Source organism: Pseudomonas sp. UC 17F4 (assembly GCF_900101695.1).
GTDB lineage: Bacteria > Pseudomonadota > Gammaproteobacteria > Pseudomonadales > Pseudomonadaceae > Aquipseudomonas.
Genome location: NZ_FNKV01000001.1, coordinates 2,588,138 through 2,700,311, shown reverse-complemented (window position 1 = coordinate 2,700,311; position 112,174 = coordinate 2,588,138). Strand labels below are relative to the sequence as shown.

General features: G+C 62.9%; 107 protein-coding genes and 5 pseudogenes (2 of these 112 cut by a window edge). 48 read left to right on the top strand and 64 right to left on the bottom strand.

What is annotated here, in order from left to right; translation table 11 throughout:
- The 4 genes from cysB to BLR26_RS12530 all read right to left on the bottom strand — a co-directional run.
- Positions 1–530 carry the 5' portion of an HTH-type transcriptional regulator CysB gene (gene cysB, locus BLR26_RS12545; protein ID WP_010222540.1) on the bottom strand. Its footprint begins 445 nt before the window's first position, so the window shows 530 of its 975 coding nt (coding positions 1–530); its start codon is at positions 528–530; its stop codon lies beyond the left edge, outside the window.
- Between the two features lie 124 nt (positions 531–654).
- Complete coding sequence (locus tag BLR26_RS12540) at positions 655–1,152, bottom strand: universal stress protein (protein WP_045194744.1); 498 nt, start codon at positions 1,150–1,152, stop codon at positions 655–657.
- A gap of 92 nt (positions 1,153–1,244) precedes the next feature.
- Positions 1,245–2,153: a 5'-nucleotidase gene (locus BLR26_RS12535; RefSeq protein WP_093380979.1), complete on the bottom strand. Its 909-nt coding sequence runs from the start codon at positions 2,151–2,153 to the stop codon at positions 1,245–1,247.
- Between the two features lie 42 nt (positions 2,154–2,195).
- A complete protein-coding gene (locus BLR26_RS12530) occupies positions 2,196–3,164 on the bottom strand; it encodes a putative 2-dehydropantoate 2-reductase (RefSeq protein ID WP_093380975.1) in 969 nt (322 codons plus the stop codon).
- A gap of 116 nt (positions 3,165–3,280) precedes the next feature.
- Here BLR26_RS12530 and BLR26_RS12525 point away from each other — a divergent pair, with 116 nt between their 5' ends.
- Both BLR26_RS12525 and BLR26_RS12520 read left to right on the top strand, forming a co-directional pair.
- Positions 3,281–3,733, top strand: a complete 453-nt coding sequence (locus BLR26_RS12525; protein ID WP_045194748.1) for a PilZ domain-containing protein — start codon at positions 3,281–3,283, stop codon at positions 3,731–3,733.
- 164 nt (positions 3,734–3,897) lie between these two features.
- Complete coding sequence (locus BLR26_RS12520) at positions 3,898–4,974, top strand: 3-deoxy-7-phosphoheptulonate synthase (RefSeq protein ID WP_045194753.1); 1,077 nt, start codon at positions 3,898–3,900, stop codon at positions 4,972–4,974.
- A gap of 86 nt (positions 4,975–5,060) precedes the next feature.
- Here the strand turns inward: BLR26_RS12520 and BLR26_RS12515 are convergent, their stop codons facing one another.
- Positions 5,061–5,345 carry a GNAT family N-acetyltransferase gene (locus tag BLR26_RS12515; protein ID WP_010222546.1) on the bottom strand — a complete coding sequence of 95 codons (285 nt, stop codon included), beginning with the start codon at positions 5,343–5,345 and terminating at the stop codon, positions 5,061–5,063.
- Between the two features lie 507 nt (positions 5,346–5,852).
- On the opposite strand from BLR26_RS12515, the gene oprI reads away from it, so the two are divergent.
- A complete protein-coding gene (oprI, locus tag BLR26_RS12510) occupies positions 5,853–6,104 on the top strand; it encodes an outer membrane lipoprotei OprI (RefSeq protein ID WP_003259780.1) in 252 nt (83 codons plus the stop codon).
- Between the two features lie 129 nt (positions 6,105–6,233).
- Here the strand turns inward: oprI and BLR26_RS12505 are convergent, their stop codons facing one another.
- From BLR26_RS12505 to BLR26_RS12495, 3 genes are all read right to left on the bottom strand, one after another.
- Positions 6,234–7,211, bottom strand: coding sequence for a L,D-transpeptidase family protein (locus tag BLR26_RS12505; RefSeq protein ID WP_093380972.1), 978 nt, complete (start codon positions 7,209–7,211; stop codon positions 6,234–6,236).
- A gap of 120 nt (positions 7,212–7,331) precedes the next feature.
- On the bottom strand, positions 7,332–7,613 hold the full coding sequence (locus BLR26_RS12500; protein ID WP_010222548.1) for a hypothetical protein: 282 nt from the start codon (positions 7,611–7,613) through the stop codon (positions 7,332–7,334).
- Positions 7,614–7,669: 56 nt separating this feature from the next.
- Positions 7,670–8,275 (bottom strand): arylesterase, encoded by a 606-nt coding sequence (locus BLR26_RS12495; RefSeq protein WP_176794241.1) that lies wholly within the window; start codon positions 8,273–8,275, stop codon positions 7,670–7,672.
- Between the two features lie 10 nt (positions 8,276–8,285).
- On the opposite strand from BLR26_RS12495, the gene BLR26_RS12490 reads away from it, so the two are divergent.
- Together BLR26_RS12490 and BLR26_RS12485 are read left to right on the top strand one after the other, a co-directional pair.
- On the top strand, positions 8,286–8,969 hold the full coding sequence (locus BLR26_RS12490; RefSeq protein WP_045194762.1) for an ABC transporter ATP-binding protein: 684 nt from the start codon (positions 8,286–8,288) through the stop codon (positions 8,967–8,969).
- Positions 8,969–11,467 carry an ABC transporter permease gene (locus BLR26_RS12485; RefSeq protein WP_045194764.1) on the top strand — a complete coding sequence of 833 codons (2,499 nt, stop codon included), beginning with the start codon at positions 8,969–8,971 and terminating at the stop codon, positions 11,465–11,467. Before BLR26_RS12490 ends, BLR26_RS12485 begins: the two co-directional genes overlap by 1 nt.
- On the opposite strand, the gene greB is transcribed toward BLR26_RS12485, so the two are convergent.
- Positions 11,468–11,944 (bottom strand): transcription elongation factor GreB, encoded by a 477-nt coding sequence (gene greB / locus BLR26_RS12480; RefSeq protein WP_045194766.1) that lies wholly within the window; start codon positions 11,942–11,944, stop codon positions 11,468–11,470. It lies immediately after the preceding gene.
- A 353-nt stretch (positions 11,945–12,297) separates the two neighbouring features.
- On the opposite strand from greB, the gene BLR26_RS27470 reads away from it, so the two are divergent.
- The 7 genes and pseudogenes from BLR26_RS27470 (at position 12,298) to BLR26_RS12450 (ending at position 30,641) form a co-directional block, all read left to right on the top strand.
- Positions 12,298–15,690, top strand: a complete 3,393-nt coding sequence (locus BLR26_RS27470) for a DUF4347 domain-containing protein (protein ID WP_256326712.1) — start codon at positions 12,298–12,300, stop codon at positions 15,688–15,690.
- Positions 15,615–23,624, top strand: a complete 8,010-nt coding sequence (locus tag BLR26_RS12475) for a VCBS domain-containing protein (RefSeq protein WP_256326711.1) — start codon at positions 15,615–15,617, stop codon at positions 23,622–23,624. The genes BLR26_RS27470 and BLR26_RS12475 overlap by 76 nt, the downstream gene beginning before the upstream one ends.
- Positions 23,625–23,626: 2 nt before the next feature.
- Positions 23,627–25,159, top strand: coding sequence for a TolC family protein (locus BLR26_RS12470; protein ID WP_045194770.1), 1,533 nt, complete (start codon positions 23,627–23,629; stop codon positions 25,157–25,159).
- A complete protein-coding gene (locus BLR26_RS12465) occupies positions 25,143–25,898 on the top strand; it encodes an efflux RND transporter periplasmic adaptor subunit (protein ID WP_045194772.1) in 756 nt (251 codons plus the stop codon). Before BLR26_RS12470 ends, BLR26_RS12465 begins: the two co-directional genes overlap by 17 nt.
- Positions 25,891–27,228, top strand: coding sequence for an efflux RND transporter periplasmic adaptor subunit (locus BLR26_RS12460; protein ID WP_045194774.1), 1,338 nt, complete (start codon positions 25,891–25,893; stop codon positions 27,226–27,228). The genes BLR26_RS12465 and BLR26_RS12460 overlap by 8 nt, the downstream gene beginning before the upstream one ends.
- Positions 27,228–29,323, top strand: a pseudogene (locus tag BLR26_RS12455) (HlyD family efflux transporter periplasmic adaptor subunit). The gene BLR26_RS12460 and the pseudogene BLR26_RS12455 overlap by 1 nt, the downstream one beginning before the upstream one ends.
- A gap of 100 nt (positions 29,324–29,423) precedes the next feature.
- On the top strand, positions 29,424–30,641 hold the full coding sequence (locus BLR26_RS12450; RefSeq protein WP_093380968.1) for a DUF3422 domain-containing protein: 1,218 nt from the start codon (positions 29,424–29,426) through the stop codon (positions 30,639–30,641).
- Between the two features lie 18 nt (positions 30,642–30,659).
- Here the strand turns inward: BLR26_RS12450 and BLR26_RS12445 are convergent, their stop codons facing one another.
- Together BLR26_RS12445 and BLR26_RS12440 are read right to left on the bottom strand one after the other, a co-directional pair.
- Complete coding sequence (locus BLR26_RS12445) at positions 30,660–30,968, bottom strand: hypothetical protein (RefSeq protein ID WP_045194777.1); 309 nt, start codon at positions 30,966–30,968, stop codon at positions 30,660–30,662.
- A 556-nt stretch (positions 30,969–31,524) separates the two neighbouring features.
- A complete protein-coding gene (locus BLR26_RS12440; protein ID WP_093380966.1) occupies positions 31,525–32,949 on the bottom strand; it encodes an MltF family protein in 1,425 nt (474 codons plus the stop codon).
- Between the two features lie 158 nt (positions 32,950–33,107).
- Between BLR26_RS12440 and BLR26_RS12435 the strand changes: the two genes are divergently transcribed.
- The 3 genes from BLR26_RS12435 to BLR26_RS12425 all read left to right on the top strand — a co-directional run bounded on the left by BLR26_RS12435 (position 33,108) and on the right by BLR26_RS12425 (position 35,918).
- Positions 33,108–33,914, top strand: coding sequence for a TatD family hydrolase (locus BLR26_RS12435; protein ID WP_045194781.1), 807 nt, complete (start codon positions 33,108–33,110; stop codon positions 33,912–33,914).
- 86 nt (positions 33,915–34,000) lie between these two features.
- On the top strand, positions 34,001–35,479 hold the full coding sequence (locus BLR26_RS12430) for a methyl-accepting chemotaxis protein (RefSeq protein ID WP_093380964.1): 1,479 nt from the start codon (positions 34,001–34,003) through the stop codon (positions 35,477–35,479).
- Positions 35,480–35,555: 76 nt separating this feature from the next.
- A complete protein-coding gene (locus BLR26_RS12425) occupies positions 35,556–35,918 on the top strand; it encodes an Mpo1-like protein (RefSeq protein WP_045194785.1) in 363 nt (120 codons plus the stop codon).
- 6 nt (positions 35,919–35,924) lie between these two features.
- Here the strand turns inward: BLR26_RS12425 and BLR26_RS12420 are convergent, their stop codons facing one another.
- The 3 genes from BLR26_RS12420 to BLR26_RS12410 form a co-directional block, all read right to left on the bottom strand.
- A complete protein-coding gene (locus BLR26_RS12420) occupies positions 35,925–36,725 on the bottom strand; it encodes an acyl-CoA thioesterase (protein WP_045194787.1) in 801 nt (266 codons plus the stop codon).
- An 82-nt stretch (positions 36,726–36,807) separates the two neighbouring features.
- Positions 36,808–37,578: a CHAD domain-containing protein gene (locus BLR26_RS12415; RefSeq protein WP_093380962.1), complete on the bottom strand. Its 771-nt coding sequence runs from the start codon at positions 37,576–37,578 to the stop codon at positions 36,808–36,810.
- Between the two features lie 14 nt (positions 37,579–37,592).
- Positions 37,593–37,871 carry a hypothetical protein gene (locus BLR26_RS12410; protein ID WP_028941416.1) on the bottom strand — a complete coding sequence of 93 codons (279 nt, stop codon included), beginning with the start codon at positions 37,869–37,871 and terminating at the stop codon, positions 37,593–37,595.
- Between the two features lie 158 nt (positions 37,872–38,029).
- On the opposite strand from BLR26_RS12410, the gene BLR26_RS12405 reads away from it, so the two are divergent.
- The gene (locus BLR26_RS12405) at positions 38,030–39,070 is read left to right on the top strand and encodes a patatin-like phospholipase family protein (RefSeq protein ID WP_045194791.1); all 1,041 of its coding nucleotides are present in this window, start codon (positions 38,030–38,032) and stop codon (positions 39,068–39,070) included.
- Positions 39,071–39,130: 60 nt separating this feature from the next.
- Here the strand turns inward: BLR26_RS12405 and BLR26_RS12400 are convergent, their stop codons facing one another.
- From BLR26_RS12400 to BLR26_RS27725, 9 genes and pseudogenes are all read right to left on the bottom strand, one after another.
- Positions 39,131–39,823 (bottom strand): response regulator, encoded by a 693-nt coding sequence (locus BLR26_RS12400; RefSeq protein ID WP_093380960.1) that lies wholly within the window; start codon positions 39,821–39,823, stop codon positions 39,131–39,133.
- Positions 39,820–42,474, bottom strand: a complete 2,655-nt coding sequence (locus tag BLR26_RS12395; protein WP_093380958.1) for a sensor histidine kinase — start codon at positions 42,472–42,474, stop codon at positions 39,820–39,822. Before BLR26_RS12395 ends, BLR26_RS12400 begins: the two co-directional genes overlap by 4 nt.
- 15 nt (positions 42,475–42,489) lie before the next feature.
- A complete protein-coding gene (kdpC, locus tag BLR26_RS12390; RefSeq protein WP_093380956.1) occupies positions 42,490–43,050 on the bottom strand; it encodes a potassium-transporting ATPase subunit KdpC in 561 nt (186 codons plus the stop codon).
- A 15-nt stretch (positions 43,051–43,065) separates the two neighbouring features.
- Entirely contained in the window at positions 43,066–45,120 is a 2,055-nt protein-coding gene (kdpB, locus tag BLR26_RS12385) for a potassium-transporting ATPase subunit KdpB (protein ID WP_093380954.1), read from the bottom strand.
- A 10-nt stretch (positions 45,121–45,130) separates the two neighbouring features.
- The gene (gene kdpA / locus BLR26_RS12380; RefSeq protein ID WP_093380952.1) at positions 45,131–46,825 is read right to left on the bottom strand and encodes a potassium-transporting ATPase subunit KdpA; all 1,695 of its coding nucleotides are present in this window, start codon (positions 46,823–46,825) and stop codon (positions 45,131–45,133) included.
- Between the two features lie 8 nt (positions 46,826–46,833).
- Positions 46,834–46,923, bottom strand: a complete 90-nt coding sequence (gene kdpF, locus BLR26_RS12375; RefSeq protein ID WP_036996387.1) for a K(+)-transporting ATPase subunit F — start codon at positions 46,921–46,923, stop codon at positions 46,834–46,836.
- Positions 46,924–47,111: 188 nt separating this feature from the next.
- Positions 47,112–48,800 (bottom strand): putative bifunctional diguanylate cyclase/phosphodiesterase, encoded by a 1,689-nt coding sequence (locus tag BLR26_RS12370; protein WP_045194801.1) that lies wholly within the window; start codon positions 48,798–48,800, stop codon positions 47,112–47,114.
- 22 nt (positions 48,801–48,822) lie between these two features.
- Entirely contained in the window at positions 48,823–49,932 is a 1,110-nt protein-coding gene (locus BLR26_RS12365) for a methyl-accepting chemotaxis protein (RefSeq protein ID WP_371128675.1), read from the bottom strand.
- A 174-nt stretch (positions 49,933–50,106) separates the two neighbouring features.
- Positions 50,107–50,271: pseudogene (locus BLR26_RS27725) on the bottom strand (PAS domain-containing protein); the annotation flags it as partial.
- A 383-nt stretch (positions 50,272–50,654) separates the two neighbouring features.
- On the opposite strand from BLR26_RS27725, the gene BLR26_RS12360 reads away from it, so the two are divergent.
- The 6 genes from BLR26_RS12360 to BLR26_RS12335 all read left to right on the top strand — a co-directional run bounded on the left by BLR26_RS12360 (position 50,655) and on the right by BLR26_RS12335 (position 55,626).
- The gene (locus tag BLR26_RS12360; protein WP_045194806.1) at positions 50,655–50,969 is read left to right on the top strand and encodes a helix-turn-helix domain-containing protein; all 315 of its coding nucleotides are present in this window, start codon (positions 50,655–50,657) and stop codon (positions 50,967–50,969) included.
- Between the two features lie 246 nt (positions 50,970–51,215).
- On the top strand, positions 51,216–52,526 hold the full coding sequence (locus BLR26_RS12355) for a C4-dicarboxylate transporter DctA (protein ID WP_093380948.1): 1,311 nt from the start codon (positions 51,216–51,218) through the stop codon (positions 52,524–52,526).
- A gap of 69 nt (positions 52,527–52,595) precedes the next feature.
- The gene (locus tag BLR26_RS12350; RefSeq protein ID WP_045194809.1) at positions 52,596–53,300 is read left to right on the top strand and encodes a FadR/GntR family transcriptional regulator; all 705 of its coding nucleotides are present in this window, start codon (positions 52,596–52,598) and stop codon (positions 53,298–53,300) included.
- Positions 53,301–53,316: 16 nt separating this feature from the next.
- Complete coding sequence (locus BLR26_RS12345) at positions 53,317–54,003, top strand: GntR family transcriptional regulator (RefSeq protein ID WP_045194811.1); 687 nt, start codon at positions 53,317–53,319, stop codon at positions 54,001–54,003.
- Between the two features lie 92 nt (positions 54,004–54,095).
- Positions 54,096–54,515, top strand: coding sequence for a DUF7079 family protein (locus BLR26_RS12340; RefSeq protein ID WP_176794240.1), 420 nt, complete (start codon positions 54,096–54,098; stop codon positions 54,513–54,515).
- A 64-nt stretch (positions 54,516–54,579) separates the two neighbouring features.
- Entirely contained in the window at positions 54,580–55,626 is a 1,047-nt protein-coding gene (locus tag BLR26_RS12335) for a hypothetical protein (RefSeq protein WP_093387436.1), read from the top strand.
- A 9-nt stretch (positions 55,627–55,635) separates the two neighbouring features.
- On the opposite strand, the gene BLR26_RS12330 is transcribed toward BLR26_RS12335, so the two are convergent.
- Positions 55,636–56,082 (bottom strand): PACE efflux transporter, encoded by a 447-nt coding sequence (locus BLR26_RS12330; protein ID WP_045194813.1) that lies wholly within the window; start codon positions 56,080–56,082, stop codon positions 55,636–55,638.
- Positions 56,083–56,204: 122 nt separating this feature from the next.
- Here BLR26_RS12330 and BLR26_RS12325 point away from each other — a divergent pair, with 122 nt between their 5' ends.
- The 3 genes and pseudogenes from BLR26_RS12325 (at position 56,205) to BLR26_RS27715 (ending at position 59,151) form a co-directional block, all read left to right on the top strand.
- Entirely contained in the window at positions 56,205–57,089 is an 885-nt protein-coding gene (locus tag BLR26_RS12325; protein ID WP_093380945.1) for a LysR family transcriptional regulator, read from the top strand.
- A gap of 175 nt (positions 57,090–57,264) precedes the next feature.
- Positions 57,265–58,248, top strand: a pseudogene (locus BLR26_RS27720) (cache domain-containing protein); the annotation flags it as partial.
- Between the two features lie 117 nt (positions 58,249–58,365).
- Positions 58,366–59,151 (top strand): methyl-accepting chemotaxis protein, encoded by a 786-nt coding sequence (locus BLR26_RS27715; protein ID WP_371128674.1) that lies wholly within the window; start codon positions 58,366–58,368, stop codon positions 59,149–59,151.
- A 54-nt stretch (positions 59,152–59,205) separates the two neighbouring features.
- On the opposite strand, the gene BLR26_RS12315 is transcribed toward BLR26_RS27715, so the two are convergent.
- The 3 genes from BLR26_RS12315 to BLR26_RS12305 all read right to left on the bottom strand — a co-directional run bounded on the left by BLR26_RS12315 (position 59,206) and on the right by BLR26_RS12305 (position 61,869).
- Positions 59,206–60,270 (bottom strand): YkvI family membrane protein, encoded by a 1,065-nt coding sequence (locus BLR26_RS12315; RefSeq protein ID WP_093380939.1) that lies wholly within the window; start codon positions 60,268–60,270, stop codon positions 59,206–59,208.
- 71 nt (positions 60,271–60,341) lie between these two features.
- Positions 60,342–60,719, bottom strand: coding sequence for a RidA family protein (locus BLR26_RS12310; RefSeq protein WP_093380936.1), 378 nt, complete (start codon positions 60,717–60,719; stop codon positions 60,342–60,344).
- A 19-nt stretch (positions 60,720–60,738) separates the two neighbouring features.
- Positions 60,739–61,869 carry an NAD(P)/FAD-dependent oxidoreductase gene (locus BLR26_RS12305; protein WP_093380933.1) on the bottom strand — a complete coding sequence of 377 codons (1,131 nt, stop codon included), beginning with the start codon at positions 61,867–61,869 and terminating at the stop codon, positions 60,739–60,741.
- Between the two features lie 121 nt (positions 61,870–61,990).
- On the opposite strand from BLR26_RS12305, the gene BLR26_RS12300 reads away from it, so the two are divergent.
- The gene (locus BLR26_RS12300; protein WP_093380930.1) at positions 61,991–62,614 is read left to right on the top strand and encodes a helix-turn-helix domain-containing protein; all 624 of its coding nucleotides are present in this window, start codon (positions 61,991–61,993) and stop codon (positions 62,612–62,614) included.
- A gap of 501 nt (positions 62,615–63,115) precedes the next feature.
- The gene (locus BLR26_RS12295; protein WP_045194827.1) at positions 63,116–63,901 is read left to right on the top strand and encodes a sulfite exporter TauE/SafE family protein; all 786 of its coding nucleotides are present in this window, start codon (positions 63,116–63,118) and stop codon (positions 63,899–63,901) included.
- A gap of 73 nt (positions 63,902–63,974) precedes the next feature.
- Here BLR26_RS12295 and BLR26_RS12290 read toward each other — a convergent pair whose 3' ends face one another.
- Positions 63,975–65,015, bottom strand: a complete 1,041-nt coding sequence (locus BLR26_RS12290) for a DUF1176 domain-containing protein (RefSeq protein WP_176794239.1) — start codon at positions 65,013–65,015, stop codon at positions 63,975–63,977.
- A 170-nt stretch (positions 65,016–65,185) separates the two neighbouring features.
- Between BLR26_RS12290 and BLR26_RS12285 the strand changes: the two genes are divergently transcribed.
- Genes BLR26_RS12285 through arsH form a run of 3 tightly spaced genes read left to right on the top strand, consistent with a single transcriptional unit; the run spans position 65,186 to position 66,718 of the window.
- Entirely contained in the window at positions 65,186–65,530 is a 345-nt protein-coding gene (locus BLR26_RS12285; protein WP_045194829.1) for a metalloregulator ArsR/SmtB family transcription factor, read from the top strand.
- Positions 65,531–65,542: 12 nt separating this feature from the next.
- The gene (locus tag BLR26_RS12280) at positions 65,543–66,013 is read left to right on the top strand and encodes an arsenate reductase ArsC (protein WP_093380924.1); all 471 of its coding nucleotides are present in this window, start codon (positions 65,543–65,545) and stop codon (positions 66,011–66,013) included.
- Positions 66,014–66,025: 12 nt separating this feature from the next.
- Complete coding sequence (gene arsH / locus BLR26_RS12275; protein WP_093380921.1) at positions 66,026–66,718, top strand: arsenical resistance protein ArsH; 693 nt, start codon at positions 66,026–66,028, stop codon at positions 66,716–66,718.
- On the opposite strand, the gene BLR26_RS12270 is transcribed toward arsH, so the two are convergent.
- The 6 genes and pseudogenes from BLR26_RS12270 to BLR26_RS12250 form a co-directional block, all read right to left on the bottom strand.
- A complete protein-coding gene (locus BLR26_RS12270; protein ID WP_093380918.1) occupies positions 66,689–67,324 on the bottom strand; it encodes a hypothetical protein in 636 nt (211 codons plus the stop codon). The genes arsH and BLR26_RS12270 overlap by 30 nt on opposite strands.
- 77 nt (positions 67,325–67,401) lie before the next feature.
- Positions 67,402–69,159, bottom strand: coding sequence for a putative bifunctional diguanylate cyclase/phosphodiesterase (locus tag BLR26_RS12265; RefSeq protein WP_093380915.1), 1,758 nt, complete (start codon positions 69,157–69,159; stop codon positions 67,402–67,404).
- Positions 69,160–69,168: 9 nt separating this feature from the next.
- Positions 69,169–70,116: pseudogene (locus BLR26_RS27710) on the bottom strand (methyl-accepting chemotaxis protein); the annotation flags it as partial.
- Between the two features lie 357 nt (positions 70,117–70,473).
- A pseudogene (locus tag BLR26_RS27705) lies at positions 70,474–70,734 on the bottom strand (PAS domain S-box protein); the annotation flags it as partial.
- 118 nt (positions 70,735–70,852) lie between these two features.
- Complete coding sequence (locus BLR26_RS12255; protein ID WP_093380910.1) at positions 70,853–71,809, bottom strand: LysR family transcriptional regulator; 957 nt, start codon at positions 71,807–71,809, stop codon at positions 70,853–70,855.
- Between the two features lie 431 nt (positions 71,810–72,240).
- Complete coding sequence (locus BLR26_RS12250; protein WP_045194840.1) at positions 72,241–72,903, bottom strand: hypothetical protein; 663 nt, start codon at positions 72,901–72,903, stop codon at positions 72,241–72,243.
- A gap of 269 nt (positions 72,904–73,172) precedes the next feature.
- Between BLR26_RS12250 and BLR26_RS12245 the strand changes: the two genes are divergently transcribed.
- Positions 73,173–73,619 (top strand): acetyltransferase, encoded by a 447-nt coding sequence (locus BLR26_RS12245; RefSeq protein ID WP_093380906.1) that lies wholly within the window; start codon positions 73,173–73,175, stop codon positions 73,617–73,619.
- A gap of 31 nt (positions 73,620–73,650) precedes the next feature.
- Here the strand turns inward: BLR26_RS12245 and BLR26_RS12240 are convergent, their stop codons facing one another.
- Entirely contained in the window at positions 73,651–74,112 is a 462-nt protein-coding gene (locus BLR26_RS12240) for a hypothetical protein (protein WP_093380903.1), read from the bottom strand.
- A 400-nt stretch (positions 74,113–74,512) separates the two neighbouring features.
- The gene (locus tag BLR26_RS12235) at positions 74,513–74,716 is read right to left on the bottom strand and encodes a hypothetical protein (RefSeq protein WP_093387434.1); all 204 of its coding nucleotides are present in this window, start codon (positions 74,714–74,716) and stop codon (positions 74,513–74,515) included.
- 568 nt (positions 74,717–75,284) lie between these two features.
- On the opposite strand from BLR26_RS12235, the gene BLR26_RS12230 reads away from it, so the two are divergent.
- The 3 genes from BLR26_RS12230 to BLR26_RS12220 all read left to right on the top strand — a co-directional run bounded on the left by BLR26_RS12230 (position 75,285) and on the right by BLR26_RS12220 (position 77,658).
- The gene (locus BLR26_RS12230) at positions 75,285–75,665 is read left to right on the top strand and encodes a hypothetical protein (RefSeq protein ID WP_093380900.1); all 381 of its coding nucleotides are present in this window, start codon (positions 75,285–75,287) and stop codon (positions 75,663–75,665) included.
- A gap of 441 nt (positions 75,666–76,106) precedes the next feature.
- A complete protein-coding gene (locus BLR26_RS12225; RefSeq protein WP_176794238.1) occupies positions 76,107–76,967 on the top strand; it encodes a DUF4238 domain-containing protein in 861 nt (286 codons plus the stop codon).
- A 31-nt stretch (positions 76,968–76,998) separates the two neighbouring features.
- Entirely contained in the window at positions 76,999–77,658 is a 660-nt protein-coding gene (locus tag BLR26_RS12220; protein ID WP_093380894.1) for a hypothetical protein, read from the top strand.
- A 7-nt stretch (positions 77,659–77,665) separates the two neighbouring features.
- Here BLR26_RS12220 and BLR26_RS12215 read toward each other — a convergent pair whose 3' ends face one another.
- The 24 genes from BLR26_RS12215 to BLR26_RS12105 all read right to left on the bottom strand — a co-directional run bounded on the left by BLR26_RS12215 (position 77,666) and on the right by BLR26_RS12105 (position 96,328).
- On the bottom strand, positions 77,666–78,637 hold the full coding sequence (locus BLR26_RS12215; RefSeq protein WP_093380891.1) for a hypothetical protein: 972 nt from the start codon (positions 78,635–78,637) through the stop codon (positions 77,666–77,668).
- A complete protein-coding gene (locus BLR26_RS12210; RefSeq protein WP_093380888.1) occupies positions 78,610–79,314 on the bottom strand; it encodes a hypothetical protein in 705 nt (234 codons plus the stop codon). The genes BLR26_RS12215 and BLR26_RS12210 overlap by 28 nt, the downstream gene beginning before the upstream one ends.
- Positions 79,311–79,862, bottom strand: coding sequence for a baseplate complex protein (locus BLR26_RS12205; RefSeq protein ID WP_093380885.1), 552 nt, complete (start codon positions 79,860–79,862; stop codon positions 79,311–79,313). The genes BLR26_RS12210 and BLR26_RS12205 overlap by 4 nt, the downstream gene beginning before the upstream one ends.
- Positions 79,859–80,782 carry a hypothetical protein gene (locus tag BLR26_RS12200; RefSeq protein ID WP_093387431.1) on the bottom strand — a complete coding sequence of 308 codons (924 nt, stop codon included), beginning with the start codon at positions 80,780–80,782 and terminating at the stop codon, positions 79,859–79,861. Before BLR26_RS12200 ends, BLR26_RS12205 begins: the two co-directional genes overlap by 4 nt.
- On the bottom strand, positions 80,779–81,486 hold the full coding sequence (locus BLR26_RS12195; RefSeq protein ID WP_093380883.1) for a DUF4376 domain-containing protein: 708 nt from the start codon (positions 81,484–81,486) through the stop codon (positions 80,779–80,781). The genes BLR26_RS12200 and BLR26_RS12195 overlap by 4 nt, the downstream gene beginning before the upstream one ends.
- 7 nt (positions 81,487–81,493) lie before the next feature.
- On the bottom strand, positions 81,494–83,908 hold the full coding sequence (locus BLR26_RS12190; RefSeq protein ID WP_093380880.1) for a phage tail-collar fiber domain-containing protein: 2,415 nt from the start codon (positions 83,906–83,908) through the stop codon (positions 81,494–81,496).
- Positions 83,909–83,917: 9 nt separating this feature from the next.
- Complete coding sequence (locus BLR26_RS12185) at positions 83,918–84,442, bottom strand: phage tail protein (protein ID WP_093380878.1); 525 nt, start codon at positions 84,440–84,442, stop codon at positions 83,918–83,920.
- Positions 84,439–85,611 (bottom strand): baseplate J/gp47 family protein, encoded by a 1,173-nt coding sequence (locus tag BLR26_RS12180; protein WP_093380875.1) that lies wholly within the window; start codon positions 85,609–85,611, stop codon positions 84,439–84,441. Before BLR26_RS12180 ends, BLR26_RS12185 begins: the two co-directional genes overlap by 4 nt.
- Positions 85,608–85,925: a DUF2590 family protein gene (locus BLR26_RS12175; RefSeq protein ID WP_093380872.1), complete on the bottom strand. Its 318-nt coding sequence runs from the start codon at positions 85,923–85,925 to the stop codon at positions 85,608–85,610. The genes BLR26_RS12180 and BLR26_RS12175 overlap by 4 nt, the downstream gene beginning before the upstream one ends.
- Entirely contained in the window at positions 85,925–88,282 is a 2,358-nt protein-coding gene (locus tag BLR26_RS12170) for a phage tail tape measure protein (RefSeq protein ID WP_093380869.1), read from the bottom strand. Before BLR26_RS12170 ends, BLR26_RS12175 begins: the two co-directional genes overlap by 1 nt.
- 6 nt (positions 88,283–88,288) lie before the next feature.
- Positions 88,289–88,435, bottom strand: coding sequence for a DUF6890 family protein (locus tag BLR26_RS27700; protein WP_371128673.1), 147 nt, complete (start codon positions 88,433–88,435; stop codon positions 88,289–88,291).
- A 20-nt stretch (positions 88,436–88,455) separates the two neighbouring features.
- A complete protein-coding gene (locus BLR26_RS12165; protein WP_093380866.1) occupies positions 88,456–88,749 on the bottom strand; it encodes a putative phage tail assembly chaperone in 294 nt (97 codons plus the stop codon).
- Positions 88,739–89,236: a lysis system i-spanin subunit Rz gene (locus BLR26_RS12160; RefSeq protein WP_093380863.1), complete on the bottom strand. Its 498-nt coding sequence runs from the start codon at positions 89,234–89,236 to the stop codon at positions 88,739–88,741. The genes BLR26_RS12165 and BLR26_RS12160 overlap by 11 nt, the downstream gene beginning before the upstream one ends.
- Positions 89,233–89,757, bottom strand: coding sequence for a lysozyme (locus BLR26_RS12155; protein WP_093380860.1), 525 nt, complete (start codon positions 89,755–89,757; stop codon positions 89,233–89,235). Before BLR26_RS12155 ends, BLR26_RS12160 begins: the two co-directional genes overlap by 4 nt.
- Positions 89,754–89,960, bottom strand: a complete 207-nt coding sequence (locus BLR26_RS12150) for a hypothetical protein (protein ID WP_093380857.1) — start codon at positions 89,958–89,960, stop codon at positions 89,754–89,756. The genes BLR26_RS12155 and BLR26_RS12150 overlap by 4 nt, the downstream gene beginning before the upstream one ends.
- Positions 89,957–90,169: a TraR/DksA family transcriptional regulator gene (locus BLR26_RS12145; protein ID WP_093380854.1), complete on the bottom strand. Its 213-nt coding sequence runs from the start codon at positions 90,167–90,169 to the stop codon at positions 89,957–89,959. The genes BLR26_RS12150 and BLR26_RS12145 overlap by 4 nt, the downstream gene beginning before the upstream one ends.
- Positions 90,169–90,618 carry a phage protein gene (locus tag BLR26_RS12140; RefSeq protein WP_093380851.1) on the bottom strand — a complete coding sequence of 150 codons (450 nt, stop codon included), beginning with the start codon at positions 90,616–90,618 and terminating at the stop codon, positions 90,169–90,171. Before BLR26_RS12140 ends, BLR26_RS12145 begins: the two co-directional genes overlap by 1 nt.
- 3 nt (positions 90,619–90,621) lie before the next feature.
- Positions 90,622–91,737 carry a DUF2586 domain-containing protein gene (locus BLR26_RS12135; RefSeq protein ID WP_093380848.1) on the bottom strand — a complete coding sequence of 372 codons (1,116 nt, stop codon included), beginning with the start codon at positions 91,735–91,737 and terminating at the stop codon, positions 90,622–90,624.
- Positions 91,738–91,748: 11 nt separating this feature from the next.
- Positions 91,749–92,429 carry a phage virion morphogenesis family protein gene (locus tag BLR26_RS12130; RefSeq protein WP_093380845.1) on the bottom strand — a complete coding sequence of 227 codons (681 nt, stop codon included), beginning with the start codon at positions 92,427–92,429 and terminating at the stop codon, positions 91,749–91,751.
- Positions 92,419–92,874, bottom strand: coding sequence for a phage tail protein (locus BLR26_RS12125; protein ID WP_093380842.1), 456 nt, complete (start codon positions 92,872–92,874; stop codon positions 92,419–92,421). The genes BLR26_RS12130 and BLR26_RS12125 overlap by 11 nt, the downstream gene beginning before the upstream one ends.
- Positions 92,871–93,332: a head completion/stabilization protein gene (locus tag BLR26_RS12120; RefSeq protein WP_093380839.1), complete on the bottom strand. Its 462-nt coding sequence runs from the start codon at positions 93,330–93,332 to the stop codon at positions 92,871–92,873. Before BLR26_RS12120 ends, BLR26_RS12125 begins: the two co-directional genes overlap by 4 nt.
- 332 nt (positions 93,333–93,664) lie before the next feature.
- Complete coding sequence (gpM, locus tag BLR26_RS12115) at positions 93,665–94,390, bottom strand: phage terminase small subunit (protein ID WP_093380836.1); 726 nt, start codon at positions 94,388–94,390, stop codon at positions 93,665–93,667.
- Positions 94,387–95,406 (bottom strand): phage major capsid protein, P2 family, encoded by a 1,020-nt coding sequence (locus tag BLR26_RS12110; RefSeq protein WP_093380833.1) that lies wholly within the window; start codon positions 95,404–95,406, stop codon positions 94,387–94,389. Before BLR26_RS12110 ends, gpM begins: the two co-directional genes overlap by 4 nt.
- Before the next feature lies 1 nt (position 95,407).
- A complete protein-coding gene (locus tag BLR26_RS12105; RefSeq protein WP_093380831.1) occupies positions 95,408–96,328 on the bottom strand; it encodes a GPO family capsid scaffolding protein in 921 nt (306 codons plus the stop codon).
- Between the two features lie 159 nt (positions 96,329–96,487).
- Here BLR26_RS12105 and BLR26_RS12100 point away from each other — a divergent pair, with 159 nt between their 5' ends.
- Genes BLR26_RS12100 through BLR26_RS12090 form a run of 3 tightly spaced genes read left to right on the top strand, consistent with a single transcriptional unit; the run spans position 96,488 to position 99,642 of the window.
- On the top strand, positions 96,488–98,542 hold the full coding sequence (locus BLR26_RS12100; RefSeq protein WP_176794237.1) for a terminase large subunit domain-containing protein: 2,055 nt from the start codon (positions 96,488–96,490) through the stop codon (positions 98,540–98,542).
- A complete protein-coding gene (locus BLR26_RS12095; RefSeq protein ID WP_176794236.1) occupies positions 98,454–99,329 on the top strand; it encodes a phage portal protein in 876 nt (291 codons plus the stop codon). The genes BLR26_RS12100 and BLR26_RS12095 overlap by 89 nt, the downstream gene beginning before the upstream one ends.
- 55 nt (positions 99,330–99,384) lie before the next feature.
- Positions 99,385–99,642 carry an Ogr/Delta-like zinc finger protein gene (locus BLR26_RS12090; protein ID WP_093387428.1) on the top strand — a complete coding sequence of 86 codons (258 nt, stop codon included), beginning with the start codon at positions 99,385–99,387 and terminating at the stop codon, positions 99,640–99,642.
- An 11-nt stretch (positions 99,643–99,653) separates the two neighbouring features.
- Here the strand turns inward: BLR26_RS12090 and BLR26_RS12085 are convergent, their stop codons facing one another.
- The gene (locus tag BLR26_RS12085) at positions 99,654–100,067 is read right to left on the bottom strand and encodes a helix-turn-helix transcriptional regulator (RefSeq protein ID WP_093380822.1); all 414 of its coding nucleotides are present in this window, start codon (positions 100,065–100,067) and stop codon (positions 99,654–99,656) included.
- 169 nt (positions 100,068–100,236) lie between these two features.
- Here BLR26_RS12085 and BLR26_RS12080 point away from each other — a divergent pair, with 169 nt between their 5' ends.
- The 8 genes from BLR26_RS12080 to BLR26_RS12045 all read left to right on the top strand — a co-directional run bounded on the left by BLR26_RS12080 (position 100,237) and on the right by BLR26_RS12045 (position 105,296).
- The gene (locus BLR26_RS12080; RefSeq protein WP_093380819.1) at positions 100,237–100,494 is read left to right on the top strand and encodes a hypothetical protein; all 258 of its coding nucleotides are present in this window, start codon (positions 100,237–100,239) and stop codon (positions 100,492–100,494) included.
- Between the two features lie 30 nt (positions 100,495–100,524).
- Positions 100,525–100,992, top strand: coding sequence for a YmfL family putative regulatory protein (locus BLR26_RS12075; protein WP_093380816.1), 468 nt, complete (start codon positions 100,525–100,527; stop codon positions 100,990–100,992).
- Positions 100,992–101,357 carry a hypothetical protein gene (locus BLR26_RS12070; RefSeq protein WP_093380813.1) on the top strand — a complete coding sequence of 122 codons (366 nt, stop codon included), beginning with the start codon at positions 100,992–100,994 and terminating at the stop codon, positions 101,355–101,357. Before BLR26_RS12075 ends, BLR26_RS12070 begins: the two co-directional genes overlap by 1 nt.
- Before the next feature lie 69 nt (positions 101,358–101,426).
- On the top strand, positions 101,427–101,660 hold the full coding sequence (locus BLR26_RS12065; RefSeq protein WP_093380810.1) for a hypothetical protein: 234 nt from the start codon (positions 101,427–101,429) through the stop codon (positions 101,658–101,660).
- 2 nt (positions 101,661–101,662) lie between these two features.
- Positions 101,663–104,356, top strand: coding sequence for a toprim domain-containing protein (locus tag BLR26_RS12060; protein WP_093380807.1), 2,694 nt, complete (start codon positions 101,663–101,665; stop codon positions 104,354–104,356).
- Between the two features lie 25 nt (positions 104,357–104,381).
- Complete coding sequence (locus BLR26_RS12055; RefSeq protein ID WP_093380804.1) at positions 104,382–104,672, top strand: hypothetical protein; 291 nt, start codon at positions 104,382–104,384, stop codon at positions 104,670–104,672.
- 67 nt (positions 104,673–104,739) lie between these two features.
- On the top strand, positions 104,740–105,024 hold the full coding sequence (locus BLR26_RS12050) for a hypothetical protein (protein ID WP_093380802.1): 285 nt from the start codon (positions 104,740–104,742) through the stop codon (positions 105,022–105,024).
- Positions 105,021–105,296 carry a pyocin activator PrtN family protein gene (locus BLR26_RS12045; RefSeq protein ID WP_093380800.1) on the top strand — a complete coding sequence of 92 codons (276 nt, stop codon included), beginning with the start codon at positions 105,021–105,023 and terminating at the stop codon, positions 105,294–105,296. The genes BLR26_RS12050 and BLR26_RS12045 overlap by 4 nt, the downstream gene beginning before the upstream one ends.
- Before the next feature lies 1 nt (position 105,297).
- Here BLR26_RS12045 and BLR26_RS12040 read toward each other — a convergent pair whose 3' ends face one another.
- Positions 105,298–106,422 carry a site-specific integrase gene (locus tag BLR26_RS12040; RefSeq protein ID WP_093387426.1) on the bottom strand — a complete coding sequence of 375 codons (1,125 nt, stop codon included), beginning with the start codon at positions 106,420–106,422 and terminating at the stop codon, positions 105,298–105,300.
- A gap of 102 nt (positions 106,423–106,524) precedes the next feature.
- Between BLR26_RS12040 and dusA the strand changes: the two genes are divergently transcribed.
- From dusA to BLR26_RS12025, 3 genes are all read left to right on the top strand, one after another.
- The gene (dusA, locus tag BLR26_RS12035) at positions 106,525–107,535 is read left to right on the top strand and encodes a tRNA dihydrouridine(20/20a) synthase DusA (RefSeq protein WP_093380798.1); all 1,011 of its coding nucleotides are present in this window, start codon (positions 106,525–106,527) and stop codon (positions 107,533–107,535) included.
- Positions 107,536–107,660: 125 nt separating this feature from the next.
- Positions 107,661–108,587, top strand: coding sequence for a transaldolase (gene tal / locus BLR26_RS12030; RefSeq protein WP_093380795.1), 927 nt, complete (start codon positions 107,661–107,663; stop codon positions 108,585–108,587).
- 176 nt (positions 108,588–108,763) lie between these two features.
- Positions 108,764–110,659 carry an alkaline phosphatase D family protein gene (locus BLR26_RS12025; protein WP_093387422.1) on the top strand — a complete coding sequence of 632 codons (1,896 nt, stop codon included), beginning with the start codon at positions 108,764–108,766 and terminating at the stop codon, positions 110,657–110,659.
- 40 nt (positions 110,660–110,699) lie between these two features.
- Here BLR26_RS12025 and rssC read toward each other — a convergent pair whose 3' ends face one another.
- Positions 110,700–111,182 (bottom strand): anti-sigma factor antagonist RssC, encoded by a 483-nt coding sequence (gene rssC / locus BLR26_RS12020; protein WP_038994382.1) that lies wholly within the window; start codon positions 111,180–111,182, stop codon positions 110,700–110,702.
- Positions 111,179–112,174 carry the 3' portion of a two-component system response regulator RssB gene (gene rssB, locus BLR26_RS12015; RefSeq protein WP_045194857.1) on the bottom strand. 189 nt of this gene lie beyond the right edge of the window, so the window shows 996 of its 1,185 coding nt (coding positions 190–1,185); its start codon lies off the right edge, out of view — the gene reads right to left on this strand; its stop codon occupies positions 111,179–111,181. The genes rssC and rssB overlap by 4 nt, the downstream gene beginning before the upstream one ends.

Genomic DNA, 112,174 nt, shown 5'->3' with positions numbered 1-112,174 from the left:
GGGTGGCCCTGAGGCACCACCACGCAGCGATTCCAGCGATAGCACGGCATCATCACCAGGTCGCCGAACAGCTCCAGGGCTTCAGTGGCGATGGCGAAATCGACGGTGCCGTCGGCGGCCATTTCGGCAATCTGCATCGGCGAGCCCTGATGCATGTGCAGGGCCACTTCCGGGTACTGCTTGATGAAGCTGCTGATCACCGGTGGCAGGGCATAACGCGCCTGAGTGTGGGTGGTGGCGATCGACAGGGTGCCCTTCTTCTCGTTGGAGAATTCCTGGGCAATCTGCTTGATGCTCTCGACCTTGCGCAGGATCTCGCCGGCGGTGGTGATGATGCGCTCACCGGCCGGGGTCACGCGGGTCAGGTGCTTGCCGCTGCGGGCGAACACTTCGACGCCCAGCTCGTCCTCGAGCAGGCGGATCTGCTTACTGATGCCCGGCTGGGAGGTGTACAGGCTCTGCGCTGTCGCGGAGACGTTGAGGTCGTGGTGCGCCACTTCCCAGATGTAGCGCAATTGTTGAAGCTTCATAGGTATCCCTCAAATCAGCTGGGCGTCACCGGCAGCAGCGACGATTTATAACTATATTAGTGGTTTGAAGAATAAATCTAGAACTATTTTAGCAGTCTTCAAGGAACCCACCTACGTCACCCAGTTAAGACTTCCTACGACCGAGATGTTGCGCGAGCGGCACCATGTACACCGGCACCGGCGACAGCTGCAGCAAGCGCACAGCGGTGCGGCCAATCGGAATGTCAACGCCGGCGCCCTGGCTGTGGCTGCCGAAGATCAGCAGGTCGACACTCAGGCGCTGGGCCTGTTCGAGAATCACCTGCGCCGGGTCGCCCTGGCGCACGCGCACGGCCTTGATCAGGGCCAGGTCAGCCTCCTCGCCTAATTCGTCACGAAAGTTTTCCAGGACCCGCTGCTCGATGTTGGCCATCACCGTGGTGACGCCTTCGCTGTGCAGTTCATCGAGGGTCTGCTCGTCCAGGTAACTTTGCAACAGTGATTCGGCGAACTGGCCCATGGGCTCGACTGCATGAATGACGTAGAGCTCTGCGTTGAAGGTCCGCGCCAGCGCCAGCGCGTGTTGCATGACAAAAGGCGCGTACACACCGAGGTCAGTGGCATACAGCATGGAACGGATCATTCGACCTCCTCGACTGCCACGACGGCAGAGCAAGCTTCAGCTTAGCAGCGCCAAGACCGGCCGCAGGGCCGTCCGGCGCCGAGGTTTGCCAGTCAGCCCAGGGTCGGTTCGTTGCTGATCCCATGGGGCACATGGCCAGTGGCGACGACGCTGCGGGCCCGTTCGCAATGGCCGGCCTGATCGTCGAAGAACACATCGGCGGCGAAGGCTTCGAGGAACGCCGATTTGTCCAGGCCGCCAAGAAACAGCGATTCGTCCAGGCGAATATCCCATTCGCGCAAGGTGCGGATCACCCGCTCATGGGCCGGTGCCGAACGGGCGGTGACCAGCGCCGTGCGGATCGGGCAGGCGCCTTCCGGGAACTCCTTTTGCAAAAGGTTCAGCGCCGCCAGGAACGGCTTGAACGGCCCGCCACGCAACGGCTCACGCGCCGATTGGCGCTCGCTGGCCTGAAAGGCTTCGAGGCCGCCGAGCTGGTAGACCCGCTCGGACTCATCGGAGAACAGCACCGCGTCGCCGTCAAAAGCGATGCGCAGCTCGTCACTGGCCGCACGCTGGGCGCCACCGGAGAGAATAGTGGCGGCGGCAAAGCCCGCTTCCAGGGCGCTGCGTACGTCATCGGCATCGGTGGACAGAAACAGGTGACAACCAAACGCCGCCAGATACGGATAAGGACTACGACCGCCGACGAAGGCGGCGCGGTAAATACCCAGGCCGTGATGCTCGATCGAATTGAACACCCGCAAGCCGGTATCGGCGCTGTTGCGCGACACCAGCACCACCTCGACCCGCGCCTGGCCAAGATGGGCGTTCAGGCCCAGAAGCTTTTGCACCAGCGGGAAAGCGTCACCAGGTTCAAGCACTTCGTCTTCGTGTTCGATCTGGTACTGGCGATACGCCTCAACGCCCTCGGCCAGGTACAGCCGGTGGCTCTCGCTGAGGTCGAACAGCGCCCGGGAGGAGATGGCGACGACCAGTTTGTCACCGAGGTTCTTGCTCATATGCTGCTCCTATTGCGCTGTTCTAGCGGGCCTCATCGCGGGTCAAGCCCGCTCCTGCAGGGGCGGTGCTGTTTGCCGGTCAATAAAAGCCAAGGCCTGATACAACACCTGCATCTTCGGCAACTCACAGCCCGCCGCCCGTGCCTGGGCCAACGGCTCGGCGTAGATCGCCGCCAGTTCCAGTGGCCGCTGCTGGGCGAAATCGTGGTACATGCTCGGCCAGTAGTCGGGCATCTTCTCGGTCACCGCAAACAGGTGCTCGGCATAGCCTTGCGGCAGTTCATGGCCACAGGCACGGGCACCCTGCACTACTTCGGCCATCAGCGCCTGGATCAATGCGCGGCTGTCGGCATCGGCCATCAGCGGCGTGGTACTGGCCTTGAGCAGCACAGACAACCCGTTGTAGGGCACATTCCACACCAGCTTCTGCCAGCGCGCCTGGGCCAGGTTGCTCATGGCCTGGGAATCGATGCCGGCGCCATGGAACAGCGCCGCCCCGGCCTCGACAATCTGCTGGCGGCTGTCGTCATCGACCGCCGGGCCGCTGTGGTAGCCCAGGTTCACCGCGCCCAGCGACTGGTGGCGGATCACCCCCGGCGCTTCGCGGTTGACACAGATAAAGCACAAGCCGCCGAGCAGGTGCAGGTTGGCCGGCAGCAACGGTCGCAGCTGCTCTTCGACACCCAGGCCGTTCTGCAGCAGCACCACCTTGGCATCCGGCGCCGCCGCTTTGCCAATCAACGGCGCCAATTCAGCGTTGCTGGTGGTCTTGGCGCCCACCAGCAGCCAGTCGCAGGGCGGCATGTCGGCGGCGTCGGCGTAGGCCGAAACCTTCATCTGCACGATGCCATGCACGGCGCTGTCGAGGCGCAAACCGTTGAGCTGAACGGCGTCGAACTCGCTGCGCAAGAGAAAGTGCACCTCGAACCCGGCACGCGCCAGCATCAGGCCATAGAAGCCACCAATGGCACCGGTGCCGATTACGCCGATACGCGGGCTGCTCGTGTTCATCCTGCTCTCCTCAAGCGTTCATTTTCTGTTCACATTTTTTACACGCAAATCATACGTTTTACGAACCTTCACTATACTGAGGCGAACAAGGTCAAAAAATCGACACGGAGTCGAGCATGCGTGGTTTCTTGCTGCACCCGGACGATGTTCCGGTGGAGCTGACCCTGCGTCAGTCGCCCAAACTGTTCCGCCAACGGCTGCACACTATCAGCCTGGGCGGAATCGCCTGCAACCACCCTCGGGCCTACCGACGCGGCATGGCGGTGGAAATGCTCATTCCCTCCCTCGGCGCCGAGGCGCGCTACCCAGGTTACGTGGCCTGGTGCCAGAAGCACCAGGACGGCTACCGGGTGGGTATTGCCTTTATCGACGAACAGGCGCTGTTTGGCGCACGCATGGGCGAACAGGTGTGCCAGATCCAGCACTTCTGTCAGGCCCGGGAGCACGCCGCCAACCCCGATACCGATGTCGAAGCCCTCGCCCAGCAGTGGGTCAGCCTGCACGCCGGCGAGTTCTCCGAGGCCAGCCTTGAGGCAAGCCATACCCGGGAAATCCTCCTTCCGGGGTAAAAACCCCGTGGCTGTGGGCTTTTCCTTGCAGGAAAGCCGCCCTTGCCCATTGTCGAGCCACGGTGTAACGCGCTAAGGTTCGGCTCCCCGCTGCGTACAATTTTCGCTGCTCCGCCGCACGGGGATCGCTGGCGGCCGGCACCCGTGACCTGACGAGTAACACGATGGCTGATTTACCGATCGATGACCTAAACGTTGCCTCCAACGAGACCTTGATCACCCCCGATCAGCTCAAGAAGGAAATCCCCCTCAGCGCTACCGCCCTGCAGACCGTGACTGCCGGCCGCGAAGTGGTGCGCAATATCCTCGACGGCAAGGACCACCGCCTGTTCGTGGTGATCGGCCCCTGCTCGATCCACGACATCAAGGCTGCCCACGAGTATGCCGAGCGCCTCAAGGTGCTGGCGGCAGAGGTGTCCGACACCCTGTACCTGGTCATGCGCGTGTATTTCGAAAAGCCGCGTACCACCGTCGGCTGGAAGGGCCTGATCAACGACCCGTACCTGGACGACTCGTTCAAGATCCAGGACGGCCTGCATATTGGCCGCCAGCTGCTGCTGGACCTGGCGGAAATGGGCCTGCCGACCGCCACCGAAGCCCTCGACCCGATCTCGCCGCAGTACCTGCAGGACCTGATCAGCTGGTCGGCCATCGGCGCGCGCACCACCGAATCCCAGACCCACCGCGAAATGGCCTCGGGCCTGTCCTCCGCGGTCGGCTTCAAGAACGGCACCGACGGCGGCCTGACCGTTGCCATCAACGCCCTGCAGTCAGTGTCGAGCCCGCACCGCTTCCTTGGTATCAACCAGGAAGGCGGCGTGTCCATCGTCACCACCAAGGGCAACGCCTACGGCCACGTGGTGCTGCGTGGCGGCAACGGCAAGCCCAACTATGACTCGGTCAGCGTCGCCCTGTGCGAACAGGCCCTGGCCAAGGCCAGGATCAAGCCGAACATCATGGTCGACTGCAGCCACGCCAACTCCAACAAGGACCCGGCCCTGCAGCCGCTGGTGATGGAGAACGTCGCCAACCAGATCCTCGAAGGCAACCAGTCAATCATCGGCCTGATGGTCGAGAGCCACCTGAACTGGGGCTGCCAGGCAATCCCGAAAGACCTCAACGACCTGCAGTACGGTGTCTCGATCACCGACGCCTGCATCGACTGGGCGTCCACCGAGAAAACCCTGCGCAGCATGCACGCCAAGCTCAAGGACGTGTTGCCCAAACGCCAGCGCGGCTGACAGGCAGGTACAAAAACGCCGGGCAATTGCCCGGCGTTTTTGTTGGTGCGTTGAACAGCAGCGCAAAGGGCTGCCCTTCGTGATCTTCAGGCCTTGTTGGTGGCGTGCTTTTGCTGACGTTCCATGTAGCGCTCAACATAGGAGCACGACGGAATCACGGTATAGCCCATGTCTTCGGCGTACTTGAGCGCCTGCTCGGTGAGCGCCGCAGCAATACCCCGGCCACGCAACGCGTTGGGCACGAACGTGCGGTAGATATCCAGGGTCTGCTTACCCAGGTCCATGTAGGTCAGGTAAGCACGATGACCGTCCACATTGGTCTCGAACTGATGACCAGCCTGGTCATGGTGGATGGACAACGCCTCGCTCATCACTACTCCTCGCGGGTCTTGTGCTATGACCCTACCTTACCGATGTTTGTCCGGCGAAGGAACCTCTACGCCACCCCGTGCCCCATTGGACAACGAGAAGAGCATGGCTGTTCTCTGGCAAATGAGCACGTACAAATAGTAGGCGCCCGATGCCCGGATGCTCAAGGTGGCTGGTCGCAAATTTCACCCACTTGTGGCAAGCGGACACGGCGGCGAGCATCGGCCTGAACAGTTGCCGGATGTTGTAGTGCTATGACGAAGGATGACACTTTAAGTCACTTTTAGTTCAACAAATTACACACTTGCTACACTTGTTAGCACCCGCGCATGCGGCGCCTTCACAGTTTTTCTACATAAGGCTGTGGCGGACCCGGGACAGGCGCATTTTTTTGCAGTTCTTGCGCTCTGTCAGTTTACTTACTACAAGTAATGGGTACTATGTACGCCGGCCAGTTTCTCTTTCTTGAGAGATGGCTATTTAATAGAAAGTCCTTGAAGGGGAACACGATGAACAACGTTCTGAAATTTTCTGCTCTGGCTCTGGCCGCAGTCCTGGCTACCGGTTGCAGCAGCGTATCCAAAGAAACCGAAGCTCGTCTGACCGCTACCGAAGACGCAGCTGCTCGTGCACAAGCTCGTGCCGATGAAGCCTATCGCAAAGCTGACGACGCTCTGGCTGCTGCTCAAAAAGCACAACAGACCGCTGACGAAGCTAACGAGCGTGCTCTGCGTATGCTGGACAAAGCCAGCCGCAAGTAATAGTCCTTCGGGATTGTTATTGGAAGCCGACCCACTTGTGGGTCGGCTTTTTTATTGCCGCCGTGAAAGTGCAACAGCAGAAACGACGAGGCCTGCACGATGGCAGGCCTCAGGTACAGCAGGAATGGCTTACTGCATGTCGTAAGGCACGCTGGACACCATCGGCGCCGGGTTGCCAGCGCCATTGGGCACGGCGATCTCCACCGGCATGCCGTCTTCGGCGGCGACCACATCACGAACCATGTCCCAGTTCATGCGCAGGTTGTTGGCCAGGTCTTCGCGCTTGAGCAGGGCGTTGATGACCGCGGTGTGCTTGTCGACCACCGACGGGTCGCCCTTGTCGTCCAGCGGCGTGTGCGCCTCGAGATAGACCTTGCCGGCACTGATACCGAACTTGTACGGCTCGTTGATGATGCGCACCGGCACACCGACCGGGGCCATCTTGGCCAGTTCCAGCACGTTGTTGTTGAACATGCGGAAGCAGCCGTGGCTGGTGCGCATGCCGATGCCGAACTTCTTGTTCGAACCGTGGATCAGATAGCCCGGCACGCCGAGGGTGAACTTGAACGGCCCCAGCGGGTTGTCCGGACCTGCCGGTACTACGGACGGGAGGATGTCGCCGTCTTCGGCGTGCTCCTTGCGGATCGAGGCTGGCGGCGTCCAGGTCGGGTTCGGGGTCTTGGCGGTGACCCTGGTGTTGGCGATCGGCGAACCCCAGCCTTCACGGCCGATGCCCAGCGGGTAGGTATGCACCACGTTCTGCCCTTTCGGGTAGTAGTACATGCGGTACTCGGCAAGGTTGATGACGATGCCTTCGCGCGGGCCCGGCGGCAGGATGAAACGGGTCGGCAGGATGATCTCGGTGCCGGCGCCCGGCAGCCACGGGTCGACGCCGGGGTTGGCGGCGATCATTTCCAGGTAGCCAAGGTCGTTGGCGGTGCCGATGTCGGCAAAGGTGTCTTCGTACTTGGCCTTGATCACCTGGACCTGGCCGATGACGTCTTCACCGGGAGGCGGCAGGGGGAACTCCAGCGCAGCAGCGGGACCTGCCGCCAGCAGGGCGGCCAGGGACAGGCAACGGGTGACGGCGGGAAAGCGCGGCAACATCCGGGAAATCCTTCGCTAATTCAATTGAGTCAAGCAATCGATTGTACACCGCCCCCGCGGAACAGGGAGATGTCCCGGGCGCAGTTGGCGGTGCAGGGGATGAAAGGTTATATCAGCGCGTTACAGCTCGGGCCACACTGGCCGCGTGCCACGGCGCTGGGCATCGAGAATTGCCCGGCACAGCGAGCACAGGCGGCGGTCACGGTAGATGCTGCGCTCGGCCTGCGACCAGCGCGGTTGCGCCGGCAACAGGGTGCCGCAGAGGGTGCGGTCGGCCGAGCCACCGAGCTCGAGCTGGCGGGCTACCAGGTGGACGCGGATCTCCTGGCAGGCGAACAGGTCAAGCTGTTCGTCAGGCTCGATCAATTGATAGGCATACAGGGACCAGGCGGGACGCGGCATCGGGGGCTCCAAATCGGGGGCGCAACATTAGCCGAAAGCCGGTCACTATAAAAGCGTCAAAGCAGCGGTTTTAGTTGCGGCCAGGCATTTTCCAGCAACCTGGCCTGGGCGCCCTGCGCCGGATGGATGCCATCGCCCTGCATCAGCTCGGGTACACCGCCCACCCCTTCGAGGAAAAACGGCACCAGCGGCACCTGTTTTTCCGTCGCCAGGTTTTCATACACCTGGGCAAAAGCCTCGTTGTAACGCTTGCCATAGTTGGGCGGCAGGCGCATGCCCAGCAACAGCACCTTGGCGCCGGCAGCCCGCGAGCGGTCGATCATCGAGGCAAGATTTTGTTGCAATTGCGTTGGCAGCTGCCCGCGCAGGCCATCGTTGCCGCCCAATTCGAGCACCACCAGCTCCGGCTTGTGCTCTGCAAGCAGCGCCGGCAGCCGCGCCTGGCCGCCGGCACTGGTGTCGCCGCTGATCGAGGCATTGATCACCTTGGCGTCGAAACCCTCGCTCTTCAGGCGTTTTTCCAGCAAGGCAACCCACCCCTCGCGGGTATCCAGGCCGAAAGCGGCACTGATACTATCGCCGACAATCAGCACGGTCCCCGCGGCTGCGCCCTGGGCCAGGCACATCAAGGCCAGGCCAGCACTCAATAACCACACTCGCATCGGATTCTCCATGGGCCCCAGCATTCTCAGTGCGCGCAACCTTAGCAAAGTGGTCCCCAGCGCGGAAGGCGACCTGACCATCCTGCACGAACTCTCGCTGGAATTGAAACAAGGCGACAGCCTGGCCATCGTCGGCGCCTCGGGCTCGGGCAAATCGACCCTGCTCGGCCTGCTGGCCGGCCTCGACCTGCCTAGCGCAGGCTCCGTGACCCTGGCCGGCCACGACCTCGGCCCGCTGGATGAAGACCAGCGCGCACGGGTGCGGGCCGAGCATGTCGGCTTCGTGTTCCAGTCGTTCCAGTTGCTCGACAGCCTCAACGCCCTGGAAAACGTCATGCTGCCGCTGGAGCTGGACGGTCGCCGCGATGCCCGCGAGCACGCCCGCAGCCTGCTCGAACGGGTGGGCCTGGGCCAGCGCCTGAGCCACTCGCCGCGCCAGTTGTCCGGTGGCGAGCAACAACGGGTGGCCATCGCCCGCGCCTTTGCCGCCGAGCCTGCGGTGCTGTTTGCCGACGAGCCGACCGGCAACCTCGACAGCCACACCGGCGAGCGCATCAGCGACCTGTTGTTCGAACTGAACAAGGAGCGCGGCACCACCCTGGTACTGGTCACCCATGACGAACGCCTGGCCCAGCGCTGCCGTCGCCTGATCCGCCTGGACGCCGGCCACCTGGTCGCGCCGCTGGAGCCCTGATGAAACGCCTGCCGTTGTTCCCCCTGGCCCTGCGCCAGTTGCTGCGCGACGCCCGCGCCGGCGAGTTGCGCGTGCTGTTCTTCGCCCTGCTGGTGGCGGTGGCGGCCAGTACCGCGATCGGCTATTTCGGCGCCCGCCTCAATGGCGCCATGCTGCTGCGCGCCACCGAATTCCTCGGCGCCGACCTGGTGCTGCAGGGCAGCTCGCCGGCCGCCCCCGAGCAGATCAGCCGCGGCACCGCCCTGGGCCTGCAGCATGCCCAGGTGGTCGAGTTCTCCAGCGTGATCGCCACCGACAACGGCATCCAGCTGTCGAGCATCAAGGCGGCCAACGACCGTTATCCGCTGCGCGGTGAGCTGCGCAGCGCCGCCGAACCCTATGCCAGCGAAACCGCCGGTGGCGGCCCGGCACCGGGCGAGGCCTGGGTCGAGCCACGGCTGCTGGCAGCGCTGGAGCTGAAGATCGGCGACAGCATCGATGTCGGCATGAAAACCCTGCGCATGAGCCGGGTACTGACCTACGAGCCCGACCGCGCCGGCAACTTCTATAGCCTGACCCCACGGGTACTGATCAACCTTGCCGACCTTGAGGCCACCGGGGTGGTGCAACCGGGTAGCCGGGTCAGCTACCGCGAACTCTGGCGCGGCGAGCCCGAAGCCCTGGCCAGCTACCGTGACGCGGTGAGTAAAAACCTTGCCGCCAACCAGCGCCTGCAGGATTCGCGCGATGGCAACCAGCAAATCGGCGGCGCCCTGGGCAAGGCCGAACGCTACCTGAACATGGCCAGCCTGGTGGCAGTGCTGCTCGCTGGTGTCGCCGTGGCCCTGTCGGCCAGCCGCTTCGCTACCCGCCGTTTCGATGCCAGCGCCCTGCTGCGCTGCCTGGGCCTGTCGCGGCGCCAGGCGCTGAGCCTGTTCTGCCTGCAACTGGCGATTCTTGGCAGCATCGCTGCGCTGTGTGGCGCGGCGCTCGGCTGGCTGGCCCAACTGGGCCTGTTCCAGTTGCTGCAGGGGTTGATGCCGGCGCAGATCCCACCTGGCGGCATCGGCCCGGCCCTGGCCGGGATTGCCACCGGCCTGGTGGCCCTGGCCGGTTTCGCCCTGCCGCCGCTGGCCGCCCTGGGCCGGGTGCCGCCGCTGCGGGTATTGCGCCGCGACCTGCTGCCGGTACCGGCCAGCAGCTGGCTGGTGTATGGCGCCGCACTGTTCGCCCTCGGGCTGATCATGTGGCGGCTGAGCCTCGACCTGCTGCTGACCTTCGCCCTGCTCGGCGGTGGCCTGGTGGCCGCCTTGCTGCTGGGCGGCCTGCTGTTGCTCGGCCTGCGCAGCCTGCGCCGCCTGCTCGCCGGCAGCCCGCTGGCCTGGCGCCTGGGCCTTGGCCAGTTGCTGCGCCATCCGCTGGCGGCGGCCGGGCAATCGCTGGCCTTCGGCCTGATCCTGCTGGCCATGGCGCTGATTGCCCTGCTGCGCGCCGAGCTGCTCGACACCTGGCAGAACCAGCTGCCCAAGGACGCCCCCAACTACTTCGCCCTGAACATCCTGCCCGACGACAAGAACAGCTTTGCCCAGCGCCTGAGCGAATTTTCCGCCGAAGCCGCGCCGCTGTACCCGGTCATCCCCGGACGCCTGACCGCAATCAACGGCGAGCCGGTGCAACAGATCGTCAGCAAGGAATCCACCGGCGACCGCGCGGTACAGCGCGACCTGAGCCTGACCTGGGCTGCCGACCTGCCTCAGGGCAACACCCTGAGCGAAGGCCAGTGGTGGCAGGCCCAACCGCCGGCCGACGCCCTGCCCGGCGTCTCGGTGGAAGCCGAACTGGCCCTGAGCCTCAAGCTCAAACTCGGTGACCAGCTGACCTTCAGCATCGGCGGCCTGCAACGTCAGGTGCAGGTGAGCAGCCTGCGCACGGTCAACTGGGACAGTTTCCAGCCCAACTTCTACATGATCTTCCAGCCCCAGACCCTGCAGGACCTGCCGACCACCTACCTGACCAGCTTCTACCTGGCCCCCGGGCATGACCAGCAGGTGGTAGCGCTGTCGCGGGCGTTCCCGGCGGTGACCATCCTTCAGGTCGATGCGTTGCTGGAACAACTGCGCAGCATCCTCGCCCAGGTCACCCTGGCGGTGGAGTACGTGCTGCTGTTCGTGCTGGCGGCGGGCCTGGCGGTGCTGTTCGCCGGTTTGCAGGCGACCCTCGACGAGCGTATTCGCCAGGGCGCCCTGCTGCGCGCCCTGGGCGCCGGGCGCGGTTTGCTGGTCAAGGCCCGACGCATCGAGTTCGGCTTGCTCGGGGCGGCCAGCGGCCTGCTGGCGGCGATTGGCTGCGAGCTGATCACCCTGGTGCTGTACCGCTACGCCTTCGACCTGCACTGGAGCCCGCACCCATGGCTGCTGTTGCTGCCGGTCCTCGGCGCCCTGCTGGTCGGCGGCGCCGGGGTCTACGGCACGCGCCGGGCGCTCAATGCCAGCCCGCTGGCGGTACTGCGCGAGGGCTGATCAGGGTTTGACGTAGTCGATGGCGTTGACCCACCAGCACATCTCGCCGGAAGGGGTCTGGACGATGACTTCATCGCCGACCTCTTTTTTCAGCAAGGCGCGGGCCATGGGCGAGTCGATCGAGATGTAGTCCATGCGCCCGTAGATCTCGTCGTAGCCAACGATGCGAAAGCGCTTGCTCTCGCCCTCCTCGTTCTCGATTTCGACCCAGGCGCCGAAAAACACCCGGCCTTCCTGCTCTGGCGAATAGTCGACCACGCGCATGTCTTCCAGGCGTTTGCGCAGGTAGCGCACGCGGCGGTCGATCTCGCGCAAGAGCTTCTTGTTGTACTGGTAATCGGCGTTCTCGCTGCGATCGCCCAGCGACGCTGCCCAGGTGACTTTCTGGGTGACATCGGGGCGGGTGACCCGCCACAACTGATCCAGCTCCTGCTTCAAGGCGTCGTAGCCGCCACGTGTGATGATCTTCGTGCTCAACAGTGTTCTCGCTCGGTGACCGCCAGCCAGCAGCCGGCATGTGCTCAGGCTGCAACTGTGCCTCAGAGCAGGCGAACTGCGCCAGCCAGACGGTGTAAATAGCGAAAACTTGACGTGAAGCACGCCACTGCCACTAGCGCGTTGAAACATCTGGAGATATAAATAGAAATCACCTACAGCAAAAAATCACAAGGAATGTGAAGTGCCAGGGTTCTGCCAAGCCTGATACAGGTCAGCACACAGTAGAACCGTCGTTGCAAACATAGGGACCTTTTCAGTGTCTGCCGGGCAGGTCACTGAAGGTGTTTGTTCTGCGTTGGCCTGCCCAAGCGAAGCAGGCCTGAGGTGATGAAATGGACAGGATGACCGGACCTGGCGTACAACCGCCTTTTTTCAAACCACAGCGCCGGGCCATGGCGCTGGAGCAGCGGATCCTGTTCGACGGCGCCGCTGCCGCAGCGGCCGACCAGCAGCACGCTGGCGACGACAACAGCGCGGGCAACAAGGACAGCGCCCTGGCCACCCCCGCCACTCACACCGAAGCTCGCAGCGATGCCCCGGCCCAACCCTCGGCCGCGCGCCACCTGCTGGTGCTCGACAGCCGCATTGAAGGCCGCGAACAACTGCTCGCCCAGCTGCCGGCAGATGTCCAGGTACTGGTGGTCGACAGTCAGCAAGATGGCCTGGCGGCGATTTCCGCAAGCCTGGCGCAACTGGGCCAGGTCGATTCGATCCAGATCCTCTCCCACGGCGCCGCCGGCCAGTTCACCCTCGGCAGCAGCACCCTCAGCGCCGACAATATCGAGCAGTTCGCCACGCCGCTGGGCCAGTGGCGCCAGGCGCTCAGCGAGGGTGCCGATATCCAGCTGTACGGCTGCAAGGTGGGCGAAGGCAGTGCCGGGCGTACCCTGGTCGATGAACTGGCACGCTGGACCGGTGCCGACGTCGGCGCCTCGAGCAACGACAGCGGCAGCGCGCGGCTGGGCGGCGACTGGAACCTGGAGGTGCGCAACGGCAACATCGACCAGGCCATCGCCCTGTCTGCGACAGCCCTGAGCAGCTTCGACAGCCTGCTGGCCAATGCCAGCCCGACCCTGGGCATTTCGTCTGGCGGCTCGGACGTGCTGCTCGGCGGCGCATTCAGCTTTGACCTGACCTTCAGCAACCCCTCAAGCCAGGTCGGCTTCGCGCCCTATATCGACCTGTTCATGCCGGCCACCGGCAAGGATGGCGACGACGGCGTCAGCTTTGTCTCGGCCAGTTATCTTGGCCAGAACGTGCAATCGTATGTGCTTACCTTCGACGCCAATGGCAAGGCCAGCCACCCGCTGGCCAAGGACAGCAGCGGCAACGCACTGATTCTCGATGCCGCCAGCCTGGGATTGCGCGCCGGCGACCAGCTGGTGGTGCTGCAACTGCCGTACGCCAGTGTCTCCCAGGGGCAACCGGGCATCAGCGTGCAGATCAACGCACGCTTGAGCGAACTGGCCGATACCGACTTCTCCAACGGCTCGCCAGACCTGACCATTCGCGCGCGCAGCGGCTTCCAGTTCGGCAACGATGCCCTGGACAACCCGGCCAGTGACCCCTGCCTGGTGGAGGCCAGCCTGCAAAGCTTCGTGGTCCACCCCACGGTGCTGACCCAGACCCAGACCGTCACCACCCCGGAAGGCGAAACCGCGACCGGCCCCAACTACGAACGCACCCTGACCAGCACCGTCACCCCGGCGCCGGGCCAGACCCTGAGCAATGTCGTGGTGACCCAGCCGTTGCCGCCCAATGTCCAGGTCAACGCCATCACCCCCGGCCCCGGCGGCAGCCTGACCTCGATCACCCTGCACGATGGCCGGGTGATTACCGACCCCGCGCAGATCGCCACCCTGATCGCCGCCAGGGACGTGTTCATCGACGCCTACACCGTCACTTATGCCACCCTCAGCGCCGCTACCAGCACCGTGGTGGATTTCTATGTACCGGATGTCGATGCCAACGGCCAGCAGGTCATCGACCCCCTGACCGGCGACGAGCGCACCATCACCGTCGCCGGCGCCACCGTCAGTGGCAACTGGGTGCCGCTCGACCCGCGTGACGTCTCGACTCCGGGAAACGACATCGACTTTACCGCCACCGGCCAGGACACCAACTTTGTTGCCAAGTCGATCACCCTGCTCAAGCAGGTCAGCCTGATCACCGACCTCGGCCAGGCCGGCATCACCCCCGGCGACACCCTGCACTACAGCCTGAACCTGGCGATTTCCGACTATTTTGCCTTCGGCCAGACCCTGTTCCAGCAAGGCCGCTTCGTGGTCGTCGACCAGGTCGGAGATGGCCTGAGCGTCTCCGGCCCGGCCACCCTGACCATCACCTCGGCCGGTCGTACCCAGACCGTGGCGCTGGTGACCGGCACCACGCTCAATGTCGATGGCAGCACCACCTTGACTTTCGACATTGCCCAGTCGCTGCGCAATGCCAACGGCAGCCTCGGCGCCCTGCTGGGCGACCTGGCGTTCCAGGACCTGATCCGCGGCGCCACCACGGCGGTAATCGGCTACAACGCCGTGGTTGCCCAGAGCTACACCACGCCCTACCCGCCGCACAGCGAGATCAACGAAGGCGACAGCCTGGGCAACAATGCCCAGGTCAGTGCAACCCTGATCCAGGATGCCCTCAACCTGACCGGCTACGACCAGAGCGACCGCTCCACTACCACCAGTACCATCCCCACGCGCACCGTGGATATCGAACTGGTGACGGTCAACAACGGCGTGCCGCCGGCCAACGGCGAGCTGCGTCCCGGCGACCTGGTGACGTTCCGCCGGAGTTACGACCTGGTGACCGGCGACTACGAGCAGTTCAAGCTCACCGCCTACCTGCCCTTGCCACTGTTCGACCTGGGCGCCATCAACTGGAGCCAGGGCAACGGTGTCGGCCAGTGGTCGTTCGGTGCTGGCAACAGCAACCCGGACGGCGTCGACAGCGTCACCAGCGGCCCCGGCAACGCGGTAATCTTCGACTTTGGCGACTACACCACGGCGTTGACCAATGGCAGCCGGATCGAGGTGCAGTTCACCCTGCGGGTCGGCGACCAACCCTTCGCCGACCAACGTTCGCTCGACGTCCTGGCGCAATCCAGCCAGCTCACCACCATCGACAACCGGCCGCTGATTTCTTCCGATGTCGCGCTGATTGCCTCGATCGCCGAGCCAGTGCTGGCCCTCACCCACGGCGTGGTGTCCAGCAGCCAGGGCAGCGTCACCGGCACCAGCGGCAGCTGGAAAGCACCGGGCACCAGCGGCGTGCCGTTCAGCGGCCAGATCACCAGCCTGAGCCAGATCGACGGCAACGTCAGCGGCATCGATGGCGGCGACACCCTGCGCCTGGCCACCGCCATCGAGAACACCGGCGGCGGCGGCGCCTTCGACGTGGTCACCGGCATCAGCCTGCCCAATGGCCTGGGCTTTGTCGGCGGCAGCCTGGGCGCCGCCAACCTGCAGGTCTATCGCGGCGATGGCAGCCTGCTGGTGCGTGGCGTTGACTACGAGGTCAACGGCAATCAGATCAGCTTCCTCGACGCCGGCGCCGTGGCCAGCCTGTTGCCCGGGCGCAGCGGGACCGCCGCCGACACCACTGGCGCAGCGGGACCGCCGCCGACACCACTGGCGCCAACATCGTGGTCATCACCTACGACGTCCAGGTCGTCGCCAGCATCGAGGCCGGGCGTACCCTGCAGAGCACCGCGACTCTGAGCAACTATGCCAGCGTCAACGGCGGCAGCGACTTCACCCCCACCGACCTGCAAGACCTGGCCAACCAGCAAGTGGCCACCCCCGAGGTACGCAAGACCTTCGCCGGCGGCAGCCTCGACAACGGCGACTCCAGCGCCAGCCATACCAGCGGCAGCGACCTGGTGGTCGGCGAAAGCATGCTCTACGACATCAAGGTCACCCTGCCCGAAGGCGACACCCGCAACCTGCGCATCGACGACCTGATCCCGCCGGGCCTGCGCCTGGACACCAGCTTCAATGGCGGCCAGGGCTACCAGTTGATCACCACAGTGGCCGGCAGCGCGGCGCTGACCGCCGACTTCAATGGCAGCCTCGGCAGCCAGGCTATCTCAGCCATCGGCGGCAGCCTTGGCGGCGACGGCGTCAGCTTGCGCCTGGCCTTCAGCAATGCCGGCGCAACCGCCGACAACCGCGGCGACAACAACAGCTTTGTCATTCGCGTGCGCCTGACGGTCAGCAACGTCGACGGCAACCAGAGCAACCGTTCCCTGCAAAACAGTGCGCAAATCCACTTCAGCGACCCCGATGGCGATACCGCCAACGGCAGCAACGCCCTTGACCGTACCGTCGCCCTCAGCGGCGGACGGCCGACCGTCACCGTGCGCGAGCCGACCCTGGTGGTGGACATCGCGGCCGACTTCGGCCCGGGCCTGGGCGTCGATGAAGGCCAGCGGGTGCGCTACTTGATCGTCATCAGCAACGGTAGCAGTGCCAGCGACTTCGATGCCTTCGACATTCGCTTTCTCGACAACCTGCCCACGCAACTGAGCAACCTGCAACTGTTGTCGGTGAACTACAGCGGCGCCAGCAACAACGGCGGCGGCGATTTCGAACTGGTCGGCAACCAGTTGCGCAGCGTCAACGGTGCCAACATCGACATCGCCAAGGGCGGGCGAATCTTCATTACCGTGGTCGGCGACGTGAACGCCAGCGCCGCCAGCGTGGCCAGCTTCGACAACCTCGCCAGCGTGCAATGGAGCAGCCTCAATGGCACCGGCAACATCGGTTTCGACCCGGCCGGCGAGCGCACCGGGGCCGATGGCATGCTCAACAGCGGCGTGCTCAACGACTACCAGACCGCGTTCAGTGTTCGTGTGCCGGTCAACCAGGGCGTGGAGATATCCCGGGTCGGCGGCTTGAGCGATAGCGCCGCGCCGAACCCGACCAACAGCGAGCGCGAACAGGTCGCCATCGGCGAAATCATCCGTTACCGGGTGGTGGCGGTACTGGCCCAGGGCAGCACCAGCGACTACAGCCTGCAGGTCACCCTGCAAAACGGCCTGGGGTTTCTCAACGACGGCAACACCCGCATTGCGTTCATTTCCGACCAGGGCATCAGCAGCAGCATCGCCTCGTTGATCAACGGCGGGCAACTGAACATCAATGGCGCACAGAATGCCCAGGAAGCGCAGCCGATCAGCGCCGACCTGCTCGGCGCCGCACCCGGCGGCCTTCTCAATGGCGCACAAATCAGCGTCAGCACCGATGCCAACGGCAACACGGTCATCACCTTTCACCTGGGTGATGTGGTCAACCACGACAATGACCTGGACAAAGAGCTGGTGTCGCTGGAGTTCAACGTACGGGTGCTCAACCAGGCGTCCAACGTCGCCGGCCTGTCGCTGTCGGCGGTTGCCATCGACCAGTCGCGCGGGGTGCAGTTATCGCGCAGCCAGGCGGTTTACGAGGACCTGGTCGAACCGCGCTTCAACAGCCTGGACAAACGCGTGGTCGACTTCGACCCCAACCCCTCGGGCAGCAGTGGCACGGCCACCCTGGCCTTGTCCTTCACCCACACCGGCGGCATTGCCGCCTACGACGCGCAGCTACGCGACAGCTTCCCGACCGGCAGCAGCTACAGCCTGCTCGGCATCGAGCTCAACGGCACGCTGTACACGGCCAGCAACCTGCCGGCGGGGGTGACGTTCGGCACCAGCGGCGGGCTCGGTGTCGACTTTGCCAAGCTCAATGTCGGCGACCAGGTCAAGGTCACCTACCAGGTCACCTTGCCCAACCTGGCCGCAATCGCCAGCAGCAATGCCACTCTGACCTGGACCAGCCTGCCGGAGAGTTTCAACAGCTGGGGCGGCTCCAGCGTCGGCAGCGACGGCAGCGCCGAGGGCGAACGCACCGGCGCTGGCGCCAGCCCCAACACCTATATCCTCAGCGACGCTGCGGGCCTGGGACTTATCCAGGGCACACTCTGGGACGACACCGCCTCGGCCACGACCAGCGCCATCCCCGATGGCCCGGGCCTGGCCGGCCAGACCGTGACCCTGACCTGGGCCGGCCTGGACGGCAACCTCGACAGCAGCGCCGACAACAAGGTGTTTACCACCACCACCGACGCCAATGGCCGTTACCATTTTGGTGTGCTGCCCAGCGGCGTGTTCCGTATCGACGTGCCCAGCGGCACCGTCGCCTTTCCGCAGCCGCTGGGCGAGCTGCGCGTACGCATCGACTCGGATGCCGGCAGCGCGCTGGGGCGCATCGACATCAACCTGGGCGAAGGCAGCAGCGCCAACGCCGACGCCGGCTTCGTGCAGCTCAACGATGCCCCGGTCAACCAGTTGCCCGGCACCCAGAACGGCTTTGAAGACACGCCACTGGCCATCGGCGGCATTCGCGTCAGCGATGTCGATATCGGCAACGGCATCATGGACATCACCCTCAGTGTGCTGCACGGCACCTTGAGCCTGTCTGCCCTGCCCGCCGGGGTTTCGGTGGTGGGCAACGGCAGCGGTACCCTGAGCCTCTCCGGCAACCTCACAGCGCTCAACCAGGCCCTGGCCAATCTGGTCTACCTGGGCAATGCCAACTTCAACGGCATCGATACCCTCACGGTGCTCAGCAACGACCGCGGCGGCTTCGGCGATGGCGACGGCGACGGCCTGCCCGGGCAAAACCCGCAGGACGCGCGCACTGATCAGGACAGCCTGCAGATCATCCTCGCACCGGTCAACGATGCGCCACTGGCAGTTGACGATGCCATCGATGCGGTAGAAGCCGGGGGCACCAATAACCGCCTGCCGGGGGTCAACCCCAGCGGCAACCTGCTGCGCAACGACCAGGATGTCGATATCGCCACCAACGCCGACGTGCTGCGGGTCAGCGCCATCGGCCTCGAAGGCCAGCCGGCGCAGAACCTCGCCTCAGGCAGCGCGGTCGTGATCAGCGGTCGCTACGGCAGCCTGATCGTGTCCTCCAGCGGCGGATTTTTGTACCTGGTCGACAACAACAACGCCGAGGTCCAGGCCCTGCGCCTGGCCGGGCAGACCCTGGTCGAACGCTTCATCTATACCGCCACCGACCTGGCCGGCGCCAGCAGCAGCGCAGCGCTGACGGTTACCGTGCATGGCGCCAACGACACCCCGGTGGCAGTCAATGACGAAGGCATCGCGGTCGAGGCCGGTGGCGTTGCCAACGGCACTGCCGGCAGCGACGCCACCGGCAACGTGCTGAGCAACGACACCGACGTCGATAGCCAGGCCAATGGCGAAGTGCTGAGCGTCACCGGTATCCGTTCGCTGCGCGAGAGTGCGGCCGGCACGATCACCCCGGTAGCCGCCGGTACCACCAGCAGCAACGGTACGCTGCTGGTCGGCAGCTACGGCACCCTGACCATCGGCGCCGATGGCAGTTACCGCTATGTCGTCGACAACAGCAACACGGCGGTGCAGCGCATGGTGCCCGGTGACAGCCTGTTCGAGTATTTCAGCTACCAGGTTACCGACGCCGGCGGCCTGAACGACATCGCCGAGCTGCGCATCACCATCCAGGGCGCCCAGGACAATCCGCTGGCCAGTGACGACCAGGCCGTGGCCCAGGCCGGCTCCGGCCCGAATGCCATCGGCGAGAGCAACCCCCGTGGCAACGTCATCCTCTTCCCCAGCCGCCCGGGCCCGGCCGACCAGCCGGGAGGCAACGGCATCGACCTTGACGTCGACCGCACCGACCGGCCCAACAGCCTGCTGCAGATCAATGGCATCCGCACCGGCAGCGAACTGGCTGGCGGTGCGCTGCTTGCGGTGGCCGGCGGCACCAGTTCGAACGACGGCACCGTGCTGCTCGGCAGCTACGGTGAACTGCGCATCGGCGCCGACGGTTCGTACTTCTACGACGTCGACAGCAGCAACGCGGCGGTGCAGGCCCTGCTTGCCGGCCAGACCCTGAGCGAAGTCTTCACCTATCAGGTGGTCGACAGCAGCGGCCTGACCGACCGGGCGCAACTGGTGATCACCATTCGCGGGGTCAACGACCCGCCCGTGGCCCAGAACCACTACACCGTCGCCATTGAAAGTGGCGGCGTGGCCAACACCAGCGCCGGCTTCAACCCTTCGGGCAATGCTCTGGCGCAGGACACCGACCCCGATGGCGACCCGATCCGGGTGGTTTCGCTGCGCCACGACCAGTTAGGTACCAGTGCCATTCTCGGCCAGGCCTTCCGTGGCCAGTACGGCACCCTGACGCTCAATGCCGACGGCAGCTACACCTACCTGCTGGACAACGACAACGCCCAGGTCCAGGGCTTGCGCGATGCCTCCGACAACCTCCTGGAACGCTTTACCTTCGCCGTCAGCGATGGCACCGCCACCCCGCAGGAAGCCCAGCTGGTGGTACTGATTTTCGGCCGCAACGACAACCCGGTGGCCACCGATGACCAGGCCGAAGCGATCGAGGCCGGCGGCAGCAACAACAGCCTGCCGGGGCGGGACCCAGTGGGCAACGTGCTGACCAACGACAACGATGTCGACAGCCGGCTCAACGGTGAAACCAAAGCCGTGTCCTCGGTGCGCACCGGCAGCAAAACCGCCACCGGCACCGATGGCGTGCTGGGCACCGAGCTGCGCGGCACCTACGGCTGGCTCACGCTCAACGCCGACGGCAGCTACAGCTACCGCCTGGACAACAGCATGGCGGCGGTGCAAGCCCTGCGCAGCAGCAGCGACACCCTCGAGGACAGCTTCAGCTACACGGTAATCGACACCGCCGGCGCCGAAGACCGCGCCACCTTGAGTATCACCATCCGTGGCGCCAACGACGCGCCGCTGGCGCGCAATGACCTGGCCATCGCCGTCGAGGCCGGCGGCCTGAACAACAGCAGCGCCGGGGTCAACCCGAGCGGCAATGTGCTGGACAACGACAGCGATGTCGACGCCTATGGCGAAACCTTGCAGGTCACCCAGCTCAGCCAGGACGGCCGCATCGCCAGCCTGGGCAGCGCCTTCAAAGGCCTGTACGGCACCCTGGTGCTCAACGCCGACGGCAGCTACCACTACGAGCTGGACAACAGCAACCCGCAGGTACAGGCCTTGCGCACCCCCGCCGACCGCCTGCTGGACACCTTCACCTACAGCATCCGCGACCTGGCCGGGGCCACCAGCAGCGCCGTACTGAGCATTCGCATTCATGGCAGCAACGACAACCCGCAGGCCAATGACGACAGCGCCATTGCCATCGAAGCCGGCGGTACGGCCAACGCCACCGCGGGCCTCAACCCGCAAGGCAATGTGCTGGCCAACGACAGCGATGTCGACGCCAATGACCTCAAGCGCGTCGATGGCCTGCGCCTGGGCAGCGAAGCCGCAGACGGCAGCTTCAGCACCATCAATGGCAGCCTGAGCCTCGCCGGCCTGTACGGCACCCTGACGCTCAATGCCGATGGCAGCTATCAGTATGTGGTCAACAACAACCTGGCCGCCGTGCAAGCGCTCAAACCCGGCGAAAGCCTGGTGGAGGTGTTCACCTACCGCATGCATGACCGCGCCGGCGCCAGCGACACCGCACAGTTGCAAGTGCAGGTACGCGGTGCCTGGGACGCGCCGGTGGCCCGCGATGATGGCGCCCTGGCCGTCGCCGAAAGCGCCAGCAGCGCCGGCATCGACCCCAGCGGCAACCTGCTGCCCAACGACAGCGATGTCGATGGCGGCGACCGCCTGGTCGTTACCGGCATCCGCGCCGGCAGCGAAGCCGCCGGTGGCAGCCTGGATGCAGTCAACGACGGCACCGACCTGAGCAACGGCACCTTGATCAACGGCCTCTACGGCCAGTTGATCGTCGGCGCCGACGGCAGCTACATCTATCGCCTGGATTCAAGCAACCCGGTGATCCGGGCGCTGGGGCCGAACCAGTTCATCACCGAGGTGTTCACCTACCAGGTCAGCGACCTGGGCGGGCTGAGCGACCAGGCCCAGCTGACCATCCTCATTCGCGGTCGCAACGACGCACCCCAGGCCCGCGACGACAGCGCCGTGGCCATCGAGGCCGGCGGTTTGAACAACAACCAGCCGGGGCTGAACCCCAGCGGTAATCTGCTGAGCAACGATACCGACGTCGACCACGACATTCTCAGCGTTGCCGCCGTACGCACCGGCGGGCGCCTGGAAGGCGGCACCGCCGGTACCCTCGGCAGTGCCTTGCGCGGCCTTTACGGCGACCTGACGGTGAATGCCGACGGCAGCTGGAGCTATGTGGTGGACAACAGCCTCGCCGCCGTGCAGGCCTTGCGCACCGGCAGCCAGACCCTCAGGGAAGTCTTCACCTACACCGTGGTCGACCGCTTCGGCGGGCAAAGCCAGGCGCAGTTGATCGTTACCCTGCAAGGTCGCAACGACACACCGATTGCCCAGGATGACCACGGCGTGGCCATCGAGGCCGGCGGTGTCGACAACGCCACCCCGGGCCAACCGGCCAGCGGCAACGTGCTCGACAACGACAGCGATGTCGACGGCGTCGAGTACGGCGAAACCCGCCAGGTACTTGAGGTGCGCAACGAAGACGGTAGCGTGGCCCTGGCCGGGCAAGTACTGCAAGGTCGCTACGGGCAACTGCTGCTGGCCAGCGACGGCAGCTATCGCTACCAGCTCGACGACAACAACCCACAGGTCCAGGCCCTGCGCACGGCCGGCGAGACCCTGCGCGAAGTGTTCACCTACCGCATGCGCGATACTGCCGGCGCGCAGTCCGAAGCGCGCCTGCACATCCTCATCCAGGGGGCCAACGACAACCCGGTCGCCCGTGACGACCATGCCGTCGCCAGCGACCAGACCGCCGCCCCGCAAGCCACCGGCAACGTATTGCCCAACGACTCCGACGTGGACGCCGCCGACCAGTTGCAGGTAGTCGGCATTCGCACCGGCAGCGAGGCCGCCACGGGCACCGGCGGCAGTGTTGGCCAGCCGCTGGCAGGGCGCTACGGCACCCTGGTGATCAATGCCGATGGCAGCTACCGCTACCAGATCGACCTGAGCAACCCCGAGGTGCTGGCCGCCGCGGGCCTGGGCCGGGTGTTGCAGGATGTCTTTACCTACACCGTCGGCGACCGGGCCGGGGCTACCGACCTGGCCCAGTTGGTCATCGACCTGGACATCGCCGCGCCGTTCATTCCGGCACCGGCTGGCCCGCACCTGGACAGCGCCGGCCGCGACCGCTTCGGGCGCCTGCCGCTGCCGACGCTGGAACCGGCGATCTTCGTCACGCCGGTGGTCGAGCAGGACGAACGGGACCTGGAGCTGTCCGGTTGGGCAGCCGATGGCAGCGACCTGAGCCTGGGGCGCACCCCCGAAATCCGCAGTGCCACGCTCAAGGCCAGGCTCGGCCTGGTGCCCGGCCAGTTCGTTGCCAGCAGCGTGGCGCAAAGCCGCAACGACAGCGAACAGGACCTGGCCTGGATGCTCGGCCGCCATGGCCGCCTGAACCTGAGTGCCGACGGCCTGCTGGCCGATCCCTCGGTGTTTGCCAGCAGCCGCGACAACCTGACCCGTGGCGACAGCCAGCTCGCCGCAGCGGCCGAAAACCGCACCGCCCCGGGCCTGCGCGCGCAATTGCGCGAGGCCGCGCAGCGCTTGCGCGCCAGCGCCGACCTACCGACCGAACACGCAAGGACCAAGGACTGACCATGCCAAAAGCCCCCCTGAACCTGTTGAGCACCGCCATTGGCTGTGCGTTGCTGCTGGGAGCCTGTTCGGCCATGAAGCCGCATGAGTACAGCAAGGACGAACAGCGTCAGCGAATCGTTGCCGACCAGGCGCAGATGTATGCCGAGCAGGAGCCGGTGACCACCCCCATCACCCTCTATGAAGCCGCCGCGCGCGCCCTCAAGTACAACCTGGATTACCGCCTGAAACTGATGGAAGGCGCGCTGGCCGCTGACCTGCGCGATGTTTCCAGCCACGAGATGTTGCCACGCCTGGTGGCCTCGGCAGGCTACGCCGGGCGCAACAACGACTCCGGCGGCACCTCGATCGGTATCGAAGACCGCGAAGAAAGCCTGCGCGCGTCGACCTCCGAAGAGCGCTACCGCGAACTCTATGGCCTGGGCCTGAGCTGGAGCCTGCTGGACTTCGGCGTCGCCTATTACCGCACCCAGCAGAAAAGCGACCAGATCCTGATGGCCGAGGAGCGTCGGCGCAAGGTGGCGCAAAACGTCCTTCAGGACGTGCGCAACGCCTACTGGCGCGCAGTCGGCGCCCAGCGCCTGATGCCCCAGGTCGACCGACTGCTGGTGCGCACGCACCAGGCCCTGCTCTCGGCACGCCAGGCCGAAGGCAAGGGCTTGCTGCCGCGCCAGGAGGTACTGGCCTATCAACGCGCCCTGCTCGACTCCATCTACCTGCTGACGGTGCGCCGCCAGGACCTGGAGTTCGCCCAGTCGGAACTGGCCGCGCTGATGTCGCTGCCACCGGGCTCGCGCCTGATTCTCGCCGACAGCAGCGAGCCGGCGCTGCCAGTGCTCGATACCGACATTGGCCGGCTGGAGCAGCTGTCGCTGGAAAACCGTCCGGAGATCATGGAAGAGTGGTACCGCAAGCGGGTCAACGAGAACGACCTGAAGATCGCCAAGGCGCAGCTGTGGCCCAACGTCGCCGTCGATGTCGGCTACCGCTACGACTCCAACAAGTACCTGTACAACAGCAACTGGACCGAGACCGGCCTGCAGGTGTCGCTGAACCTGTTGCGCCTGCTGCAGCTGCCGTCCATCAACCGCGCCGCCGAGTCCCAGGGCAAGACCGACGACATGCGCCGGGTGGCGCTGTCGATGGCGATCCTGACCCAGGTACGGGTCGGCACCCTTCGCTATCAGCTGGCGCGCCAGGAAGTGGAATTCGCCGACCAGAGCCTGCGGGTCGACCAGAGCCTGCTCGACTACGCCCAGGCCGCGCGCAACACCACCTACGGCTCGGAACTGGAGCTGATCCGCGCCGAAGGCCGCTACCTGCTTTCGCGTTACCAGCGCGAAGCCGCCTACTCCAGTGCCCAGGCGGCCTGGGGGCGGCTGTACAACTCGGTCGGCCTCAACGTGCTGCCTGAAGAGATCGACAAACACGACATCAAGAGCCTGTCGCAGGCGCTGCAAAAAACCCTGGACACCCAGGAACACCAAAGCCTGCTGCTTAGCCAACAAGGAACCGCCAATGTCGTACGTCGTTGAGCGCCCGCTGCTCGCCCTGCTGATGGCCTGCCTGATGGCGCCGGCCACGGCGCAAGTCAATGCCGGTGACGATGCCAGCGCCATTCGCGTGCTGCTCGCCGCTGACCTGGAAACCACCCTGTCGAGCCAGATGAACGGCACCCTGGGTGAGCTCAAGGCAAGCTTCGGCCAACCGGTTGGCAAGAGCAGCGTGCTGGCCCGCTTCGACTGCGCCGAACCCCAGGCCCGGGCCAAGGTTGCCGGCGCCGAACTGACCATGGCCCGGCAGAACCTCGACGCCAAGCGCAACCTGCGCAAACTCGAGGCGGTGGGCGATCTGGAAGTGGCCATGGCCAGCACCGAGGTTAAAAAAACCGAAGGCGCCCTGGCCCTGGCACAGGCGCAGAACGCCTACTGCCAGGTGCAGGCACCCTTTGCCGGACGGGTCGCCAAGGTGCATGTCAAACCGTTCCAGACCGTGGTGGCGGGTACACCGCTGTTTGACCTGGTCAGCGATGGCGCCCTCAAGGTGCGCCTCAACGTCCCGTCCAACCTGCTGCCCGGGCTCAAGACCGGCAACCCCTTGCAAGTCAGCATCCACGAAACCGGCAAGGCTTACCCGGCGCACCTGAGTGCCATCAATGCGCGGGTCGATGCGGTCGCGCAGACCGTGGAACTGGAAGCGCGCCTGGACGCCGAATACCCGGAACTGATTGCCGGCATGAGTGGCACTGCCACCTTAAGCCCGGCCCATGACTGAACGCCTGCCACCGGCACCGCTGTTGCTGAGCCTGAGCGCCCTGCGTGACCGGGCGCTGGCGGCCGACTCGCTCAACGCCCTGGCGTTCTCCATCGCCAACGACCCCTTCCCCCTCCTGCAGCACCGCCAGGCCCTGGTGTTTGCCCAGCGCGAGCAGACGCTGGAGCTGCTTTGCGTCTCGGGCCTGGCCAAGCCCGCCGAAGATTCGCCCTACCTGGTGTGGCTGCGCCGCGCCAGCCGCTGGCTGGCCGCCCAGGTCACCGATGGCCAGCCGCGCTGGCTGGCCCGTGAAGCCGTCGCGCCGGATGCCGACATTGCCCAGGGTTGGGCCGAGTGGTGGCCGGCCGGTGCCTGGTGCATCCCGCTGAACGACCGCCACGGCACGCGCCTGGGCCTGGTGGTGTACCTGCTGGACAGCCCGCCGACCGGCCTGGCGCCGTTGATGGAAGGTGTCTGGCAGACGTGGGCCCATTGCTGGGCAGGCTTCAGCCGCCAGCCACGGCTGCTGGGCTGGCGACCGAACAAGCGCCAGGTCGGCCTGGCCTTGCTGCTCGGCGCCGGCCTGCTGCTGGTGCCGGTGCGCCAGAGCGCCCTGGCACCGGCTGAGATCGTCTCGCGCCAGGCGCAGAACATCAGCTCGCCGATCGACGGCGTGATCCAGGCCATGCAGGTGCGCCCCAACCAGCCGGTGGAGCAGGATGCGCCCTTGTTCAGCCTGGATGAAACCACTCTGCGCAGCCGTGCCGAAGTACTGGGCAAAGAGCTGGCGGTGGCCGATGCCGAGCTCATGGCCGCCAGCCAGCGTGCCTTCGACAACCCGCAAAGCAAAGGCGAGTTGACCCTGCTCAACGGCCGCGTCCAGCAGCGCCGCGCCGAGCTGGCCGCGGTACAGGCGCAGCTGCAACGTACCCAGGTGCGCTCGCCGCGCGCTGGCGTTGCCGTGTTCAGCGACCCCAACGACTGGCTGGGCAAGCCAGTGGTCACCGGTGAGCGCATCCTGCAGGTCGCCGACCCCAGCCAGCCGGCGATGCGCATCCAGCTGCCGGTGGCCGATGCCATCGCCCTGGAGCCCGGCGCTGAAGTCACCCTGTTCCTCACCGCCTACCCCTTGTCGCCACTCAAGGGCCAGGTACTGGAGACCAGCTACCAGGCCCAGGCCAGTGACGATGGCGTGGTTGCCTATCGCCTGCTGGCGAGCATCGAGGAGGCGCCCGAGCATGCCCGCCTCGGCCTGCACGGCACGGCCAAGCTGTATGGCGAGCGGGTGGTCCTTGGCTATTACCTGCTGCGCCGGCCGATTGCCGCACTGCGGGCCTGGAGCGGCTTGTGATCGCGGCGGCGGCGAGCCTGCCGACCCCCGCCCTGCGCGACGACCTGCGCCTGCATGAAGTGGCACCGGGCAAGGACGGCGAACCGGCCTGGACCCTGCAGGACACGGTGACCAACCGCTTCTACCGGATCGGCTGGCTGGAGTTCGAATGCCTGCTGCGCTGGCAACAGAGCCCGGCACAGATCTGCCAGGACATCCATGCGCGGACCGCACTGCGCCCGGACGTCGAGCAGGTGCTGGAGTTCTGCCAGTTCCTCGACCAGCACCAACTGTTGCGCCCCGGCCCGGAAGCGGTCGGGCGCCTGGCCAGCCGTAGCCAGGGCAATGCCTGGCTGACCTGGCGCTGGTGGCTGCACCACTACCTGTTTTTTCGCGTGCCGCTGCTACATCCAGAGCGTTGGCTGCAACGCCTAGCCGGGCGCCTGGACTGGCTGTTCCAACCCCTGACCGCGGTACTGGTGGTGCTGCTCAGCCTGCTGGGGGTGCTGCTGGTAATCCAGCAGTGGGATACTTTCACCCACGCCCTGGTGGAGTCGTTCTCTACCGCCGGGCTGCTCAGCTTTGCCCTGGCGCTGATTCTGGCCAAGACCCTGCACGAGCTTGGCCATGCCCTGGTGGCAACCCGCCTGGGCCTGCGCGTCGGGCACATGGGCATCGCCTTCGTGGTGCTCTGGCCGATGCTCTACACCGACACCGGCGAGAGCTGGAAACTGCGCCATGCCCGGCAGCGCCTGGCCATCGCCGCCGCCGGCATCGTGACCGAACTGGGCCTGGCCGGCCTCGCCACCCTGGGCTGGGCGCTGTGCGACCCCGGCCCGCTGCGCAACGGCCTGCTGTACCTGGCCACCACCAGCTGGGTGCTGTCGCTGGCCCTCAACGCCAGCCCGTTCATGCGCTTTGACGGCTATTTCATCCTCTGCGACCTGCTCGACTTCCCCAACCTTCACGAACGCTCCTCGGCCCTGGCACGGGTAGCCTTGCGCCGCAGCGTGCTGGGCTTGCCGGAAGCCTGGCCGGAGCCCTTCGCCTCCGGCCCGCGGCGGGCCCTGATCGCCTTTGCCATCGCCACCTGGCTGTACCGCCTGGTGCTGTTTCTGGGGATCGCCGTGGCGGTCTACCTGCTGTTCTTCAAACTGCTCGGGATCATTTTGTTCATCGTGGAAATTTCCTGGTTCATCCTCATGCCGGTCGGGCGCGAAATGAAAGCCTGGTGGCAGCGTCGCAAGCTGGTCAGCAACGCCCGACGCTACAGCCTGTGGCTGCTGGCGGGGTTACTGCTGTTGCTGCTGGCGCTCCCCTGGCGCAGCCATGTCCAGGCGATCGGCGTCGCCCGCGCCGAACAGCAACTGCGCGTCTATGCCCCTACCCGGCGCGCTTGCAAGCCGTGCACCCCAGTGGCGTGGTCGAAGCCGGCAGCACCCTGGTCAGCCTTGAGGAACCGGACATCAGCTCACGGATGAACAGCAGCGAAGCCAGCCTCAAAGGCTATCAGGCACGCCTGAACGGCCTGCTTGCCGACCCGGCCGGCCTCAGTGAAGACCTGGCCACCCGCCAGCGCCTCAACGTACAACTGGAAACCCGCCGCGCCGCCCGCCTGGAAATCGACCGCCTGCAACTGCAGGCGCCGTTTCGCGGGCGCTGGCTGGACCTTGACCCGGACTGGCGACCCGGCCAGTGGCTCAACAGCCGCCAGGCTATCGGCGTGCTGGTCGACCCCAGTCGCTGGCAGGTCGATGCCTATGTCGAGCAGGACGAGGTGCAGCGCCTGAGCCCAGGTGCTGCGGTGCGCTTCTACCCCGAAGGCGAGGCCAGCGCGATAGTCGGCAAGCTGGTGGCGATCGGCACTACCCGCGCCAGCCAGTTAGCCCATCCAATGCTCGCGGCGCGCTTTGGTGGCCCGCTGAACACCTCGGCAAAAAGCCAGGAGCTGATCCCGACCCCGGCGCTGTTCCATGTTCTGGTGCAACTTGAACAGGCGCCGCCACACCTGGCGCAAACCCGCGGGCGCCTGCAGATCGAAGCTGCCCGGCGCAGCCTTCTAGGCGAGGGGCTGATCCACCTGGCGGCGATTGCCCTGCGCGAAAGCGGCTTCTGAATCGGCGCCAACGTGACTCGTGCATGCCTGTTCCAGTCCCATGAGAGTGCCCTCATGGCACTGCAACAGCAGACAACCACAACAATACGGTCTGACCCGCATGCACGCCCAACGCACCGCCTTGCACAACGAGTTGCACGCCCGCCCGTCGCTGTATTTCGATGAGCCCGCGCATGTTTTCCACCTGGCGTTTCTCGGCGCCGATGCCGACTGCAATGCCCTGTTGCAGCGTTGCTGCCCGGGCGCCTTCGAGCCCGATGCCGCCCAGGGCATCACCACGCTGGACGGCCATCCGTTCAAATGGGAGCGCCATTCCGAGTTCTTCACCCTGACCCTGGTAGTGCCCGCCGCCAGCGCCGAGCTGCACTGGAGCACTTTGCCCGCCGCCCTGGCTGCAGGTGTGGAGCCCTACCGTGAGCAGATGATCAACTCGGTGCAGGTGCTGGTGCGCGATGAACACAACCTCGACCTCAGCCGTTACGGTTTCAAGGACCCCAGCGGCTCATGCGTGGGCGGTGGCGATGCCGTGGTGTGGAGTGATTTTCGCCTGACTGCCGATGGCACCAACCGCTTCCTGTTCATCAACCGCCGGCTCAATGCCTACCGCCAGGGGCGCATGATCCGCCGCCTGCTGGAGATCGAGACCTACCGGATGATGGCGTCTTTGTCGCTGACCGCCGCCAAGGCCCTGGGCCCGCAACTGGACGCCTATGACCGCAAACTGGTGAGCCTGTCGGAGCGTAACGTCAGCAGCGACGGCGGCAATGCCAAGGCGCTGCTGGCCGATATCGCCCAGTTGTCGCGCCAGGTGGTCGGCAGCACGGTCAAGCACCGCCACCGTTTCAGCGCCACCCAGGCCTATGCGCAACTGGTGTTCGAGCGCCTGGGCGAGTTGCGCGAGAGCCATGTCGGCGATTGCCAGCGCCTGGGGGTGTTCATCGAGCGGCGCTTCAAGCCCACCGTGCGTTACTGCGCGGCCAGCGAGCAGCGTCTGGAGCACCTGGCCGAAAGCGTCGCCAACCTCGGCGACCTGTTGCAGGCGCGGGTGCAGGTGGAGATGGAAGAACAGAACGCCGAGATCCTGCGCAGCCTCAACGCCCGCGCCGACACCCAGATCAGAATCCAGCGGGCAGTCGAAGGCCTGTCGATCATCGCCATCAGCTACTACCTGCTGAGCCTGTTCAAGCTCTTTTATGCCGGCCTGCACACCCTCGGCGCACAGATCACTGCCCGCGAAGCGCTGCTGGGCATGGCGCCGGTGGTGATATTGACCCTGCTGGTGATTTTGCTACGGATCAGGAAAGCCAAGGCGCATTGACGCCCGGGCCCGGGCTGCTCAGGCCCGGGTGATCAAACCCTGGCGGGCGACGCGGGTCAGGTGGCCGATAACTTCGGCAGCGTCGTCGGCGCTGGGCGACTGGATCACGGCGAGATCGAAACGGTCGTTGGCAAACTGGCCAAGGGAATCGCGGCTGTCGGCGAACTGGATAAGGAAGGCAGTGTTGCGGCTGTTGCGACGCGGCCAGCCGTCAAGGTAGCGCAGGAGGGTTGGCTGATGGCTGCCGCCCAGAAGAATACGCGGCGTGCGCGTGCCCTGGCTGGCGGGCAACGGGGTCAGGCAAACACTGGAACGTGGACAACTCATGGGGTTAGATCTCCGCCTCGCAAAACCCGCTGGGCTGCGGTGGGAGGCGTCACCGAACCAGCGTTTTAGCGGTATTTGGTGAAACCCCCGAAGAGGTAACCCTGCGCCCCGCAAGTAGCTGTTTAAATCGGCGCAAGTCAGCATCCTAGAGGCGCTGCGGGTGGAATGTCAATATGTGCCCTGCGCAGTCGTCGTACCCACAAAGCAAGAGCGAAGCGAATTGTGCTCTTGATCTTGATCTGCTTTTGATCTTGATCCACCGGCCCCGTTAACCAGAAGGGCCGAGCGCAGGTGTTGCGAAGGGGCGAGTGCGCAGCACCTTCGGCGATAGCCGAAGTTGCGAAACGTAGAGTTGCTTGCAACTCGTAGTTCGCAATGCCCCGTAGCGACACCGGAGCGAGGGGGCCCGAAGCGCAGCGCAGGGCCCCTGGTGGGGCAAGAATTTTTGCTTACTTTTTTTTCGACTGAAAAAAGTAAGGCGCCGTAAGGGCGCAAAGGTGACTCAGCATCCCCGCCCCATCCGGATCTCCCTGAACCCTAATGAGCGACACCACCCCTACTTGCGCCCATTACCTTTCCCCCCTTTGGGCTCCAGCGAAGCCCGCTCCCGATCAAACGCCAGGAAGTACTTGTTGACACTGTTCACATAGCTCACCGGCCCCATGCCCACCTGCTCCATGGCAATGCGCTCGGTCTGGAAAAACCACTGATTACCATTGAGCCCCCGCCGCCGGGCCTCGGCGCGCATCGCCTGGACCCGCTCCGGCCCCAGGTTGTAGGCCGCCAGAGTAAAGGCCATGCGCTCACGCTCGTTGAGCTGGTTACTGGCAAAGAACTTGCGCCGGATCAGCGCCATATAGCGGGCGCTGGCCTGAACATTGCCATCGACATTGGAAATATTGCTCACCCCGACCCGCTGGGCGGCACTGGGAGTGATCTGCATCAGCCCGTGGGCGCCACCGGCGCCGCGCGCGCTCGGGTCAAGGGAAGACTCCTTGAAGGCCACCGCCGCCAGGTTCAGCCAATCGATATTCTGTGCGCTGGCATGGCGCTGCAACACCGGCCGCAGGGCCTCCAGGCGCTTGCGGTCGCTACGCGCCAACGGGTTGTGCACCCGGTACAGGCGCCGGTAGATCCGCTCGAACGCTGCGTCCTGGTTGGCCGGCGCCTTGTAGCCCTGCAAAAAACGATCGACGCTGGCGTGCAGCATCACCGCATCCCGGCGCACGTACCAGCGCATGGCCTCGGGGCTGGCCAGGTGCAGTTTGCGCTCGACCCGCAGCTTGGGCATGACCTTGGCCCAGCGTTCGGCAATCGGCTGCTCGACCACGGTCAGGTGAAAGATCCCGGCCTGGACCATCTCCAGCACGTCTTCCACGGCCAGCGTCGGGTCGACCCACTCGACCTTGATCGGCGCAAGCTTACGCAGGGCCAGTTTCTGGTTAATCTCGTGCAGGGTATCGCCGGCCGCGCTGGAGCTGGTCAGCGCCAGGGTACGCCCGGACAACTGCTCGACGCGCTGGACGCTGCGCTCGCCCTTGCGCCCGACCAGCACCAGCGGCACCTTGTCGACTACCGGGTCGCTGGCGCTGAGACCGCGGGTAGAGGTCGGGTCGACCAGCTCGCCAGGCGCCACCAGGTCGGCTTCGCCGCGCTGCAAGGCGGCCAGCAACTGGTCTTTGGCGCGAGGGATGATCTTCAGGCGGATTTCCTCGCCATCGCGGGCGCGGGCATTGAGGTAATGCTCGAACGCGCGCAGGCGGTGATACTCGACCCCCACCGGCTCGCCCTTGACTTCACCGGAGCTGTTGCGGCTCTGGTTGACCAGCACCTTCAGTACCCGGCTGCTGCGGATTTGCGCAAGGTCGCGCGCCGGGGTCTTGGGCACCGCCTGTTGCGGCCCGGCCAGACGCGCGCTGGCCGGCCCGGCAGGCAGCAGCGAGAAGCTCAGCACGATCAACAAAAACAGCGCTCGGGTCATCCGTTGCGAGGTCCGCGCGTGTGGGGTTGGCGCCATAGTTTGCAGTCGTTCCATGACAATTGACCGCAAAAGACCACGACAACTCGTTGAAGTTCTTGGCTTTATCGATTTCGGTCGAGCTTTGTTATGCTGGCCGGCTTCCGGCCTGAGGTAGCACCATGCAACTCATCGACATCGGCGTCAATCTGACCAACCCAAGTTTTGCCGACAAACACCAGGCAATTCTCGAACGCGCCCTGGCCGCCGGGGTGGTGCAGATGATGGTCACCGGCACCAGCCTTGAGGGCAGCGAACAGGCCCTGGAGCTGTGCCAGCAACTCGATGAAAGCGCCCAGCACCTGTTCAGCACCGCAGGCGTGCACCCCCATGACGCCAGCAGCTGGAGCAGTGCCAGCAGCCGTCAGCTGCGGGCCTTGCTTGAACAGCCGCGGGTGCAGGCGGTGGGTGAATGCGGGCTGGATTTCAACCGCGATTTTTCGCCGCGCCCGCAGCAGGAAAAGGCCCTGGAAGAACAGCTGGCCCTGGCGGTCGAGTTGCAGATGCCGGTGTTCCTCCACGAGCGCGACGCCAGCGAACGCCTGCTGGCGATCCTCAAGGACTTTCGCGACCGCCTGCCGGCAGCGGTAGTGCACTGCTTTACCGGCGAGCGCGCAGCGTTGTTCGGCTACCTGGACCTGGACCTGCACATCGGCATCACCGGCTGGATCTGCGACGAGCGCCGCGGCACCCACCTGCACCCGCTGGTCAGCAGCATCCCCCAAGGCCGCCTGATGCTCGAAAGCGATGCGCCCTACCTGCTGCCGCGCAGCCTGCGGCCCAAACCGAAAAGCGGGCGCAACGAACCGGCGTTCCTCACCGAAGTGCTGCGTGAAGTGGCCCTGCACCGTGGCGAAAGCGTCGAGCAACTGGCCGCCCACAGCACCGCCACGGCACGGGCCTTCTTTAACCTGCCCGCGATTATTTGACGCATATCAAAACGTCTTGATGATCGAGTCGGCACAATGATGGCACCTTGCCAACAATGTTTCCGCTCAATCAGAGAAGACCTACCATGGGTGCCTGGCTTAGCAATATCTCCCTGAAATACAAGTTCTGGGCCGTGAACGCGGTCGCCTTTGTCACTACGTTGTTCCTGGTGCTGTATGCCGTGCACCTGGAACAACAGGCGCGGGCCCAGACCGCCCAAAGCAAAGCTGAAGCCGAGGCGCAGTTGCTGGCCGCCTGGCCTGCCGGGCAAACTTTGCCGAGCAACGCCCTGTGGCTGACCTACAGCCCCGGCCAGGTATCGCAATTTGAAGGGCAAAGCCTCGATGCACTGGCCACTGCCCAAGGCTGGGTCGAACTCGAAGGCTTGCCGTTGCTGGGCGAGAACCCTTTGACCGGCGCCCAGGTGATCAGCCGCGGTGACCAGCAGATTGCCGTACTCGCCCCCTCCCCCAGCCTGATCCAGGTGTTCACCGACCGCTTCACCAACTACGCCGTGTGCGTACTGATCCTGATGCTGGCGATGCTCTGTGCCTCGCAATTGTTGATCCGCTTTCTGCTCAGCCAGCTCAACACCCTCAAGGATGTGATGCTGCACGTGGAAAAAACCGGCGACCTGTCGGCCCGCGTGCCGCTGGCCTGTGGCGATGAGGTCGGGCAGATGGCCAGCGCCTTCAATGCCATGCAGACCACCTACCACCGGGTGGTCAACACCGTCGCGCGCACTGCCGCGCAGCTGGATTCCGGCGCCGCGCGCCTGGCCGCGAGCATGAACGATGTGCGCCACGGCATGCTCGGCCAACAGAGCGAAACCGACCAGGCCGCCACCGCCATCAACGAAATGACCGCCACGGTCTACCACATTGCCCAGCACGCCGGCGCCACCCGCGACCTGTCGCAGAGCGCCGACTCCCTGGCCGGCAGTGGCCAGGAGGTGGTCAGCCGGGTGCAGACCTCGATTGCCGGGCTGTCCAGCGGCGTGCAGCAGACCGCCGAGATGATTCGCCAACTGGCCGACGACAGCCAGAAGATCAACGGCGTGGTCGGGGTGATCCACAGCATTGCCGAACAGACCAACCTTTTGGCCCTCAACGCTGCCATCGAGGCCGCCCGTGCCGGTGACCTGGGCCGCGGCTTTGCCGTGGTCGCCGACGAGGTGCGCAACCTGGCCAAGCGCGTACAGGCCTCCACCGACGAAATCACCACCATGGTCTCGGCACTGCAGGCCGGTACCCGCGACGCCGTGGACTTCATGCAGGAAAGCTCGTTCAAGGCTGACGACTGCGTGCAGCAGGCCCAGGAAGCCGGCGCTGCCCTGGCGGAAATCACCAGCGCGGTGGCACAGATGCGCGAAAGCAACACGCAAATTGCCGTGGCCGCCGAGCAGCAAAGCCAGGTGGCCGAAGAAATGAACCGGGCAGTGGTAAGCATCCGCGATGTGACCGAAGAGACCGTACAGCAGACTGTCGACTCGGCCACCACCAGCAGCGAGCTGGCGACCCTGGCCGGTGAGCTGAACAAGGCCATCGGTCAGCTCAAGCTATAGGCGTCATAGCCGCCATCGATTGGCCCCTTCACCGGGGCCGCACTATTCTTCAGGCAAGACCCTGAGGAACATTTCCATGAGCAAACGCCTGCCCAACCTGCCCGCCTGGCAATGGCGTGGCTATCACCACAACCACCGCAACCCGACCAACCTGGTGCTGCACCTGATTGCCGTGCCGCTGTTCATCCTCGGCGTGCTGCTGGTGCTGTCCGGTTTGTTCTCGCTGGACCTGGGGCAACTGGCGGTGGGTATCATCGCCCTGATCGCCGGGCTCGGCCTGCAACGCCAGGGGCATCGCCTGGAGGCCCAGCAACCCGAGCCGTTCGCCAACCGCCAGGACGCCATCGGCCGCCTGCTGGTGGAGCAGTTCATCACCTTCCCGCGCTTTGTGCTCAGCGGTGCCTGGTGGCGCGCCTGGCGCGACCGCCACCGGCATTGAGTGGCGTCAGCCGAACACTGTTACGGTCTGGCGGCTGAGCGCCAGCAACTCGCCCTTGTCGCTCCACAGCGCAGCCGCCGCATGCCCGTAACCATCGCGGGCATGTTCGGTTTCGACGTGATAGCGGCACCAGTCCAGGGTGGTCAGGCTCGCCACCGGCTGGATGAACTCGATGGTCCAGGTCAGGGTGCTGCCAGCCGCCGGCTTGTTCAGGTGTGACAGCAAGGTCGGCGGCCAGGCATCGACCAGCGCCAGCAAGTGCGCCTCGCTGATCGGCTCTTCCCGTTCGCTGTCGCGAAAACGCACCCAGCCGCCCATGTCGCGGGACTTGTTGTTGCTGAACGGAATGCCGCCGATGGCCCAGCGCAGTGACACATGGCGCATGAACTCGGGGGTCACGCCCTTGATGTACGGCAGCTCCGTGCTCGACTGCTCGAGCGGCTTCATGTCTACCGCCGGCAAGGCCGGAACATCGATAAGCGAATCGCGGCCGCTGCCAAAGCTGCCCTGCATCAGGGTAACCACCTGGCCGTTCTGCACGGCGCGGCCCAGCAGGGAACTGACCGCCTTGCCTTCGCGCAGCAGTTCCACTTCAAAACTGATCGGCATTTGCGGCTCGGCCGGGCCGACAAAGGTGATGGCCAGGGAACGCACCGGGCGCCCCGGCGAGGTCTTGGCCAGCATGGCCTCATACAGCAAGGCCGCCATCAGCCCGCCGAAACAGGCGCGGCCCTGGGCCCAGCTGGAATCAATAACTACCGACTGGGGATGCTGGCGGACCGCCGTGAGCAATTGTGAGAAGTTCATGCCGACCTCAGCGATCAGGAAAAAACTGATCTTAACCAGCCAGCAAGCGGTCTACAGCACGCATTTCGGCCATTTCAGCGGGCTATCGCTGCGCAAGCTGCGCCTGCAGGCGTTCGAGGGTGGCGTCGGCGCCTTGTTCGGCTTTGGCCAACTGCGCTTGCCAATGGCTGACGCACGGCGCCAGATCGCGTTGCTGCTCGGCCTGCAGCAGCCACTGCAACAGGTCGTGCCAACTGCCCAGGTCACTCTGGGCACGCTTGAGAGCCTTTTGCAGGCGCGGGTTGGAGTGCTGCAGTTGCGGGTAGGCTTCAGCCCCGTAGCGCACCCGCTTGATCAGCAGGCGCAGGCGATGACGGTCGTGGGCAGGATCGTCGAGGGCCTGGCGTAGCTGCTTCCACTGTTTTTCCAGGCGTTTGTCGATGCGCTGTTGCAGCCGGCGGATCAAGCCCTGGCGCTGCGCTGCGCGCAGAAACACCGGGAAGGCGTCGATGATTGCCAGCAGGCGCGCCAGTTCGGCACTGGCGGCGACGCGGGCGAAGGTCTGCGGGCGATGGGCCAGGCGCGTATGCGCCGCGACCGTCTGGCGGCGTTCGAGCAACTGCGCGGCCAGTACCTCACGGTCGCGCATTGGCGTGGTCAGGCTACCCAGCGCCTGGGCAGCCGCTTCCAGCTGCTCGACTCCGGGCAATTCACGCAGCGGCCGCAGCAGGCTGCGCAAGCGCCGCACGCCGATGCGCAGGTCGTGCAGCGCCTCGCCGTCGGTGTCGGCGGCCAGGCGCGCCTGGCAGGCCAGCAGGCGCACCTGCAGGCTCAGTACCTGGGCAATGACGTGGTCGAGCATGGCCGACGACATGGTCTACTCCTGTATCAGCGCCCGGCGCGGGATTCACGAATGTAGAAACGGGCCTTCTCGGCCTTCTTGCTGCAGCCCTCGAACGCTTCGAACTGCTGCTGGGTCTTGGCCCCGGTCAACAACGACAGGGCTTTTGAATAACTGACAGTACCGGCGAAACCTTCGGCCTTGGCCAGGTCGAGCTCCTTCCAGGCCGAATCCAGCTGATTGGCGCAGCTGTCGCGGTAGGCTGTCTTGCCAGCGCAACCGGTCAGGACCAGGGCAATCAGGGGCAGGCAAATCCAGGCTTTCATCGGCAATACCTCAAAAGAAAAAGTTCAGGGTGGCGACTTTGACGGTAAACAGCGAGAAAAGTGCCCTGTTCAGCGTAGCCCAGTGCCAGTGACGATTGAAGCACAGACACAATTGGGCGCATTGTTAGACCATGGAAGCAGAACACCGGGGAAGCATCATGAAAAAACGCGTCGCACTGGTTCTGGGTTCGGGCGGGGCCCGGGGCTATGCACACATCGGCGTGATCGAGGAAATCGAACGCCGTGGCTATGACATCGCCTGTATCGCCGGCTGCTCCATGGGCGCGGTGATTGGCGGAATTTATGCCGCCGGCAAGCTCGATGAATACCGCAACTGGATTGAAAGCCTGGACTACCTCGACGTCCTGCGCCTGGTGGACGTGAGCTTTCGCCTGGGGGCGATCCGTGGTGAGAAAGTCTTCGGCCAGATCCGCAAGATCGTCGGCGAGATCAACATCGAAGACCTGCGCATCCCCTACACGGCGGTGGCCACCGACCTTACCAACCAGCAGGAAATCTGGTTTCAGGAAGGCTGCCTGCACCAGGCCATGCGTGCCTCGGCGGCGATCCCCAGCCTGTTCACGCCCGTGGTGCAAGGCAACCGCATGCTGGTCGACGGCGGCATCCTCAACCCCTTGCCGATCATCCCGGTGGTGTCCAGCCACTGCGACCTGATCATCGCCGTGAACCTCAACTCGACCAACCAGAAGCAGTACCAGTTGCCAGTGATCGAACGCCCGGCGGCGTTCAAGCTGCGCTTTGACAACCTGATCAACTCGCTGGGTTCGCACTTGCCGTTCCGGCGCAAACCGGCCGAACAACTGATGCGTATCGAGCAGGGCCTGCAACCGGAGGCGGCGCAAATCCCCAACCCCTGGCTCAGCGATGCTGCCGACCCCGAAGCCCAGCAACCGGCGGCAGCGCCAGAAATTGAAGGCGCGCCGAAATCGGCGACCGGTTCGTTCATCATCGACAACGTCGGGCCGGCGTCATTGCTGGACTTGATCAACCAGAGTTTCGAGGTGATGCAAACGTCGCTTGCGCAGTACAAGATTGCCGGCTACCCGCCGGATGTACTGATCAACGTGCCCAAGCGGGTGTGCCGGTTTTTCGAGTTCTACAAGGCGCCGGAACTGATCGCCCTGGGGCGGGAGATTGCCCGGGACACGCTGGATAACTATGAAGCGGAGCGGCGTTGATGACTAACAGCATCGCGGGGCAAGCCCGCTCCTACACTTGCTGTGGGAGCGGGCTTGGCCCTACTCCGGTCCGATCAGCCTGTACCCCACCCCGGGCTCAGTCACGATGAACCGCGGCGCCGTCGGGTCATCGCCAAGCTTCTGGCGCACATGGGCGACGACGATGCGCAGGTAATGGCTGTCGTCGACATGAGTCGGCCCCCAGATGTCCTTGAGCAGTTGCTGCTGGGTAATCACCCGCCCGGGATGGCTGGCGAGCTGCGCCAGCAGTGCATATTCCTTGCGCGTCAGCGCCACCTCGACGCCGTCCAGGGTCACCTTGCGAAACGCCAGGTCGACGGTCAACGACCCGAAGCTCAGCGCCGAGGCGCTGGCTGATGCCTGCGGCGCCTGGCGCAGCAAGGCGCGTACGCGAGCGAGGAATTCCTGAATGCCAAAGGGCTTGGTGACGTAGTCGTTGGCGCCGTTGTCCAGGGCTTCGACCTTCTGGACTTCACTGGCACGCACCGACAGCACCAGCACCGGCACCGCGCTCCACTCGCGCAATTCACGCAGCACCTGCTGGCCGTCCATGTCCGGCAGGCCCAGGTCAAGCACCACCAGGTCCGGGCGCGCCAGTGCCGCCTGGGTCAGGCCCTCGGCGCCGCTGCCGGCTTCCACTACCTTGTAGCCCTGGGAGCTCAGGCTGATACGCAGGAACTTGCGGATTTGCGGTTCGTCATCGATGACCAGCAGGGTCGCGCTCTGGCTCATGGGGCTTCGCTTTCAGGCTCGGGTTGGGTCGGCAGCGGCAAGCATAGAGTGATGCAGGTGCCCTTGCCATCGATACCGTCAGCGACGCGGATGTGCCCACCGTGGGCGCCGATCATGCCCTGGCAGATCGCCAGGCCCAGCCCCGTGCCCTGCCCGCCTCGATCACCACGCGCGGCGGTATAGAACATGTCGAAAATCCGCTCGCGGTCGGCTTCGGGAATGCCCGGGCCTTCATCACTGACGGCACAGCACAGCAACTCGCCGTCGACGCTGACCTGCAGGTCCAGGCGGCCAGCCGCCGGCGAAAAGCGCGCGGCATTCTCCAGCACATTGATCAGCGCCTGCTCGATCAACGCCGCGTGCACGAACAACAGCGGCAGGTCGGCCGGCACTTCGGTGCGCAGCTGCAACGGCGCCAGCACCACCCGCAGGCGGTTCAGGGCGCTGCCGACGATGTCGCCGGGCGCCACCCAGTCGCGCGCAAGCTTGAGGCCGCCATGGCCCAGGCGGGTCATGTCGAGCAAGTTCTGGATATAGCGATCCAGGCGCTCGGCTTCATTGCGGGTGCCTTCAAGCAGTTCCTGGCGGTCGGCCTTGGGGATCGCCTCGCCGAGGGCCAGCAGGCTGTCGATGCTGCCGCGCATGGCGGTCAGCGGCGTGCGCAGGTCGTGGGACACCGAGGCCAGCAAGGCGCTGCGCAGTTGCTCGGTTTCGCCGTGCAAACGCGCCGATTCCAGCTGCTCGGCCAAGCGCGCCCGCGCCAGGGCCTGGGCCAGCGGCTGGCTCAGGGCCTTGAGCAGGCGCCGATGCTGAGCGGTGAGTTGCTCGCCCTTGTGCGGGCGCACGCCGAGCAGCGCCAGACGCGCATCGTCCACCGACAGCGGCCACCACCACCAACGACCGTTAGGCAGGGTATCGCTGCCCAGACCCGCGGCCTGGTCGTGCTGCCAGGCCCAGTCGGCGGCGGCACGCTCGTTGTCGCTGAACTGCAGGTTGCCGCCGCTGGCCACCTGCAGACGGCCTTCGGCGTCGCGCTCGAGCAGGCACACCTGCAGGTCCTGCCAGCCATCGAGGTGCTGGCCGGCGGCGGTGAATACCGCCTGGCGATCGGTGGCAGCGGTGAGCTTGCGCGACAGGTCGAGCAACTGGCTGGTCTGCTCCTGGGTTTCGCGCAAAGCCTGCAATTGCCGGCGCTGGCGCGCCGCCAGGTTGCCGGTAAGCGCCGCCATCAACAGGAAGAACAGCGAGGTCAGTACGTCTTCTTCACGCTGGATGCTGAAGGAGAAATTCGGCGGGATGAACAAAAAATCGTAGGCCAGGAACGACATCACTGCACAGGCCAATGCCGGGCCCAGGCTGCTGCGCACCGCCACCAGCAACACCGCCGCGAGGAACACCAGCGAAATGTTCGGCAGCGCCAGCACGCTGGCCACCGCCCAGGCCAGGCCGGTGGCCAGGACCGTGGCGGCGAAGGCCAACAGGTAATGACGCCAGACCCAGACCTTTTTCGCCGCTGCACTGGGCGGCTCGGGCTGAGTGTCGCGGTCGAGCACGTTGATTTCCAGGCCGTGGGCATCGCGCAGCAAGCGCGTCGCCACGCCAGCGCCGAACAACCGCCGGCGCAGGCGATCGCGCGACTGGCCGACCAGCACCAGGCTGGCGCGGCGTTCCAGGGCATGCTGGATCAGGGTCTTGGCCACCTCGCCGGCGCGCAGCAGCACCACTTCGCCGCCCAGCCGTTCGGCCAGTTGCTGGGCCGCCTGCAAGCGCTGGCGCGCGGTTTCGTCACGTAGCCGGCCGTTGTCGACGTGCACCAGGGTCCACGGCAGATGACGCCGCTGCGCCACCCGGCTGGCGTGACGCACCAGGCGTTCGGCCTGGGCATCGCCATCGACGCCAACCAGCAAACGCCCGCGCAAGGCCGGCGCATCCTGGCCAAGCTGGCGGTAACCGTGGGCCAGGTCGGCATCGACCTGGGCCGCAGCGGTTTGCATGGCCAGCTCGCGCAAGGCGGTAAGGTTGGTCTGGGTGAAGAATGCATCGATCGCCGCCCGTGCCTGCTCCGGCACGTAGACCTTGCCCTCGCGCAGGCGCTCGAGCAGTTCGCGCGGCGGCAGGTCGATCAGCACCAGCTCGAAGGCTTCCTGCAGCACCCAGTCGGGCAGGGTTTCGCGCACCTGCACACCGGTAATGCCACGCACCTGGTCGTTGAGGCTTTCCAGGTGCTGGACGTTGACCGTGGTGTAGACGTCGATGCCGGCGGCCAGCAGTTCCTGGACATCCTGCCAGCGCTTGGCATGGCGGCTGCCGGGGGCGTTGCTGTGGGCCAGCTCGTCGACCAGCACCAGTTGCGGACGGGCCTTGAGCAGGCCGTCGAGGTCCATTTCTTCCAGCAGCATGCCGCGGTATTCGCTGCGTAGCAGCGGCTGCTGGGGCAAGCCGCCGAGCAGCGCCTCGGTCTCGGCGCGGCCATGGGTTTCGACCACCGCCGCCAGCAGCGCCACGCCCTGGCGCAGCTGGGCATGGGCGGCCTGGAGCATGGCGTAGGTCTTGCCTACCCCCGGTGCCGCCCCCAGAAATACCTTGAGCCGGCCGCGCCCTTCGCGCGGCAGCCCGGCCAACAACGCATCAGCGCGTTCGGAATTGCTCATGCTCACTGCCTGTCCTTATTTCGACGCCGGCGACAGCTGCTCAAGGGCGCTGTTCAGGGCCAGTACATTGACCACCGGCGGGCCGATCAAGGGGTGCAGGGTGGACTGCTCGACCAGTACTTGCAAGGCCTCGGGGGCAACCTTGCGCGCCGCCGCCACCCGCGGCAGCTGGTAAGCCACCGCCGCCGGCGACAGGTGCGGGTCGAGGCCACTGCCGGAGGTGGTCAGCAAGGCCAGCGGCACCGGCCCCTGCGCTTCGATATACAACTGCGCGGCGCTGCTCTTGACCCGCTCGGCCAGCGCCGGGTTGCTCGGCGCCAGGTTGCTGGCGCTGCTCGATACCGTGGCGTAGTCACCGGCCGACGGCCGCGACTGGAACCAGGCGTCACCCTCGAAGCGTTGCGCGATCAACTGCGAGCCACGCACCTGGCCCTGGCCGTCGCGCAGCAGGCTGCCATTGGCCTGCTCGGGAAAGGCCAGCTGCGCCACCCCGGTGACCACCAGCGGGTACACCGCGCCGGTAATCAGGGTCATCAACAGGATCAGGCTCAGGGCCGGACGAATAGGGTTAGTCATGGTCATCTCCTTGGTTCAGACCAGCTTCAGGGCGGTGAGCAACAGATCGATCAGCTTGATCCCGGCGAACGGCACGATCAGCCCGCCCAGGCCATAGATCAGCAGGTTGCGGCGCAGCAGGTGGGCGGCGCTGGCCGCCTGTACCCGCACCCCGCGCAGGGCCAGCGGGATCAGCACGACGATGATCAGGGCGTTGAAGACGATCGCCGAGAGGATCGCGCTTTGCGGGCTGCTCAGGTGCATCAGGTTGAGCACGCCCAGTTGCGGGTAGATCGCCGCGAACAGCGCCGGAAGAATGGCGAAGTACTTGGCCACGTCGTTGGCAATCGAGAAGGTGGTCAGCGCGCCGCGGGTCACCAGCAGCTCCTTGCCGACCTGGACCACATCCAGCAGCTTGGTCGGGTCGCTGTCGAGGTCGACCATGTTGGCCGCTTCGCGCGCGGCCTGGGTACCGTCGTTCATGGCCATGCCGACATCGGCCTGGGCCAGCGCCGGGGCGTCGTTGGCGCCGTCGCCGCACATCGCCACCAGGCGGCCGTCGTTTTGCTCCTGGCGAATGCGCGCCAGTTTCTTCTCCGGGGTGGCTTCGGCGAGCACGTCATCGACCCCGGCTTCGGCGGCAATCGCGGCGGCGGTCAGCGGGTTGTCACCGGTGACCATCACCGTGCGAATACCCAGCTTGCGCAGTTCGGCAAAGCGCTCGCGGATGCCCGGCTTGACCACGTCCTTGAGGTGAATCACCCCTAGCAGGCGCTTGTCGGCGCAGACCAGCAAGGGCGTGCCGCCGCTCTGGGCGATCTTGTCCACTTCGCGGGCCAAGGGCGCGGGCATTTCCAGGCGTTGCATGGCGACGAAGGCCAGCACCGAGTCCACCGCGCCCTTGCGGTAGCGACGCTGCTGGTAGTCGATGCCGGACAGCCGGGTTTCGGCGCTGAAGGCTACAGGCGTGAACTGCTCGGTGTTGGGTTCGTTGAAGTCGTGCAACTGGCGCAGGTATTCGACAATCGATTTACCTTCGGCGGTGTCGTCGGCCAGCGACGCCAGCAAGGCGCCCTCGCCAAGCTCGCGGGCGGTGACGCCGGGCGCAGCATGCAGGGCGCTGCAGCGGCGGTTGCCGAAGGTGATGGTGCCGGTCTTGTCGAGCATCAGCACATGCACGTCGCCTGCCGCTTCTACCGCACGGCCGGAACGGGCGATGACGTTCAGGCGCACAAGGCGGTCCATGCCGGCGATGCCGATGGCCGACAGCAGGCCGCCGATGGTGGTCGGGATCAGCGTGACCAGCAGCGCCACGAGGAACACCAGAGGGATGCTGCCCCCGGCGAAATGGGCAAACGGTTGCAGGGTCACCACCACCACCAGGAAGATCAGGGTCAGGCCGATCAGCAGAATATCCAGGGCGATTTCGTTGGGGGTCTTCTGCCGCTTGGCGCCTTCGACCAGGGCGATCATGCGGTCCAGGGTCGACTCGCCGGGGTTGCTGGTGATGCTGATCAGCAGCCAGTCGGAGACCAACCGGGTGTTGCCGGTCACCGCCGAACGATCACCGCCGGACTCGCGGATCACCGGCGCAGACTCACCGGTAATCGCCGCTTCGTTGACCGCGGCGATACCTTCGAGCACCTCGCCGTCGCCAGGGATCATCTCCCCGGCCGAGACCTTGACCACATCACCCTTGCGCAGGCTGGTGGCCGGGACAATCTCGAAGCTGCCCGAGGCCGTCCGGCGGCGGGCACTGAGCCCTTGGCTGCCGGCCTTGAGACTATCGGCGCGGGCCTTGCCACGGCCCTCGGCGAGAGCTTCGGCGAAGTTGGCAAACAGCACCGTGAACCACAGCCACAGGGCGATCTGCACCGCCACGCCAGTCGGCACGCGGCTGTCGGGCAACAGGCACAGCAAGGTGGTGAAGATCGCGGTCAGTTCCACCACCAGCATCACCGGCGAGCGCTTGAGCTGGCGCGGGTCGAGCTTGACGAAGGCCTGCACCAGCGCCGGGCGCCACAGGGCGGCAAAGGTAGTGCGCGCAGCCTCGGGGGCCTGCGCCTTTACTTCAGGAATCGGCATGTTCATCAGTTGTTCCTCACAAGCCCAGGCTCAGGTATTCGGTCACCGGCCCCAGGGCCAGGGCCGGCAGGAAGGTCAGGCCACCGACCAACAGGATGGTCACCACCAGCAAGGTGACGAACAGCGGGCCGTGGGTCGGGAAGCTGTTCTGCCCCACCGGTGCGGATTTTTTCAGTGCCAGGCTGCCAGCCAGGGCCAGCACCGGCAGGATGTAGCCGAAGCGGCCAATCAGCATGCCCAGGCCGATCATCAGGTTGTGGAAGGTGGTGTTGGCACCCAGGCCGGCAAAGGCCGAACCGTTGTTGGCGCTGGCCGAGGTGTAGGCGTACAGCAACTGGCTGAAGCCGTGGGCACCGGGGTTGCTGATCGCCGCCGCAGGGCCGGGCAAACTGGCCGCCAGGGCGCCGAGCACGAGCACGCCGACCGGCATTACCAGCAGGGTCGCCACCAGCAACTGCACTTCCCGCGCCTGCAGTTTCTTGCCCAGGTATTCCGGGGTGCGGCCGATCATCAGGCCGGCGAGGAACACTGCGATCAGCACGTTGAGCAGCATGCCGTAGAGCCCGGCGCCGACGCCGCCGAAGATCACCTCGCCGACCATCATGTTGACCAGCGCGACCATGCCGCTGAGCGGGTTGAGGCTGTCGTGCATGTTGTTCACCGAGCCGTTGGAAGCGGCGGTGGTGGTCACCGTCCAGAGCACGCTGGCGGTGGTGCCGAAACGGCTTTCCTTGCCTTCGAGCGGCGCGGTCTGTTCAACCAGCGGGCTGCTCAGGTTCGGGTTGGCCTGGTACTCGCTCCACAGCGCGGTGCCGCCGCCGATCAGGAACAGCGCGAGCATGCCGGCGATGATCGCCCGGCTCTGGCGCATGTCCTTGACGTAATGGCCGAAGGTAAACACCAGGGCCACCGGAATGAGAATGATCGAGGCCACCTCGAACAGGTTGCTCCAGGCCGTCGGGTTCTCGAACGGGTGCGCCGAGTTGACGCCGAAAAAGCCACCGCCGTTGGTGCCCAGTTGCTTGATCGCGATCTGGCTGGCAGCCGGGCCCAGCGGGATGGTCTGGTCGGCGCCTTGCAGGGTCAGGGCATGAACATAATCGGCGAAGGTCTGCGGCACGCCCTGCCACACCAGCAGCAAGGCCAGCACCAGGCACAGCGGCAGCAGGCCGTAGAGCGTGGCGCGGGTCATGTCGACCCAGAAGTTGCCCAGGGTCTGTGCCGAACGGCGGGCGATACCACGGCACAAGGCAACCAGCACGGCGAGGCCGGTGGCGGCGCTGACGAAGTTCTGCACGGTCAGGCCGAGCATCTGGCTCAGGTAACTGACCGAGGCTTCGCCGCTATAGGACTGCCAGTTGGTGTTGGTGACGAAGCTCACGGCGGTATTGAACGCCAGCGACCACTCCTGCCCCGCCAGGTGCTGCGGGTTGAGCGGCAGGTAGCCCTGCAACAGCAGTACGGCGAACACCAGCAAAAAGCCTGCGAGGTTGAAGGCCAGCAAGGCCAGGGTGTACTGCTGCCAGCTCTGCTCCTTGCTGGCATCGACCCCGGCGAGCCGGTAGCAGCCACGCTCGACCGGCCCCAGCAGCGGCGACAGCCAGGTGCGCTGGCCCTCCATCACCTTGAAATAGAAACGCCCGAGCAAGGGTGCCGGGAGCAGTACCAGCGCAAAGAACGCCAGCAGCAACGCGTAATCGTAACTGTGCATGGTCGCTCCTAACCCCGATCGGCGCGCAGCAGCGCGACCAGCAGGTAGATCATCAAGGCCACTGCCAGCAGCAGTGACACCCCGTCCAGAATGCTCATGAAAACTCTCCGTCCTTACGGCACGTGCCGCTGACGGTCATTGTCGGTAGAGAGGCTGTAAAGGGGCGAGATCGAGAGCCAGGGCCGGGCATAAAGAATGCGTAAATAACGCGATGCGGCGGGGCCTGGATTGCGAGCGCTGCGCGCTCGATCGCGGGGCAAGGCCCGCTCCCACAGAAGGCCCGCCCCTACAGGACTTTCCACTGCGCTGGCTGCTGGTAACCGGCAACCCAGCCGATCACCTGCTCGGCCGGCATCGGCCTTGCGATGCAGTAGCCCTGGGCGATGTCGCAACCCAGGCCCATCAGCAGTTGGCCATGCTCTACCGTCTCCAGGCCTTCGGCGATTACCTGGCGGCCAAAGGCCCGGGCCAGGCCGATGACAGCGCGGGTCAGGGCCAGGTCGTCGTGGTCGTGGAGGATGTCGCGCACGAACGATTTGTCGATCTTGATGGTCCGCGTCGGCAGGCGCTTGAGGTAGCTGAGCGACGAATAGCCGGTGCCGAAATCATCCAGGGAGAACTGCACGCCCAAACGCTGGCAGGCCTCCAGGCACTGGCTGACGCGCTGGATGTTTTCGATCGCCACCGACTCGACGATCTCCAGGTCGAGCATCGCCGGCGCCACGTCCGGATGACGCCCGAGCAGCAACTGCAGGCGCTCGACAAAGTCGTCACGCTGCACATGGCGGGCAGCGATGTTGACGCTGACCGGCCACTGATGGTCCAGCGCCTGCCAGCTTTGCATCTGGCTCATGGCCTGGTCGATCACCCACTCGCCAATCTCGACGATCAAGTCGGTCTGTTCGACTTGCGGCAGAAAATCGCCGGGCAGCACCAGGCCCTTGCCCGGGTGCTGCCAGCGCAGCAGCGCCTCGAAGCCGATCACCACGCCACTGTGCATGTTGACCTTGGGTTGGTAATGCAGGCACAGCTCACCCTGGTGCAAGGCCTGGCGCAGGCGCGCCACGGTCTGGTGGGTGGCCTTGACCTCCTGGTCCAGCGACACGTCGAACAGGTGAAAGCGGTTGCGCCCGCTCTGCTTGGCCACGTACAGGGCCTGGTCGGCGTGGCGCACCAGGGTGTCGGTGTCTTCGTTGTCCTGGGGGAACAGGGTCACGCCGATGCTGGCGCTGACGCGAATCTCCTGCTCGCGAATCCGGTATGGCGCGGCGATCGCGGTCAGCACCCGGTCGAGCGCCGCCTGCAAGTGGGTGGGGTCTTGCACGTGGCGCAGAATCAGCACGAACTCGTCGCCCGACAAGCGCGCCACGGCATCGCCGCCACGCAGGATGCCCTTGAGCCGGGTGGCCACTTCGACCAGCAGCAGATCGCCGCTGGCATGCCCGTAGCCATCGTTGACCGCCTTGAAGCCGTCCAGGTCGAGCATGCACACCGCCAGCGGAATGTCCTCGTTGCGCGAGAACTCCAGGGCCTGGTTGAGCAGGTCGGACAGGTAGGCCCGATTGGGCAGGCCGGTGAGCACGTCGTGGCCGACCCGCCATTGCAGGGTATGCAGCAGCTGGCGTTTTTCGGTGACGTCAAAGCGGATCGAAACGTACTTGCGCACCTTGCCCGTGGCCGGGTCGATCAACGGCACCATGGTGCTGTCGACCCAGTACAGCGAACCGTCCTTGGCGCGGTTGCAGATCTCGCCCTTCCACACCCGCCCGGCAACCAGTGCGCGCCACATGCCGATGAAGAACTCCGGCCCGTGCAGGCCGGAGTTGAGGATCCGGTGGTTGGCGCCCAGCAGTTCCTCGCGGCTGTAGCCGGAGATGCTGCAGAACTGCTCGTTGACGTAGGTGATCCGGCCGCTCAGGTCGGTTTCGGAAAAGATCGCAGCGGCATCGACTGCCGCGCGGTAGTTATCGTCCATGAATTCCTCTGCACCCTGGTGGCTAGCGATTGAAACGCTCGACCAGGGCCCGCAGGCCCGAAGAAATGCTTTCCAGTTCGGCGCCGCGGCTGGCTGCAGCATTGGCGTTGAGCGCGGTGGCCTGCACGGTGCTGGCAACCTTGTTGATCTGCTCGGACACGTCTTCGGCCACCGAGGATTGCTCTTGCGAGGCGGCGGCCATCTGCTGGCTCATGTCGCTGATGCGTTCGACCGCGGCGCGAATACCCTGCAAGGCACGCTGCGCCTCCAGCACCTGGGCCACGCCCTGCTCGGCCTCGTTGATACCGAGGCTGGCGATGCTCACCGCCTCGTCGGCGCCGCTGCGCAGGTTCTCGATGATGCCCTGGATCTGCACGGTCGAGTGCCGGGTCTTGGCCGCCAAGGCGCGAACCTCATCGGCGACCACGGCAAAGCCACGGCCCTGCTCGCCGGCGCGGGCCGCTTCGATGGCGGCGTTGAGCGCCAGCAGGTTGGTCTGTTCGGCAATCGCGCGAATCACTTCAGCGGCGAGCATGATGTCCTGGGTCTGCCCGGCCAGGTGGGTGACCGCCTGGTTGATCTGGCTGACGGTAGTGGCCAGCAACTGGATGGCCTCGCGACTGGTGCCGGCGACCTGGCTGCCCTGCTCGGCCAACTGGTTGGCGGTCTGCGCCTGCACGGCGGTCTGCTGCACATGCTCGGCCACCTCGCCGATGGAGGCGGCCATTTCAGTCATGGCGGTGGCGGTCATGTCGGTTTCGCCGCGCTGCTCCAGCAGTGCCGTTTCAGTGTTGCGCGACAAACGGCTGGAGTCGCTGGCGGCTTCGGCCATTTGTGTGGCCAGGTCGCTCAGGCGGGTGAGCGCGGTTTTCAGCCGCGCTTCTTCGCTGATCAAAATCATCTGCAACTGCGCCGCCGGGCCCAGTAGGTCGCTGTAGGTCAGGGCGCTGATCTGGTCGGCAAAGGTGTGCGTCGAACACCCGACGATCTGCCCCAACTGACGACCCAGACGGCCATGCGCCCACAGGCCGAGCAGCGCGAACAGGCCCAGGGTGATCCCCTGGCCCGGCCAGCCCGGCAGCACCTGGTTGGCCGCCACCGCCAGCGCGCCTGCAGCCAGGGGCAGGCTCATCAACTGGCCGAGCTGAGCCAGCCGGCGCCCGCTCGCCACTGCCGGCTTGCCCTCGCGCAAGCGTGCATACAGTGCTTCGGCACGGCGCACCTGCTCGCGAGTGGGCTTGACCCGCACCGACTCATAGCCGACCAGGCGGCCGTCCTCGAGAATCGGCGTGACATAGGCGCTGACCCAATAGAAGTTGCCGTTCTTGCAGCGGTTCTTGACGATGCCCATCCAGCTCTGGCCGGCCTTGAGGTACTGCCACATCAGGGCAAACACCGCTGGCGGCATGTCCGGATGGCGCACCAGGTTGTGCGGGCTACCGATCAGCTCGGCCTGGCTGAACCCGCTCATGGCGGCGAATTCGGCGTTGCAGTAGGTAATATTGCTGGCAGTGTCGGTGGCGGAAATAAGCCGTTGATCCTCGCCGAAAGTCTGTTCGACCGAGGTAACCGGCATGTTGAGACGCACGATAAAACTCCATTTGCAGGGGTCTGCCAGGTTGTCCTGCGCAGCGCCCAAACCATTCGTCCGACACCGAGATCAGCCTTCTACCGGGGTGCTTTGCTGAATAGTCTCAGCTGGGTCAGCGCGGTTGAAACTCGATGGCTTTTGACCTGTCCAAACGATCAATTCTACGAATTACATCACATTATGCAAACAAAGGTGATGAATTGTGGCGTTGCCTCTTGCCGATAGATATCGTTAAGTTCTTGATTCTAAATGGGAATTAAGCGATGACAATTTCAAGTTTGGGTTCGGCCATCAGACGTTACCGCAAGGTAGCCGGGCTCACTCAGGCTGAACTTGGCGAGAAAACCGGTTTTGACCCCAAGACCATCAGTCGCTTCGAAACCGGCACCTACACTCCCAGCGTGGAAGCCCTGTCGAGCTTTTCCGAAGTGCTGGGGATCAAACTCAAAGCCTTCTTCGCCGAAGAGAACGACGAAGACGAGCAGCGTGCCTACCTCTTCGGCGTCATTCACAAAACGCCCTCCCAAGACCTGGGAAAGCTGATCGCAGCGGTAGACCTGGCCTTGTCCAAGCCTTAGTGGCGGCAACCCCGAAAAGCGGCAGGTCGACCCTGCCGCTTTTTTTTGCCTGGCTATTGCACCGCAACTGGTCAGACCGGTAAAGCCAATTCTTGCCCGCTCAGCCGAAAACCCCTTGCAAACCCAAAAAAATCGCGCCTACACTGCCCTCGCACTGGACATACCGGTAAGACCACAATAATTAAGTCCTCCGCTCTTTCGCCCGCCGTGGCATCGAAGCAGGGACACCGACCAGAGATCCCTCCCATGCTCAAATGGTGCTCGCGTTCGATCTTCCTCCAAGTGGTGTTGGGCCTTGTGCTAGGCATAGCCTGCGGCCTGAGCTTTCCTGAAGTTTCCCTGCAACTCAAACCCCTCGGTGACGGCTTCATCAAGCTGATCAAGATGTTGATCGGGCTGATCGTGTTCTGCGTGGTGGTCAGCGGCATCTCCGGTGCTGGCGACCTGAAGAAGGTCGGGCGCATCGGCCTGAAATCGGTGATCTACTTCGAAATCCTGACCACCATCGCCCTGGTGATCGGCCTGGTGTTCGCCTTTACCTCGGGCATCGGCAGTGGCGCCAACATTCATCTGGACCAACTGGCCAGCAGCGAAGCCAGCAACCTGGCCGAACGCGGCCAGCACATCCATGGCACTGCAGCGTTCCTCATGGACCTGATCCCGACCTCGGTGGTCGGCGCCTTTGCCGACAACAACATCCTCCAGGTCCTGCTGTTTTCAGTGCTGTTCGGCAGCGCCCTGAACCTGGTCGGTGAAGCGGCCTCGGGTATTTCGCGGCTGATCAACGAACTGAGCCACATCATCTTCCGCATCATGGGCATGATCGTGCGCCTGGCGCCGATCGGCGTGTTCGGTGCCATCGCCTTCACCACCAGCAAATATGGCCTGGAATCGCTGCAGCACCTGGGCGGCCTGGTGGCCTTGTTCTACCTGACCTGCGCCGGTTTCGTGCTGTTGATCCTGGGCACCGTGATGCGCCTGTCGGGGCTGAAGATCCTGCCGTTCATCAAGTACCTGCGCGAAGAGCTGACCATCGTCCTCGGCACCGCTTCTTCCGACGCCGTGCTGCCACAGATCATGCGTAAGCTCGAGCACCTGGGCATCGGCAGCTCGACGGTGGGCCTGGTGATTCCTACCGGTTACTCGTTCAACCTCGACGGCTTCTCGATCTACCTGACCCTGGCCATCGTCTTCATTGCCAACGCCACCGGCACGCCGCTGGCGATGACCGACCTGCTGACCATCCTGCTGGTGTCGCTGATTACCTCCAAGGGCGCCCACGGCATTCCGGGTTCGGCGCTGGTGATCCTTGCCGCGACCCTCACCGCGATTCCGGCGATCCCGGTGGTCGGCCTGGTGCTGGTGCTGGCGGTGGACTGGTTCATGGGCATCGGCCGGGCGCTGACCAACCTGATCGGCAACTGCGTGGCCACCGTGGCCATCGGCCGCTGGGAAGGCGATATCGACATGGAACGGGCCAACAATGTGCTGTCGGGCAAACAGGGCTTCGGCTTTGCCCAGCGCAAAACCCCCAACGCCCATCAACAAGAGTTCTGAGCAACAGGGCCGGCAGCAAAACTGCCGGCCACAGGAGCAAACCATGCAAGTGTTCTCATGGAGTGACCAATGATTACTTCATCAACCGTCGTCAACTCAGTGGTGGAAAAACTCCGCCAGGCCCTGGCCCGCGGCCAGTGGCGCTCCGGCGACATGCTGCCGGGCCAGCGCGAACTGGCCGAGCAACTGGGCATCAGCCGGCCAAGCCTGCGCGAAGCGGTGACCGTGCTGGAAACCCTCGGCCTGGTGCGCTCGATGCCGGGCAAGGGCGTGCTGGTACTGGACGCCGATGCGGCGCAAAGCACCTCGCCCCAGAGCGGTGTCGCCGAGGCCAGCCTCGAGGATGTGCTGCAACTGCGCTACACCCTCGAGCCGTTTATCGTCGGCCTGGTGGCGCAGTCGATCAGCAGCAAGGAAATCGGTCAGTTGCGCCTGACCCTGATGGACATGCGCGAAGCCCTCGAGGCCGAAGACAGCGAAGCCGGGGTCAACGCCTACATCGCCTTTCACGAAGAGCTGTTCACCCTGACCGCCAACCCGATCTTCCAGAGCGTGGTGCAGCAGACCAGCAACGCCCTCAAGCAAAGCGCCGCAGTGCTGCGCAACTCGCCCGAGCACCTGGCGGCGCGGCTTGAGGAAAACGAAGCGGTGGTGCGCGCCATCCGCAACAAGAACAGCGCCCAGGCCAGCGCGCAGATGCGCCACCATATCCTTCAGGAAGGCCGGCGCATGGGCATCGAACTGAACATCCCGGACGATCATCCGGGCAACTGACCCCAGGAGTGCGACCATGAACGCCAGCGCCCACGCCCATGACACCGCCCTGCCCTCGTTGCTTGCCCAGGGTGAGCGCAGGTTGTCGGCCGAGCAGATCTACCCACGGCTGTTCGATGCCATCCTCGAGCAGCGCCTGGCTCCTGGCAGCGCCCTGACCGAGCAAGCCCTGGGCGATGCTTTCGGGGTTAGCCGCACGGTGATCCGGCGGGTGCTCGGGCGTTTGTCGGACCAACAGGTGATCGTCCAGCGCCCGAGCCATACCGCACGCCTGGCTGCGCCTGACCCGCAGCATGCACGGCAGATCCTCAGCGCCCGGCGCCTGGCCGAAACCACCCTGATCAGCCTCGCGGCCAAGCGCGCACGGCCGGCCAAGATCCGCCAGTTGCGCGAACTGGTGGCCCGCGAGCGCCAGCACCATGAACAGGGCCAGCGCTGCACGGCGATCCGCCTGGGCGGCGAGTTTCACCTCAAACTTGCGGACATGGCCGACAACCTGCCGCTGGCGCGTTTTCTCAACGGCCTGGTACCGCAGACTTCGCTGATCATTGCCCAGTACGAAGCACGACCATGCAGCCATTGCGCCTGGCAGGAGCATGCGGCGATCATCGATGCGCTGGAGAACGGCGATGGCGAGGCGGCGTTGGCGTTGATGCATGAGCATCTGGACCATATCGAGGCCAAGCTCGACCTGGAGGGTTGAGCATTTTCGCCTGGGAGCGGGACTTGCCCCGCGATACGATGTGGCCGACAGGACGCTATCGCGGGTCAAGCCCGCTCCTAACAGATGGACCGATGACCGCCTTGGAGGGCACCCTGATGACACCTGCGCCGCACATGACACCGCAGCAGCGCCAGCAAGTGCGCGCAGCAATGTCCGATGCCTTCGTCGACACCCACGTCGAATACCTGTGGATCGCCCGCCACCTGGTGGGTTTTGACCGCGAGCTGCTCAAGGAAATCTTCTACAGCGAAGTCGCCCCCGCCTGCTACGGCAACATCATGACGCCGGTACCGCCGGTCTGGACCGGTTTCGACGAAACCTGGCTGCAGGAGGAGATCGAAGAAATCCTCCAGGCACGCCGCGACAGCTGGTGGCGGCGCCATATCGACCGCCTGTTGAACGCCACCTGGGTGTGGTTTTTCTGCAAGGAGATCTGGGCCGACATCCTCCTGGCCCTGGACGAGGCCGAGGCCGAACAGCAGCGCGAGTGACGGCACCTATACTCAGGTAACCACACCATTCGAGCTTGCCTGACCACAGGGGGGCTGCGCTTTGATTCCGCGTTCCCCGCTCATCGCCCTGCTGCTCGCCGTGCTCCTGGCGCTGGGCGGCTGCGGCTCACGGCAAAAGGTCAGCGAGCCGCCGCCCATCCCGGTCAATGCGGCGACCTGGCAACAGATCGACCGCGACATCATCGACGCTTCGCTGGCGGCCACCAGTTCGGTCAACGACTATGCCCGGCGCTCCATGCGGGTCTGGAAAGACCGCGTGCAGCAGTACACCGAAAGCGAGTTCATCCCCTGGTTCACCGGCTACTGGACCCAGCAATGGCTGACCATGAAAGTGGCCTGGTACAAAATGAACAGTGGCGACGGCAGCGAAACCCCGGAAAAGCGCCTGGCCCAGTACCTGCAGGAGCAGTACCACGAACGGGTGCTGGACCCGGTGGCCAAGGAGATCGACCCCGAGGCCATTCGCGACCGGGCCATGGAGCTGTATATCCAGCTGCTTGGCCAGCAACTGCAGCAGATTGCCCAGCGCTACCGGGCGCCGCCGGAGCAGTTCAACCTGCACCTGACGCGAATCCAGGCCATCGGCCTCGGCCCCCCGGCCAACAACAATGCCTCGCTGCATCAACTGCTGTTCAGCAAGCCGCTGGAACAACAACCCGCCTACGCCGCACTGGTCAAACGCCTGCACAGCGCCGTGCGCGCCGGCACCCAGCGCGCCGACATCGGCCTGTCATCGGTCGCCCAGCAAGCCAGTGAAAAGCTCGGCGCCACCCTGGCGCCACGGGGCATCGCCAGCGCCGTGGCGGCAGCCGTCGGGCGTGCGGCGGGCACGGTGATTTCCCTGGCGGCCACCGGCATCGGGGTGATGACCCACAACCGCGAACAACCGGCGATGATCGAGCAACTGCGGGTGATCCTCAACGTCGCGCTGAACGAGGAATGGCGGGAATTGATGGAGAACCGCAAGACCGGCGCCATGGCCGGGGTCTACTACCTGTCGGGTGAGATAGAAGACAGCCTGCTGGCCGCCGAAGGCCCCGAGCGCGAGCCGCAGCCCGCGGCTCAGGTGATCACCCTGCCGGCCCAATAGACGCGCGGCTTATGCGGCGACGCGGTTGTCCGGCTGAGCCTGGGCCGAGGTCGGCAGGCCGAAGATGCGGTCAAACAGCCAGTTGTAGATGAAGGTGTAGCACGGGATCAGGATGATGAACGCCAGGTCGACGACAAAGGCCTCCAGCAGGCTCATGTCCAGCCACCAGGCAATCAGCGGGATCAGGTACACCACCAGGGTCAGCTGAAAACCGATGGCATGCGCCAGCCGCCGGCCAACACTGCGCCCACGCTTGGCCTGGCGGCTTTCCCAGTACTCGAACAGGGTGTTGTAGATGAAGTTCCAGGCCATGGCGATGGTGGTGATCATCACCGCCAGCGGCCCGGTATTGCTCGGCGCGCTGTCGGCCAGGTAGGCCAGGCCCAGGGTCGACATGCACAGACCGATCAGTTCATAGGCGGTCACGTAGACCAGTTTGCGTTTGACACCTTGCACGTTGCTAACCTCGGTTTTGCCGTAAAACGCCGCCCTCTTGGGCAGCTGAGGCGGGCAAGCATGCGTCAATCTTCTTGACAGCCAAAGTCAGCAGCTATCAGATTATCTGACAGGAGATTGCCATGAACTTTTCCAGCGACAACATCGAACTGTTTCTCGCCGTGCTCGACCGCGGCTCGTTTTCCGCTGCCGCCCGGGCTCTAGGACGGGTGCCTTCGGCAGTGAGCATGGCGATTGGCAACCTGGAAGCGGAACTGGGCTTCACCCTGTTCGAACGCACCCACCGGGAAACCCGCCCCACCGCCATGGCCCAGGCCCTGGAGCCGCACGCACGGATGATCGCCAACCAGCTGGGGCAATTGCAGGTGCATGCCCTGGAGCTGTCCCAGGGGCTGGAAAGCACCTTGAGCATCAGCGTGGTGCCGGACATCGACCACACCCGCCTGCTGGCGGCGATCAGAACCCTCAGTGAGCGCCACCCGCTGCTGAATGTCGAGGTGCTGAGCGCACCGCAGGAAGATGCCCTGCAACTGCTGCACGACGGCCGCGTCAGCCTGTGCCTGGCCTTCGCCGGGCTGTCGGTGGACGCCCGCCAGCGCTTTCAGAACATCGGCATGGAGTCGCTGGTGGCCTGTATCGGCCCGCAGCACCCGGCCCTGCAACAGCGCCCCCGGCAAATCGTTTACCTCGAAGACCTGGCCAACGTCCGGCAGATCCTGGTGGCCAGCCGCGACCTGCCCCTGAGCGACACCCGCGCGCTGATCGGCAAGGCGTACTGGCGCACCGACAGCCTGGCCATGGCCATCGAAATGGTCGAAGCCGGCCTTGGCTGGGGCGACTTTCCGTTGTCGCGGGTAGCACCATTGCTCGGCGCCGGGCGCCTGGTGCGCCTGGACTTCAGCAACACCCGCAACGAGTTGCAGTTGCCGGTACATGCCTTCTGGCGCCAGCACCAGCCACTGCAAAAAGCCGCACAGGCGCTGGTGCGTTTATTGGCCGTACAATAAAGCGCCCGGCTGAAACACGCACGCCAGAGCAGGCTGTAGGAAAATCCTGTCAGCCCCTGCGGCAAAAACTCCTATCAATTTTTCAGTTTTGCGGCCGATACCCGTCTGGATAGGTACGAGCACACGCCAAAAGCGCCGCTCGGCACTCCTCTTTACTGGCACAAGGTCTCGGAACATGAACCTGAAATTTCGCCACAAGATCCTGCTGTGCGCCTGCGGCGTCGTGGTTCTGGCATTTGCACTGTTCACCCTTTACAACGATTACCTGCAACGCAACACCATCAAACAGAACATCGACTCGTCGGTCAAACAGGCCGGTGCACTAGCTGCCAGTAGTGTGCAGAACTGGATGAGCGGGCGCATTCTGGTCCTGGAAAACCTCGCCCAGGACGTCGCCCAGCAAGGCGCCAACGCCGACCTGCCGGGCCTGGTCGACCAGCCTTCGTACACCAACAACTTCCAGTTCACCTACGTTGGCCAGGCCAACGGCGTGTTCACCCAGCGCCCGGACGCGAAGATGCCTGACGGCTACGACCCGCGCCAGCGCCCGTGGTACACCGCGGCCGTCGCTGCCAACCAGACCATGCTGACCCCGCCATACATGGCTGCGGTCGGCGGCCTGGTGGTCACCATCGGCATGCCGGTGAAAAGCAAAACCAGCGGCGAACTGCTCGGCGTGGTCGGTGGCGACCTGAGCCTGGCGACCCTGGTGGACATCATCAACGCCGTGGACTTCGGCGGTATCGGCCATGCATTTCTGGTCGACCGTAACGGCCAGGTGATCGTCAGCCCGGACAAAGACCAGGTGATGAAGAACCTCAAGGACATCTACCCGGGCAGCAACCTGCACATCGCCCCGGGCACCCACGAGGTCACCCTGAACAAACAGGAGCGGATCATCTCCTTCGCCCCGGTCAGCGGCCTGCCGACGGCTGACTGGTACATCGGCCTGTCGATCGATCGCGACAAAGCCTACGCCGGCCTGAGCCAGTTCCGTACCTCGGCCATTATCGCCATGCTCATTGCCGTGGCCGCCATCGCCGGCCTGCTGAGCCTGCTGATCCCGGTGCTGATGCGTCCGCTGACCACCATGGGCCGCGCCATGCAGGACATCGCCCAGGGCGAAGGCGACCTGACCCGCCGCCTGGTCGTCGAGAACAAGGACGAGTTCGGTGAACTGGCCGGTGCCTTCAACCAGTTCGTCGAGCGTATCCATGCCTCGATTGCCGAAGTGTCCTCGGCCACTCGCCAGGTCCACGACCTGTCCGAGCGCGTGATGAGCGCCTCCAACGCCTCGATCATCGGCTCCGAAGAGCAAAGCATGCGCACCAACAGCGTGGCCGCGGCGATCAACGAGCTGGGCGCTGCCACCCAGGAAATCGCCCGCAACGCCGCCGATGCCTCGCAACACGCCAGCGGCGCCAGCGAGCAGGCCAACGACGGTCGTCAGGTGGTGCAGGAAACCATTTCGGCGATGACCTCGCTGTCGCAGAAGATCAGCGAATCGTGCGAGCAGATCGAAACCCTCAACGCCAGCACCGACGACATCGGCCAGATCCTCGACGTGATCAAGGGCATCTCCCAGCAGACCAACCTGCTGGCGCTCAACGCCGCCATCGAAGCGGCCCGTGCCGGTGAAGCCGGGCGTGGTTTTGCCGTGGTGGCCGACGAGGTCCGCAACCTGGCCCACCGCACCCAGGAGTCGGCCGAAGAGATCCACAAGATGATCACCACCCTGCAGGTCGGTTCGCGCGAGGCGGTGCACAACATGAACGCCAGCCAGGTCTCCAGCGAAGAAAGCGTGATGGTTGCCAACCAGGCCGGCGAGCGCCTGAGCAGCGTGACCCAGCGCATCGGCGAGATCGACGGCATGAACCAGTCGGTGGCCGCCGCGACCGAAGAGCAGACCGCCGTGGTGGAAAGCCTGAACCTGGACATCACCCAGATCAACGTGCTCAACCAGCAAGGCGTGGCCAACCTCAATGACACCCTGCGTCATTGCGATGCCCTGGCCCAACAGGCCGGGCGCCTCAAGCAACTGGTCGACAGCTTCAAGATCTGACCGCTGTGAAAAACAAAAGGGGCCGCTTGCGGCCCCTTTTTTCATCCTCTCGCGCTACACCGCAAGCACCTGCTTGGCCCGCCCCAGGCGCAGCCAGCCGATCAAAACCGCCAGCATCAGCACAAAACCCAGGTAACCGAAGAACGGATAGACCTGGCCGACCAGGCTGATAAAGCCGATCAGGCTGCAGACAAACGCCGCCACCCCCGCCGCCACCGAACCCAGGCGAAAACTGCGGGTGCCGGCCGGCAACAGCCGCGCCAGAAACGAATACAGCGTGCCCACGGCGGTGTTGACGATCATGCCGAAGATGATCACGCACATGATCACGCCCAGTGCCGGGGAGATTTCGCTGGCAATCGACAGCATCGGCATCGGCAGCTCGGCCACGCTGTCCAGGCGCGACAACAGCCCGGCGCTCATCACCAGCATCAGCCCGCCCAACGCCGCGCCGCCAAGAATCCCGCCCCAGATCGCGGTTTTCTCCAGGCGCGCAGAACCTCCGAGAATCGCCAGGATCGGCGCTCCGGCAACGATGTTGTACGACACATACAGGAACGCACCGAGCAGCCAATGGCGGGTGCCCGCCTCTTGCTGGCTGGCCACCTGGTCAAGCTGGGCAAAGCTCAGCTCGCGGGTAAATACCGCGTACAAGGCAATTGCCGTGGCGACCAGAATCAGGAACGGTGTCACCGCACCGATCAGCAGAATCACCTTCTGCACATCCAGGCACACCACCGCCACCACCAGCACCGTTACCAGCACACTGCCGGCCAGCGCCGGAATGGCGAACTGTTGCTCGAGCAAGGCCCCACCGCCGGCAAGCATCACCACAGTGACGGCGAACATGAAAAAGGTGATCAGCAAATCGACGAACAAGCCCAGGTAACGCCCGCAGATGGCGTACACCACGTCCTTGTGCGAGGCCGCCTGCAAGCGATTGCCGAGCCTTGCCAGGGCCATGCCGAGAAAGGTGAACAACGCCGCACTGACCAGCGCCCCAAGCAGGCCCCAGAGGCCGAAGTCGACAAAGAACAGCAACAGCTCCCGCCCCGAGGCGAACCCTGCGCCGACGATCACGCCGATAAAGGCGCCTGCAATTTTCAGCTGCTCTTTCATTTTCAGCCCTCTGGTATCGATGGCCCTGCGGGGCCTTTGTTGTTGTTTTTACCCAGTGTTGCCGTGCTGACTCAGTCGTTGCCGAGCCAGGCCTGCACTTCGATCTCGACATCCACGCCCAGGGCCAGGCCGGCGCTGACGGTGGAACGCACCGGGTAGCCGCTGGCGAAGAAGCTTTTGTAGACCTCGTTGAAGCCGGCGAAATGAGCCATGTCGGACAGCCACACGGTGGCCTTCACCACCTGGTCGAAACCGACGCCGCACTCGGCCAGGGTTTCACCGATACGCTCAAGCGCCGCCCGGGTCTGGACCTGAATGTCGCCGCGCACCACTTCACCGTCGGCGTGCAGGGGGATCTGCCCGGAAAGAAACAGAAAACCGCCGACCTTGACCGCTTTGGAAAACGGATATGGCAGGTGGCTGGGGATACGCTCGATAGTCGAACTCATGGGAAATCTCCTTCGGGAGTTAACGAAAACGCGCCGGGGACAAGCGTTGCGGCTCGACCCCTTCGGCGCTCAGGGTTGCCGGTAACGGTTGCTCAAGCAACAGCGCACAGGCCAGTTGCGAAGCGCCAGCGGCGGACTGGATACCATAACCGCCTTGCGCCGCCAGCCAGAAAAACGCCGGGTTGTGCGGATCGCGGCCAATCACCAGGTCGCCATCGGCAACGAACGATCGCAGCCCGGCCCAGCTATGACTGGGGCGGCGAATCGCCAGGGTGGTGATGGCCTCGATGTTGTAGATACCGATGGCGACGTCGAGCTCTTCGGGCATCACGTCCTGGGGCTCGACCGGGTCGGCGTTGGCCGGTGAGCCGAGCAACTGCCCGGCATCGGGTTTGAAATAAAAGCTCTCATCGACGCCGATCACTGCCGGCCAGCGGCTGAAGGCCTGGTCTGGCGGGCCGTCGAAGGTAAAGGCCGAGCGCCGGCACGGCTGCAGGCCGACCGGCTGTACGCCGCAGACCGCCGCGATGTGATCGGCCCAGGCGCCAGCGGCGTTGACCAACTGGCGCGCCTGAATGCAGCTGCCGTCGGCCATCACGAGCTGCCAGTAACCTTCGTGGTAACTGCCCTCGACCACCTCGGCATTGCAGTGCAAGTGCCCGCCGGCCTGGCGGTAACCGCGCAAGAAGCCCTGGTGCAGCGCGTGTACATCCAGGTCCATGGCGCCGGGTTCGAGTACCGCGCCGGCCACCACCTCGGCGCGCAGGCTCGGCACCAGCGCCAGCGCCCCGTCGCGGTCGAGCAAGGTCACTTCGGTACCGTTGGCCTGGCTCTGTGCATAGGTGCTGGCGAGCAGCGCCTGTTGCTCCAGGGTCGCCACATACAGACAACCCCGCGGTTCGAGCAGTGCATGCTCGCAGAAGCCCGGCGGCGGCGACTCATAAAAGGCCCGGCTGGCGCGGGTCAGCGCCTGGATCTGCGGGGTGCCATAGGCCTCCATGAACATCGCCGCCGAGCGCCCGGTGGAGTGGTAGCCGGCCTGGGCTTCGCGTTCAAGCATCAGCACTTGGCGCCCTGGCGCCAGCCGATAGCCCAATGAAGCACCGGCAATACCGGCGCCGATGATCACGATGTCGAAGGTCTGTGTCATAGCCATGCAATCACCTCCGAGATGAAATTATCATTTGTGAGAATTCTAATATCTGAGAATTTCGGATTATGCAAGCGCTCACGGTAAGATGCGCATCCGTTTTACCTGACCGAGATGCTTGATGAGTGCCGACCGCCCCCCTGCCGACACCCGCCCTGGCGCGCTGCCGCTGATTGACCGCGCCGAAGTCGGCGCGCGCCTGCGCAGCGTGCGCAAGGCCCAGCAACTGACGCTCAAGCAACTGTCGGCGCTGTCCGGGGTACCGGTCTCGACCCTGTCGAAAATGGAACTGGCGCAGGTCTCGGTGAGCTACGAAAAACTCGCGGCGGCGGCGCGGGCGTTGCAGGTGGATATCGCCCAGCTGTTTCGCGCTTCAGGCGTAAGCGATGTGCCAGTGCCGACCACCGTAGTGGTCAACTCCCTGCCCAGCGCCCCCGGCTACAGCACCGGCACCTACGACTACCACCCGATTGCCGGCGAATTCCCGCAGCGCCTGATGACCCCGATGTACGCCCGGATCATCGCTCGCGAGCGGCAACAGTTCGACGAATTCATCCGCCACCCCGGGCAGGAATTTGCCCTGGTGCTGAGCGGGCGTGTACGGATTGTGTTCGAAACCGGTGAAGCCGTGAGTATCGGCCCGCAGGAGACGGCGTACTTCAACAGCAATGTCGGGCATATTTATCTTTCCGAGACGGAAGATGGCGGCGATGCGCATGTGATGGTGGTGATGACGGATCGGTAACAGCGTTGTCTGTAACACCGCATCGCGGGTCAAGTCGAGACGTCGCACCGCCGCTCCCACAGCGCTACGCGCTCAACAAGAGCGAAGCGAATTGTGCTCTTGATCTTGATCTACCGGCCCCGTTAACCAGAAGGGCCGAGTGCAGGTGTTGCGAAGGGGCTAGTGCGCAGCACCTTCGGCGTTAGCCGAAGTTGCGAAACGTAGAGTTGCTTGCAACTCGAAGTTCGCAATGCCCCGTAGCGACACCGGAGCGAGGGAACCCGAAGCGCAGCGCAGGGCCCACTGGTGGGGCGAGAATTTTTGCTTACTTTTCGACTGAAAAAAGTAAGCCGCCGTAAGGGCGGAAAGGTGACTAAGCCACACCCTGGCAAATGGATGGTGCAAACCCTCCCGAAGCTCGACCCAGTTATAACCTAATAACGAACAAGTCTATTTGGCTATAAAAAAACCTTTATGCTGGCTGCCATCCGATCACGGGCACGTTGGGCGTTTAGGTTACTTATGGATGTAGGTTCTTTCGGTTTCACCATTGCAGGCCTGGTAGTTGGATTCATCGTCGGCATGACCGGCGTCGGCGGCGGCTCGCTGATGACCCCGATCCTGCTGTGGTTCGGCATCAACCCCGCCACCGCCGTAGGTACCGACCTGCTCTACGCCGCCATCACCAAAGCCAGTGGCGTCTGGGTCCACGGCAAAAACAACAATATCGACTGGAAAATCACCGGCTGGCTGACCCTTGGCAGCGTCCCGGCCGCCGCCCTGACCCTGTGGTTCCTCGCCAGCCTCGATGCCGACACCCAGGCCGCCAACGCCATTATCAAGCAAGGCCTGGCCGTGGTCCTGGTGCTCACCGCCCTGGCCATCCTGTTCAAAAGCAAACTCCAGGCCTTCGCCAGCAAACACGCCGGCGACCGCTACCACCTGAGCGGCACCAGCCTCAACCTGCTGACCGTAGTCACCGGCGTGGTGCTCGGCGTCATGGTCTCGCTGACCTCGATCGGTGCCGGCGCCCTGGGCACCGTGGCGCTGTTTCTGCTCTATCCGTACCTGGTCACCCGCCGCCTGGTCGGCACCGAAATCGCCCACGCCGTGCCCCTGACCCTGGTCGCAGGTCTCGGCCATGCGAGCATGGGCAACATGGACTGGTCGCTGCTCGGCTACCTGCTGCTCGGCTCGCTGCCGGGCATCTACATGGGCAGCCACCTGACCGGGCGAATTTCCGACAGCATCCTGCGCCCGTGCCTGGCGGGCATGCTGCTGATGATTGGCTACAAGCTGGCGTTCTGATCAAGGCTTTCAGGCAACACCAATCCCTGTGGGGCCGGCCTTGCCGGCGATGGGCTACGCAGTAGCCCCAGGGTCAATCCTGCGTACGCCACAGCACCGGCCACTTGTCTGGCCAGTTCCCAGTGCAACTGCCCATGCGTGACAGCGAGCGCGGTCGCATGCGCTCCCCGTCAAAACGCCAGCTCTGTTCCATGCCGCAATCGCCAATGCCCCGCGCCAGGATGAAACTGCTGAGCACCCCGGAGTCCGGGTCATAGCCCACCGAACCGCCAAAGTCGCCCCACTGCTCCTGCGCCGCAATCTTCTCCAGGTGCAGCGCCTTCGCCTGCTCGGGATGCGCCCGCGAAGTGGTGTACAGCGCGTACTCGCAGTTGTAGGCACCGCAGCCGAAACGAAAGCTCACCAGCGCCGTGTCCTTGCTCAAGGCATAGGCCTGGGCACTGTCCGGGGTCCAGTCCGCGTCGGGATCGCGCCAGTCGTTTGCGGTGGCAGTCATGACCACCTCGCTGATGCGCCTGGCCTCTGCTTCACCCATCGGCTCGGGGCGTACGAATGGCGCCAGCTTGGGCAGTACTGGCGCAGAAGGCACGGCGCTATCCGGCGCATCCCCTGTGCGCACCAAGGCGCTGCGATGCCCTGCCCGCCCCTGCACCGAATCGATCAGCAACAACGAAGCCGTCAGGCCGTTCAGAGAGCTGCCAAGCTCGCCATCATTGCTCTGCGAGGTCAGGCGCGCGCCGTTGCGCATGGCCTTGAGCAGGGCCATCGCCTGCTCGCCGCTGGCGTGCCAGAACACCACGCCGTCCTCCTGAGCCTCGCTCAAGGGTAGTGCCAGCGGCTGGCCATCGAGCTGCAACGGCGCCTCCAGCGAGCTGTTGCTGAAGATCGTCACCTGCAGTTGGCCATCGAGGCCGGCCCCGCGCATTACCTGGATGCCCAGCGGCATGTCCGCCCGGGTATCGGCCGCCAACGCCGTGCACTGGCGGGTGTTGTCACAGCCCACCACCCAGTCCTTGAGGGGCTGGTACAGCGGTACCGGTTCTGCCGCCGCAGCGTGGGCAGCACCGGGCAAGGCCAGCAAGGTGAGAAAAGCGGCGTGCAACGGTGCGCTCATGATGAATTCCGTTTCAGGTAAACGGCGCATTCTAACGCTGGGCATCCTGAAAGTACTGCTCCAGGGTAATGATGCTGAGTTCACCAGCGGCTGGCTGATTAGACAACCGGCTTGCCAAAAACATATGGAAATCCGTATATTCGAATTTCCACATGTAAAAGGCCGATTCGATGCTCAGCCCCACCGCCCTGTTCAAATGCCTCGCCGATGAAACCCGTGCCCGCGCCACGCTGCTGATCGCCCGCGAAGGTGAACTGTGCGTCTGCGAGCTGATGTGCGCGCTCGACCACAGCCAGCCAAAGATCTCCCGCCACCTGGCGCAACTGCGCAGCTGCGGCCTGTTGCTCGACCGCCGCCAGGGCCAGTGGGTGTACTACCGGCTTAACCCGCAACTGCCGGCCTGGGTCAACCAGGTATTGCAGTTGACCCTTGAAGCCAACGGCCAGTGGCTCAGCGCCGACAGCACCCGCCTCGACGGCATGGGTGATCGCCCTGCCCGCGCAACCTGCTGCTAAGGAGTCCGCCCCATGCGAATCCTGTTCATGTGCACCGCCAACAGCTGCCGCAGCATTCTGTGCGAAGCGCTGTTCAACCACCTGGCCCCGGCCGGTTTCGAAGCGCTCAGTGCCGGCAGCTTCCCCAAGGGCCAGGTGCATCCTCGCAGCCTGTCGACCTTGCAACGCGCCGGCATCGGTATCAGCGGCCTGACCAGCAAAGGCAACGACACCTTCGTCGACAACCCACCGGACATCGTCATCACCGTCTGCGACAACGCCGCTGGCGAAGCCTGCCCGCTGTACTTCGGCCCGGCACTGAAGAGCCACTGGGGGCTGGCGGACCCGTCCGAAATCCACGGCACCGACACCCAGCTCGATGCCGCCTTCGACGCCACCCTGGCGCGTATCGCGCTGCGCTGCACAACCTTCCTCGCCCTGCCCTTCGAGCGCCTGAGCCGCGATCAGCTGCAGGCTGAAATTGACCGCATCGGCACCTTGTAAAAGGACTCTCCCATGAATGATCAACTGCCCAATCTCGACCTCGACCTGATCCCTGCCAACGCCGCCCATGACGGGCACAAGCCGCGCATCCTGCTGCTTTACGGCTCGACCCGCAAACGCTCGTTCAGCCGCCTGCTGACTGAGGAAGCTGCGCGCCTGCTGGAGCACTTGGGCGCCGAAACCCGGATTTTCAACCCCAGCGGCCTGCCCCTGCCCGACGACGCGCCCGAGGACCATCCCAAGGTGGTCGAACTGCGCGACCTCATGCAATGGTCCGAAGGCCAGGTGTGGTGCTCGCCCGAGCGCCACGGCGCCATGTCGGCGGTGTTCAAGGCGCAGATCGACTGGGTGCCGCTGGCCATGGGCGCGGTGCGTCCGACCCAGGGTAAAACCCTGGCAGTGATGCAGGTGTGTGGTGGTTCGCAATCATTCAACGTGGTCAACCAGCTGCGGGTACTGGGGCGCTGGATGCGTATGTTCACCATCCCCAACCAGTCCTCGGTGCCCAAGGCCTGGCTGGAATTCGACGGTAACGACCGGATGAAACCTTCGGCCTACTACGACCGCGTGGTCGACGTCATGGAAGAGCTGGTCAAGTTCACCCTGCTGCTGCGCGGGCGCAGCGAGCATTTGGTCGATCGCTACTCCGAGCGCAAGGAGTCGGCCGAGGCCTTGTCACAGCGGGTCGGCCAGCGTTCGATCTGAGCGCCTGACGATAGCCAGCGAATAATCACACCGGCTGTCGTCATCCAGGCTTACCAGTTCCATGGCCAGTGCGAAGCGCTCGGTAATCCCCAGCTCATCCCCCAGCCCACGGAAAAACTCGCGCAGTACCGGCCACTGCAGCACGTCTTCGAAGCCCAGTTCACGGGCGATGCGGTGGTAGCGGTCGGCGCCGGTGATGCGTATAAACACCTGCTCGGCGCCGAATTCGAGGATGTGCAGGCGGTATTCCGGACTGGAGGTAAAGATCGCCGCCACCACCAACCGGCCGAGGCCACGGGCGTCGCGCTCCAGTTGCACCTGGCTGGCCATGTGCCGCGCTGCCATGCGCCGGCCGAGGCGATAGAACATGCGCTCGGACAGGCGATTGATGTGCTCGCGGCCGAACATTTCCCCGGCCTGCTCCAGCATCAGGCCATAGAAGGCCCCGGTGATGTTCGACAGCGACTGGGCCATGCCGACCACGCTGTCGGGGAAAAACGCATGGACCAGCGCCTGCCAGTCCATATCCTCGGGGTAACGGTCGTGCTCGCGCAGGGCGGCGGCTTGCAGGAAGGTCTCGGGAAGTCCTTTTCCGGGCGAATTCATTGCCACTGATCTCCATGAAATGGCCCCATGCATCCATTGCACAGGCGACCGATGAGTGTAGGCAAGCCTTGCTGGCGCTACCTCACCAACCGACGTCCGGCATGCTCACGGCCCATGACGAACTGCAGCAACCTGTCCATCGGCAACGGCCGGCAGAACCAGAAGCCCTGGCCCAGGCTACAGCCCTGGGCCTTGAGGTAATCGAGCTGCTCGCGGGTTTCGATGCCCTCGGCCACCACCTGGAGATCCAGGCTCTCGGCCAGCATCAGGTAGCCATTGACGATAGCCTGGTCGATCGGGTTGCTCTGCACCTCGCTGATGAACACCCGGTCGATTTTGAGCTTCTCGAACGGCAAGGCGCGCAAGGTGCTAGGCGATGAGTAGCCGGTACCGAAGTCGTCGATCGACACCTGCACGCCCATGCCTTGCAAGCGCAAAACGTTCTGCCGGGCCTGCTCGATATCCTTGAGCGCGGCGGTTTCGGTCACTTCGATTTCCAGGCGGTTGGCCGCCAGGCCGCTACGCTCGAGAACCGCCGCCAACTTGCTGACAAAATCGCACTGCATGAACGAGTAGCCGCTCATGTTCACCGCCACCGGCACATCCAGCAGGCCGGCTTCGATCAGCGCCCGGTTGTCGGCGCAGGCACGGGTCACCACCCAGACATTGAGCGCCGACATCAGCCCGTTCTGCTCGGCCAGGGGGATGAACACCTCGGGCGATACCGGGCCGTTGGCGCCGTCGTTCCAGCGCAGCAAAGCCTCAAGGCCGGTGATCCGTTGCGGGTCGGCCAGCTCGAACTGCGGCTGGTAATGCAGCTGCAATTGCTCGGTCTCGATCGCCTGGCGCAGACGCTCCAGGCGCTGCTGCTCGCGCTGCTGGGTGATGCGCATGGCCGGGTTGAAACAAGCGATGCGATTGCCGCCGGCCTTCTTCGCCTGGTACATGGCAAAGTCGGCATCGATGATCAGTTGATCCGGCGCCGGCGCTTGCCCTTCCCGGCAATTGGCGCAGGTACTGACGCCAAGGCTTGCGCGCACAGCCAAGGCCATGCCGTCGATCCGCAGCGGCGCCTGCAGGCACTCGAACAGCCGTGTGGCCAGGCCCATGCCACCCTGTTCGGCAAACGGCTGACGCACCACCACCACGAACTCATCGCCGCCAACCCGGGCCAGCAACCCCGCACCGGTCAGGCACTGGCGAAAGCGCTCGGCGACGCCAACCAGCACCCGGTCACCGACGTAATGACCATGGTTGTCGTTGATGATTTTCAAGCCATCGAGGTCGATGAACACCAGCACCAGTTGCTGCACCTGCGCTTGCGCCAGGGCGATCTCCTGCTGTAGGCGCGTATGCAGGGCGCTGCGGTTCATGCAGTGGGTCAGGGTGTCATGGCTGGCCAGGTGGTTGATGCGCCGGTGCATCTGCAGCTGTTCACTGATGTCATAGCACACCCCGATCAGCAGTTGCCGGCCACCCAGCAACAGCTCGCCGACACTTACGTGCAAATCGAACAACGAGCCGTCCTTGCGCTTGCCGAGCAGCTCGCGTACCAGGCCGTTGAGCTTGCGCCCGCCGCCCGCACGGTAGGACGCCAGGCACTGATCATGGTGCTCGGCGTAGGCCCTGGGCATCAGCCGGGAAATATTCGCACCGGCAAGTTCGGCGAAGCTGTAGCCGAACAGCTTCTGCGCCGCGGCATTGATCGCCTGCACCCGCCCCCATTCATCGGTGATGACAATCGCATCGGCGGCGGCCTCGAAAATCGCGTAGGGAATGCTGGTCAGCTCACGCTCAGCGTTGGCCGCAAGCTTGTCGAAATCCTCTCGGGTCATGATCGCGGCCTAGCGGTTGAAGCGGTCCACCAGCGCATACATTTCATGCGCCGTGTGTTCAAGCTCACGGCCGATGCTGGCGGAACTGGCGGCTATGTCGACGTTCTGCTCGGACACCTGGGCGATGGTGGTGATCTGCCGGCTGATGTCTTCGGCGACATGGGCCTGCTGTTCGGAGGCGGCGGCCATCTGCTCGGTCATCTGGTGGATATGCTCGACCGCCACGCCGATGCCTTCCAGGGCGTTCTGGGTGGCGATCACCTGATCGACACCGGCATGGGCCTCGTCACTGCCCTGGCGGGCGATATCCACCGCCTGGTTGGCGGCGCTGTGCAGCGACTGGATGATGGTCTGAATGGTTTCGGTCGACTCCTGGGTCTTGAACGCCAGCGCCCGCACCTCATCGGCGACCACGGCAAAACCACGACCCTGCTCGCCGGCCCGCGCCGCTTCAATGGCGGCGTTGAGCGCCAGCAGGTTGGTCTGGTCGGCGATCTGGCGGATCATGTTCGAGGCGATCTGGATCGACTGGGTCTCGTCGGCAAAATTTTCCACCGACTGGCTGATCTGGTTCACCGTGTCCTGCAGTTTCTCGATCACCAGGCGAGTCTTGCCGGCTTCTTCGGAGCCGACCCGGGTCAGCTGGTTGACGTCGTCGGCCTCACGGGCGGTGTCGTGGATGTGGGTCGAAACCTCGGAGATAGACGCCGCCATCTGGGTCATGGCAGTAGCGGCCATGTCGGTCTCGTCGCGCTGGCGCTGCAACGACGACTCGGAGGCCTGAGCCAGCTTGCCGCTTTCGCCGGCCATGGTTTCGGTCTTCTGCGCGTAGTCGCCGGAACGGCTGAGGGCGGTGCGCACCTTGGCCTGTTCGCTGATCAGCGACATCATCAACTGCGCCACGGCGCCATGCTCGTCGGTGTAGGTGCGGGCAATCAGTTCGCTGTCGAAACTGTCGGCGGTGGCACGCCGGGCCAGGGCGAACTTGCGCTGCAGGTTCCAGTGCGCAGCCACCTGCATGCCGACAAAACCACAGGCCAGCACGGCCAGCGCCGCCCAGCTATCGAGGTACCACACGGCGGCAAGGCAAGGCACGCCAAGCGCCACCGGCGCCAGCGCCTGCTCTTTCACAGCCTTGGCCAGGTGCTTGAAGCTCCAGCTCTTTTTGCCCGTACGGATGCGCTGGTAAAGCGCGGCGGCACGCTCGATATCGGCACGCTGCGGCTTGACCCGCACCGACTCGTAGCCGACGACCGTCGCCCCCTCGAGGATCGGCGTGACATAGGCGCTGACCCAGTAATGATCGCCATTGCGGCAGCGGTTCTTGACGATGCCCATCCAGCTCTTGCCGGCCTTGAGGTACGACCACATGTGGGCGAACACCGCTTCGGGCATGTCCGGGTGGCGGACGATATTGTGCGGGCTGCCGATCAGCTCTTCACGGCTGAAGCCGCTGATGGCCACCAGCTCGTCGTTGCAGTAGGTCAGGTTGCCGTGCAGGTCGGTGGCAGAAATCAGCCGCTGTTGGTTCTGGAAGATGACTTCCTGCTGGGTGACCGGCAGATTGCTTCTCATGCGCTGGGTATCCGTTATTGCGAGATCAATCGGGTGTAATTACCCGCATTGTAGGTGTGGCAATTGGCCATACCTCATGAATAGAGCGGCTGTAGCTATAGCGATATGGAATACCTGGTTAATTTTGCTCGCCGGGCTGATTGGCCAGGGTCAGGCATTCACGGAACAGCCGGCTGGCCGGGTCGAGGCTGCGATTGGCCGAGTAGAAGCAGCCGATGCTGCCAAAGCTCAGCGGCTTGCCAAGGTCGAAGGCCTTGAGCTTGCCGCCCTGGGCCAGTTGCCGGGTGGTTTGCAGGGGGAAGAAGCCGACGGTCTGTTGGTCCTGCATCAATTCGTAGTTGGTCAGGGCCGCGATCGACTCGATGACGTTGGCCGGCGGGCCCAGGTCCAGTTCCTCGAACAGGCGGTCGACGGTACGCCGCAACAGACCGCTGCGCGGCGGCAGAATCCACGGGAACGGATGCAGCTCGGCCAGGCTCAGCGGCCCGCCGCTGGCGTGCAGCGGGTGCTCGGCACCGGCGACGATGCACAGCCCCTCTTCGCACAGCACATCGACTTTGAGCCGCGGCTCGTGCTCGTGCCAGCGCCAGTCATCGGGAATGCGCCCGACGACAATATCCAGCTCACCGGCCAACAGGCTTGAGAACAGCTGGTCCATATGCCCGACCCGCACCGTCACCAGCACCCCTGGTGCGCTCTCCTTGAGCAGGCGCAGGGTATGCGGCAACAGCAAGGCCGATGACGAGGTCAGCGAGCCGACCATGACCTGGCCGGTGGTGCCGCTGTGGTAGGCATTGACCTCATCGGTAAGGCTGCGCAGTTCGGTGAGCATGGCATGGGCGCGGCGCACCACCACCCCGCCCAGCTCGGTGGCACGCACCCCGCGGTTGCCGCGCACCAGCAAGGCGGCGCCAAGGAAGGCTTCCATTTCGTGGATGATCTTGGTCACGGCCGGCTGGGTCAGGTTCAACGCCTGGGCCGCGCCCACCAGCGAGCCGCTACGCAGGACCTGGTCGAAGACCACCAATTGATAGAGTTTGAGTTTGCGCGCAACAGAGACAACGGTCGACTTCATGGGTAACACCGGATGATGATCGAGCGCCGTAAAAACAGCACTCAACCTAACGGGCGATTCCTTATTGTTTTATAAACTTTCACACCAGAACTTCGCAGCGTGGCGGGGAGAGTTGTTCATTCCTTTAAACTCAATATAGAGCCCGCAGGCGAGCAAAAAACTGATGTAGATCATCAATTTAGGCGAGAAAAACAGGTAGGGAGAGAGGGTGCGGCGGGGGTTACTTTCCGAGCATAACATACTTTCAGACATCGGCAAGGCAGCGGCTTCCTTGTTATTCCAAACAGCCTATAAAGCAGTCGATTAAAGTTGAAATAAAAATAACGAACACAACTATAACAACTTGGAATACCTGGAAGATTTATTATTTCTGCTTGCCCGACAGACATGAAAAACCCCGCTCGGGGCGGGGTTTGCTCTGGCGGTGACGGTCAGAAGGATTCGACCGGCTTCTGCGCCGCAGCTTCGGCTTTTTTCATCTCCAGGTTAGGAAAGGAGAAGCGGATGTACAGCGCCGAGTCAGCCCCCTCACCGGTCAGCATCAGCTCGGCGCAGCGGATGTTATCTGCAGAGCCATTTAGCAAGGTGGGGACACTGGAGTATTTCTTCGAGGTATCGGCCCCCTCAAGGAAGGTGTAAGTGAAATCCCCCGCCGCGACGCCCACTTCTTCATAGCGGGTATACCGGGTCAAGTAGTCGTCGCGATTGCGCGCACTGCTCGCCAGCTCGATCAAGTCCAATTGCGTGTTGGCGTCCGACATCGAACTCAACATGAACGTCTTGTTCAGTGCTGTCATGGCGTTGTTGTAAATCTCCTGATCGAAGTCACTGATCAGCGAAACCGTGTTCAGTTTGCCGCCTGCAAATACCAGGGCCAGGGTAAATTTGTGGCCGATAAAGTCCACATCATCCTTGCACATGGCGGGAGCGAGAAGATCTTCCGAGCAGTCGTAATAGCCCTTGGCTTCGGTATAGGCTGACCGTGGCGAGTCAAAGGCAAAATCCTTGAACAGCTTTTCTTCGGCCATTGCCGACGAGCTGGCTCCGAGGGTCACGGCCAAGGCCAATCCGAGAGAACCCATTTTTTTCGACATCAGACATTCCCTTGCAGGTGAGCAAAATCTTCGTTAATGGCTCAATGCTATCGCATCCTGAGCACTAATGTCCCTGCGTTGCTCCTTGACGCCTCGCAAGCGTCCAGTTTTCTTGACACATCGAAAGAGACTCAGTAATTTTTCCGCCCCTCCTTTTCGGCTACCTCTGCCGTGCACTGCCCAGGCGTTAACTCGCGAAGCGGTCATACAGATGCCGACACTTCCCTGGCGTACCTCTACTCCGATATCAAGTGCACAAGGATGATTCCATGATCATTCGTCAGGCAAACGCTGCCGACTACCCGCAACTGCTCGACCTCTGGCTGCGCTCCGTGCGCGCCACCCACCACTTCCTACAAGCATCCGACATAGACGCGCTGCTGCCGCAACTGCGCGACGTCTACCTACCCGCGGTTGAGTTATGGGTTGCAGTAGACACTGAAGACCGCCCGCTGGGCTTTATCGGGCTCAACGAAACCCACGTTGAGATGCTCTTCATTGATCCCGACCTGCGCGGGCAAGGCATTGGCCGAGCGCTACTGGATTACGCGCATGATTCGCGGGATACCCTGAGCGTTGACGTAAACGAGCAAAATCCCCAGGCGGTGGGGTTTTATCTGCATTACGGCTTTGTTCAGACTGGCCGTTCGCCGCTGGATGGCGAAGGCCGGCCGTTCCCGTTGCTGAACATGAGCTTGCCGGCTGCAACGGCCTGAAACGGTTCTGGGTTGCCAAGCAGGAATTGGGTCAGTGCGCCAGTGACGGTTGGGTAGCGACCGAGACGGTGAAGATCAAGACAAACAGCACAACGAGTACCCAGAACACCACCACGATTGTCAGCATGACAACCTTCAGGCTTTGATAAAGCCAGCGCAACCAATGACCTTCGGGTCTTGCTGCTGAGCGGGTTCTGAGTACGCCCTTCAAATAGAAACCGAGCAGGGCCAACAGTGCGCCATCAATCAACAGCGCAGGCAGCCCGGCTACGGGAAAAATGCTTTCCCACCGATAGAATGGCGAGCGGCTCAGGAACAGCACATAACAGGTGAGGCTGCCGTAGGGGATGGCTCGCCACCCTTTACCGGCCAGCGCCCCGACCATCAGGCACATAACCATCATGAACGGGTTGAGGAGAATATCGATCATCCATTCCAGTACGTTGGGGAAGTAGCCCGGGGAATGGATGCTGCGCCAGATGTGTTCGAACAATGTTCAGGCTCCTGCCTTTTATGGACTTTCCGCAGCACGGTATCGGCGCATTGTCGGGTTACATGAGCCCTGTTCAGGGGCTGTACGAAACGCCTCTCATCGTAGACTGCTTACGAGCGAACACTCGGCACTCTTGGTAGACTAACGCACCCCTGTTGTTGCTTCGCGCCGGCAAGCTGTAACAAACCGTGCAAAGCAAAACACCCCTGAATGGCTGCAAATGCGTCGTAGAACATGCCCCTAGAATCCGCCTCAACCCCAGTAAACCCGCGCCCTGAGCCGTCCCGCCGGTTCAGCGTTGCGCCTATGATGGATTGGGCCTACTTAACGTCAAACCCCTGAAAGTAAAGGGCTAGCACCACCATCCCGGACATCTGTACCAGTTTCGTACCAACCTGGCTCAATGAAGCACCGGAGCTGAACCACCTAGTACTTTCTGTTGATAGTACGATACGGCTCCCAGCAACGCCTCTGCGGCCACTCGAAGACCCTCGACTTCTTCCGCCGGCTTAACTCCTTTAGCCTCTTCATACGAGCGCCATGCCTGCATTGCCTCATCCAGGAGTGGCTGGCCAACTCTCATTTTTTCCTCAAGATCGTCCATTTCCCCTTCCTCCTTTGCGCACGTGCGAATCAACAGTGTAGCCAGCTCACCAACGGCGTCAGGTTCCCAAGCTGACAACGAGGGTTCGATTCCCCTCACCCGCTCCACTGTTTTCATGGCCTCCAGCGGTGCGTGCACATGACTGCGATCAGTTGGGGGACGTTTGCAATAAACGTTCGTCAGCATCGGCGAAGACTCGTCAGCAGCCTGCCCATAGGTTTTCCCGCTAAAATCTGTGGGGGCACGAAAAAAGAGTAATATTAGTAATATACCTTGGCAAAATCGGCTACAGCCCTTGTAGATCAAGGCTTTCAGCGGTTTTGCGAAAGAGGGATATTCAAGGGATATGGGAGAGATACTATTACTCTTTCAAAAGGTAATATTCCAAAATCTTAAAACCCTTTAAAATCAACGACTTAGCAAAAATATCCCTTTTCATATCCCTCCATATCCCTTCAGCCTGTAATATCTCAAGCCCAGTAAAACCGGGGCCTACAGCGCCATTTACCGCCCGCCCCCACCCATATCCCTCTTTTTTCAGATCCCCCTTCCCCACTTGGAGACGTCGATGAAAGCCCCTGCTCAGCGCCCCGCATTACCCAAGATCGAAGTTACGAAAGAGGGCCGATACTGGCGGGTGGATTGGGACTACCAGGAAGCCCCTGAGAGTCGGGTGCTGTTTGACAAGGCAGAGTTTCTGGATGGATATGTATGCGGCGTGCTGGCAACACTGGGCGTCTCCGCAGGTGAAATTTGCCGTCCTTCAGCTCGCGCCGGCACGGCTAAGAAAATGTGCGAAGAAACTGCCCTCAAGCTGGCCGAACTGCTAAAAAAACTCCTCCACCCGGTCGTTGAGGATCAGCACCGCCGCCTGGTAAACGAAGCCAACCTCCCGCATGCGGAGCTATTGGCCGAAAGCAAAGAAGTGAAAAGTTCTGGAGACCGTTGAACCTGCTACAGCCCTCGTCATTACAGCCCCTGAGCGTTTCCCCACCTGGTAGAGCCTGGCCCTCAGTGCCCACTGTTTCTGAGCTGCACTAAAAATGAAAACACGGGCATTCGCTCATTTTTTCAAATTCCCCTCAGGCCGGCCGGGGCCTTCAGAATTGCCACCTCGCTCAGGACGCCACAGCGTTCCCTGCAAACGCATGACATTTCTTTTCAAAACTTTGCACTCAATGCAATGGCGGATCACCGTCCAAGGCCCGCAGCAGGCCTGGGCTGGGGCCCCTATCGCACCACGACAGGGGTTTGCACTTTTTAGCGACGAAAAGCCCGTCGGCGGGAGGGGGATAAGTGATTTTCTGCCAATTTTTTTTCAGATACTCATGAATTTTCATTGGTAAGATAGAAAGGACAGTCGAAGCCAGTACCCAATGAGGTGATGTTTATGACCACAAAGCGGCAGCACTTTGTGCCTCAGGCATATTTAAAAGGCTTTTCTGAAGTCGAAGGGGAACCATTCATATGGGCGTATGACAAGCGCGAGGGCAGACGCCGAAAACGCGACTCTGTAAAAGCATTCGGGTACTTAGACTATTATTACGAACAAGAGACAGAATCCGGGGAGCGAGACTCTGACTCTATGGAGAAGACTCTATCCAGAACAGTTGACAACGAGCTACCTTCTCTAATAAAGAAGCTTAGGATAACCCCTGGAACCACGCCAAACATAACTGATGAGGAAAAAGGAAAACTCGCATATTTTATCGGCCTAACCCTGACCCGCGGCCCGAGTTTTAGAGATGGGATCAACAATCTATATTCACAAATAGCAAATATAGAAATTAGCCATCTTGCCCAGCACGACGAGCGTTTACGTAAAGCCCTGAGTGACAATTTAACTAAAGTAGAGGCCAAGCCATGGGTATCACTACGTCCAATGCTAGAAGTGGCGCACCAAGTCGCCCAGAGCATTCTAGGTAAGAACTGGCAATTCTTTCAAGCTGCTGACTCAGTTCCATTTCTCACTTCTGATAATCCGGTAGTCATTGGTGGAAAACAAATAGTTGGCCCATGCAGCCCTTTTGCAGAGCTATTGATACCTCTAAGAAAAGACCTGGCATTAGTCTGCACCCATCACGGCACAAAACCAATCGAAGCATTTAAGCAATCACCAATACAAACACGGCATTTCAACCGGGGCATCGTCAGAGCCGCCAAAGATCGAGTTTTTTCATGTACCAACTCTGATGCAATCGAGAGACTGGTAAAGAAATACTCATCCGACCACCAGCACATTACGATCTAATCAGCTAAAATCGGACACCTAGGAAACCCCAATGGATATAGAAAGCTTCAGCCTTTGCCTAAGCTATATGGAATTAATAAAACCCAAGAGCAACCATATAGATAAGATAATCCCAGTCGCAGGAACTCTTCTTGGTACTTTTTTTGGTTACGCGCTAAACCAATTTACGAGCAACCGGAAAGAAAGCAAAGCAGTGAAAAATAAGCTGCTGTGCTGCGATGAAGACATACAAAGACTAAAGCACGCACTTGACAAACTAATATGCGAATCAATTCGAATCATGGGCGAAATAAACCGCCACAGAAGACCAACCAGCCACCAACTACCAGCAAAGCTCAGTGCTTTTTATCTAAGCGAACATTTCATAGAGCTAGCTCATAAATTCAGCACCAATCAACGGTACTGGGTGCACTTATTGATTGAAAACTTAGATGAGATGAACTCCCACCTAGATATGATCATAAATGAAAAGTCTCACGACCTGTTTATACTTTCTGCAGAACTAGTTAGCACGGTGGGGCTGGCTGGAACAATGCATGCACTATGTCAGAGCTTTCAAGACGACAAGAAACAATTTAAGAATACTCCTGAAGAGCAGCTGGAAGCCTTGGGATTGAACCCTGAAGAAATTGCTATATTTACATCCCTATCTGAGAATGCTGAAGAAAACAATCGAACCCTTAAACTCTGAGAGAAAATCACATAGATATTTCTTTAAGCTGAGTAGACAAAACGATACTTTCGGATGCGCCGTCTATAAACTTCTCGGAATTATTTGGTAGTGGGCTTGACCCATGAGAGTGACTTGAAATTTCAGTGTTCATGCGTTCCACCAAGTCGATTAAATCGCACAGGACTCGCAAGACATTCACTTGTTCTGAGCCAAGCCATGTTTTAGGCGCAACGAGATGCTGGCTGACCTGAGACACGCTGCGGCGCAGACCTTGGATCTGTTCTCGCATATCCCCGCCCACCGTGGCGTTGTGCTTCTGGCCGATCACCAGGTTGTAGTCGCGGCCCGTGGCCTGGTGCAGATCATCCACGGCGGCCAGGCTGGCCGATCCGCCGGAAAGCAGCTTGAGCGCGCCCAGGGCTTCGATCTTCTTCACCCCACCCACTGACTCGGTCGAATGGTCGGCAACGTCCCTGGTGTGGCTCTGGAAGCTCTCTGTGTTGGCCATGGCCTCCACCTCGCGCTCGGTCGCCTTGTCCTGAATCTTTCCATCAGTCTGGCGCAGCCAGTTGCCGTCGGCATCGACACGCTGCTGGCAGGCTTCGCTGTGCTGCCATACCTGGTCACCTTTCGGCACCCGGGGCAGGCTCAGGCCGTGCGGCAGGATCTGCTGGATAAAGGGCTTGTGCGGCAGGCCGTAGGCGAAGCTGACCACCACGGTGGTGCCTTCCTCGGGGAAGCCGAACATGCCAGCTTCCTGGCCGCCCATGGGGGCCGGCAGCGGCAGGCTGTTGAACACCGGCAGGGCCGGGTCGGGCTCGCCGTCCGGTAGCAGTACCTGGACGTCCACGCCGAAGCGCGGGCGGAAGTCATCACACAGCCCGGGCGCCGCGGGCGCATCCGGCACCGCGACCACTCGACCGAAGCGCGGCAGGTGATAACCCCCGGTGATTTCGGGAAACTGGCGCTCTACTGCGCGCCGGATTGCATCTTCCATTTGATCGCCATCTGATTGCCGGCGAGCGCCACATGGGTGACACGCTCGCCCTGGTTGATTGTTGCACCTGGTCGCAGCCCGGGCAGGGCCGCAATCATCGCGCTCTGGTTGCCCTGGTAGCTGTCGAACAGCTCGGCGGGCAGCGGCAATGCAGGGCGGGCAGCAAAGAAACTGTCTGCCCAACTGCCCACAAAAACCTCGCCATCGCCTTGCTGTTGCCAGATGAAGTCGGGGATTTTGAACACCTGGGCCAGGCTTTCCATCGCTTGATAGCCGGCGGCCAGGCTGTAGAAAAACGGTGCCCTGGTCGTCGCATAAGGACGCTCGGGTACGCGGAACTTGAGGCCGGTGTGGCGGCCCACCTCCTCGAGCACGCCGCGCAGATCCACATGGCGCAGGTTCATCGGCAAGGGCTTGGCCAGGATCGCGGCCAGCTCGCGGCAGAACAGCACCTGCTGCACCGCGTTGGCCGCTGTGCAGCGCTCGATATAGCCGATGAAGTGGCGCTGCAGCGGCCTGTCGTTGTAGCCGACATCGAGCGTCACCAGCCCCTTCAGCGGTGCGCCGGCCTGGACGGTGAAAGTGGCCCGCCCGGGGTTGCGCAGCTCCAGCCGAACATCGGCCTGGACCAGGTCATACGAAACGCCGGCAACAGTCAGTACCTGGTGCAGTTTCATTTGTTGCCCCCAAGCCAGTCATCCACCTGTTTCAACGTCGCTTCAAAGCCGCTCAAGCCCTGGCCCCCGGCGCTGCCTTCGCCGCTGGCACCTTCGGCACCGCCGACCGCAGCCCCGGGCCCGGACTGCGCGGTAACGCCATTCTTGGGCCGGCGCTTCTCGACTTTTTCCGGGTTCGATTTCTTCTCGGTCAAACCGAACTGCACCCGCCAACATCGCAAAATGTCGTCTTCCCGGGCGCTGACCCCATCGGCGAACTGCACCAGGCGCATGCCGAAGGCGGCGGCGGTGTCGTTGACCACGCGATAGGTTTTCAGCTGGCCACCGCCTTCGGTGGCCTCGGCCAGGCGCATGAGCGAACGCAACCACGGGTGATCGACGTAGGGAATGGTCAGCGTAACGGTCAGGGTCTTGGGCTTGAAGCCCTTGTGTGCCGTCTCGGTGTTGCTGGTCTGCCCCGACAGGTCGTCGCTTTCAATCCGCATGTTGGCGGTGATCTTGAGGGTCTTGCCCTGGACCGCCTCGCCATCGAGCAGCAATCGACTCATAAGCCCACCAGTTCGCGAACAAAGCTCAGGCCCTTGTCAGAGCCGACCAGGAGAACGCCGGCGCTGGCCACCCATTCGTGCCCCGGGGGCTCGCTCTCCAGGAGCGCACGGCGCAGCTCGGCACTGCTGCCCGGGCCGATCATCCGCGCGCGGATGCTGGTATCTGCCTGGCCGTCCTTGAGCAGCGCCTGCAGGTCGGCCAGGGTCTGGTCGCGATCGCGCTGCTGTGCGGCCTTGCGGCTGGCCAGCGCGGCCAGATCCCCGATCGGCGAGCTGTCGGCCGCGTAGCTCTCCAGGACAGCGATCTGGCCAGCCATGGATTGCTGGGCGGCCTTAACCACGGTGCAGCGCTCCAGCGGCAAGGCTTGCCAGCGGGGCAGCGGGCCGGCGTTTGGTAATTCCCACTTTTCTGTTTCCAGCTTCGCCAAGTGGCGGGCCCGGCGCTCGGTGCGGACCAGCTCGGGTATCGGCATCAGCGCATTGAAGCGGGCCAGGCTCGCGGCCAGATGGTCATAACGGGTTGCCAGGAACAGCAGGCAAAGGGCGTGCTGCGGTCCTTGTGGCCGGCCTGAGTCGGTGGCATCAACCAATTTGCTGGCCAGCTCCTGGACAAGGTTGGGCGCAGACAGGAAACGCTGGTAGCCGCGGCCTTGGCCGATTCCGCTTTGGAACGGTGTCACCACCAGGCAGGCCGGCGCCTCGCCCAGTTGCTCGGCGAGTGCCTGGCGCCCGGCCTCGATCGCGCCCTGGGCGGCGGCCCCGACCGGCCCCGGATTGGTAGTGGCGATGCTCTGCAGCCCGGCCAGGCGTTGGCCGGTGCTGGCCAGCTCTTTGCCGGCGATGTCCTGGGCGGCGCCCAGCTGGTTCATCCATTGCGTGGCCTCGACTGGCCAGCGCATTTGTACCGGTGACCAGGTCATGCCGGCGCCGTCCATTTGATGGCCCGCATTGCGCGCAGTTTCTTGTCCTGGAGCGCTTGCGCCAGATCGCGCTTGAGGCGATCGGCGTGCTGCAAGGCGGTCTGTTTGAAGACGACCAGGTCCTGGTTCACCTGGTGCAGTTGCGCACTGGTGTGGGGCCGAAATTCCCGGGCACCGTCGTCGTCGATGCAGGCATACCCGCTATCCAGGCCGCTGAAAATCAGCCCAGTCAGGTTCACCTGGTCCTCCAGGCTGCTGCTGTAGCGGTGTGGCTCGCCCAGGGCATTGGAATAAAACCCGCTTTCAATGTACTGGGTGCAGCCGCTGTTGATCTCGTCCAACTTCTGCGGGTACAGCTTGGCCAGGATCGCCGCGTTGTCGTCCACCCACTGACCATTTTTCCAGACCTGGTCAGGTCCGGGCTGTTTCACGGTGTAGCCGGTGGGGATTGGCTCCATGCCTTCCAGGGTCAGCGGTTCGCCGGTGGTGATGCTGTAAACGACCAGCCCCTGGAAGTAGTCCACCACTTCCCAGGCTTCGCCGTTCCAGCGTGCGGCCTTGTGCTCGGGCACGGTCGGTGGCTCGGCCTCAACACAAGCGCCCGGAATGAGCCACACCCCAGGCTCCATCGGCGACGGGTCAGCCAGCGCAGGGCCTGCATACAGGCCGAGGTGATCGGTTTGGTAAACGGTCTTGGTGGTCATAGCGGCCTCAGTATTTGATGCAGTAAGGAAGCGCCACGTTGCGCGGTCTGGCTTCTACGCCCCCGTTGAGGGCGATTGCGACGGTGTGCGAGTGAACGCCGGCAGCGACGGAAGTGGTGCTGAAGGTGTGGGTGTGATCGCCGGCGACGGAAATAGCCCCGGCGGTCCACTCCGCTGCCGCACCAGGTGCAGTGATCGGCGGGTGAGCACCGGCAATGTCATAGCCGCCCATGTTGACGCTGTGGGTGTGGCTGCCGTTGCTTGAAGTCGAGCCGTTGACGGTGTGCGCGTGCCCGGGATCTGTCGAGACGGTGGCCGTGTGAGCGTGGCTCAGGTTCTGGCTGGCCTGAAACGAGCCGATTGGACGGCCAGCATCTACGTTGCGACCTTCGTCCAGACCACGAATGAACTCGCCCCGGAGGTCTGGCAGGTTGAACGTGCTGCTACCGTCACCTACCCCGTAGTGCGTGCCGATCCTTCCGAACAGACGCGCATAGGCGGTACGTGAAACCGCTGCACCGTTACACCGGAGCCAGCCCGCCGGTACCGAGCCCATCGCAAACGGGGCGATCATTCCCGGCGGTGCCGCTGCAAGCAGCTCACCCTCAAGGCCTGAAACCTGGGCAATGACGTGGGTGTGCGCCGCCGGCGCAACCGTCAGGTCTACGCTGACGTTTGAGGTTCCATCCATGGACACGGAGCCGGTGGCGCCGCCGGTGAAGGTGATAGTTCGTGGATATGTCCACCTGAACGCTGCTGCGGCGGTGCCGCCGATGTTGATGTTGTAGGCGCCTGACAAGCGAGCCACGGGCACTGTGCCCGCATTCAGATGGTTGGCGTTGAGGTTCGTAAGACCTTCACCGTTTCCGTAGTACTTCCCTGCGGTCCACACCCCAGATGAGGCGATCGCTGATCGAAGGGAACCATTCTGGAAAAGGTAGAGGCCTTCACCTACAGGGGTGGGCAGCCCTAGGGCGACTGGGTGCCTGGCGCGCAGCCAGGACATTCCGTAACTGCCGGTCGGTTCGTACGTCGCGCTTGCACCGCCGCCACAGTATCCGGGGCCGAGGCCCCACACACAGGCGCCCCAATCATCGCTGCCACCGTTACCGCCCCCATAGCCACCATTGATGCCCAGGTGAAAGCCCGTCTTCCCGGTAACAGTGCCGCCAGACAGAGGCAGCTTCGCATCCAGGGCAACCTGCAGGCCGGTGGTCTGCGCGATGGTATGGGTGTGCTTGGCCGGATCCACCGTGACAGCAATGCTGACATCTGCCGAGCCGTCGAACGTGGCACTACCGCTGGCACTGCCGGTAAGGCTGATCGTCCGGGCCGTGGCCAGCTTCGCAGCCCTGCCCGCGATCGAGGCGCCCGAAATAATCGCATTGATGGCGTTCTGCAGGATGGCGCGCACCGCCTGAACCATGGCCGTGGTCGGCAAAACCGCCTGGCTGTTGTTGTTCGCGTCATGGCTGATTGCGTTCGGGATGTTGCCCAGGTCCACGTCGTCCTTGGTGGTGGCCCGGGCACGGAGCTGCGGATAGTCGCCATTGCGGGCGGCAAAATGGCGCACCAGGTCGCCGGCGACGGGCTCGGTGGCGCGCAGGTCGGTAATGGTCGTCGTGTTGGGTAAGTCGGCCAGCGGCACCACATAGTGCTTGTTGCCGACGCTGTCCGTGTAGTCCACTTTGCTCGCACCGAACACCACGGAAAACGCGGCGACAACGTCGTTACCCTGGCGCTGCAGGTAGACGTCCATCCAGGCCTTTGTCGGCACGGCTGGAACGGTCACCGGCCACAAGGTCGGGCGGTCAATGCGGATGCCTTCGACGTAAGCCTGGCCGCTCTTGAGCTGGTACGCGGTACCGACTTTTTCCAGCTGGAACGCGCTGCCCAGGAAGGTCGCCCGACCGAACACGTCACGGTTGCTCAGGCGCTCACGCTCATCGATGCCGGCCAGGCGCACGGTGAAGTCGTGCTGCCAGGTCTTGGCGTCGATGGTGATCCCGGTTAGCTCCTGGGCGCCGTTGAACTCGACCAGGACGTTACGGGTAACGTTGTTGCCCAGCTGCAGCGGCGGGATGTTCTTGCGCTTCTGCTGCAGCGGCACGTATGCCACGGCGAACAGCACGCCCTCTGTCGTTTCCAGGCCCATCCAGTTCCAGTCGAAGTCGCCGATATCGCTGCCCAGCTGCGAGCTGTATACGACCTGGTTGGGGTTCACGTAGCCGGTGTTTTCAGCCGGAATCTGGTACGTGTAGACGATCTGGTTTGCCGGCGGCTTGGGCGCGGCCCGGTCGATCGGCTTTTTGGGGTCGAGCCCGGGCACGTTGGCAAAGATGAATTTCGCCATGATCAAGGCTTGTTTGCTGCCCTGCTTTTGGGCAATCAGGCTTTCGCCGGCGAGTGTGATTCTAGCCACGGCGGGCTCCTACAGACTGGCGACCAGCGTCTGCTGATCGTCGTTAAAGTCGGCTGCGAAAATTCGCAGGGTTAGCGGGGTGACGGTGACGAAGTCGTAGCGCCGGCAGGTGCGCCCGTACTGCTGGATCAGCACGCGCATCAGCTCGGGGTTCTGCGACAGCTGCGAGTCGGAGAGGGTCAACAGCACGACGTCCCAGTCTCGATCGGGCAAACGCTCCTCGATCTCGACATAACCCACGCCGAGGCGGTGCAGGATGCGCTTGAGGCCGGAGGTGCTGCCGGCGTCCTTGGCGTTGATGAAGGCGTGCTTGACCCGCAAGCGGTACAGGCTTTCCGGCTCGCCATTGAAGCGGCTGATATCGCGCTGCCAGGCCAGCAGATCGAGCACGGTTGCATGGCAGGTTTCCGCGTCCATCTGTTGGAGCGGCCAGTGCAGCCAGTTCTCCACCTTTTCCCACCAGGCCTGGGCGGATTCCTTGAGCTTGGCCAGCTCGGGGCCACCGAGCCAGAACGGCAGTTTCAGGCGGATCATGCGAGCACCACCTGCAGACTTTTGATTCGCGGGATGTTCAGTTGCGACACGATGTCGGTGTTGTCGAAGCGCAGCGACTCGATGTCGGCGAACTCCTGGTGCAGTTCTTCGCCCAGGCGGCTGAAGGAAAACCGCGATTGCGGATAGGTCAGCGTCGGCTGGTAGTCGCTGGCGGTGCTCTCGCGGAATGCGGCCCGGATGAACAGCGCGATACCGTCCTGTAGTGCCTGGCGCTTCTCGTCGGTCATGTTCGCCCTGGGCCAGATGGTCACGCGCAGGTCATGCAGCGTCTCGGGCATCACTTTGACCAGGAGGTCGTCGCCATGGCCATGATTGCCACCGTCGCGGACGTAGGCGTTGATCTGCTGCAGAAAGGTCGCCGCCGGCACGTCTGCATCAAACAGCACGTAGGCATTGGCGCTACCCGGGCCACGCGGGGCGCCGTGCTCGAAATACACGCCATCCGGTCGCACACCAGGAAAGGCCGCGATCATTGCCCGGTAGACGGCATCGGTGTGCCACTGGTTGACCGCGCTGAACTGGTTGCGGGTGCGCAGGCGCAGTTGGTCGTCCGGCTCAGGATCTGCACCTGGTGCAGTGATCCAGCCGTCAACGTTGACCACCTGGGCGATCCCCGGAATGGGTTCGACCAGGATGGCGTAATATCCGGGCGCCAGGTTGTAACCGCTGCCGACTTCCAGGGCTTCGACCGGGACCGCCACCTGCAGTAGGCCATCGGGGAACACCACGTCTTCAGTGGTCTTCAGCTGGTAGACGTGGCCGTTGATCGCGGCGGACTGCACCACCACGCCGGCGGGCATTTGCAGATCCCCGGCGGTGCTCTCCCGGGTGAACAGCAGCGTGCCCTGGGTCTTTGTGGCGCCCTTGCGCTCGATGTTCACGGCCCAGGCCAGCATATCCAGCCAGCTACCTTTGGCCGTCTTCACAAAGAAGTTGGGCAGCACGGTGTCGCTCAACAGCGCAATCATCCACAGCACCGGCTTTGTCACCAGGGCGGTGACCAGGCGCCAGAACGGCGAGTAAGCGCTGGTGTTGCTCAGTTTGCTGCCCTGGGCGGCCACCTCGGCCTCCCAGGCCTGGCGCAGGCCTGCTTCAGTCGTGGGAATGCCGGCATCGATCAGCGCCTGGCGAAAATCAACGTCACTCACAAAAACACCTCAATGTCGCCAAATTGCATGGTCTTGGCCGTGACCAGGTACACCCCGGGCCGGTCCAGAAAAATCCGCGCCGTGCCTGGCACCAGGCGTTCGTCGGCCTCCACCAACAGCTCCAGCTGCAGGATGCAGTCGGCCTGGCGTTGGCGGCTGCGCTCACCCAGCAGGGTTACCAGCAGGCCGCTCTCGCGGATCATGTGCGCGATGTCCTGGGCGATGCTGCCCCGGTCCTCGATCAGCCGCGGCTGACGCGAAGGGTCCAGCACCAGGTCGTTGCCCTCGATCAGCAGGTCTATGTATTCGCTCATCAGCCCACCGCCATGCTGACCATGTTTTCCAGCTCCAGCGGGGTCATAGGCTTGCTGGTGTGGATCTCCACCTTTTCCACCTGGATACGGCGGTCCTGGCTTTGGCTGTGGTTCTGGATGCTGCTCATCAGGCCGCCCTGCGGCACTGCCGCTGGCTTCACAGGTGAAAGGCTGGGTGCGGCCTGGGCCAGGCGCTCGCGGTTGCGCTCGACCTGGTCAACCGGGCTTTCTGCCAGCACCTGGACCGGCAGCGCTGGCATCGAAGCCAGGGCTTTGAGCGTTGGGCCGATCGCCTCAGGTTGTGCCGGTACCGACGCCGGCAGGTTGGCCAGCGGTGCCGGCGTCGGGGCTACCAGCTTCAATGCCGGCGCCGCCGGCACAGCAGGAGCCGGATTGGCAACCTGGGCAGGCAATGCCGCCACCGGTGGCGGCAAAAGCTTGAGCTGGGGTTGTTGCTCCATGGCCTTGGCCACCGGTGCCGGCGGCGTAGCGGCGACCGGCATAGGGGTTACCAGCGGCGCAGCGGGCTGCACCTGGGTCAGCGCCTTGGCTGCCGGCAGTGGCAGCGGATCGGCCATAGGCATAACGCCGACCGGCACAGCCTGGCCAGGGATCTCCGGCACCTGTGGCGGTTCTGGCAGCTCGCCAAAGCGGGTTTCAATGTTGACGCCCGGGATCTTGTTCAGCATCTCGATCAGGCCGTTGATTGCCTTTTGAAAGATCGACACGATGCCGTCCCAGGCCGACCTGGCCATGCCCATCCAACCGCCCATGGAGTCGAACCAGGCGCCCAGCGCCTGCACCTGGTCGGCCACCCACTGGAACGCGGCGGTGTTCACCAGGGCCGATACCAGCTGGTCCCAGTAGGCGACGACCGCGACCACTGCGGCGATCAGGGCGACGATGCCGACAATCACCAGGGCGACGGGGTTGGCCATCATCGCCGCGTTGACCAGCCAGATAGCGCCCTGCCAGAGCAGCATGGCGCCTTTGGCCAAGCCCATGACCGCGATCATGGCCAGGATGCGGGCGATAAACAGGCCGCCCTGGAGGGTGTGCGCGACGAACATGGCAATGCTCTTCCAGCCCGTCCAGGTGAACAGGGACCAGACCACGGTCGCGCCCATCCAAACCATTTTGCTGATACCGACGACCAGGGTTAGCGCGCTCATCGCGGCGGTTATCGCCAATGCAGCCAGAACGGCGATCCCGATCACACGGGTGATGTTCGGGAAAATCTGGGTCCAGCGCACCAGGGTTTTACCGATGCCCACCAGACGATCCATCAGCGGCTGAAGGATCGGAATCAACGCCTGGCCGAAGGCAATCCGCAAAGCCTGCACAGCGGCCCCGAACTGCTGCCATGGGTCTACCATGTCTTTGGCCATCTTCTCGGCCTGCTCCAGGCCCCTGACCTTGCCCAGTTGCTCGATGCCGTTTCGCAAGCGCCCGGTGTCCTTGGCCAGGGCGCCGATTACCTGGGCTCCCTCCCCGCCAAATGCTTCCACCAGTTTGTTGTTGGCAGCGGCATTGCCCAGGTCACCAAACTTGCCCTCCAGCTTGGCCAGGATGTCGAGCATGGGCAGCACCTTGCCGTTGGTATCGGTGAACTTCATGCCCAGCTTTTCCGAAGCGTTCTCGATGTTCTCGAAAAACGCCTTGTAGCGTCCGCCGGCATCGCCGCCTTCCATGGTGCTGGACAAGGTGCCGATCACCGCCATCTGCTCGGCCAGGTCCACGCCGGCAGCGGTGGCGATGGCACCCGCCTCCTTGAAGGCGTCTTTCATCGCCGCGCCGCTGCTACGGAACAGCTGGACCGCCAGGGCCGTCTGGCCGCCCAGGCGCTCGACCCACTCGCTTTTACCCATGGCGTCGGCCTGCTGTTTCTGCAGGTTGTAGAGCGTGCCGACGTATTCGCCCATGGTTTCGGTATCGGTCTTGGTGGCCTTGGCCAAGACGTTGCTGGTGTTGGTGAAGGTAGCCAGCTGCTCGCCGGCGAGCCCTTTAATGGCCCCTTCGATCAGGTAGGCCGAAGCAACAAAGGCCTGGGCGTTCTCGCCGTAGGCCACGGAAAACTCCAAGGACTTGCTGTTGAGGGCATCCAGGGCATCCTCGGCAACTCCCAGCGAGCGGACTTCGCCCAGGGCGCGGTTCATCTCCAGCGCTGGCTCCAGCGACCCGGAAATACCTGCAGCGGCGCCAATCAAGCCACCCAGGCCAAGGCCCATCTGCTTGATGTTGGCTTCGCCCTGGGCAGCCAGGTCGTTAAAGGTTGCCGAGATTTTGGCTGCCGGCGCCGTGACCTTGTCGGTCAAGCTCAGGATAAAATCCAGGCGGCTGGATGTGCTCGCGCTCATGTGTGGTCAGTTACCGTTGAATGCTCGGGATATGCCGTTCGCCACGACGAATTCCATTCGCCGCCAGTACTCGTCCTCCAGCCACTTGGCGGTGCCCATGGTTTCCACCGTGGGCGACTCACCAGGTAGCCAGCGAGCAGCCAGGGCCAGCAGTTGGCCCAGGCCGTCCTCGGTCAGGCGTTCAGCGTGGCCGAGTGCTTTTTTACGGAGATTTCAATGGTCGGCGAGTATTCCTCGACCAGGGCGCCGGCGATCTGCAGGGTGGTCAAAGGGTTGTTGCCCAGCAGGCCCTTCAGTTCGGCCCGTTGTTCCTGGGCGATGGTGTTCATCAGCAGGTTGTTGGCCGGTGCGACCTTGTTGTTCTGGGTCAGGCTGTTGATGTATTTGCTCATCACAGCCGGGTCGACGGTGAATTCGAAGTCTTTGCCAGCGACTTCCAGGGTGATCTCAGTACGGTCATTGCTCATGGTGTGCTCCAGGTTGGGTTTGGGTAGTGCAAAAGCTGCGGACGTGGTCCTGCAGGCCGAGAATCATTTGCCGGCTGAGGGCGAGCTGATCCTTGAGGGTGAAATAATCCGATCGAGCGTCTGCTCGGAGTTCGGCGCCGGCAGCATCAGCCACGCCGCCGGTGCCGGCACTGGTGGACACATGGGCTGGGCAGGTGGCGTTGACGAGCAGCCGCTGATCGCCATCAGCAACAGCGCGGCGCAGCTCCTGGTTGTTATTGAGGGCATCCGTCAGTTCCTGGGTGTTCTTGCGGTCGTTGTCGGCGGCGATCGCCAGGCGCTCGCCGGTGATGCGGGCAGCCTGGCGCAGGCCGTCACGTTCGAACTGAGCGTTGTCGCGCTCAAGCCTGGCGCTGTCGCGCTGGCTGACCAGGCGATCGATCGCCAGCCACGCCAGCACGCCAGACAGCAGCACGACCAGGGCAAGGCGGATCGGCGGCACAGTCATTGAGCGCACCACTTCGCTTCAGCCTTTCGGCGCGCGTGCAAACCAGGCACGAACACCTTTTTGCCCTGGGCATCGGTGACGTAGGCCCACACAGGCCGCCCATCCGCGCCCCAGGCCAGCGCCTTGCAGCCCTCGGCGATACGCCCGGCGTTGATTAGCCCCACGGCGCGACTCGCGCAGGTGGATGGCGTGCCGACGTTGTGGCCGTGGCTGCTCAGGGCGTCGAAAGTGTCCTGGCTGATGCGCGGGTTCGTCAGGCAATCAGCCAGGCCCAGCTGGCCTTTCTCGACCACCATCTGCTCCACCTCGGCGCAGCGCTCGGGCGACCAGTAGTCCCCGACGATCACTGGATAAGGGCTGGTGTGACGGGTGATCCCTTTGCAGACAGTGGGCAGGCCCCGGGCCAGCTTGTCGGCATAGACCACGTTCTGGCCTTCGCCTTCCCACTTGCCCAGAAAAGCGACCAACGAGGCACTGGCCAGCGCGATGGCACCGGTGGCGATCTTGTGGCGCAGGCTCATGGCTTGCGCTTCCAGTCACGCAACATCTGGCGGTACTTGGGCGCCAACAGCAGGATCTGCAACACCATGTAAAGCGCAGTCAGCATGTAGGCCACTGCTGACCAGTCAACGGTACCCGTCGCACCGGTCGCGGCCACGCCGATGGCGGGTGAGGCTTTTACGATTGCAATGGCGGTGTCCTGGGCGGCCTGATTCGTGCTCATCGCAGCCCCTCCTTCTCAAAAATGGACTGGCACGGCACACAGCGCAGGATGCCGCCCAGCGCCTGGCGTGCTGCGGGGATTTCGTTGTCACAGTCCTGGCAGTGGGTAAGGCTTGGGCCCGTCGGGCGCGCCCGGGCCAGCTGGGCGGCGATCGCCTGGTCACGCTGACGCTGTTCCAGGGCCTGGGCACGATCGAACGGGCAAGCCATCAGCTCAGGCCCTCGATCTCTGCAGCATCCAGGTATGGAACGCCGTTGATGTGGATGAAGTCCGGGCTAGTGACGTCGAACGGCACCTTGTGCTTCGACTTCTCGCCACCTTTCGAGTCGATGTTGAGCAAGCTGGAAATTTTCACCTTGCAGCCGAAGGCCTCGACGCGGATTTCGTCCGTCGGCGTCTTGGCGAAAAACAGCACGTCGAAAGCGTCGAGCTTGCGGAAACTACCGGCCTTGCCGGCGGCCTCGATCAGCAAGTTGAAGTTGGTGGTGTCCAGTTCCATCTCACCGCTGGCCGCCACGTCGCCGGCGACGTAGCCGTCAGGCACGCCCCGGGTTTGGGCAACAGCGCTGTTATCCGTGATATCGAGGGTTGCGGTTTCAACGTGGACCTTCAGGTCACCCACGTTGATATCGAAGTTCATGCCACCGATCTTGGCCATGGGTTACTCCTGGTCGTCCTGGGAAAGGTCCAGCGCGATGTTCGCGGTGATGTCTTTGGGGCAGTTTTGGGGCCGGATCTTCACGAAGGCCTCGACCTGCGTAGGGCTACGCCACATCAGCACCAGGTCGCCGTCCTTGGGCGCCTGGATCTCACCAGGGAAGACTTCCCCGGCGAACTTCACGGCCTTGGCCATGCGGCGCAGTGGGGCCATCAGGGCAGTTCTGTTGGCTGCCATGCTGTTGGGGCTGTTGTTCAGGCGGCGGTCACCGATGCGGCGAATCAGCAAAGGACGGATCTGGCGAGCGGCCTTATCGACCAGGCGCAGATATTCCACGACCTGGAAGTCACTGCCGGCGGTGTCCAGCAGGTTGGCATCGCCCCAGTAAACGCCCTCGTAATCCGGGTAGGTCTGCGAGACGGAGAAACGCGCCTTGTCCAGCTCGGCGCGGGTGGCCGACTGCAGGGGCACACCGTCCTTGTCCACAGGAATAGGGCCCAGGCTCAGCACTGGACCACTGGCTACGCGCATAGGGGTATCGGCGATGCTCCAGGCCGCGTTGGCCAGGCGCCCGGCCAGCACGCCCAGGTCGTTACCGTGCAGCTGCGGCACCACGACGACACGCGGCGCGGCGATGCCGGCAGTAATAGCTTTCTGTTCGGCCAGATACTCGGCCCAGCCGCTAATCGACTGGATGCCGGCAGTCGCGGCGAGCACAAAGGCACGACGGCCATACTTGTTATTGAGCTGCTCGACGGCGGCGTGCATGGCCTCCAGTTCGGTGCCGGCAGTAACCGGCTTGGTGATCACCACCGCTTCGACAGAAAAGCCTTTCTGCTGGGCGTCTTCCAGGGCCAAAGCCCACTCGCCTTCGGGGCCGATCGGCGCAGCCAGACAGGCCCAGCGATCGCCGCCGTTGGCCCGGGCTGCGGCAACCTGGGTTTTCAGGTCGCTGGCTTGCACGCCAAGTTCGCCGTCCAGGTCGCTGTTGGTGTTCAGGGGCACCAGCTTGCCGACGTTCTTGCCGGCGGGGCCGATGAAAAGGAAATAGCGCTCGATCTCGGTTACGGCACCCTGGCCGAGGTTGAGATTGTTCACGCTGACTCTACCGAGTGCCATTTGGTGCCTCGCTAACGGGGTGAATTGAGGATTTGTTGCAGCACCTGGTTCACCAACTCGTTGGTGTCTCGGGCGGTGCTGACCCCGAGGAACTGGCGCTTAGGCAGAGTGATTTCCCAGCTCTGCGCGCCGGTGGACGCAGCCAGCTGGTCGTCCAGGATGCGAATCAGCAGCCCGGCCTGGGCGTAGTTGACGTGCTCCTGAATCCAGGCCACGGATGGCCGGCTGAGGGTCTTCTTACCGGCCTGGCGGGTACGGAAGCCCAACCGGCGCAGTCGCTTGGCCTGCTTGGGGGTTGCTGCCGTCCCTGCGGGCACGCGGCTCCAGCGCCGCATCTGGGCGGCGGTTCTGCGCTCGGACACGCCGTTGTGCTGCTGGGTCGCGATCCAACTGGTCAGCGCGTTTTTCCAGCCCAGGACGGCCTGGTCAGACGTGAGGCTGGTGACCTGGAGCAGCTTGCCCAGGCCGGCCTCCATCTTTTTCTTGGCCTTCTCGGTGCTTTTCCGGGGGGCAAAGGACGAGCCGTCGAGGTTCTTTTGCTCGCGGATCCGCTTGCGGCTGATTGTCCGCACACGCTTGCTCACGTTGTTCAGCAGGCGCCGGCGTTTCTGCGGTGGCAGGCGAAGCAGTGCCAACTGCTCCTGGACGCCAAGCTGGCCCTGGGTGGTCAGGCCGAGTGGATTACTCGCCATGGCTGACCACCTCGCCCTGTTCGGCAACCCACAGATCGAACGGAATAAACGACCAGGTCTTATCGAAGGCCTCGATCTCGCCGTCTGGATCCTCGGCCAGGTACAGGGGGTCTACGAACTCCAGGACCAACTCCACGTCGAACAGCTCGGCGCCCAGGTCCAGAGGCTCAATGGCGAACGCCGGCGCCGGCAGTTCGTGCTTGTCGCGGTCAGAGTCGTGGGTTTCCAGCCAACTACCGACCAACGCCATCAGACGCGCCGGCGAGCCGTTGAAGCGCTCCAGGCTGAACACGGCGCGATAGCGCATGTTGCCCATGTGCAGGCCGCGTTCGTCCAAGCGCCACACTAGGACCAGGTCCACCTGTTCACACCAGCTGTCGAACTGCTCAGGCGCCACCAGTTGGCGATCGAGCAGATACGCGGTCAGCGCTTGAAGCTGGATCACAGCAGCGCGACCGTAATGCGGCTGCGGCCTTGCAGGGCCCGCACCGCCTGGGCGCTGAACTCCAGGTAAGTCTCGCCGCGCTCTGGTGCTTCCTTGCCGGTGTTCTCGGCCACTTCGCGCCGGGTGACGGTTGCAAAGTCGGTCAGGGCGGTTCCTTTCGCCCGGCAATACACGGCCCGCTTGTACAGTGCGACCTTGAACGCACGCTCAGGCAGCAACCGGGAATCAGCTGTGGCAACGGTGGTGATGCCAAGCGATTGCCAGCTGGCCGTGAGGCGTTTCAGGTCGGCATTGACCTGCAGCATGGCCGTGGATAGGAGAGTGACCAGTAGTTCGCCCAGGTACTCACCCGGCAGGCGGTAAGCCTTCTGGAACTCGGACACGGAGAGGTTCGGCCAAAAGCCGTCGTTCTCGATTTCCTGCTCCACATACGTGGTGGGTTTGCCTGAAAAGCTCATCGCTGGCCACTCGAATAGGGCGGGAAACACCGTTTCAACGGGGCGGGCCATAAATGGCTGACTCGTTTCACGGGTTCCCGCTGGGGGGGGTAGACGGTTACTTGAAGGCGTGTGTATGCGAGCCTGGGCCCAGCAGTACGACCGAGTGTTGATGCGGGCCCACGCTGTCACTCTGCGATGCGCCGAGCTGTCGCTCGTTTTCGCCTGGTCGCGGCCCAAAGGTGTGTTGATGCGTACCCATGTTTGCGGTCAGGGAGTACCCGACACCGTGCGAGTGGGCACCAGGTGAAGCCAGCAATACGTGATGTTTGTGCATGTTCGTTTCCACTCCTTTACTCGGTAACGCCGGCGGAGGCTGCTGGTTTCGCCAGGGCCTTGCGGCATTTATCGATGCGGGTTTTGTTTCCTGCCGACGGGTGCAGCTCCGTCGAGCGCTCCAGGTGGAAAAGCGCGGTTTCCCACTGCTCGGCCTCCATGGCACGGATGCCGATCAACTTGTGGTACTTGCTCGGGATCTGTTCCGGCAGGTCCCATTCGCCGTCTACACGGGGCAGCAGATCGGACAGGTAAGGCTCTGGGCTGCGCTCGGCTTGGTACTCGGCATAGGCCCAGTCACCGATGGCATCAGCAACAAAGGTCTGAACATCACGACGCTTGAAGCCTTCGGGCATCTGCTGCCCCTGCGCGATCGCGATATCAGCCAACTCCAGGGCGTCTTCGAACTGCTCGGTGTCGAAAAGCCAGACCATCACCTGAACCAGGACGCGGTTCGGGAAGACCAGGCCTGAGTCCAAGTAGCGCTGCACGTAGTCCTGGTACTTGCCCAGCAGCTCCCCACGCTTCAGATCCTGTTTACCGGCCATACCCTTGATGGCACTCAAACGCTCAAGGTCCTGGTCCAGGCTGGCTTCCATCAGTCTCAGGTGCTTTTTAGCGTTGGCGGGGCTGTCCAGGGCTGTAGCGCTGGAGTACGCCTGAGGAACTGCGGCAGCCGCGGCTACTGCCGCGACCCCGAGGGCCAAAGTGCGGCGCTTGTGCGCCAGGGCCAGACTGGTCATGCGGCCAGCTCCACGTTTTCGGTAAGCGCGATCTTTTCGAGCTGCTCGATCACGTAGCCCTCGTTACGGCTGTTGTAGTCCTCGACGCGGGAACGCTTCGGGTTGTCTACGGTTTGCTTGCGCCAGCTGGAGTCCTGGTAGTAAATCGACAGGTTGTCAAAGCTGGTGACCAGGACCGCATTCACCGGGAAGAACGGCACCTTGAAAGCTGGCAAGCCGCCGTAGGTGGCGATCACCTGCGCATCTTCAATGCGTTCTTTCTCAGTCGGGACGTCGCCCTGTTTGGCATACAGTTTTGCTTTGTCAGCAGCGAGAAGGTCAGAACCGATGATTGCCACCAGGTCGCCACCGTCGCGAAGACGCTCATCCACCATTTGCAAGGTGTCGTGGACCAGGGCGTCGAGGTTCGCGTAGTCGCCTGCAGCACCGAGTACTACCTTGCCGGCGGTTTTCCCTTCTTTGAGTACCTGCTGAGGAGCCTGCTCGCGCAGCTGCTGCAGCCAACCTTTGTTTACGTCCTGCAGCATCGGATACTGAGTGATATCCGTCTGCGGAGACGCCTTCAGCCCGTGGAAGCCGACCATGATGCGATCCAGGGCGATCTGCTTCTGCACAGCAGCGGAATAGCGCTGGTGGAAGTCAGGGAATTTCGCCCAAGCATCAATCTTCGCGTACGGCAGGCCCACGTCGGATTCCGTGGAATGCAGTTCGTAGGTGGTGTCATCCAGCGCCGAGGCGTCTTTTGCCTCGCGGTCGGTGGTCTTGGTGTTGGTTCGGCCAGTAACTGGCCCCGACACACCAATGAACACCTTTTGACCTTTGATCTCGGTCACCGGAATGACGTTGATGCGTTCCAGGAAGTCGGCCTTCGCGGTGATGGCGTCGTTCAGTTCCTGGGCAATCGACGGCTCAACGCTGAAGTGCTCGCTGACCAGGTCAACACCATAGGTTTCTGCAAGTGCGAATTGCAGTTCGGCGAACATTCGGGCGCCGTAGGCGCTCAGATTACGAGACATATCAGAGCACCCGTGGTTTGCGTGGGTTCACCGGGCCTGGGTTGCGTGGTACCTGGCGACCGGTCGGAGTGTTCTGCAGCGCACTGAACTGCTTCTGGATTTTGCCCAGGGCGGCCATCACAGCCTTGTTGCCGGGATCGCCTTTGCGGCGGTACTCACGTTCTTCCTCGGCAGTGGTGACGATTTCGTCAACCGCGCTTTGAACGTCATCGATCAATTCAGCATCAGGTTCAGGTGCATCGGCGGCGGCGCCTTCGACGACCGCGTCCAGGCCGGCTACGACGATCAGCATTTGGTCGCGCAGGGCCTTCAAGGCTGTAGCGGTGGCTTCATCCATTGGGGGTTTGCTCTCGGTTGGGGTGGGTTCAGTCACAGGGGCCTGGTCATCCACTGCGAAGCGCTTCAAAAGGCTGACGATCATGCTGGCCAGCTTGCCCATTTCGCTCTTGGGTTCGTCCTGGAGCGGGCCCAGGTACTGCGAAGCAGCGAAGTAGGTGTGCTTGCTGGTCTTTGCTGAGAAATAGAGTTCCTGGGTGCCTACGCTTGCCGGCTCGTCTGTCACAGCGATGCCGCGCATGTAAGCCTTGCCACGGCCCCTGAAATTCGGGTCGATCTCAATACTGGAGAAGAGCTTTTCGCCCATGTCATTGAGGCGTAGCAGCTTGTCGTTGGGCTTAAGCTGTGCCTCCAAAGCCACTGCCCCCTCCTCCAGATCGTCGGCCTTCTCAACGAGCCGTACAGCGAACACCGTCCCGAAAGAGCCATAGCACCGTTCGTGCTCACACCAGATAACTGCGGTGTAGAGGGACGGGTCGTAGGTCTCCGCGATGTCTCGCAGCTCCTGGGGCAAGATTTCACGGCCATCAACAGTTGGTCCGCTAACGGCTACACGCTTCCAGTAGGAGACAAGGGCACGGGGCATTGATGCAGCGCTCGGTGGTGGTCGATGAGCGCCACCTTAGGGAGCGAATACCTCCCAGCCAAACGGTTAGATTGCGCAAAATTCCTATTTTCAGAATCTAGGAATTACGCGCAGTTTTACCCCGCGTTTTCGGGGGGTTCGCCGCATAGACTGCGGCCCATGAACTACCCGACCGAAGTCAAAGAAGCCGCCAAACGCCTCTACCTGCGCCGTTGTTCGGTGAAGGAGATCCAGGCGCACCTGAAGCTGCCGAACAAGCGAATCATTTACTACTGGATCCGCCAGGGTTCGTGGGATGACATGCTCACGGATGAAGAACCGGTGACCGCTGTCAGCCGGCGGATCACGCTCATCATGGAAAAACCGGGCACGCTTACCGAGGGCGACCGAAAGGAGCTGGAGTGCCTGACGTCGATCCGTGAGCGGCTGATAAAGCAATCAAGCCGTCCGCCGGCAACACCGGCAAATGACGCGAAAGCGGACCCCAACCAGGAGGAGCTTCACGGCCAACGTCGTGAGCGTCGAGAACGCGGCGATCGGGGTGGGAAACGCAAAGAGAAGAAGGCCAAGAACGATATCAGCGGCCTTAGCGAGGTGGACTTTCTCGACAAGTTCATCAGCAAAATGTACCGCTACCAGCAGGAGCTTTTCGCGGCCAAGCAGAATCCGCTGACCTGCAGGATCCGCAACATTTTGAAGAGCCGGCAGGTGGGTCTGACCTACTACTTCGCCGGCGAGGCGTTCATGGACGCCGTATTGAGCGGCGACAACCAGGTATTTCTGTCGGCAAGCCGGGCGCAGTCGGAAATTTTCCGTAGCTACATCATCCAGTTCGCCCAGCAATGGTTCGGCATCGAACTGACCGGCAACCCGATTGTGCTCAGCAACGGCGCCGAGCTGCGCTTTCTCAGCACCAACAGCAGCACTGCCCAGGGCTATCACGGCCACGTGTACGTGGACGAATACTTCTGGATCCGCGACTTCGAGAAACTCAGCACCGTGGCCAGCGCCATGGGCACCCACAAGAAGTGGCGCAAAACCTACTTCTCTACCCCTAGCGCCGTCTCGCACCAGGCCTACCCGTTCTGGACCGGCGAAGAATTCCGCAACAGCAAGCGCGGCAAAAAAGCTGGTGGTACCTGGCCGACTGAAGAGGCATACACCCAAGGCGCGCTGTGTCCTGATGGCCAATGGCGCAAGACCATCACTATCCAGGATGCGATCGACGGTGGCTGCGACCTGTTCGACCTTGAGCAACTGCAGCTGGAGTACGACGAAGACAAGTTTCAGCAACTGTTTTACTGCAAGTTCATCGACAGTACGCAGAGCGCATTCGGGTTGAAAGACCTGGAGCGCTGCTATTCCGACCTGACGCTCTGGGAAGACTTCGACCCCACGACCGACCGCCCTTATGGCAACAGTCCGGTCTGGATCGGCTACGACCCAAGCCGAACACGCGACGACGCCACTTGTGTGGTTGTCGCCCCTCCCCTGGAGCCTGGAGCGAAGTTCCGCATCCTGGAGAAGCACAGTTGGCGTGGCCAGTCGTTCAAGTACCAGGCCGACCAGGTCAAGAAGTTGACCGAACGCTTCAACGTCCAACACATCGGTATCGATACCACCGGCATCGGTTATGGCGTGTTCGACCTGGTGCGCGACTTCTACCCGCGCGCCACCTCGATCCACTACAGCCTGGAGACAAAAAACCTCCTGGTACTCAAGGCCCAGGACACGATCCAGGGCAGCCGGATCGAATGGGACGCCGGCTGGACCGACATCGCCCAGGCGTTCCTGACGATCAAGCGCGGTACCACCGGCAGCGGCCAGGTCACCTACAGCGCCTCCCGAACCGATGCAACCGGCCACGCGGATATCGCCTGGGCAATCATGCACGCACTGCACAACGAACCCCTGAACACGAACAAGCGACGCCGCAGTCGCTACCTTACGAGCGGAACAAATGCCCAATCCACGACACAGAAATCGCCCGAAAAAGCAGCCGGATCGACAGCGGCAACCCACGCGGATGTTCACCTTCGGGGAACCGGAGCAAGTGCTGAGCGGCAATATCGGCGAGTACGTCGGGGTGTTTCCCAGCGACGACGGCGAGATTTACAAGCCGCCTGTGTCGCGCACTGGCCTGGCCAAGCTGCTACGCGCCAACGCGCACCACGGCGCGATCCCGAAGTTCAAACGCAACCTGCTATTGCGTGAGTTCGTTGCCTCAGAGGGGTGCAGCGCTCAAACCATGGGCAGGGCCGGCTTGGATTACATGGTGTTTGGCGAGGCGTACTTCTATCGTAAAGCCAATGCGTTCGGGCAGGTCCTGGAGCTGGAACACCTGCCGGCAATCAACATGCGAGTGAAGGTGGACGGAGGATTCAGGCTTTTGCTGCCGGACAACAAGTTCATGGACTTCAACCAGGACGAGATCGAGCACGTCATGGACTATGACGTGGAGCAAAACATCTACGGCATTCCCGACTACCTGGGCGGCTTGCAAGCACTGTTGCTCAACGAAGCCGCCACACTGTTCCGCCGGCGCTACTACGCCAACGGCGCGCATGCCGGGTACATCTTCTACACCAACGACCCGGACCTAACCGAAGAAGACGAAGACGAACTGCGGGCGCAGATCAGCGCGAGTAAGGGTGTGGGCAACTTCCGATCGATGTTCGTCAACATCCCAGGTGGAAAAGAGGATGCTATCAAGATCATCCCCGTGGGGGATTTTCAGGCCAAGGACGAACTGGAGAAGGTAAAGAACATCACCCGAAACGACATCATCGCCGCCTGGCGGATGAACCCTGCGCTTGCCGGCATCATTCCCGAAAACAGTGGGGGCTTCGGCGACATCGAAAAAATCGACCGGGTCTACACCAGTAACGAGATTGGACCGATCTGTCAGCTGTTCAATCAGGTCAACGAAACCTTACGTCAGGACCGGCAAATCACTTGGCGAGAACTTCATACCCCAGAAACAATTACCCAAAACGAATAACTTGCAGCGAACGTATGGCAAAATAATGGCGATCTATACGCCCTGGGGAGGGATCATGCGGGTTTATTGCAACGAATGCGGGGGAAAGGGCCGGATATCCTCAAGGAATGACCTTTCCAAAGACTTTACGAACCTTTACTGCCAGTGCCTTTCGCCGGAATGCGGACACACCTGGGTAGCAAATCTGACGTTTTCCCACACCTTGAATCCATCTGCCCAGGCCATCGATCGCTTCGTCTTTGGCCGACTCCGCGAAATGACCAGGGCACAGCAAAGAGATATTTTCGAACAGCTTGAGCGGGCTACTCGATGAGCATTTGCCCACTAGCCCAGTCGTTGTTCAGGTCTCTGGGATTCGAGTTCTTCCAGGCGCTGCTCAATATCCCTCAGGCGTTTCTTCTCCTCAACAGCGCTCTGTATATCCCGCCGATCAGCGTCACCCAGAGCACGGTACAGCGACAGAATCGCATCTTCTTGGGGGGTGTTCGCACTCGTTACCGGCGCGACCTCTCCCGGTTTCATGGGTCCCTCACCACGCAAAAGCCAGTCCAGCGACAGTCCTTCCGCTTCGGCAACGCGTACGCACAACTCGTAGGGGACGGAGTCCCGCGAACGCCAATTTCCCATCGTTGCCCTGGGCACACCCACAGTCACGCAGAGCTGAGAATCGCTACCCACCCCGAACACAATTTGGAGACGGTCAAGCACATCTCCTGCAGTTTTTTTACCCAATTTCAATAATCACCTCTTGACTGTCCCATTTTGGGTAATTAGGCTTACACGAATTGAGTACATCCTAACCAATAGATGGCAGCTGAACCAATGGGCAAGGTGCACGGAAAACGACCGTACATCGACGTTCATCACACTTTCAGCCAAATCAAGGACCGAAGAAGGGCGACCAGAAATGAATAAACGAGCAGTGCAGGCACGCTTGATCGAACGGGGGAGCAACTTCAGCAAGTTTGCCCATCAGCACAATTACGACCCTTGCACCGTGCGGCAAGCGGTTGAACGGTGGGCGGACAAGACCACCCTACCCTCCGGCCGCATCACCTTCAGCATTCTGCGTGACCTATCGCGATTCATCGGCGAGGAAGTGGTGCCGGGCATTCTCGTCGACGAGTTCGCCCAGACGCCAAAAGAGCAGCCAACCGAACACTAAGCCCGCTAGGTACAGGGAAGAAACCAGAAGATGAACAGCGCTCTGCTTAAAAGTCGTCGCGAAGTGGTTAAAGCCATCGTTCATAGCCTGCCTGGCGGGCGTGTATGTGCAGCCGAACATCTGGGCCTGAGGCTGAAGAGGTTTGATAACCAGGCATACGAAAACAACGGGAGTCGTCCCTTAACAGATGAGCAGCTGCACCAGCTGGAATGCTTATCGGGCACCAGTTTTTTACCCCAATTCGTCGCATCGCTATACGGCGGCATGTTCGTTCCGATGAACAACCCCGAAACGCTCGACAACACGGAGCTTTACAGCCTCTCGATCAAAACCTCAGCGCTACGCGGGAAAGTCGATCAGATCATAGCCAAGGCCCTTGCTGACGGTGTGATCGAGCACGACGAAGAGGACGAGATTCTGGGCGAGCACACCCGACATCTGTCAGCTCGGCATGAAGAAATTCTAGCCGTTGTACAACTTCACAGGGAGCACGAGTGATGCGACACGACGACAGCACAACCGTGTACCAGGATTGCATGCGCAGTGCCGCTCTGGCGTTTCTCACCCGTCATCAGTTCCAGTACCTGCCAAATGATCCGTTGCTGCTGGAGCGCGCCGTTATACACCTGGAAAGTGCTCTTGAAGTTGCACCAGTTACCGCTCGTAAACTGGCGGAACAGGCCTACAGCGAACTTGACGTGATCCGTAGCCGCCACCGCCTCGATCTCAGCAACAGCTCGCCGGCCAAGTCGGTGATTGTTGACCCTTCTACGGGGTCCACCTGGGCGATCCCGATCAGTGTGATCTACGAGCGGATCATTGCCGCACCTGACAACGCCCGCTTCATCACCACCTTTTCATAACTCCAATTGCCTTTCCTGAGCCTGCAGCCGTGGGTTTGGGTGAGCTTTGCCCGAAATCGAGGTTTGACCATGGGGGACGCCATGAAAATCGATACGCAACTCCCGCGTAACCAGGCAGAGGCATTGCTGGCCAACCTCCGGGAACAGTACCGCCTCAGCCTCAATGAGCTTTGGTACGCCGATCGATATCGATACGTGCCCAACGAAGACCGCCACAACCAGATTCTGGCCAACACCCCGGTGATGGCTGCACAGAAGCGCCTGATTGGCGCAATAAGCCATAGCCTTAAAGCAGTGAAATAACCATGAGAGACGACCTGCGTCATGACGTCCTGCAGCGCCTGGAATTCGACTACGGCCTCAAACACCGTAACGGTACCGAATATATGCGTGGCGGCGAATGCCCAAAGTGCCATAAGCGCGAGCTGTACTCGCGGCACGACAAACCCTGGCTGGTGATCTGCGGTCGCTCAGAGAAGTGCGGCCACACCCTGCACGTCAAAGAGATCTACAACGACCTGTTTGAAGACTGGAGCAAGCGAGCGCCTGCGACAGACATCGCCCCAACGGCCACTGCTCGGGCCTACCTTGAGTTTGGCCGCGGCTTCGACATCGGATTGATCGCGGGCTGGTTTACCCAAGAGACCTACTACTCGGCCCAGCACAACGCCGGCAGCGCAACCGTACGCTTCGCCCTGGAAAAAGGTGGCTACTGGGAACGCCTGATCGACAAGCCAGCTCGCTTCGGCAAGATGAAGGCTCGCTTCGCACCTGGTGATAGCTATCGCGGCGTGTGGTGGTGCCCTCCATGCGTCGACGTGCTCGAGGCGAAGGAGATCTGGATCGTCGAGGGTATCTTCGACGCGATCGCTCTGGTGCACCACAACATGGCCGCAGTCTCGGCAATGTCCTCGAACGCCTTTCCTGCCGAGTCGTTGCAGGCGCTGGTCGAGGCCCGTCCGGGCAACCTACCAAAGCTGATCTGGGCGCTGGACAACGAACCTGGTGCACACGCTTACACCAAGCGGTGGGTACGTATGGCCCGAGAGTTGGGCTTCACCTGTGAGGCGGCCCAGATTCCGCAGCGCGACAATCGCAAAGCTGACTGGAACGATCTGCACCAACGTTGGCAGTTCCTGGACAAAGGCGAGAAACGTGATGCTCAGTTCGACAAGGACATCACCATCGCTCGCCACCACGGCGCCCTGCTGATCGCTGATAGCGCCACCGAGAAGGCCCTGGTGATGTTTGACTGGAAGCGCCGTAGCGAATTTCACCTGGAGTTCGGCAATCGTCTGTACTGGTTCAAGCTCGACCTGGAGAAGTACAACAAGGCCATCCAAGAGCTTGAGGACAGCGAGCATCACGACGACCAACTGCTGAACAACAAGCAGATGCGGGCCAAGGCAATGCAACAGTGTGGCGCGCTGCAGCGCATTGCCACCTGCAACCCAAAGGCCCTGTACTACCAGGAGAACAAGCTTACCGACGAGTCCTGGTACTACTTCCGGATCACATTCGCCCACGACGCAGCGCCGATCAAGAACACCTTCACCAGCTCGCAGATCGCGTCGTCTGCAGAGTTCAAGAAGCGCCTGCTTGGTATCGCCCCGGGAGGGATGTTCACCGGCACCACCCAGCAGTTGGATGCCTTCATTGAGGAGCAAACCGATGCCCTCAAGACCGTGCAGACCATCGACTTCACCGGCTACACCCGTGAGCACGGGGCGTATGTCTACGGCGACGTGGCAGTGCGCGACGGCAAGGTGTTCAAGCTGAACGAGGAAGACTTCTTCGATATGGATCGGCTGAGCATCAAGACCCTCAGCCAGTCCGTCACCCTGCATCTGAATACAGACCTGCAGAAGTTCGACACCGAGTGGCTGGATATTATCTGGGAGTGCTTCGGCGCCAAGGGCCTGGTCGCGCTCGCCTTCTGGTTCGGCTCGCTGTTTGCCGAGCAGATCCGGCAACACCAGAAAAGCTACCCGTTCATGGAAATCATCGGTGAGCCAGGCGCGGGTAAGTCCACGCTGATCGAATTCTTGTGGAAGCTGTGCGGCCGTCTCGACTACGAAGGCTTTGACCCTACCAAGGGCACGCCAGTGGCCAGGGCTCGAAACTTCGCCCAGGTCGGCAATCTGCCAGTGGTACTGATCGAATCGGAGCGAGAGAAGACCGACGGCAGCCAGACCAAGCAGTACGACTGGGACGAGCTGAAAACCGCTTACAACGGCCGTAGCGTCCGATCCACCGGGGTCAAAAACAATGGCAACGACACCCGCGAGCCACCTTTCCGTGGCGCTGTGGTCATCGGCCAGAACCACGCGGTAAACGCTTCCGAGCCCATCCTGCAGCGCCTGGTGCATATCGCGATGACGAAGGACGGTCAGACACCCCAGACCAAGTTGCAGGTGGAAAAACTCGAGCGCATGCCGGTCGATCGCGTCAGCGGATTCCTGGTCAAGTCGACCATGATGGAAAGCGTAGTGATGGAGACCGTTCGCGAGAAGGGCCCCCTGTACGAACAGCAGCTGTTGGCCTTGCCAGAGATCCGCACCGTCCGGATTGCAAAAAATCACGCTCAGCTACACGCCCTGGTTGACGCCCTGGTTCACGTTGTACCGCTGAAAAAACACCAGGTGGAAGCGGCCCATGCGGAGATTCAGACCATGGCCAAAGATCGCCAGCTGGCGATCAACGCTGACCACCCGATCGTTGTCGAGTTCTGGGAGTTGTACGAGTACTTGAACAGCGCTGCCGGCGGACTCAACCACTCCCGTAACGACCGCACCATCGCCGTAAATCTCAACGATTTCGCGAAGGAGGCCGCAGAGAAACGGCAGAAGGTGCCCGATCTGACCGAGTTGAAACGCCACTTGAAAACGAGCAAGTGCCCCAAGTTCATCGAATCCAACAAAAGTACGTGCTCAGCCTGGGAGCTTGATGCCGCCAATAAACCGAAGACCGTTCGCTGCTGGATTTTCCAGGCTAGCTGACCCCAACAGTTCAAGGAGCCAAGTGATGCAAGTTCAAGTAATTATCGGTAGCTGTAACGCCGGCACCAGCCTACTACAGCAGATTCTGCATCAGATGAAAGCGGACGGTATAGACGCCCCCACTATCCAAGCAGGTGCCTATTCCAATGACAGTTTGTTGGAGATTCTGGAGGTGAGGATTGAAGGTGGTCAGCGACAGATTCTGGTGAACGGCTGTACACGGGAGCAAATATTGGCGGTGCTGACCTGGCAGACCAACCTGGAAGACTCTCCTCAGTTTGAGGAGCTGCAGATTCATTTAATACGACGCGACTAGAGCACTAGGAAACGGCCTTGAGGAGGTACGAACTCCTCAAGACCCACCACAGAGAAGGAGCAACATTATGCAAGCATGTCACCTTGTCAGCAGCAGCCAGAAGGCTACCACAGCTGCCAGCCAAGAAGCGCTCACCATCGACAAACCCACGCGACACATGATTGTCACCGCGATGATCGGCGATGCATTGGTTGGGTACCAGGTCCATAAAACACCAGATGCCAGGATTCGGCTCGAAAGCCTAACGAACATGGCGCAGAGCTTGGGCGATCTAACAGAGTTCGACGCAGCAGTTGTAGCAAAGCTACTTGCTCAGCTTCCAGCTACTGCAAACACAGGAGCAACACGATGAAAACGCTGTTTGTCCTCATGGCCCAATACAACGGCAAAGCCATTATTCCGCTCGACCAGGTCTGCCAAGACTATTTCACTCACCTCACCACAGATATGTTCCAGCGCAAGGTGATGGCCGGCCAGATCAGGATCCCGATTACCAGACTGGAGGCCAGCCAGAAAAGTGCGAAGGGAATCCACATTTCGGACCTGTCCGAATATCTGGATGCGCAACGCGCTGCTGCTGTGAAAGAAAACAATCAGTTGAACAGCGCGCCACGCGGCAGCTGATTTACTTCAATGTCTTGGCGCCCAGCTTCACGGGCGCCTGCAGGACAGTCTCCAGCCACGTCCATTTTGCATAGGCGTCTCCGCGCCCACGAAGGTGCGTGTACCGCCGCATTGAGTTCCAATCACGGTGCCCTGAGACGCTGGCTACTCTTGGAATATCCCACTCCATTTCAAACAGGCGACTAACCCCCTCATGGCGCAAATCATGGAAGTGTAGATCTTCAATGCCAAGCAACTTGCAGGCCCTGGTCCAGGATGTAGAAACCGCCTCAGCGCTATACGGGAAGATTTCGGGTACCGCTCTTGGCATAGATTGAAGAATCGCCCAGGCTTCTGGTGGGAGGTGGCACCAGACGTCATTGCCAATTTTCTGTCCTGGGTTTTTCATGTCTCGCACCAGTACCCTGTGACCCACCTCATCCAGATCAGCCCACTGAATACGCGTAATTTCTTCCTGCCGGCGCGTTGAAAACAAGGCAAACGCCGTCATCTTGAGCATGTTAATTGAAGTCGGGCGATAGGCCTGAATACCCTGAAAGTGCGTTAGCAGCTTATCTAACTCGTCCAAAGTGGGCCGACGGTCACGCTCTCGACTACGCATGTTGTAGCCCAGCTTCTTCAGCACCCGTCGTGCATCGCTCATAGCGTGCGGATCAACCTCATACCCCCAAGCAGGACGAGCAATCGAAAGCACTGCCCCAAGATGCGCTAAGTCGTTCCCAGCTGTCTGTGGCTGGATGCTGCCACCCTCCTTACCCATACGCCATAGCGCATACTCCACCAACAGCTGGCTGTTGATGTCCTGGTCGGCCACCTTACCCAGGTAGGACTCACTGATTGCCTTGAGCGTACCGCGTTTGGTTTTACCCAAAGGCCGGGCTTTCTCCATCTCAACCATGTAGCGATCAATCATTTCCTTTATGGTCGCGCCTTTGCGGTTGGCGCGCTCGATCGCGCCGGGCTGATCCAGTTCGGACTCCCGCTTTCTCGCCCACGCTTGAGCAGCCTGTTTTCGGGCGAAGGTCTGGCTCTCTTGGTAAACTTGTACGCCATCACGATAAAGACGTATCTGTGCTGTGTAGCTGCTGCTGCCGTCGGTGCGTTTCCGTGCTCTGATCGTGGCCATGGTCAACTGGTACAATTGAAAAAATGATTGGTACATTGTACCAACGACCCTCAAATAACGCCCATTTACCCCCGAAAACAGACACCAAATACGTAGAGCAAAATGGTACAGAATTCAGCTACATACCCAGCAAACTCAAGCTCTACGGTGTCGAGACGCTTTAGCGTGGCGCCCATGATGGACTGGACTGACCGCCACTGCCGGTTCTTCCTGCGCCTGCTGTCCAGCAACGCCCTGCTCTACACCGAAATGGTTACCACCGGCGCCTTGCTGCACGGTGATGCCGAGCGTTTCCTGCGTCATAGCGAGGCCGAGCATCCGCTGGCGCTGCAGTTGGGCGGCAGTGTGCCGGCTGATTTGGCCGCCTGTGCCAAGCTGGCCGAGGCCGCAGGCTATGACGAGGTCAACCTCAACGTTGGCTGCCCAAGCGATCGGGTGCAGAACAATATGATCGGCGCCTGCCTGATGGGCCATCCGGCGCTGGTCGGCGATTGCGTGAAGGCGATGCAGGATGCGGTGCAGATTCCGGTGACGGTCAAGCACCGCATCGGTATCAATGGCCGCGATAGCTACGCCGAGCTGTGTGATTTCGTCGGTCAGGTGCGTGATGCCGGTTGCCGCAGTTTTACCGTGCATGCGCGTATTGCGATTCTTGAAGGCTTGTCGCCGAAGGAGAACCGTGAGATTCCGCCGCTGCGGTATGACGTCGCCGCGCAGTTGAAGGCCGACTTCCCGGACCTTGAGCTGGTGCTCAACGGCGGGATCAAGACCCTGGCGGAATGCCAGGAGCACTTGAAGGTTTTCGACGGGGTGATGCTCGGGCGCGAGGCTTATCACAATCCGTATCTGTTGGCCGAAGTTGACCAGCAGTTGTTCGGCAGCAGCGCGCCGGTGATCAGCCGCAGCGAAGCGCTGGCCAAATTGCGCCCTTACATTGCTGCGCACCTGGCCTGCGGCGGCGCCATGCATCACATCACCCGGCATATTCTCGGCCTTGGCCAGGGCTTCCCGGGGGCGCGCAAGTTTCGCCAGTTGCTTTCGGTGGATATCCACAAGAGCAAGGACCCGCTGGCCCTGCTCGACCAGGCCGGCGAGCTGCTGCAGGGGCGTTAACCCCGGAACCTGTGCGCGCTTTGGCACTCGAAGGCTTATCCCCTTCGCCCCGCCTGCCAGCCAGCCCTTGAGCGGCTGGCAGCGCTCGGGTAATGTCGATCCATTGCACAGGACAGAGCACGCCCATGACTTCCAAGCTGGAACAACTCAAGCAGTTCACCACTGTGGTTGCCGACACCGGTGATATTGATGCCATCAGCCGCTTGAAACCGGTCGATGCCACCACCAACCCTTCGCTGCTGCTCAAGGCCGCGGCCATGCCTGGCTATGCCGAGCTGCTCCAGCAATCGGTCGCGCACAGCAAGGGCGATGTCGGCCTCGCCTGTGACGCCTTTGCCGTGGCGGTTGGCGCCGGCATTCTCAAGGTGATTCCGGGGCGTATCTCCACTGAGGTCGACGCCCGCCTGTCCTTCGACCAACCGGCGCTGCTGGCCAAGGCCCGGCAGTTGATCGAGCTGTACGACCAGGCCGGTATCGGCCGTGACCGGGTGCTGATCAAACTGGCCTCGACCTGGGAAGGCATCCGCGCCGCCGAGGTTCTGGAAAAGGAAGGCATCCAGACCAACCTGACCCTGCTGTTCTCCTTCGCCCAGGCCCAGGCTTGCGCCGACGCCGGGGTGTTCTTGATTTCGCCGTTCGTGGGGCGCATCTACGACTGGTACAAGAAGTCCACCGGCAAGGAGTATGTCGGCGCCGAAGACCCGGGCGTGCAGTCGGTGACGCGCATCTACGATTACTACAAGACCAATGACTACAAGACCGTGGTCATGGGCGCGAGCTTTCGCAATATCGGCCAGATCGAGCAACTGGCCGGCTGCGACCGCCTGACTATCAGCCCCGAGCTGCTGCAGCAGTTGAGCGATGATCAGGGCGAGCTGCCGCGCATCCTCAAGCCTGGCAAAACCGGCGAGGCGCGCCAGCAGTTGACGGAGAGCCAGTTCCGCTGGGCGTCGAACGAAGATGCCATGGCCACCGAGAAACTGGCCGAGGGGATTCGCCAGTTTGCCCGGGACCAGGAGAAGCTTGAGGCGTTGTTGGCGGCAAAGGCCTGATACAAATCTGGGTTTGCCAGTGAGGGGTGCAGCGTAGAGCATCCTATCGGCCTTCAGGGCCTCATCGCGGGTCAAGTCGAGTCGTCGCACCGCCGCTCCCACCCATCAAGTGGGAGCGGCGGTGCGACGACTCGACTTGACCCGCGATGCTTTCGACTTTGCTTTCAGAGATGTTGATGTCTGAATCTTCCGAATTACCCGCAGTACTGGCCGGGCCTTTACTGCGCCGCCTCGAACCCACCCGGATGGTGTTCTGGCTGGTAGCCTCCACGCCACTGCAGGCCGAGTTGCACCTGAGCTGCGCAGACATTACTGCCGACATCCACTGCACGGTTGTGCCGATTGGCCGCCACGCCTTTGTCCACCTGCTCGACATCCGCCTCGACAGCCCGCTGCCGTGCGATGAGCAGATCGACTACGACCTGATCTTCAACAACCAGGGCATCGCCGACTACGCACCACACCTGCTTTACCCAGGCGCGCAACGGCCGAATTTCGTCCTGCGTTCACACCTGGAGCACCTGCTCCACGGCTCCTGCCGCAAACCCCACCACCCGGCGGCCGACGGCCTGCTGTGCGCCGACCGCCTATTGCTGGAACACCCCACGCCATTGCAGCGCCCGGCCCTGCTGATGATGAGCGGTGACCAGGTGTATGCCGACGATGTCGCCGGGCCCATGCTGCGCGCCATACATGCGCTGATCGAGCGCCTGGGGCTGTTTGGCGAGCACCTGCAAGGTGCGGTAGTCGATGACAGCGCCGCGCTCTACCAGCACCCGGCCAGCTATTACCACCGCGCCGACCTGCTGCCGGCACTGGAGAGCAACGAAACCCTGCGCGAGCGCTTTTTCGGCGGCACGCGCAAGCCGATCTTCACCAGCAGCAACGCCGACAACCACCTGGTGACCTTCGCCGAAGTCATGGCCATGTACCTGCTGGTCTGGTCCCCGCTGCCCTGGGGCCTGATCGACGTGCAGATGCCACCCGGCCTCAATGCCGAGCGCCAGGCCCGCTACCGCCAGGAACAGCAACTGATCGACGGCTTTGCCAGCGGCCTTGGCGGGGTGGCGCGGGTATTGGCACATTTGCCGAGCCTGATGATTTTCGATGACCACGACATCACCGATGACTGGAACCTGTCGGCGCAATGGGAAGAAACCGCCTACGGCCACCCGTTCTCCAAGCGCATCATCGGCAACGCCCTGCTCGGCTATATGCTGTGCCAGGGCTGGGGCAACAACCCGGATGCCTTTACCGGGCTACTGAAGCATTGCCAGGCCTTCAGCCACAGTGCCGACGCCGATGACTACCTCGACACGCCGCTGCAGGATGCGCTGATCAACGAAGTACTGCGCTTTCAGGGCTGGCAGTTCGTCCTGCCCAGCAGCCCGGCGCTGCTGGTGCTCGATACCCGCACCCGTCGCTGGCGCAGTGAAAGCAACTTCAACAAACCCTCGGGCCTGCTCGACTGGGAAGCCTTAAGCGAGCTGCAGCAGGCGCTGCTCGACCATCCTTCGGCGATCATCGTCTCGCCGGCGCCGATCTTCGGCGTCAAGCTGATCGAGAGCGTGCAGCGGGCATTCAGCTGGCTGGGTTATCCGCTATTGGTCGATGCCGAGAACTGGATGGCCCATCGCGGCGCGGCGCAAGTGATCCTGAACATCTTCCGCCACTCGCGCACACCGGGGCACTACGTGATTCTCTCCGGTGACGTGCACTACTCGTTCGTCTATGAGGTGCTGATCCGCCACCGCCAGCGCGCCCCGCACCTGTGGCAGATCACCAGCAGCGGCATCAAGAATCAGTTCCCCAAGCGCCTGCTGGACACTTTCGATCGCCTCAACCGCTGGCTGTACTCGCCACGCTCACCGCTCAACTGGTTTACCAAGCGCCGGCAGATGCAGGTGATGCCGCGCACACCCGCGCATAGCAAGGCCGGCGAGCGGCTGTGGAACAGCGCGGGCCTGGGCCAGGTGTTTTTCAATGAACAGGGGCAGCCGGCGCGGATTTTCCAGCTCAACGCCGATGGCAGCGCGGCGACCGAGTTTCCACCGCGCGAAGCTGACTGTTAAGTGATTTTTGACCGGCGCCAGAACGGCGCCCGGTCGACGATCAGGTGCGCTCGAGGGCGTTGACCAGGTCGTGGAAGGCTTCGCGGTTGGAATCGTTCAGACCCATGAGGATCTTGTGCGCCTCAAGCACCTTGGAGCGCACCACGTCTTCGTTCTGATCCTGCGACGGCAGGTCGGTCAGGCATTCGGGGCACGGGATCGGCCGGTCAACGATGTTGAACACCTGGTCGAAACCCATCGACTGCAACAGGCGGGTGATGTCGGCGTGGGTGGTGACCACCGTTGGCAACAGCCCGACCTTTTGCCGCGACAGGATCGAGAGCTTGGCCAGCAAGCCCAGGGTGGTGCTGTCGATGCTGTGGGTTTCTGTCAGATCGATGACGATCGCCGAGAAATTCAGCGCCGTGAAGATCTTTTCAATCGTCGCATCCAGCGCCGAACACAAGGTCAGGCGCACTTCACCGACAAACTTCAGCACGAAGGTGCCATTCTGCTCGGCGAACTGGATTCTACCCGTACTCATTGAAGGTTCCTGCTCAACACCAATAGGGCGATATCATCCGGCATCTCCCCAAGCGTAGCTAATCCGAATCGTTGGCGCAGCCCATCCAGACTACCGCCTGCGGCCTTGATGATTTCAGGCAGGGCCGCCTCTTTATCTTTGAGTGTGTCACCGGGCAAAAGGTCCAGAATGCCATCAGACAGCAGGGTCAGGCTGAACTGCGGCGGCAACTCCAGGACGTGGTCCTGGTAGGTAGCCTCCTCGAACAAGCCGACCGGCAATCCGCGGCCCTCCAGATAACGGCTCTGGCCCGGGGTGTACAGCACTGGCAACGGCAGGTGACCACCGATGCTGTAGGTCATGATACCGGTGTCTTCGTCGATCACGCCGCCGACCATGGTCACATGCTTGCCCAGCTTGCAGTTGATCAGGCCGCGGTTGATGTGTCCGAGTACTTCCGACGGTTTGAAGTCACGCAAGTTGCCGCCGCGCTTGAATTCGAACAGCAGGCGCGTGGTCATGAACTTCAGCAGCACGGTGACGAAGGCCGAAGACGCGCCATGCCCGGAAACGTCTGCCAGGTAAAAGGCAATTCGCCGGTCATCGACACGGAAATAGTCGGCAAAGTCGCCCGACAGGTACAGCGACGGAATAATCTGGTGCTCGAACGACAGGTCGTCGGCCACCCAGGGGCTTTCCGGCAGCATGTTCATCTGCACCTGACGCCCGGCGGTCTGGTCCTCCTGCAGCAGGTGCAGGCTGGCCTCAAGCTCGCGGTTGGCGGTTTCGAGCTTTTCCCGGTAGCGCTGGTTTTCCAGCACCAGACGCGCGCGGTCCAGGGCCCGGCGTACCGAATGCTCGAGCACCGCGAGGTCTTCGAGGGGCTTGATCAGGTAGTCGGCCGCGCCCAGGCGCAGGGCCTCGACGGCGTCGTTCATCACCCCGGCGCCCGATACCACGATCACCGGCAGTTCCGGCGCGCGCTCGGTTACCTGGCGAATCAGCTCCAGGCC

Excerpts from the sequence above, each read along its gene's own strand:
- BLR26_RS12540 (WP_045194744.1), bottom strand. The coding sequence starts at position 1,152 with ATGATCCGTTCCATGCTGTATGCCACTGACCTCGGTGTGTACGCGCCT.
- BLR26_RS12535 (WP_093380979.1), bottom strand. The coding sequence starts at position 2,153 with ATGAGCAAGAACCTCGGTGACAAACTGGTCGTCGCCATCTCCTCCCGG.
- BLR26_RS12530 (WP_093380975.1), bottom strand. The coding sequence starts at position 3,164 with ATGAACACGAGCAGCCCGCGTATCGGCGTAATCGGCACCGGTGCCATT.
- BLR26_RS12525 (WP_045194748.1), top strand. The coding sequence starts at position 3,281 with ATGCGTGGTTTCTTGCTGCACCCGGACGATGTTCCGGTGGAGCTGACC.
- BLR26_RS12520 (WP_045194753.1), top strand. The coding sequence starts at position 3,898 with ATGGCTGATTTACCGATCGATGACCTAAACGTTGCCTCCAACGAGACC.
- BLR26_RS12515 (WP_010222546.1), bottom strand. The coding sequence starts at position 5,345 with ATGAGCGAGGCGTTGTCCATCCACCATGACCAGGCTGGTCATCAGTTC.
- oprI (WP_003259780.1), top strand. The coding sequence starts at position 5,853 with ATGAACAACGTTCTGAAATTTTCTGCTCTGGCTCTGGCCGCAGTCCTG.
- BLR26_RS12505 (WP_093380972.1), bottom strand. The coding sequence starts at position 7,211 with ATGTTGCCGCGCTTTCCCGCCGTCACCCGTTGCCTGTCCCTGGCCGCC.
- BLR26_RS12500 (WP_010222548.1), bottom strand. The coding sequence starts at position 7,613 with ATGCCGCGTCCCGCCTGGTCCCTGTATGCCTATCAATTGATCGAGCCT.
- BLR26_RS12495 (WP_176794241.1), bottom strand. The coding sequence starts at position 8,275 with ATGCGAGTGTGGTTATTGAGTGCTGGCCTGGCCTTGATGTGCCTGGCC.
- BLR26_RS12490 (WP_045194762.1), top strand. The coding sequence starts at position 8,286 with ATGGGCCCCAGCATTCTCAGTGCGCGCAACCTTAGCAAAGTGGTCCCC.
- BLR26_RS12485 (WP_045194764.1), top strand. The coding sequence starts at position 8,969 with ATGAAACGCCTGCCGTTGTTCCCCCTGGCCCTGCGCCAGTTGCTGCGC.
- BLR26_RS27470 (WP_256326712.1), top strand. The coding sequence starts at position 12,298 with ATGGACAGGATGACCGGACCTGGCGTACAACCGCCTTTTTTCAAACCA.
- BLR26_RS12470 (WP_045194770.1), top strand. The coding sequence starts at position 23,627 with ATGCCAAAAGCCCCCCTGAACCTGTTGAGCACCGCCATTGGCTGTGCG.
- BLR26_RS12465 (WP_045194772.1), top strand. The coding sequence starts at position 25,143 with ATGTCGTACGTCGTTGAGCGCCCGCTGCTCGCCCTGCTGATGGCCTGC.
- BLR26_RS12460 (WP_045194774.1), top strand. The coding sequence starts at position 25,891 with ATGACTGAACGCCTGCCACCGGCACCGCTGTTGCTGAGCCTGAGCGCC.
- BLR26_RS12450 (WP_093380968.1), top strand. The coding sequence starts at position 29,424 with ATGCACGCCCAACGCACCGCCTTGCACAACGAGTTGCACGCCCGCCCG.
- BLR26_RS12445 (WP_045194777.1), bottom strand. The coding sequence starts at position 30,968 with ATGAGTTGTCCACGTTCCAGTGTTTGCCTGACCCCGTTGCCCGCCAGC.
- BLR26_RS12440 (WP_093380966.1), bottom strand. The coding sequence starts at position 32,949 with ATGACCCGAGCGCTGTTTTTGTTGATCGTGCTGAGCTTCTCGCTGCTG.
- BLR26_RS12435 (WP_045194781.1), top strand. The coding sequence starts at position 33,108 with ATGCAACTCATCGACATCGGCGTCAATCTGACCAACCCAAGTTTTGCC.
- BLR26_RS12430 (WP_093380964.1), top strand. The coding sequence starts at position 34,001 with ATGGGTGCCTGGCTTAGCAATATCTCCCTGAAATACAAGTTCTGGGCC.
- BLR26_RS12425 (WP_045194785.1), top strand. The coding sequence starts at position 35,556 with ATGAGCAAACGCCTGCCCAACCTGCCCGCCTGGCAATGGCGTGGCTAT.
- BLR26_RS12420 (WP_045194787.1), bottom strand. The coding sequence starts at position 36,725 with ATGAACTTCTCACAATTGCTCACGGCGGTCCGCCAGCATCCCCAGTCG.
- BLR26_RS12415 (WP_093380962.1), bottom strand. The coding sequence starts at position 37,578 with ATGTCGTCGGCCATGCTCGACCACGTCATTGCCCAGGTACTGAGCCTG.
- BLR26_RS12410 (WP_028941416.1), bottom strand. The coding sequence starts at position 37,871 with ATGAAAGCCTGGATTTGCCTGCCCCTGATTGCCCTGGTCCTGACCGGT.
- BLR26_RS12405 (WP_045194791.1), top strand. The coding sequence starts at position 38,030 with ATGAAAAAACGCGTCGCACTGGTTCTGGGTTCGGGCGGGGCCCGGGGC.
- BLR26_RS12400 (WP_093380960.1), bottom strand. The coding sequence starts at position 39,823 with ATGAGCCAGAGCGCGACCCTGCTGGTCATCGATGACGAACCGCAAATC.
- BLR26_RS12395 (WP_093380958.1), bottom strand. The coding sequence starts at position 42,474 with ATGAGCAATTCCGAACGCGCTGATGCGTTGTTGGCCGGGCTGCCGCGC.
- kdpC (WP_093380956.1), bottom strand. The coding sequence starts at position 43,050 with ATGACTAACCCTATTCGTCCGGCCCTGAGCCTGATCCTGTTGATGACC.
- kdpB (WP_093380954.1), bottom strand. The coding sequence starts at position 45,120 with ATGAACATGCCGATTCCTGAAGTAAAGGCGCAGGCCCCCGAGGCTGCG.
- kdpA (WP_093380952.1), bottom strand. The coding sequence starts at position 46,825 with ATGCACAGTTACGATTACGCGTTGCTGCTGGCGTTCTTTGCGCTGGTA.
- kdpF (WP_036996387.1), bottom strand. The coding sequence starts at position 46,923 with ATGAGCATTCTGGACGGGGTGTCACTGCTGCTGGCAGTGGCCTTGATG.
- BLR26_RS12370 (WP_045194801.1), bottom strand. The coding sequence starts at position 48,800 with ATGGACGATAACTACCGCGCGGCAGTCGATGCCGCTGCGATCTTTTCC.
- BLR26_RS12365 (WP_371128675.1), bottom strand. The coding sequence starts at position 49,932 with ATGAGCCTGCCCCTGGCTGCAGGCGCGCTGGCGGTGGCGGCCAACCAG.
- BLR26_RS12360 (WP_045194806.1), top strand. The coding sequence starts at position 50,655 with ATGACAATTTCAAGTTTGGGTTCGGCCATCAGACGTTACCGCAAGGTA.
- BLR26_RS12355 (WP_093380948.1), top strand. The coding sequence starts at position 51,216 with ATGCTCAAATGGTGCTCGCGTTCGATCTTCCTCCAAGTGGTGTTGGGC.
- BLR26_RS12350 (WP_045194809.1), top strand. The coding sequence starts at position 52,596 with ATGATTACTTCATCAACCGTCGTCAACTCAGTGGTGGAAAAACTCCGC.
- BLR26_RS12345 (WP_045194811.1), top strand. The coding sequence starts at position 53,317 with ATGAACGCCAGCGCCCACGCCCATGACACCGCCCTGCCCTCGTTGCTT.
- BLR26_RS12340 (WP_176794240.1), top strand. The coding sequence starts at position 54,096 with ATGACCGCCTTGGAGGGCACCCTGATGACACCTGCGCCGCACATGACA.
- BLR26_RS12325 (WP_093380945.1), top strand. The coding sequence starts at position 56,205 with ATGAACTTTTCCAGCGACAACATCGAACTGTTTCTCGCCGTGCTCGAC.
- BLR26_RS27715 (WP_371128674.1), top strand. The coding sequence starts at position 58,366 with ATGAGCGCCTCCAACGCCTCGATCATCGGCTCCGAAGAGCAAAGCATG.
- BLR26_RS12315 (WP_093380939.1), bottom strand. The coding sequence starts at position 60,270 with ATGAAAGAGCAGCTGAAAATTGCAGGCGCCTTTATCGGCGTGATCGTC.
- BLR26_RS12310 (WP_093380936.1), bottom strand. The coding sequence starts at position 60,719 with ATGAGTTCGACTATCGAGCGTATCCCCAGCCACCTGCCATATCCGTTT.
- BLR26_RS12305 (WP_093380933.1), bottom strand. The coding sequence starts at position 61,869 with ATGACACAGACCTTCGACATCGTGATCATCGGCGCCGGTATTGCCGGT.
- BLR26_RS12300 (WP_093380930.1), top strand. The coding sequence starts at position 61,991 with ATGAGTGCCGACCGCCCCCCTGCCGACACCCGCCCTGGCGCGCTGCCG.
- BLR26_RS12295 (WP_045194827.1), top strand. The coding sequence starts at position 63,116 with ATGGATGTAGGTTCTTTCGGTTTCACCATTGCAGGCCTGGTAGTTGGA.
- BLR26_RS12290 (WP_176794239.1), bottom strand. The coding sequence starts at position 65,015 with ATGAGCGCACCGTTGCACGCCGCTTTTCTCACCTTGCTGGCCTTGCCC.
- BLR26_RS12285 (WP_045194829.1), top strand. The coding sequence starts at position 65,186 with ATGCTCAGCCCCACCGCCCTGTTCAAATGCCTCGCCGATGAAACCCGT.
- BLR26_RS12280 (WP_093380924.1), top strand. The coding sequence starts at position 65,543 with ATGCGAATCCTGTTCATGTGCACCGCCAACAGCTGCCGCAGCATTCTG.
- arsH (WP_093380921.1), top strand. The coding sequence starts at position 66,026 with ATGAATGATCAACTGCCCAATCTCGACCTCGACCTGATCCCTGCCAAC.
- BLR26_RS12270 (WP_093380918.1), bottom strand. The coding sequence starts at position 67,324 with ATGAATTCGCCCGGAAAAGGACTTCCCGAGACCTTCCTGCAAGCCGCC.
- BLR26_RS12265 (WP_093380915.1), bottom strand. The coding sequence starts at position 69,159 with ATGACCCGAGAGGATTTCGACAAGCTTGCGGCCAACGCTGAGCGTGAG.
- BLR26_RS12255 (WP_093380910.1), bottom strand. The coding sequence starts at position 71,809 with ATGAAGTCGACCGTTGTCTCTGTTGCGCGCAAACTCAAACTCTATCAA.
- BLR26_RS12250 (WP_045194840.1), bottom strand. The coding sequence starts at position 72,903 with ATGTCGAAAAAAATGGGTTCTCTCGGATTGGCCTTGGCCGTGACCCTC.
- BLR26_RS12245 (WP_093380906.1), top strand. The coding sequence starts at position 73,173 with ATGATCATTCGTCAGGCAAACGCTGCCGACTACCCGCAACTGCTCGAC.
- BLR26_RS12235 (WP_093387434.1), bottom strand. The coding sequence starts at position 74,716 with ATGGACGATCTTGAGGAAAAAATGAGAGTTGGCCAGCCACTCCTGGAT.
- BLR26_RS12230 (WP_093380900.1), top strand. The coding sequence starts at position 75,285 with ATGAAAGCCCCTGCTCAGCGCCCCGCATTACCCAAGATCGAAGTTACG.
- BLR26_RS12225 (WP_176794238.1), top strand. The coding sequence starts at position 76,107 with ATGACCACAAAGCGGCAGCACTTTGTGCCTCAGGCATATTTAAAAGGC.
- BLR26_RS12220 (WP_093380894.1), top strand. The coding sequence starts at position 76,999 with ATGGATATAGAAAGCTTCAGCCTTTGCCTAAGCTATATGGAATTAATA.
- BLR26_RS12215 (WP_093380891.1), bottom strand. The coding sequence starts at position 78,637 with ATGGAAGATGCAATCCGGCGCGCAGTAGAGCGCCAGTTTCCCGAAATC.
- BLR26_RS12210 (WP_093380888.1), bottom strand. The coding sequence starts at position 79,314 with ATGAAACTGCACCAGGTACTGACTGTTGCCGGCGTTTCGTATGACCTG.
- BLR26_RS12205 (WP_093380885.1), bottom strand. The coding sequence starts at position 79,862 with ATGAGTCGATTGCTGCTCGATGGCGAGGCGGTCCAGGGCAAGACCCTC.
- BLR26_RS12200 (WP_093387431.1), bottom strand. The coding sequence starts at position 80,782 with ATGACCTGGTCACCGGTACAAATGCGCTGGCCAGTCGAGGCCACGCAA.
- BLR26_RS12195 (WP_093380883.1), bottom strand. The coding sequence starts at position 81,486 with ATGACCACCAAGACCGTTTACCAAACCGATCACCTCGGCCTGTATGCA.
- BLR26_RS12185 (WP_093380878.1), bottom strand. The coding sequence starts at position 84,442 with ATGATCCGCCTGAAACTGCCGTTCTGGCTCGGTGGCCCCGAGCTGGCC.
- BLR26_RS12175 (WP_093380872.1), bottom strand. The coding sequence starts at position 85,925 with ATGAGCGAATACATAGACCTGCTGATCGAGGGCAACGACCTGGTGCTG.
- BLR26_RS12170 (WP_093380869.1), bottom strand. The coding sequence starts at position 88,282 with ATGAGCGCGAGCACATCCAGCCGCCTGGATTTTATCCTGAGCTTGACC.
- BLR26_RS12165 (WP_093380866.1), bottom strand. The coding sequence starts at position 88,749 with ATGAGCAATGACCGTACTGAGATCACCCTGGAAGTCGCTGGCAAAGAC.
- BLR26_RS12160 (WP_093380863.1), bottom strand. The coding sequence starts at position 89,236 with ATGACTGTGCCGCCGATCCGCCTTGCCCTGGTCGTGCTGCTGTCTGGC.
- BLR26_RS12155 (WP_093380860.1), bottom strand. The coding sequence starts at position 89,757 with ATGAGCCTGCGCCACAAGATCGCCACCGGTGCCATCGCGCTGGCCAGT.
- BLR26_RS12150 (WP_093380857.1), bottom strand. The coding sequence starts at position 89,960 with ATGAGCACGAATCAGGCCGCCCAGGACACCGCCATTGCAATCGTAAAA.
- BLR26_RS12145 (WP_093380854.1), bottom strand. The coding sequence starts at position 90,169 with ATGGCTTGCCCGTTCGATCGTGCCCAGGCCCTGGAACAGCGTCAGCGT.
- BLR26_RS12140 (WP_093380851.1), bottom strand. The coding sequence starts at position 90,618 with ATGGCCAAGATCGGTGGCATGAACTTCGATATCAACGTGGGTGACCTG.
- BLR26_RS12135 (WP_093380848.1), bottom strand. The coding sequence starts at position 91,737 with ATGGCACTCGGTAGAGTCAGCGTGAACAATCTCAACCTCGGCCAGGGT.
- BLR26_RS12130 (WP_093380845.1), bottom strand. The coding sequence starts at position 92,429 with ATGGCGAGTAATCCACTCGGCCTGACCACCCAGGGCCAGCTTGGCGTC.
- BLR26_RS12120 (WP_093380839.1), bottom strand. The coding sequence starts at position 93,332 with ATGAGCTTTTCAGGCAAACCCACCACGTATGTGGAGCAGGAAATCGAG.
- gpM (WP_093380836.1), bottom strand. The coding sequence starts at position 94,390 with ATGACCAGTCTGGCCCTGGCGCACAAGCGCCGCACTTTGGCCCTCGGG.
- BLR26_RS12110 (WP_093380833.1), bottom strand. The coding sequence starts at position 95,406 with ATGTCTCGTAATCTGAGCGCCTACGGCGCCCGAATGTTCGCCGAACTG.
- BLR26_RS12105 (WP_093380831.1), bottom strand. The coding sequence starts at position 96,328 with ATGCCCCGTGCCCTTGTCTCCTACTGGAAGCGTGTAGCCGTTAGCGGA.
- BLR26_RS12100 (WP_176794237.1), top strand. The coding sequence starts at position 96,488 with ATGAACTACCCGACCGAAGTCAAAGAAGCCGCCAAACGCCTCTACCTG.
- BLR26_RS12090 (WP_093387428.1), top strand. The coding sequence starts at position 99,385 with ATGCGGGTTTATTGCAACGAATGCGGGGGAAAGGGCCGGATATCCTCA.
- BLR26_RS12080 (WP_093380819.1), top strand. The coding sequence starts at position 100,237 with ATGAATAAACGAGCAGTGCAGGCACGCTTGATCGAACGGGGGAGCAAC.
- BLR26_RS12075 (WP_093380816.1), top strand. The coding sequence starts at position 100,525 with ATGAACAGCGCTCTGCTTAAAAGTCGTCGCGAAGTGGTTAAAGCCATC.
- BLR26_RS12070 (WP_093380813.1), top strand. The coding sequence starts at position 100,992 with ATGCGACACGACGACAGCACAACCGTGTACCAGGATTGCATGCGCAGT.
- BLR26_RS12065 (WP_093380810.1), top strand. The coding sequence starts at position 101,427 with ATGGGGGACGCCATGAAAATCGATACGCAACTCCCGCGTAACCAGGCA.
- BLR26_RS12060 (WP_093380807.1), top strand. The coding sequence starts at position 101,663 with ATGAGAGACGACCTGCGTCATGACGTCCTGCAGCGCCTGGAATTCGAC.
- BLR26_RS12055 (WP_093380804.1), top strand. The coding sequence starts at position 104,382 with ATGCAAGTTCAAGTAATTATCGGTAGCTGTAACGCCGGCACCAGCCTA.
- BLR26_RS12050 (WP_093380802.1), top strand. The coding sequence starts at position 104,740 with ATGCAAGCATGTCACCTTGTCAGCAGCAGCCAGAAGGCTACCACAGCT.
- BLR26_RS12045 (WP_093380800.1), top strand. The coding sequence starts at position 105,021 with ATGAAAACGCTGTTTGTCCTCATGGCCCAATACAACGGCAAAGCCATT.
- BLR26_RS12040 (WP_093387426.1), bottom strand. The coding sequence starts at position 106,422 with ATGGCCACGATCAGAGCACGGAAACGCACCGACGGCAGCAGCAGCTAC.
- dusA (WP_093380798.1), top strand. The coding sequence starts at position 106,525 with ATGGTACAGAATTCAGCTACATACCCAGCAAACTCAAGCTCTACGGTG.
- tal (WP_093380795.1), top strand. The coding sequence starts at position 107,661 with ATGACTTCCAAGCTGGAACAACTCAAGCAGTTCACCACTGTGGTTGCC.
- BLR26_RS12025 (WP_093387422.1), top strand. The coding sequence starts at position 108,764 with ATGTCTGAATCTTCCGAATTACCCGCAGTACTGGCCGGGCCTTTACTG.
- rssC (WP_038994382.1), bottom strand. The coding sequence starts at position 111,182 with ATGAGTACGGGTAGAATCCAGTTCGCCGAGCAGAATGGCACCTTCGTG.